107 protein-coding genes, 1 pseudogene and 1 riboswitch (2 of these 109 only partly in view) are annotated in these 113,011 nt (G+C 64.4%); of the genes and pseudogenes, 63 read left to right on the top strand and 45 right to left on the bottom strand.

Annotated elements, in window-relative coordinates:
- The 9 genes from MTR72_RS20985 to MTR72_RS20945 all read right to left on the bottom strand — a co-directional run.
- Positions 1-845, bottom strand: partial view of an NAD(P)H-dependent flavin oxidoreductase gene (locus MTR72_RS20985; RefSeq protein WP_280964910.1) — the 5' portion only. 151 nt of this gene lie to the left of the window's left edge; the window shows 845 of its 996 coding nt (coding positions 1-845); it begins with the start codon at positions 843-845; its stop codon lies off the left edge, out of view.
- Positions 846-1,298: 453 nt separating this feature from the next.
- A complete protein-coding gene (locus tag MTR72_RS20980; RefSeq protein ID WP_280964909.1) occupies positions 1,299-1,952 on the bottom strand; it encodes a hypothetical protein in 654 nt (217 codons plus the stop codon).
- A 57-nt stretch (positions 1,953-2,009) separates the two neighbouring features.
- Complete coding sequence (locus tag MTR72_RS20975) at positions 2,010-2,210, bottom strand: hypothetical protein (protein WP_445819610.1); 201 nt, start codon at positions 2,208-2,210, stop codon at positions 2,010-2,012.
- Positions 2,211-2,502: 292 nt separating this feature from the next.
- The gene (locus tag MTR72_RS20970) at positions 2,503-3,288 is read right to left on the bottom strand and encodes a fumarylacetoacetate hydrolase family protein (protein WP_280964907.1); all 786 of its coding nucleotides are present in this window, start codon (positions 3,286-3,288) and stop codon (positions 2,503-2,505) included.
- Positions 3,288-4,307: a 2-dehydropantoate 2-reductase gene (locus MTR72_RS20965; protein ID WP_280964906.1), complete on the bottom strand. Its 1,020-nt coding sequence runs from the start codon at positions 4,305-4,307 to the stop codon at positions 3,288-3,290. Before MTR72_RS20965 ends, MTR72_RS20970 begins: the two co-directional genes overlap by 1 nt.
- A gap of 111 nt (positions 4,308-4,418) precedes the next feature.
- Complete coding sequence (locus tag MTR72_RS20960; protein WP_341510885.1) at positions 4,419-4,844, bottom strand: CBS domain-containing protein; 426 nt, start codon at positions 4,842-4,844, stop codon at positions 4,419-4,421.
- 189 nt (positions 4,845-5,033) lie between these two features.
- Positions 5,034-6,356 carry an oxalate/formate MFS antiporter gene (gene oxlT, locus MTR72_RS20955; protein ID WP_280964904.1) on the bottom strand — a complete coding sequence of 441 codons (1,323 nt, stop codon included), beginning with the start codon at positions 6,354-6,356 and terminating at the stop codon, positions 5,034-5,036.
- 260 nt (positions 6,357-6,616) lie between these two features.
- On the bottom strand, positions 6,617-7,903 hold the full coding sequence (gene oxlT / locus MTR72_RS20950; RefSeq protein WP_280964903.1) for an oxalate/formate MFS antiporter: 1,287 nt from the start codon (positions 7,901-7,903) through the stop codon (positions 6,617-6,619).
- Between the two features lie 246 nt (positions 7,904-8,149).
- Positions 8,150-8,287, bottom strand: coding sequence for a hypothetical protein (locus MTR72_RS20945; protein ID WP_280964902.1), 138 nt, complete (start codon positions 8,285-8,287; stop codon positions 8,150-8,152).
- 366 nt (positions 8,288-8,653) lie between these two features.
- On the opposite strand from MTR72_RS20945, the gene MTR72_RS20940 reads away from it, so the two are divergent.
- Entirely contained in the window at positions 8,654-9,985 is a 1,332-nt protein-coding gene (locus tag MTR72_RS20940; protein WP_280971025.1) for an Hsp70 family protein, read from the top strand.
- A gap of 249 nt (positions 9,986-10,234) precedes the next feature.
- On the opposite strand, the gene MTR72_RS20935 is transcribed toward MTR72_RS20940, so the two are convergent.
- The 5 genes from MTR72_RS20935 to MTR72_RS20915 form a co-directional block, all read right to left on the bottom strand.
- Positions 10,235-10,678: an SRPBCC family protein gene (locus MTR72_RS20935; protein ID WP_280964901.1), complete on the bottom strand. Its 444-nt coding sequence runs from the start codon at positions 10,676-10,678 to the stop codon at positions 10,235-10,237.
- A gap of 155 nt (positions 10,679-10,833) precedes the next feature.
- Positions 10,834-11,598, bottom strand: a complete 765-nt coding sequence (locus MTR72_RS20930; RefSeq protein ID WP_341510884.1) for a hypothetical protein — start codon at positions 11,596-11,598, stop codon at positions 10,834-10,836.
- Between the two features lie 340 nt (positions 11,599-11,938).
- Positions 11,939-13,216: a formyl-CoA transferase gene (gene frc, locus MTR72_RS20925; RefSeq protein ID WP_280964899.1), complete on the bottom strand. Its 1,278-nt coding sequence runs from the start codon at positions 13,214-13,216 to the stop codon at positions 11,939-11,941.
- Between the two features lie 153 nt (positions 13,217-13,369).
- The gene (gene oxc / locus MTR72_RS20920; RefSeq protein ID WP_280964898.1) at positions 13,370-15,103 is read right to left on the bottom strand and encodes an oxalyl-CoA decarboxylase; all 1,734 of its coding nucleotides are present in this window, start codon (positions 15,101-15,103) and stop codon (positions 13,370-13,372) included.
- 87 nt (positions 15,104-15,190) lie between these two features.
- The gene (locus MTR72_RS20915) at positions 15,191-15,922 is read right to left on the bottom strand and encodes a GntR family transcriptional regulator (RefSeq protein WP_280964897.1); all 732 of its coding nucleotides are present in this window, start codon (positions 15,920-15,922) and stop codon (positions 15,191-15,193) included.
- Positions 15,923-16,235: 313 nt separating this feature from the next.
- Between MTR72_RS20915 and MTR72_RS20910 the strand changes: the two genes are divergently transcribed.
- The 5 genes from MTR72_RS20910 (at position 16,236) to MTR72_RS20890 (ending at position 23,131) form a co-directional block, all read left to right on the top strand.
- Positions 16,236-18,365, top strand: a complete 2,130-nt coding sequence (locus MTR72_RS20910) for an acetate--CoA ligase family protein (protein WP_280964896.1) — start codon at positions 16,236-16,238, stop codon at positions 18,363-18,365.
- A gap of 250 nt (positions 18,366-18,615) precedes the next feature.
- Positions 18,616-19,464 (top strand): IclR family transcriptional regulator, encoded by an 849-nt coding sequence (locus MTR72_RS20905; protein ID WP_280964894.1) that lies wholly within the window; start codon positions 18,616-18,618, stop codon positions 19,462-19,464.
- Positions 19,465-19,641: 177 nt separating this feature from the next.
- Positions 19,642-21,432: a glyoxylate carboligase gene (gene gcl / locus MTR72_RS20900; protein WP_280964893.1), complete on the top strand. Its 1,791-nt coding sequence runs from the start codon at positions 19,642-19,644 to the stop codon at positions 21,430-21,432.
- Positions 21,433-21,445: 13 nt separating this feature from the next.
- Positions 21,446-22,231: a hydroxypyruvate isomerase gene (gene hyi / locus MTR72_RS20895; protein ID WP_280964892.1), complete on the top strand. Its 786-nt coding sequence runs from the start codon at positions 21,446-21,448 to the stop codon at positions 22,229-22,231.
- A 12-nt stretch (positions 22,232-22,243) separates the two neighbouring features.
- The gene (locus MTR72_RS20890; protein WP_280971024.1) at positions 22,244-23,131 is read left to right on the top strand and encodes a 2-hydroxy-3-oxopropionate reductase; all 888 of its coding nucleotides are present in this window, start codon (positions 22,244-22,246) and stop codon (positions 23,129-23,131) included.
- A gap of 63 nt (positions 23,132-23,194) precedes the next feature.
- Here MTR72_RS20890 and MTR72_RS20885 read toward each other — a convergent pair whose 3' ends face one another.
- The 3 genes from MTR72_RS20885 to MTR72_RS20875 all read right to left on the bottom strand — a co-directional run bounded on the left by MTR72_RS20885 (position 23,195) and on the right by MTR72_RS20875 (position 24,827).
- Positions 23,195-23,569: a VanZ family protein gene (locus tag MTR72_RS20885; RefSeq protein ID WP_280964891.1), complete on the bottom strand. Its 375-nt coding sequence runs from the start codon at positions 23,567-23,569 to the stop codon at positions 23,195-23,197.
- Between the two features lie 77 nt (positions 23,570-23,646).
- A complete protein-coding gene (locus MTR72_RS20880) occupies positions 23,647-24,243 on the bottom strand; it encodes a thiamine pyrophosphate-dependent enzyme (protein ID WP_280964890.1) in 597 nt (198 codons plus the stop codon).
- A gap of 8 nt (positions 24,244-24,251) precedes the next feature.
- Positions 24,252-24,827: a thiamine pyrophosphate-binding protein gene (locus MTR72_RS20875; protein ID WP_280964889.1), complete on the bottom strand. Its 576-nt coding sequence runs from the start codon at positions 24,825-24,827 to the stop codon at positions 24,252-24,254.
- Between the two features lie 251 nt (positions 24,828-25,078).
- Between MTR72_RS20875 and MTR72_RS20870 the strand changes: the two genes are divergently transcribed.
- Entirely contained in the window at positions 25,079-26,128 is a 1,050-nt protein-coding gene (locus MTR72_RS20870) for a hydroxyacid dehydrogenase (RefSeq protein WP_280964888.1), read from the top strand.
- Between the two features lie 161 nt (positions 26,129-26,289).
- The gene (locus tag MTR72_RS20865) at positions 26,290-26,502 is read left to right on the top strand and encodes a hypothetical protein (RefSeq protein WP_280964887.1); all 213 of its coding nucleotides are present in this window, start codon (positions 26,290-26,292) and stop codon (positions 26,500-26,502) included.
- A gap of 15 nt (positions 26,503-26,517) precedes the next feature.
- Here the strand turns inward: MTR72_RS20865 and MTR72_RS20860 are convergent, their stop codons facing one another.
- The 6 genes from MTR72_RS20860 to MTR72_RS20835 all read right to left on the bottom strand — a co-directional run bounded on the left by MTR72_RS20860 (position 26,518) and on the right by MTR72_RS20835 (position 33,912).
- On the bottom strand, positions 26,518-27,096 hold the full coding sequence (locus tag MTR72_RS20860) for a GNAT family N-acetyltransferase (RefSeq protein WP_341510883.1): 579 nt from the start codon (positions 27,094-27,096) through the stop codon (positions 26,518-26,520).
- Positions 27,097-27,102: 6 nt separating this feature from the next.
- Positions 27,103-29,460, bottom strand: coding sequence for an Orn/Lys/Arg family decarboxylase (locus tag MTR72_RS20855; protein ID WP_280964885.1), 2,358 nt, complete (start codon positions 29,458-29,460; stop codon positions 27,103-27,105).
- 110 nt (positions 29,461-29,570) lie between these two features.
- Complete coding sequence (locus MTR72_RS20850; protein ID WP_280964884.1) at positions 29,571-31,778, bottom strand: xanthine dehydrogenase family protein molybdopterin-binding subunit; 2,208 nt, start codon at positions 31,776-31,778, stop codon at positions 29,571-29,573.
- Positions 31,779-31,785: 7 nt separating this feature from the next.
- Positions 31,786-32,802, bottom strand: coding sequence for an FAD binding domain-containing protein (locus MTR72_RS20845; protein ID WP_280964883.1), 1,017 nt, complete (start codon positions 32,800-32,802; stop codon positions 31,786-31,788).
- Positions 32,799-33,290, bottom strand: coding sequence for a (2Fe-2S)-binding protein (locus tag MTR72_RS20840; protein WP_280964882.1), 492 nt, complete (start codon positions 33,288-33,290; stop codon positions 32,799-32,801). Before MTR72_RS20840 ends, MTR72_RS20845 begins: the two co-directional genes overlap by 4 nt.
- A 142-nt stretch (positions 33,291-33,432) precedes the next feature.
- Entirely contained in the window at positions 33,433-33,912 is a 480-nt protein-coding gene (locus tag MTR72_RS20835; RefSeq protein ID WP_280964881.1) for an Lrp/AsnC family transcriptional regulator, read from the bottom strand.
- A gap of 142 nt (positions 33,913-34,054) precedes the next feature.
- On the opposite strand from MTR72_RS20835, the gene ald reads away from it, so the two are divergent.
- The 3 genes from ald (at position 34,055) to rnk (ending at position 36,438) form a co-directional block, all read left to right on the top strand.
- Positions 34,055-35,170 carry an alanine dehydrogenase gene (gene ald, locus MTR72_RS20830; RefSeq protein WP_280964880.1) on the top strand — a complete coding sequence of 372 codons (1,116 nt, stop codon included), beginning with the start codon at positions 34,055-34,057 and terminating at the stop codon, positions 35,168-35,170.
- Positions 35,171-35,504: 334 nt separating this feature from the next.
- Positions 35,505-35,975, top strand: a complete 471-nt coding sequence (locus MTR72_RS20825; RefSeq protein WP_280964879.1) for a GreA/GreB family elongation factor — start codon at positions 35,505-35,507, stop codon at positions 35,973-35,975.
- A 19-nt stretch (positions 35,976-35,994) separates the two neighbouring features.
- The gene (gene rnk, locus MTR72_RS20820) at positions 35,995-36,438 is read left to right on the top strand and encodes a nucleoside diphosphate kinase regulator (protein WP_280971377.1); all 444 of its coding nucleotides are present in this window, start codon (positions 35,995-35,997) and stop codon (positions 36,436-36,438) included.
- Positions 36,439-36,498: 60 nt separating this feature from the next.
- Here the strand turns inward: rnk and MTR72_RS20815 are convergent, their stop codons facing one another.
- The 4 genes from MTR72_RS20815 to MTR72_RS20800 form a co-directional block, all read right to left on the bottom strand.
- On the bottom strand, positions 36,499-37,134 hold the full coding sequence (locus tag MTR72_RS20815) for a 2-hydroxychromene-2-carboxylate isomerase (protein WP_280964878.1): 636 nt from the start codon (positions 37,132-37,134) through the stop codon (positions 36,499-36,501).
- 169 nt (positions 37,135-37,303) lie between these two features.
- Positions 37,304-39,214 (bottom strand): flavin-containing monooxygenase, encoded by a 1,911-nt coding sequence (locus tag MTR72_RS20810; RefSeq protein ID WP_280964877.1) that lies wholly within the window; start codon positions 39,212-39,214, stop codon positions 37,304-37,306.
- Positions 39,211-39,858, bottom strand: coding sequence for a TetR/AcrR family transcriptional regulator (locus MTR72_RS20805; RefSeq protein ID WP_280964876.1), 648 nt, complete (start codon positions 39,856-39,858; stop codon positions 39,211-39,213). The genes MTR72_RS20810 and MTR72_RS20805 overlap by 4 nt, the downstream gene beginning before the upstream one ends.
- Positions 39,855-41,348: an AMP-binding protein gene (locus MTR72_RS20800; RefSeq protein WP_341510894.1), complete on the bottom strand. Its 1,494-nt coding sequence runs from the start codon at positions 41,346-41,348 to the stop codon at positions 39,855-39,857. The genes MTR72_RS20805 and MTR72_RS20800 overlap by 4 nt, the downstream gene beginning before the upstream one ends.
- Before the next feature lie 172 nt (positions 41,349-41,520).
- Between MTR72_RS20800 and MTR72_RS20795 the strand changes: the two genes are divergently transcribed.
- The 7 genes from MTR72_RS20795 to MTR72_RS20765 all read left to right on the top strand — a co-directional run bounded on the left by MTR72_RS20795 (position 41,521) and on the right by MTR72_RS20765 (position 47,809).
- Positions 41,521-42,780, top strand: coding sequence for an ABC transporter substrate-binding protein (locus MTR72_RS20795; RefSeq protein WP_280964874.1), 1,260 nt, complete (start codon positions 41,521-41,523; stop codon positions 42,778-42,780).
- Positions 42,781-42,868: 88 nt separating this feature from the next.
- Positions 42,869-43,771: a branched-chain amino acid ABC transporter permease gene (locus MTR72_RS20790; RefSeq protein WP_280964873.1), complete on the top strand. Its 903-nt coding sequence runs from the start codon at positions 42,869-42,871 to the stop codon at positions 43,769-43,771.
- On the top strand, positions 43,768-44,790 hold the full coding sequence (locus tag MTR72_RS20785; RefSeq protein ID WP_280964872.1) for a branched-chain amino acid ABC transporter permease: 1,023 nt from the start codon (positions 43,768-43,770) through the stop codon (positions 44,788-44,790). Before MTR72_RS20790 ends, MTR72_RS20785 begins: the two co-directional genes overlap by 4 nt.
- Positions 44,791-44,792: 2 nt before the next feature.
- Positions 44,793-45,548 (top strand): ABC transporter ATP-binding protein, encoded by a 756-nt coding sequence (locus tag MTR72_RS20780; protein WP_280964871.1) that lies wholly within the window; start codon positions 44,793-44,795, stop codon positions 45,546-45,548.
- Positions 45,545-46,258, top strand: coding sequence for an ABC transporter ATP-binding protein (locus tag MTR72_RS20775; protein WP_280964870.1), 714 nt, complete (start codon positions 45,545-45,547; stop codon positions 46,256-46,258). Before MTR72_RS20780 ends, MTR72_RS20775 begins: the two co-directional genes overlap by 4 nt.
- 205 nt (positions 46,259-46,463) lie before the next feature.
- A complete protein-coding gene (locus tag MTR72_RS20770) occupies positions 46,464-46,643 on the top strand; it encodes a hypothetical protein (RefSeq protein WP_280964869.1) in 180 nt (59 codons plus the stop codon).
- A gap of 107 nt (positions 46,644-46,750) precedes the next feature.
- Positions 46,751-47,809: a YeiH family protein gene (locus tag MTR72_RS20765; protein WP_280964868.1), complete on the top strand. Its 1,059-nt coding sequence runs from the start codon at positions 46,751-46,753 to the stop codon at positions 47,807-47,809.
- A gap of 107 nt (positions 47,810-47,916) precedes the next feature.
- On the opposite strand, the gene MTR72_RS20760 is transcribed toward MTR72_RS20765, so the two are convergent.
- The 5 genes from MTR72_RS20760 to MTR72_RS20740 all read right to left on the bottom strand — a co-directional run bounded on the left by MTR72_RS20760 (position 47,917) and on the right by MTR72_RS20740 (position 52,624).
- Positions 47,917-48,789, bottom strand: a complete 873-nt coding sequence (locus MTR72_RS20760) for an ABC transporter ATP-binding protein (protein WP_280964867.1) — start codon at positions 48,787-48,789, stop codon at positions 47,917-47,919.
- The gene (locus MTR72_RS20755; protein WP_280964866.1) at positions 48,786-49,697 is read right to left on the bottom strand and encodes an ABC transporter permease; all 912 of its coding nucleotides are present in this window, start codon (positions 49,695-49,697) and stop codon (positions 48,786-48,788) included. The genes MTR72_RS20760 and MTR72_RS20755 overlap by 4 nt, the downstream gene beginning before the upstream one ends.
- Positions 49,694-51,115, bottom strand: coding sequence for an ABC transporter substrate-binding protein (locus tag MTR72_RS20750; RefSeq protein ID WP_280964865.1), 1,422 nt, complete (start codon positions 51,113-51,115; stop codon positions 49,694-49,696). The genes MTR72_RS20755 and MTR72_RS20750 overlap by 4 nt, the downstream gene beginning before the upstream one ends.
- Positions 51,116-51,280: 165 nt before the next feature.
- Positions 51,281-52,054 (bottom strand): Crp/Fnr family transcriptional regulator, encoded by a 774-nt coding sequence (locus tag MTR72_RS20745; RefSeq protein WP_280964864.1) that lies wholly within the window; start codon positions 52,052-52,054, stop codon positions 51,281-51,283.
- A gap of 264 nt (positions 52,055-52,318) precedes the next feature.
- Positions 52,319-52,624 carry a DUF971 domain-containing protein gene (locus MTR72_RS20740; RefSeq protein ID WP_280964863.1) on the bottom strand — a complete coding sequence of 102 codons (306 nt, stop codon included), beginning with the start codon at positions 52,622-52,624 and terminating at the stop codon, positions 52,319-52,321.
- Between the two features lie 210 nt (positions 52,625-52,834).
- On the opposite strand from MTR72_RS20740, the gene MTR72_RS20735 reads away from it, so the two are divergent.
- From MTR72_RS20735 to mmsB, 16 genes are all read left to right on the top strand, one after another.
- Positions 52,835-53,608 (top strand): ferredoxin--NADP reductase, encoded by a 774-nt coding sequence (locus tag MTR72_RS20735; protein WP_280964862.1) that lies wholly within the window; start codon positions 52,835-52,837, stop codon positions 53,606-53,608.
- 104 nt (positions 53,609-53,712) lie between these two features.
- Positions 53,713-55,455: a fumarate reductase/succinate dehydrogenase flavoprotein subunit gene (locus MTR72_RS20730; protein ID WP_280964861.1), complete on the top strand. Its 1,743-nt coding sequence runs from the start codon at positions 53,713-53,715 to the stop codon at positions 55,453-55,455.
- A 33-nt stretch (positions 55,456-55,488) separates the two neighbouring features.
- Entirely contained in the window at positions 55,489-55,722 is a 234-nt protein-coding gene (locus tag MTR72_RS20725) for a 4Fe-4S dicluster domain-containing protein (protein WP_280964860.1), read from the top strand.
- Between the two features lie 2 nt (positions 55,723-55,724).
- Positions 55,725-56,702, top strand: a complete 978-nt coding sequence (locus MTR72_RS20720; protein WP_280964859.1) for a HEAT repeat domain-containing protein — start codon at positions 55,725-55,727, stop codon at positions 56,700-56,702.
- A gap of 108 nt (positions 56,703-56,810) precedes the next feature.
- Positions 56,811-57,983: a fumarylacetoacetate hydrolase family protein gene (locus tag MTR72_RS20715; protein WP_280964858.1), complete on the top strand. Its 1,173-nt coding sequence runs from the start codon at positions 56,811-56,813 to the stop codon at positions 57,981-57,983.
- Positions 57,984-58,440: 457 nt separating this feature from the next.
- Positions 58,441-59,406, top strand: coding sequence for a galactofuranose ABC transporter, galactofuranose-binding protein YtfQ (ytfQ, locus tag MTR72_RS20710; RefSeq protein ID WP_280964857.1), 966 nt, complete (start codon positions 58,441-58,443; stop codon positions 59,404-59,406).
- A 129-nt stretch (positions 59,407-59,535) separates the two neighbouring features.
- Positions 59,536-61,080, top strand: a complete 1,545-nt coding sequence (locus tag MTR72_RS20705) for a sugar ABC transporter ATP-binding protein (RefSeq protein WP_280964856.1) — start codon at positions 59,536-59,538, stop codon at positions 61,078-61,080.
- Positions 61,077-62,069, top strand: coding sequence for an ABC transporter permease (locus tag MTR72_RS20700; RefSeq protein WP_280964855.1), 993 nt, complete (start codon positions 61,077-61,079; stop codon positions 62,067-62,069). Before MTR72_RS20705 ends, MTR72_RS20700 begins: the two co-directional genes overlap by 4 nt.
- The gene (yjfF, locus tag MTR72_RS20695) at positions 62,066-63,046 is read left to right on the top strand and encodes a galactofuranose ABC transporter, permease protein YjfF (RefSeq protein WP_280964854.1); all 981 of its coding nucleotides are present in this window, start codon (positions 62,066-62,068) and stop codon (positions 63,044-63,046) included. Before MTR72_RS20700 ends, yjfF begins: the two co-directional genes overlap by 4 nt.
- Entirely contained in the window at positions 63,043-63,819 is a 777-nt protein-coding gene (locus MTR72_RS20690) for a FadR/GntR family transcriptional regulator (protein ID WP_280964853.1), read from the top strand. Before yjfF ends, MTR72_RS20690 begins: the two co-directional genes overlap by 4 nt.
- On the top strand, positions 63,816-64,742 hold the full coding sequence (locus tag MTR72_RS20685) for a Gfo/Idh/MocA family protein (RefSeq protein ID WP_280964852.1): 927 nt from the start codon (positions 63,816-63,818) through the stop codon (positions 64,740-64,742). Before MTR72_RS20690 ends, MTR72_RS20685 begins: the two co-directional genes overlap by 4 nt.
- A 2-nt stretch (positions 64,743-64,744) precedes the next feature.
- The gene (locus MTR72_RS20680) at positions 64,745-65,821 is read left to right on the top strand and encodes an aldose epimerase family protein (protein WP_280964851.1); all 1,077 of its coding nucleotides are present in this window, start codon (positions 64,745-64,747) and stop codon (positions 65,819-65,821) included.
- Positions 65,821-66,699 (top strand): SMP-30/gluconolactonase/LRE family protein, encoded by an 879-nt coding sequence (locus tag MTR72_RS20675; protein WP_280964850.1) that lies wholly within the window; start codon positions 65,821-65,823, stop codon positions 66,697-66,699. The genes MTR72_RS20680 and MTR72_RS20675 overlap by 1 nt, the downstream gene beginning before the upstream one ends.
- Before the next feature lie 70 nt (positions 66,700-66,769).
- The gene (gene chvE, locus MTR72_RS20670; RefSeq protein ID WP_280964849.1) at positions 66,770-67,843 is read left to right on the top strand and encodes a multiple monosaccharide ABC transporter substrate-binding protein; all 1,074 of its coding nucleotides are present in this window, start codon (positions 66,770-66,772) and stop codon (positions 67,841-67,843) included.
- Between the two features lie 64 nt (positions 67,844-67,907).
- On the top strand, positions 67,908-69,485 hold the full coding sequence (gene mmsA / locus MTR72_RS20665) for a multiple monosaccharide ABC transporter ATP-binding protein (protein WP_280964848.1): 1,578 nt from the start codon (positions 67,908-67,910) through the stop codon (positions 69,483-69,485).
- Complete coding sequence (gene mmsB / locus MTR72_RS20660) at positions 69,482-70,672, top strand: multiple monosaccharide ABC transporter permease (protein ID WP_280964847.1); 1,191 nt, start codon at positions 69,482-69,484, stop codon at positions 70,670-70,672. The genes mmsA and mmsB overlap by 4 nt, the downstream gene beginning before the upstream one ends.
- 63 nt (positions 70,673-70,735) lie before the next feature.
- Here mmsB and MTR72_RS20655 read toward each other — a convergent pair whose 3' ends face one another.
- Both MTR72_RS20655 and MTR72_RS20650 read right to left on the bottom strand, forming a co-directional pair.
- Positions 70,736-71,161: a cupin domain-containing protein gene (locus MTR72_RS20655; RefSeq protein ID WP_280964846.1), complete on the bottom strand. Its 426-nt coding sequence runs from the start codon at positions 71,159-71,161 to the stop codon at positions 70,736-70,738.
- Positions 71,162-71,269: 108 nt separating this feature from the next.
- Positions 71,270-71,425, bottom strand: a complete 156-nt coding sequence (locus MTR72_RS20650; RefSeq protein WP_280964845.1) for a hypothetical protein — start codon at positions 71,423-71,425, stop codon at positions 71,270-71,272.
- Between the two features lie 177 nt (positions 71,426-71,602).
- Here MTR72_RS20650 and MTR72_RS20645 point away from each other — a divergent pair, with 177 nt between their 5' ends.
- The 23 genes and pseudogenes from MTR72_RS20645 (at position 71,603) to MTR72_RS20530 (ending at position 96,907) form a co-directional block, all read left to right on the top strand.
- Positions 71,603-72,178 (top strand): cytochrome c oxidase subunit 3 family protein, encoded by a 576-nt coding sequence (locus tag MTR72_RS20645; protein WP_280964844.1) that lies wholly within the window; start codon positions 71,603-71,605, stop codon positions 72,176-72,178.
- A complete protein-coding gene (locus tag MTR72_RS20640) occupies positions 72,178-72,441 on the top strand; it encodes a cytochrome C oxidase subunit IV family protein (RefSeq protein WP_280964843.1) in 264 nt (87 codons plus the stop codon). The genes MTR72_RS20645 and MTR72_RS20640 overlap by 1 nt, the downstream gene beginning before the upstream one ends.
- Positions 72,442-72,556: 115 nt before the next feature.
- Positions 72,557-73,009, top strand: a complete 453-nt coding sequence (locus MTR72_RS20635; protein ID WP_280964842.1) for a c-type cytochrome — start codon at positions 72,557-72,559, stop codon at positions 73,007-73,009.
- A 37-nt stretch (positions 73,010-73,046) separates the two neighbouring features.
- Entirely contained in the window at positions 73,047-74,393 is a 1,347-nt protein-coding gene (locus MTR72_RS20630) for a cbb3-type cytochrome c oxidase subunit I (protein WP_341510882.1), read from the top strand.
- Positions 74,394-74,455: 62 nt separating this feature from the next.
- Entirely contained in the window at positions 74,456-75,268 is an 813-nt protein-coding gene (locus MTR72_RS20625) for a CbbQ/NirQ/NorQ/GpvN family protein (protein ID WP_280964840.1), read from the top strand.
- A 10-nt stretch (positions 75,269-75,278) separates the two neighbouring features.
- Complete coding sequence (locus tag MTR72_RS20620; RefSeq protein WP_280964839.1) at positions 75,279-77,189, top strand: nitric oxide reductase activation protein NorD; 1,911 nt, start codon at positions 75,279-75,281, stop codon at positions 77,187-77,189.
- Positions 77,190-77,264: 75 nt separating this feature from the next.
- Complete coding sequence (locus tag MTR72_RS20615) at positions 77,265-77,930, top strand: HAD family hydrolase (protein ID WP_280964838.1); 666 nt, start codon at positions 77,265-77,267, stop codon at positions 77,928-77,930.
- Positions 77,931-77,937: 7 nt separating this feature from the next.
- A complete protein-coding gene (locus MTR72_RS20610) occupies positions 77,938-78,888 on the top strand; it encodes a sugar-binding transcriptional regulator (RefSeq protein ID WP_280964837.1) in 951 nt (316 codons plus the stop codon).
- A 309-nt stretch (positions 78,889-79,197) separates the two neighbouring features.
- On the top strand, positions 79,198-80,511 hold the full coding sequence (locus tag MTR72_RS20605; protein WP_280964836.1) for an ABC transporter substrate-binding protein: 1,314 nt from the start codon (positions 79,198-79,200) through the stop codon (positions 80,509-80,511).
- 96 nt (positions 80,512-80,607) lie between these two features.
- A complete protein-coding gene (locus MTR72_RS20600; RefSeq protein WP_280964835.1) occupies positions 80,608-81,480 on the top strand; it encodes a carbohydrate ABC transporter permease in 873 nt (290 codons plus the stop codon).
- Between the two features lie 3 nt (positions 81,481-81,483).
- Positions 81,484-82,314 carry a carbohydrate ABC transporter permease gene (locus tag MTR72_RS20595; protein WP_280964834.1) on the top strand — a complete coding sequence of 277 codons (831 nt, stop codon included), beginning with the start codon at positions 81,484-81,486 and terminating at the stop codon, positions 82,312-82,314.
- 15 nt (positions 82,315-82,329) lie between these two features.
- Complete coding sequence (locus tag MTR72_RS20590; protein WP_280964833.1) at positions 82,330-83,337, top strand: ABC transporter ATP-binding protein; 1,008 nt, start codon at positions 82,330-82,332, stop codon at positions 83,335-83,337.
- Between the two features lie 34 nt (positions 83,338-83,371).
- Positions 83,372-84,145: an SDR family NAD(P)-dependent oxidoreductase gene (locus MTR72_RS20585; RefSeq protein WP_280964832.1), complete on the top strand. Its 774-nt coding sequence runs from the start codon at positions 83,372-83,374 to the stop codon at positions 84,143-84,145.
- A gap of 38 nt (positions 84,146-84,183) precedes the next feature.
- Complete coding sequence (locus MTR72_RS20580; protein WP_341510881.1) at positions 84,184-85,833, top strand: FGGY-family carbohydrate kinase; 1,650 nt, start codon at positions 84,184-84,186, stop codon at positions 85,831-85,833.
- Between the two features lie 5 nt (positions 85,834-85,838).
- Entirely contained in the window at positions 85,839-86,774 is a 936-nt protein-coding gene (locus MTR72_RS20575) for a carbohydrate kinase family protein (RefSeq protein ID WP_280964830.1), read from the top strand.
- A 125-nt stretch (positions 86,775-86,899) separates the two neighbouring features.
- Complete coding sequence (locus MTR72_RS20570; RefSeq protein ID WP_280964829.1) at positions 86,900-88,321, top strand: amidase; 1,422 nt, start codon at positions 86,900-86,902, stop codon at positions 88,319-88,321.
- An 86-nt stretch (positions 88,322-88,407) separates the two neighbouring features.
- The gene (locus MTR72_RS20565; protein WP_280964828.1) at positions 88,408-89,358 is read left to right on the top strand and encodes an ABC transporter permease; all 951 of its coding nucleotides are present in this window, start codon (positions 88,408-88,410) and stop codon (positions 89,356-89,358) included.
- Entirely contained in the window at positions 89,355-90,248 is an 894-nt protein-coding gene (locus MTR72_RS20560; RefSeq protein WP_341510880.1) for an ABC transporter permease, read from the top strand. The genes MTR72_RS20565 and MTR72_RS20560 overlap by 4 nt, the downstream gene beginning before the upstream one ends.
- A 2-nt stretch (positions 90,249-90,250) precedes the next feature.
- Entirely contained in the window at positions 90,251-91,264 is a 1,014-nt protein-coding gene (locus MTR72_RS20555; protein WP_445819609.1) for an ABC transporter ATP-binding protein, read from the top strand.
- Positions 91,261-92,271, top strand: coding sequence for an ABC transporter ATP-binding protein (locus MTR72_RS20550; protein WP_280964825.1), 1,011 nt, complete (start codon positions 91,261-91,263; stop codon positions 92,269-92,271). The genes MTR72_RS20555 and MTR72_RS20550 overlap by 4 nt, the downstream gene beginning before the upstream one ends.
- 50 nt (positions 92,272-92,321) lie before the next feature.
- Positions 92,322-93,818 (top strand): ABC transporter substrate-binding protein, encoded by a 1,497-nt coding sequence (locus MTR72_RS20545; protein WP_280964824.1) that lies wholly within the window; start codon positions 92,322-92,324, stop codon positions 93,816-93,818.
- A 250-nt stretch (positions 93,819-94,068) separates the two neighbouring features.
- Positions 94,069-95,708 (top strand): annotated as a pseudogene (locus MTR72_RS40490) (amidase family protein).
- 224 nt (positions 95,709-95,932) lie between these two features.
- Positions 95,933-96,907: a magnesium transporter CorA family protein gene (locus tag MTR72_RS20530; RefSeq protein ID WP_280964821.1), complete on the top strand. Its 975-nt coding sequence runs from the start codon at positions 95,933-95,935 to the stop codon at positions 96,905-96,907.
- Between the two features lie 51 nt (positions 96,908-96,958).
- Here MTR72_RS20530 and MTR72_RS20525 read toward each other — a convergent pair whose 3' ends face one another.
- Together MTR72_RS20525 and MTR72_RS20520 are read right to left on the bottom strand one after the other, a co-directional pair.
- Positions 96,959-97,585: an alpha/beta hydrolase gene (locus MTR72_RS20525; protein WP_341510878.1), complete on the bottom strand. Its 627-nt coding sequence runs from the start codon at positions 97,583-97,585 to the stop codon at positions 96,959-96,961.
- On the bottom strand, positions 97,582-98,520 hold the full coding sequence (locus MTR72_RS20520) for a ring-cleaving dioxygenase (RefSeq protein ID WP_280964820.1): 939 nt from the start codon (positions 98,518-98,520) through the stop codon (positions 97,582-97,584). Before MTR72_RS20520 ends, MTR72_RS20525 begins: the two co-directional genes overlap by 4 nt.
- A 118-nt stretch (positions 98,521-98,638) precedes the next feature.
- On the opposite strand from MTR72_RS20520, the gene MTR72_RS20515 reads away from it, so the two are divergent.
- Positions 98,639-99,583, top strand: a complete 945-nt coding sequence (locus MTR72_RS20515) for a LysR family transcriptional regulator (RefSeq protein WP_280964819.1) — start codon at positions 98,639-98,641, stop codon at positions 99,581-99,583.
- Between the two features lie 153 nt (positions 99,584-99,736).
- Here the strand turns inward: MTR72_RS20515 and MTR72_RS20510 are convergent, their stop codons facing one another.
- Positions 99,737-101,287 (bottom strand): winged helix-turn-helix domain-containing tetratricopeptide repeat protein, encoded by a 1,551-nt coding sequence (locus MTR72_RS20510; protein ID WP_280964818.1) that lies wholly within the window; start codon positions 101,285-101,287, stop codon positions 99,737-99,739.
- A gap of 174 nt (positions 101,288-101,461) precedes the next feature.
- On the opposite strand from MTR72_RS20510, the gene MTR72_RS20505 reads away from it, so the two are divergent.
- Positions 101,462-101,758, top strand: coding sequence for a DUF1127 domain-containing protein (locus MTR72_RS20505; RefSeq protein ID WP_280964817.1), 297 nt, complete (start codon positions 101,462-101,464; stop codon positions 101,756-101,758).
- Positions 101,759-101,889: 131 nt separating this feature from the next.
- Here MTR72_RS20505 and MTR72_RS20500 read toward each other — a convergent pair whose 3' ends face one another.
- The 6 genes from MTR72_RS20500 to cobU form a co-directional block, all read right to left on the bottom strand.
- Positions 101,890-102,816 carry an alpha/beta fold hydrolase gene (locus tag MTR72_RS20500; RefSeq protein WP_341510877.1) on the bottom strand — a complete coding sequence of 309 codons (927 nt, stop codon included), beginning with the start codon at positions 102,814-102,816 and terminating at the stop codon, positions 101,890-101,892.
- Between the two features lie 257 nt (positions 102,817-103,073).
- Positions 103,074-104,678 (bottom strand): sensor histidine kinase, encoded by a 1,605-nt coding sequence (locus MTR72_RS20495; RefSeq protein WP_341510876.1) that lies wholly within the window; start codon positions 104,676-104,678, stop codon positions 103,074-103,076.
- Positions 104,679-104,878: 200 nt separating this feature from the next.
- Positions 104,879-105,622, bottom strand: a complete 744-nt coding sequence (locus tag MTR72_RS20490) for a class I SAM-dependent methyltransferase (protein ID WP_445819615.1) — start codon at positions 105,620-105,622, stop codon at positions 104,879-104,881.
- 144 nt (positions 105,623-105,766) lie between these two features.
- Positions 105,767-106,399, bottom strand: coding sequence for a 5,6-dimethylbenzimidazole synthase (gene bluB, locus MTR72_RS20485; RefSeq protein ID WP_280964813.1), 633 nt, complete (start codon positions 106,397-106,399; stop codon positions 105,767-105,769).
- Between the two features lie 4 nt (positions 106,400-106,403).
- The gene (cobS, locus tag MTR72_RS20480) at positions 106,404-107,189 is read right to left on the bottom strand and encodes an adenosylcobinamide-GDP ribazoletransferase (protein WP_280964812.1); all 786 of its coding nucleotides are present in this window, start codon (positions 107,187-107,189) and stop codon (positions 106,404-106,406) included.
- On the bottom strand, positions 107,186-107,689 hold the full coding sequence (cobU, locus tag MTR72_RS20475) for a bifunctional adenosylcobinamide kinase/adenosylcobinamide-phosphate guanylyltransferase (protein ID WP_280964811.1): 504 nt from the start codon (positions 107,687-107,689) through the stop codon (positions 107,186-107,188). Before cobU ends, cobS begins: the two co-directional genes overlap by 4 nt.
- A 127-nt stretch (positions 107,690-107,816) precedes the next feature.
- Here cobU and cbiB point away from each other — a divergent pair, with 127 nt between their 5' ends.
- Positions 107,817-108,758, top strand: a complete 942-nt coding sequence (cbiB, locus tag MTR72_RS20470; protein WP_280964810.1) for an adenosylcobinamide-phosphate synthase CbiB — start codon at positions 107,817-107,819, stop codon at positions 108,756-108,758.
- Between the two features lie 11 nt (positions 108,759-108,769).
- Positions 108,770-109,735, top strand: a complete 966-nt coding sequence (cobD, locus tag MTR72_RS20465; protein WP_280964809.1) for a threonine-phosphate decarboxylase CobD — start codon at positions 108,770-108,772, stop codon at positions 109,733-109,735.
- Between the two features lie 4 nt (positions 109,736-109,739).
- On the opposite strand, the gene MTR72_RS20460 is transcribed toward cobD, so the two are convergent.
- Both MTR72_RS20460 and cobO read right to left on the bottom strand, forming a co-directional pair.
- Entirely contained in the window at positions 109,740-111,188 is a 1,449-nt protein-coding gene (locus MTR72_RS20460; RefSeq protein ID WP_280964808.1) for a cobyric acid synthase, read from the bottom strand.
- A 12-nt stretch (positions 111,189-111,200) separates the two neighbouring features.
- Entirely contained in the window at positions 111,201-111,836 is a 636-nt protein-coding gene (gene cobO, locus MTR72_RS20455; RefSeq protein ID WP_280964807.1) for a cob(I)yrinic acid a,c-diamide adenosyltransferase, read from the bottom strand.
- Between the two features lie 40 nt (positions 111,837-111,876).
- A riboswitch (cobalamin riboswitch) is annotated at positions 111,877-112,094 on the top strand.
- Between the two features lie 93 nt (positions 112,095-112,187).
- Between cobO and MTR72_RS20450 the strand changes: the two genes are divergently transcribed.
- Both MTR72_RS20450 and cobW read left to right on the top strand, forming a co-directional pair.
- Complete coding sequence (locus MTR72_RS20450) at positions 112,188-112,562, top strand: DUF1636 domain-containing protein (protein ID WP_280964806.1); 375 nt, start codon at positions 112,188-112,190, stop codon at positions 112,560-112,562.
- Positions 112,559-113,011, top strand: the beginning of a protein-coding gene (cobW, locus tag MTR72_RS20445; RefSeq protein WP_280964805.1) for a cobalamin biosynthesis protein CobW. The gene runs 582 nt beyond the window's last position; the window shows 453 of its 1,035 coding nt (coding positions 1-453); the start codon lies at positions 112,559-112,561; its stop codon lies off the right edge, out of view. The genes MTR72_RS20450 and cobW overlap by 4 nt, the downstream gene beginning before the upstream one ends.

The raw sequence follows: 113,011 nt of genomic DNA, 5'->3' as shown, positions 1-113,011 counted from the left end.
CCCTCGTCGGAATTGCCGGTGGCATAGACCATCTTGCCACGGGCGCCTGCGACGAGCTCGCGGATGTCCTCGAACTTGGCGCCTTCCTTCTCCATCGCGACGACCTTGGTGGAGACCGCATTCCTGGCGACGCGCGAGGTATTGCGCATGGTGCGGAAGATCAGCTCGGTCTCGCGCTCATCATTGGCGACGATCTTCTCCTTGATGAGCTGGTGGATAGGGCTTTCCTTCGTCGCCATGAAGCGGGTACCCATGTTGATGCCGTCGGCTCCCAGCGCCAGCGCCGCGACGAGGCCGCGCGCATCGGCAAACCCGCCGGAGGCGATCATCGGGATCTTGATCTTGTTGGCGGCGGCCGGAATCAGGATCAGGCCGGGCGTGTCGTCCTCGCCGGGGTGACCGGCGCATTCGAACCCGTCGATCGAGATCGCATCGACACCCATGCGCTCGGCCGAGAGCGCGTGGCGGACGCTGGTGCATTTGTGCACCACCTTGACGCCGTGCTTCTTGAACTCGTCGACATGCTCCTGTGGCTTGTTGCCGGCGGTCTCGACCACCTTGATGCCGCTCTCGATGATGGCGGCACGGTATTCGGCGTAGGGCGGTGGCTTGATCGCGGGCAGGATGGTGAGATTGACGCCGAACGGCTTGTCGGTGAGGTCGCGGCAGCGCGCGATCTCCTTGGTCAGATCCTCTGGCGTCGGTTGCGTCAGCGCGGTGATGAAGCCGAGCGCGCCGGCGTTGGCGACGGCCGCAACCAGCTCCGCGCGTCCGACCCATTGCATGCCGCCCTGGACGATCGGGTGCTCGACGCCGACGAGCTTGGTGAACCGTGTCTGCAACATGATCTGTTCCCCCCGCCCGCGCATGTCGCAGGCTCTTCTATCGGTTGATGTCCGCGGCAGGATGCCGCCCGGGTCGGCAAAAGTCTATTGCCGCGCCGTGCGGTGCGGGCAGGGCGATCATGCGAGGGGTGAGGGTGATTCCGTGGGGCGGGCATTGGTGTCGGTCGGGCAGGTGTTTGCGCGACGATGGGCAAAACGTTTTCCCACACTCCGTCGTCATACCCCGCGAAGGCGGGGTATCCAGTACGCCGCGGCTTCTCCCTATCCTTGCGCTGCCTCTGGAATACTGGATTGCCCGCCTGCGCGGGCAATGACAGCGAGAGGTGATTGGGAGGCGGAAAGACTTTTGCGATGCGTAGCCCGGATGGAGCGAAGCGTAATCCGGGGTGCGCGTGCAGCGGGCGATGCCGGTCCCGGATTTCGCTGCGCTCGATCCGGGCTGCGCGTCGAAAGCTACTGCTCCGCCGACAGGCGCACGATCTGGCGGCCGCCGTTCATTTCCTTGAGGCGGTTGACGAAGTTTTCCGGGCGCTGCCAGCGGTAGGGGACCTTCAATCCCATGAACTCCGCGATGTCGCCGATGAAGCCGGTACAGTTGGTGGTCTCGGCATTCCAGACCGGCGACGTGGCCTGCAAGTGCTTGATATAGGCAAACACGCGCTTGGCGTCGGCTTCGTTCAGGTAGACGCGATAGCTCGCGGTCAAATACTCCGGATCGAGATCGCCATAGCTCGCGCCGGTCTCGGAGGGCACCCAGGTGAGGTGGCCGAGCACGTAGGCGAACGTGTCGCCGGCCGGCGTGAGGCCCGCGACCTCGACGGCGCGCTCGCTGGTCTTGCCGTACCAGACGAAGGCGTGGCCCCAGCTCGCGGCCGTACGGGCACGGAAATCGACGTAGTAGGGGCCTTTCTCCGCTCGCGCGACAGAGCGTCTCGTCGATTGCGGTGCCGGCTGCGATCCGGGGTCGTTCGAGACAAGCGCATTCGCATCGGCGATGCGCTTGTTCGCTTCGTGGGCCGAAACCGATGGCATCGTGCACGAGATCATGGCCGCGAGGGCCAACCCCGCGATCAGGCAGGATCCCGGTCGATAAGACTTGTTCGTCACGCTCTGCCCCTCGACTGTCGGCCGTTCACTCAGATTGAGCGCTGCAATGCCGGCGCGTCAGTAGCGCGCCGCGACCGGGCCGGGCGCCTTGCCGATCGGGGCTTTGCCAACCGGGCTCTTGCCAATCGGCATCTTGCCGATCGGAGCCGGCCCCTGCTGCGGATAGACGGGCACGGGCTGCCGACGCGGCAAATCCGCGGCGTTCGCGACCGTCACCAGGGCAAGCGTTGCGCCCACGACAAATACAATCTTCTTCACAGTGACTCCCCTGAAGGTTAGTCCAAGCACGGGCATGACCTGCCGTGCCCCCCAGACACGCCACACAGATGGGCGTCGGAATGCGTCCACAGTGCGGCGCCCGCGGGACATGTTGGCGGCATATGTCCGGCGAGCGGGAGGTGTGGCTTCTGCGCAGCATGCAGGATGGTTCAGTCCTTGCTGCGCCGTCCTTTTTGACGGCCCGTCGTAAGCACGTCATGCCCGGGACAAGCCCGGCCATGACGAGGAGGAGAGGGCGCGATAATGACGGTAGAATTCTCCGCCGTCGCGGCTACAGCCGAAACTCGTTGGTCAGCTCGCCGATACCCTCGATCGCGACCGTCACCGTATTCACCGGCTCCTTCATCACGCCGACGCCAACGGACGTGCCGACGGCGATGAGGTCGCCGGGCAGCAGCGTCATGTCGTGCGAGATCTTGCTGACCAGCTCCTGCGCGCTGAAGATCATGTCCGATATCGGATAGTTCTGCCGCTCCGCGCCGTTGAGGATGGTGCGCACCACGAGCTTTGCTGGATCGAGGCCGGTCGCGATCACCGGGCCGAACGGGCCGTAATCGTCGATGCCCTTGGCGCGCGCCCATTGGGCGAAGGTGGGATCGCGGGTCAGGATGTCGTTGGCGGTGATGTCGTTGACGCAGGTGTAGCCGAAGATGAAGGCGCCGGCCTCGGCCGGGGAGACGCGCGCGCAGGTCTTGCCGACGACGATGCCGAGCTCGCCCTCATAGGTCGTCTTGCCGTCGTAATAGGAGGGACGGCGGATCACCGCGCCGGGCGCGGCGACACTGGTGGTGGCCTTCAAGAGATAGAGCGGCTCCGGCGGCTCGGGCTGGTTGAGCTTGGCCGCGAGCGCATGAAAATTATTCCACAGCGCGACGATCTTGCTGGGCGCGCAAGGAGCGAACAGCTCGACCTCGGTCAGCGCCAGCGTCTTGCCGTTCGGCGCATTGCGGCCGAACATCTCGCCGTCATGCACGCTGATGCCTGATGGCGTCAGCGTGCCGAAGCCGGTCGCGCCGCCATGGCGGAAGCGCAGCCATTTGGTCACCGCGCCAGCCATCACGCCACCGCCAGCGCGCGAGGATCGGTCGGCGCGGAGACGCCGTCATAGAGGCCTGCGATGCGGGCGCGCTGGGTGACCATTGCCAGCACCGAGTCGAGCGCGGGCGTGGCGATGCCGGTCAGGCGGCCCATCTCCTGGACCACGGTCACGAGCGGGTCGATCTCCATCGGGCGGCCGCGCTCGAGGTCCTGCAGCATCGAGGTCTTGTGCGCGCCGACCTTGCGGGCGCCCTCGATGCGGCGCTCGACGTCGACGCGGAATTTGACGCCAAAGGTCTCGGCGATGGTCTGCGCCTCCAGCATGATCGCGCGCGACAGCGCGCGGGTGGCGGGATCGGTGCAGATCACGTCGAGGGTTGCGTGGGTGAGCGCGCTGATCGGGTTGAAGCAGACGTTGCCCCAGAGCTTTAGCCAGATCTCGTCGCGGATGTTGTCGAGAACGGGCGCTTTCATGCCGGCTTCGACGAAGAGATCGGCGAGGCGCTGCACGTCCGACGTGATCTCGCCGGAGGGCTCGCCGAGCGGAAAATTGTTGCCGTAGACGTGGCGGATCACACCGGGCGCCTCGATCTCGGTCGCGGGATAGACGATGCAGCCGATGGCGCGTTCGGGTCCGAGCTCGCGCCACTGCCGGCCGCCGGCGTCGATGCTCTCCAGCGTCGAGTTCTCGTATTGCCCGCCGTGCTTGTAGAAGTACCAATAGGGGATGCCGTTGACCGCGGTGATGATGCGGGTGTGCGGTCCGAGCAGCGGCTGCATCTTCTCGATCACGCCGGTGATCGAATGTGCCTTCAGCGTGATGATGACGTAGTCCTGCACGCCGAGCTCGGCGGCGTTGTCGGTGCAGCGGGGATGCACGACATGTTCCTCGCCGCCGGCGAGCAGCGTGAGACCGCGTTCGCGCATCGCGGCGAGATGGGCACCGCGCGCGACCAGGCTGACGTCGGCGCCTGCGCGCGCGAGCTGAACACCGAGATATCCGCCGATCGCGCCGGCGCCGTAGATGCAGATCTTCATGAAATCCTCGCGAGGGGAGCAGGAACGGGTTTTCTGGGCACGACAAGGCCCGGTCCGGCTCGGACAGATCCGAGCCGGGGCCGGAAGTCACAGGGGAATGGTGCGGCGGCTCTAGGCCGCTTGCGACGTAGAGTTGGCGGCTTCGTCGACGGCGGCCGCAATGTCGCGCATGCTGATGACCGAGACGAGGCTGTAATCGTCGATCACCGGCAGGTGGCGGATGTGGTGCCGGTTCATCAGGTGACGGACGTGCTCGATCGTGTCGCTCGATGTGCAGGAGACGAGCTGCTGCACCGAGACGAGCTGCGAGACCTTGATGTTGACACCGTTCGCGCCGTGCTCGGCGATGGCGCGCACCACGTCACGCTCGGTGAACATGCCGACCGCGGTGTTGCCTTCCGAGCGGACGACGTCCTTGACCACCAGCGCGCTGATGTTGTTGGCGCGCATCAGCTTGGCGGCGATACCCACCGTCTCGTTCATCCGCACCGTCACAACGCGCGACGTCTTCTTGCGCAGAATGTCTCCGACCAGCATTGCAACCTCCCTGGGTGAATGTATGGGTGAAATTCTGGTATACATTATGCCAAGCGTCAAGCGCTGGATTTGGTTGATCCGAAAAATCTTGCGGCAGCAATATTGACGTTTTCGCGCGCGAGCGCGGGGCAAAAGAAAAGGGGCGCCGTGCAGCGCCCCTTTCCGACCGATGCAAAAGGCGTGTGGTCGCTACGCCGTCTCGGTCTTTGCGGTGCTCGTCGCGGTATCGGCGCTCTCGGCTTCCTTGCCGAGGATGAAGGAGCGGCGCAGCGGCTTGATCACGAACAGTGCCATCAGCGCGGCCGTGGCGTTCAGCGCCACCGCGACCACGAACACGGCCTTCCAGCCGTAGGTCGCCGAGATCACGCTCGCCAGCGGCACCAGCAGCGACGCGGTGCCCTTCGCGGTGTAGAGCATGCCGTTGTTGGTGGTGGCGAACTTCGAGCCAAAGGTGTCGCCGCAGGTTGCCGGGAATAGCGAGTAGATCTCGCCGAACACGCCGAAGTAAACCGCGGTCGCCAGCACGAACACCACCGGAATGTGACCGTAGGCCGACAGCGTCAGCAGCATCAAGGCAGCCGTGCCGAACGCGATGAACATGGTGTGCTCGCGGCCGATCGTGTCGGAGACAAAGCCGAAGAACGGGCGGCCGAAGCCGTCGAAGATGCGGTCGAGCGAGATCGCGAAGGTCAGCGCCGCCATCTGGAAGCCGGCGAGCGTCACCGGCGTATTGGCGATCTTGAAGTCGTGCGCGATCGGGGCGATCTGCGCCGCGGTCATCAGGCCACCGGAGGCGACCATGACGAAGACGAGATACATCACCCAGAAAATAGGGCTGCGCAGCACCTGCGGCGGGGTGAAGTCGATCTTGGTCTGCGGCAGGTTGAGCTGCTTCTTCTTCGGCGGGATCGCGATGCGCGGCGGCTGGATGAAGAAGGCGAGCACGAAGACGATCAGGCCCTGGCCGATGCCGAAGGTGAAGAACGCGTTCTGATAGCCGCTCGATGCGATCATGGTCGCGATCGGCACCACGGTGATCGCAGCGCCTGCGCCAAAGCCCGCGGCGGTCGCGCCGGCTGCAAGGCCGCGGCGGTCCGGAAACCACTTCAGCGCGTTGCCGACACAGGTGCCGTACACCGCGCCGGCGCCCACGCCGCCGATGATCGCGGCCGCGTAGAGCAGGGTGAGGCTGTTGGCGTAGGAATTGAGAATCCATGAGAGCGCGATCATCACGCCGCCAAACATGATGACGATGCGCGGGCCGTACTTGTCGACGAACCACGCCTCGACCGGTACGAGCCAGGTCTCGGTGACGACGAAGATGGTGAAGGCGAGCTGGATCGCAGCGCGTCCCCAATGGTGGGCCGCGTCGATCGGATCGACGAACAGCGTCCAGCCATATTGCAGGTTGGCGATCATCGCCATGCAGACGATGCCCATGACGAGCTGGAGCCAACGGAAGCCGGTACGAAGGGGCGCGGCGGTGACAGCGCCCTCGGTGCTGGAAATCATCAACAACCTCCCAATGCGCCTGTCTGGTGGCGAACCAGGTTGCCAAGATGACCTGATGTCGCAAATGTTGTGGCTTATCGTCGCAAGCGCGGCGCGCACCTTGGTATACCATATCCCAGAATGCAAGTCCTAACTTGCTCCAGGGGGCAGGAAAATGCGCGGTTCCCTTCGGTTTTGCGGAATTGGATGATCTTCGGCCAAAACGAAAACGCCCGGCCACAAGGGCCGGGCGCGTCGAGCGAAGCTTCTTTGAAGGCGTATCAGACGGTCGATCGCGCGACCACCGTCTTGCGCCAGGGTTTCAGCACCAGGATCGCGAGCAGCGAAGCCAGGATGTTGGCGCCAGCCGCGATGATGAACACGTTGTCCCAATGGCCCGAGGTCTGCTGCATCAGGTTCGCGATCGGCACCAGTAGCGCGGCGGTGCCTTTTGCGGTGTAGAGCAGGCCGGCATTGGTCGTGGCGAACTTCGCGCCGAACGTGTCGGTGCAGGTCGAGGGGAACAGCGAGTAGATCTCACCCCAGGCGAAGAACACGAAGCCCGAAAGGATCACGAACCATACTGGATCGTGCCCGAGCAAATACAGCGCGTAGATGCCGATACCCTCCATGCCGAAGGCGAGAAACATCGTATTCTCGCGACCGATCATGTCGGAGATCCAGCCGAAGAACGGACGCGTCAGGCCGTTGAGCACGCGGTCGATCGTCGCCGCGAACGTCACCGCCGTCATGGTCATGCCGATCAGCGTGACCGGAACGGCGTCGACCTTCCAGTCGACCGCGATCGGCTTCAGGTTCGCCGTCACCATCAAGCCGCCGGCGCCGACGATCACGAACATGAAGTACATCAGCCAGAAGATCGGCTGACGCAGCACTTCGGTCGGCTGGTAGTTGCGCCGGGTCTGCTGCAGCGTAGCGTTCTGCACGGCGGCCGGCGTTTGTCCTGCCTTTGGCGCAATCAGGAAGAAGGCGAGGATGCAGACGATGATGCCCTGGCCGAGACCGAAAAACAGGAAGGTGGACTGGAAGCCGCTATCCTTGATCATGGCCTGGATCGGCGCAACGGTGAGTGCGGAGCCCGCACCGAAGCCCGCGGCCGTGATGCCGGCGGCAAGACCGCGCTTGTCGGGAAACCATTTCAGCGCGTTGCCGACGCAGGTGCCATAGACGCCGCCGGCGCCGATGCCCGCGATGATCATGCCGAGATAGTAGCCGTTGAGCGAGGTGGCCTTGGCGTTGATCACCCAGCCGAGCGCGCAGAGCACGCCGCCGACCAGCACGACGATGCGCGGGCCGTATTTGTCGACGAACCATCCTTCGACCGGCACGAGCCAGGTCTCGAACAGAACGAACAGCGTGAAGGCCCACTGGATCGAGGCACGATCCCAACCGAAAGTTTTCTGGATGTCGGGGACGAAGAACGTCCAGCCGTATTGATAGTTGGCGATCATCACCATCGCCGCGACGCCGATTGCCAACTGAGCCCAGCGATAGGTGTCGCTTACGCGTCCGGCCGTGGGGGCCGTTGCCTGCACCATGTCCGTCATAAAACCTCCCGAGGCGCCTCTAATTTCTTGCGAGCGCTGGGACGGCATTCTTGTATTCATTATGCCAAGGGTTCAAGCGCCGGTCCGGTCACCGTGCGCAAATGCCGCAGGCCTTCCCGGCTGCGGTTGTGACTCGGGACAGCACAAATAGAGATGGCCCCGTCGTGCGGGGCCATTCATCAAAAGTAGCATATCGACGGTTTTGAAACCCGCGCCGCCTTATCGCAATGCGGGAAAGGCGAATGCTTACAGGCCGAAGCGGGGCTGGTCGCCGTTGCGGTTGGAGATCTCGGCGCTGGCCATCAGGAGGCGATCGAAGGTGGCGATCAGGCGGGCGAGCAGCGAAGAGGTAGGCTGGAGCGCAACGGAAGCGGTCTTGGACATCGGAGTTCCCTTTCTCGAGACGGTCGGTATTGCTGTCTCATTTCGAAGGGCAATCTATGTATACCAGATGCCAGAGTCCATGCACGGCATTGCATAGCAGCATGCGATCTACCGCATTGCAGCATAATGGTCCGTTAAAGGGGCCATTCCGGGTTTAAAATTACGAGAAAGCCGCCGAAACGAGGTGAATGCCTTCCCCGGTCGCAGCAAGACGTGGAGGTGGGGCGCACTGTTCCGCCTGAGGCGGACCCGGCGCCACCGCGGCGGCGAATTCCGACGGGGCCACACTGGACCGGGGTCTTGGCAGGGCAATCCAAAGCCGCTAGTGGTCTGCCCCCTTTTTCCAAGCATCTGTCAGAGTGGTTCATGTCGAGCGCCTCGTCCGCCGTCTCGATCGGCATTGATTTTGGGACCAGCAATACGGTCGTCGCGCTCGCGTCGGACGACCGCCGGGTCGAAGCCATTCGCTTCGATCATGGCGGACAACGGCACAGCGTCTACGTGTCGGCCCTGTGCTTCTGGGAGGACCGGCCGGGAAGTGGAGCCCTGGCCGAAGGCGGCCCGTGGGCGATCGAGCAGTTTCTCGAAGGACGCCACGTCTACCGCTTCCTCCAGTCGTTCAAGACCTTCGCTGCAAGTAGCAGCTTCAATTCCACCCAGGTGTTCCGGCAGCGCTACCGCTTCGAGGACATTCTCGCGGCGTTTCTGCGAACGCTGGCGCGCCATGGTGGAGACAGGTTCGGCTTCGATGCGGCAAACATCGTGGTCGGCCGCCCCGTGCGTTTCGCCGGTGGCAATCCCGACGAGGCGCTGGCGATGCAGCGCTATCGGGCCGCATTCGAACGCCTGGGCGCCGGCCACGCGCGCTATGTCTATGAGCCCGTGGGCGCCGCGTTCTCGTTCGCCCGCCGGCTGGAGCGCGATGCCACCGTCTTGGTTGCCGATTTCGGCGGCGGCACCAGCGATTTCTCGGTGATGCGTTTCTCGCGCGCAGGCGGCAGCTTGCGCGCCGAGCCGCTCGGCCATGCCGGCATCGGCATCGCGGGCGACACGTTCGACTATCGCATCGTCGACCACGTCGTCTCGCCGCGGCTGGGAAAAGGCTCGAGCTTCCGCTCCTTCGACAAGGTGCTGCCGCTCCCCAACAGCTACTACACGAACCTCGCGCGCTGGCATCAACTCGCGATGATGAAGAGCAGCGGCGAGTTGCGCGAACTGCGGGAGCTTGCACGCACCGCGCTGAAGCCGGCTCCGCTCCACGACTTCATCACCATCGTCGACCTCGACCTCGGCTTTTCGCTGTACCGCGCAGTGTCCGATGCCAAGGTCGCGCTGTCGGCCCGGGATCAGGTGGACTTCCGCTTCAAGGGCGGCGGGGTCGAGATTGGCGCAGCCATCACGCGGAAAAACTTCGAAGCCTGGATCGCCGACGATATCGCCCGGCTAGGGGCCACCATCGACAAGGTGCTGGGCGAGGCCGGCATCACCGCGCGCGAGGTGGAAAAGGTGTTTTTGACCGGCGGGACCTCCTTCGTGCCCGCCGTCCGGCGGCTGTTCGCCGACCGGTTCGGCAACGAACGGCTGATGTCGGGAGACCAGTTCGAGTCGATCGCCTACGGCCTCGCCCTGATCGGACACAGTCCCGACCCGGACCGCTGGACCGCGGCCGGTGGACTCAAGGCGAGGGCGGGCGCGTAGCCCACGGTCAGGCGGGCTGCCGACGGATGCCAAGCAGAGCAGGGCTTCCGCATTTGATAGAGAACATCGTCGTCCCGGGGCGCGCATAGCGCGAGCCCGGGACCCATAACCCCAGGATCGTGTTTGGCGAAGATCGGTGGCCCATATCCCGCGCCACAACGATTGCCCGGGGTTATGGGTCCCCGCCTGGGCGGGGACGACACCGAGCTCTTTGAAGCGGCTGCATGGCCCGCTGATCCGGCGCTCTTGTTACTGCTTGATCTCGGGCTCGACGAGCCTTGCGAGATTCCGCAGCGACTCCTGCCAGCCGAGATAGCAAGCCTCGGGCGGGATGACGTCCGGGATGCCCGCCTGCGTAACGTCCAGCTCGGTGCCGACAGAGACTTTCTTCAGCGTCACGGTCACCTGAATTTCGCCGGGCAGATTGGGGTCCTCGAATTTGTCGGTATAGCGCAGCCGTTCACCCGGAACGAGCTCGACATATTCGCCGCCAAACGCGTGGCTGTTGCCCGTCGTGAAGTTCCGGAACGACATTCTGAAGGTGCCGCCGACCCTGGGCTCGAGGTGATGGACCGTGCAGGCAAAGCCATTGGGCGGAAGCCATTTCGCCAGCGCGTCCGCCTCGAGGAAGGCGCGATAGACTTTCTCCGGGCTGGTCGCCAAGACGCGGTGCAGGCGTACGGTGCTGGGCATGCTCGTTCATCCTTTCATTGATGGGCGCGGCGTTGACGATGATCGCCCATTCATGCCCCGAGGACGAACGAGACGTTGCCGGTCCGACACGACATCGCGGATTTTCTTGTTGGCTTTTGTGTGGAGCGCCGTTGCCGATGCTGTGGCCGGAGCGGCTAAATCGCCGTCACATCCTGCGGCGTCATCGTGAACGCAAGCCTGTAGCGGCCGATCGTCGGGTTGTCCCGCGCGCCCGCAGCGCCAAGCACTGCCGGCGAAAGCTGGTTGGTCAACACGCTCTCGACCACCGCGGAATCGTAGCCGGACAGCAGGGCGATCCAGTCGGCCGCGCCGTCGGCGCCCCGGATCTGCTGCTCGGTTGTGGGCGCGCTCGTGCTGGGGGTGTCGGTCAAGAGCAGGTGGGCGCCGGTCAATCCCGGTTGCGGTGCGAGTGCGCGGAGCGTCTCCGCGAGTGCGGCCTGAAGGTCCGCCTCGCGTCCGGTATCCGGCGACAGCCTGATGGTGGCGAGCAAGGTTGCGATGCCGCCACCAAAACTCGCCGCGACCCGGCACTGGCTGCGGACCATGCCGAGATGATGCGGCATCATCTTGGTCGACCAGGGCGTCGGCGCGTTGAGCCGGTCGAGATATCCGCGCGATGTGAGGGTTTCGTACTGCGCCAGCTCGTAGAGCACGAAGAAGCCCTCGGCGTCCTCCGTGCTGGTCCACCGCGATCCGCGCCGGAAGCCGGGAATGCTCATCCGCTCCGGAAAATGCTCATGCGAATGCCAGTCGCCGAACTCCGAGCGTTGCTCGGCGCCAACGCTCCACCACATCGCGACGGCTGCCTCGCCCAACAATGACATGCTGACCTCAATGCTCTTCTGCAACTCGACGGCAGCAGTGCCAGCGAAAACCAGAGGATCGCCGAAGATGAGCATCAAGGCCTTGCCGCCGCAAGATGCGACTCGGCCCTCGTGATCTTAGCGCCCCGGGGGACGTCTTCCGAATTGCGCCATGATAGCTTGGTGCCACTGTTTTGCCCGACGTGTCAAAGGGCTTCGTAAAATCGAAAACGGTGGCGCCGGCACTTGACAGCTACTTTGCATGGGGTTGTTTTTCAAATTTTGGTGGGAGCCCGCGAGCGGGAGAGGGCGCGCGTCTGCTTCGCCGCTTGTTGTGCCTATGTCGGGCACGCCATCCGACCCGCTTGCCGGATGATTCCCCATGCAAAAAGGGCCGCCTGAACAGGCGGCCCTTTCGTCTCGGAAGTGCTTCCGCTTACTCGGCGGCCTGCTTCTGCGGCGGATCGAGCGCGCCGGACTTGTGGATCTCGGCGACCTGGTGATCCGAGAAGCCCAGCACCTGGCGCAGGATCTCGTCGGTGTGCTCGCCGAGCAGCGGGGAGCGCTGCACGTCGCTTGGGCTATCCGACAGCTTGATCGGGTTGCCGACCGAGAGATACTTGCCGCGGGTGGGGTGATCGACCTCGACCACGGTGCCGGTCTTGCGCAGCGACTGGTCCTCCGCGATCTCCTTCATCGACAGGATCGGGCCGCAGGGGATGTCGTCCTTGTTGAGGATTTCCATCGCCTCGAACTTGGTCTTGGTCATCGTCCACTGTTCGATGCGGGCGAAGATTTCGTTGAGCCGCGGCAGGCGCGCGGCCGGCTTGGCGTAGTTCGGATCGGTCTTCCAAGTCGGCTCGCCGATCACGTCGCAGATCTTCTCCCAGACCGGGGCCTGGGTGATGAAGTAGATGTAGGCGTTGGGATCGGTCTCCCAGCCCTTGCACTTGAGAATACGGCCGGGCTGACCGCCACCCGAGTCGTTGCCGGCGCGCGGCACGGCGTCGCCGAACGGAATGCCTTCGCCGAACTGGCTGTATTCCTTAAGCGGGCCGTGGGCGAGACGCTGCTGGTCGCGCAGCTTGACGCGGGCGAGGTTGAGCACGCCGTCCTGCATCGCAGCCGTGACGCGCTGGCCCTTGCCCGAATGGGTGCGGTGGTAGAGCGCGGTGACGATGCCGAGCGCAAGATGCAGGCCGGTGCCGCTATCGCCGATCTGCGCGCCGGTGACGAGCGGCAGGCCGTCGCGGAAGCCGGTGGTCGAGGCGGCGCCGCCGGTGCACTGCGCGACGTTCTCATAGACCTTGCAGTCCTCGTACGGCCCGGGGCCGAAACCCTTGATCGAAGCGACGATCATCTTCGGGTTGATCGCTTGAATCCTCTCCCAGGGGAAGCCCATGCGATCGAGCACGCCGGGGCCGAAGTTCTCGACCAGCACGTCGCATTTCTTGATCAGCTCGGTCAGGACTTCCTTGCCCTTGGGGTTCTTGGTGTCGAGCGTGATCGAGCGCTTGTTGTGGTTGAGCATGGTGAAATACAGGCTGTCCACGTTCGGGATGTCCTGTAGCTGGCCGCGGGTGATGTCGCCGACGCCCGGCCGCTCCACCTTGATCACGTCCGCGCCGAACCATGCCAGCAACTGCGTGCAGGTTGGTCCGGACTGGACGTGGGTGAAGTCGAGAATGCGTACGCCCGTGAGCGCCTTTGTCATCGTGTCTGCTCCTTTTCCAATCTGTTGCCGTCATGCCCGCGAAGGCGGGCATCCAGTATTCGCTGCAAGTTCAGTCGGGCTCAGTGTTCGCCATCAAGGATGGTCGGCGATTACTGGATTCCCCGCCTGCGCGGGGAATGACCCGATGAGTGTTCACTTCTTCTTCTGCAGGACGCTCTGCGGATTGAGGTTGCCGATGCGGCCGCTTTCCGAGCCTGCGGCCGGATCGATCACTGCGTTGATCAGCGTTGGCTTGCCCGACTTCATCGCCTCGTTCACGGCACGCTTCAATTCGTCCGGCGAGGTGGCGTTCACGCCGACGCCGCCGAAGGCTTCCATCATCTTGTCGTAGCGCGCGCCCTTGACGAACACGGTGGTCGCGGGATCGGAGTTGGCGCTGTTGACGTCGGTGCCGCGATAGATGCCGTCATTGTTGAAGATGACGACGCAGATCGGCAGGTTGTAGCGGCAGATGGTCTCGACCTCCATGCCGGAGAAGCCGAAGGCGCTGTCGCCTTCCACGGCCAGCACGGGGTTGCCGGTCTCGAGCGCAGCGGCGATCGCCTGGCCCATGCCGATGCCCATCACGCCCCAGGTACCGACATCGAGACGCTTGCGCGGCTTGTACATGTCGATGACGCCGCGGGCGAGGTCGAGCGTGTTGGCGCCCTCGTTGACCAGGATCGCCTCGGGATACTCCTTGATCACGTTCTTCAGCACGCCGAGCGCACCGTGATAATCCATCGGCGACTTGTTGTTCATGAGCTTCGGCGCCATCTTGGCGACGTTCTCTTCGCGCTTGGTCGAAACAGCCTTGGTCCATTCGGCCGGCGGTGCGGTCCAGCTCGAACCCATCGCCTGGTTGAACGCTGCGACGACGGAGCCGATGTCGCCGACGGCGGGCGCGACGATCTCGACGTTGGAGTCCATCTCCTTCGGCTCGATGTCGACCTGGATGAACTTCTTCGGCGCTTCGCCCCAGCTCTTGCCCTTGCCATGCGAGAGCAGCCAGTTGAGCCGCGCGCCGATCAGCAGCACCACGTCGGATTCCTTGAGCACCGTCGAGCGGGCCGCACCGGCGCACTGCGGATGCGTGTCGGGCAGCAGACCCTTGGCCATGCTCATCGGCAGGAAGGGCACGCCGCTCTTCTCGACGAAGGTCTTGATCTCCTCGTCGGCCTGCGCGTAGGCCGCGCCCTTGCCGAGGATGATGAGCGGGCGCTTGGCGCCCTTGAGCACGTCGAGTGCGCGCTTGACCGAAGCAGGCGAGGGGATCTGCGCGGGAGCTGCGTCGATCACCTTGACCAGCGATTTCTGGCCGGCATCGGCGTTCATCACCTGGCCGAACAGCTTTGCCGGAAGGTCGAGATAGACACCGCCGGGACGGCCCGAGACCGCGGCGCGGATGGCGCGGGCAAGACCGATGCCGATGTCCTGGGCGTGCAGCACGCGATAGGCCGCCTTGCACAGGGGCTTTGCGATCGCGAGCTGGTCCATCTCCTCATAGTCGCCCTGCTGCAGGTCGACGATCTCGCGCTCGGAGGAGCCCGAGATCAGGATCATCGGGTAGCAGTTGGTGGTGGCGTGGGCGAGCGCGGTGAGACCGTTGAGGAAGCCGGGCGCGGAGACGGTGAGGCAGACGCCGGGCTTCTTGGTGAGGAAGCCGGCGATGCTCGCCGCGTAACCGGCGTTCTGCTCGTGGCGGAACGAGATCACGCGGATGCCGGCGGCCTGCGCCATGCGGCCCAAATCCGTGATCGGGATGCCCGGCACATTATAGATGGTGTTGATGCCGTTCAGCTTGAGCGCGTCGATGACGAGATGGAAGCCATCCGTCAGTTCCTGCTCGGTGCCCGGTGCTTCGGACTTGGTCGCGGTATTCAGCATGGGCCTTGTCTCCCTGGTCTCAAGGTGCCGTTTTTGGCTTTGGGGGCGAATGGTTCGCCCTTCTGGTGAACGTTGCTAGCTCAAGAGCTACGTGAATAGTTCCTGGCCGTGGGCTTCGACGTAAGCCGCAAGGCCAAGGGTGTGATCGCGGGCGCGCTTCTCGGCGAGCTCGGTGTCGCGCGCTTCCAGCGCTTCGATGATGCCGAGATGCTCGGGCAGCGAGGTCGCGGTGCGGTCCTTCCGCCCGATGGTCAGTTGCCGATAGCCGCGCACGTGCAGCAAGAGATCGTTGGTGAGATCGACCAGCACCGGCGATTCCGACAGCGAGATCAACGCCTGATGGAAGGCGATGTTCGCCTTGGAATATTCCTCGACGTGATCCTCGGGCAGGCGGTCCTTGCCGAAATCCTTGAAGAAGTCGCGCAGCGCCGAGATGTCCTTCTTGCGCGCGGTGGTGGTGATCAGGCGGGCCGCCATGCTCTCCAGCGCGGCCCAGGCGCGGATCATGTCGACGATCTCGCTCTTGGTCCTGCGCACCACCATGATGCCGCGGCGCGGAACCGTCTTCACGAAACCGTCCTGCTCGAGCATGGCAATCGCTTCGCGGATCGGCGTGCGGCTGACACCCAGGCGTTCGGACAGCGCGCGCTCGTCCAGCATCACCGGCTCGGGCGTCGAGTAGATGTCCATCTTGAGGATCGCTTCCTTCAAGGCGTCATACGCCTTGTTCTTGAAGCTGCTCTCCGGGGCAATACGAACGATTGCGATGTCTGCCTCGGCCATGTTCGGCAACGCCTTGGTTGGTTTCCGCAGGGACATGACGATTCTCCTCCTCTAGGGGAGTCGTCTTTTACAGGATTATTTACCGGAAAGTTTTTGGCATACCACATGCCAGAATGTCAAGCTGCCTATTTTTTGCGGCGTTCTAAGCCATGCGGCGGCTTGACAAGTTGGCTTCTGGCATACCAAATGCCATCGCCAGCCATTTTTGATCCAAGCCGGCGGAGTAGTCTTGGCCTTACGCCACTCCGTTCCGCGGCATGGAGCAGAGCGCGGCGAATGGCAAGCATCACTGGCGGCCGCAATACGCGCGCGCTTTGCAAAGCAAGAACTGAGGTCAAGGGAGAATCATATGTCCAATTCCAAAGATGCCGTCCGCAAGGTGCTTGACCAGGTCAAGGCGGACAAGCGCACCAGCCTGACGGCGCCGGAGGGTAAGCTGGTCTGCGACGCCTACGGCATTCCGGTGCCGAAGGAGGGGGTCGCGAAGTCGGCCGGGGAGGCCGGTAAGATCGCCTCCTCGATGGGCTTCCCGGTCGTGATGAAGATCGTCTCGCCCGACATTCTCCACAAGACCGAAGCCGGCGGCGTCATTGTCGGCGTGAAGACGGCGCAGGACGCCGAGAAGGCCTACGAGACCATTCTCTCCAACGCCAAGAAGTACAAGGCCGACGCCAAGATCGAGGGCATCCAGGTGCAGCAGATGCTGGCCGGCGGCACCGAAGTGATCATCGGCTCGATCACCGACGGCTCGTTCGGCAAGCTGGTCGCCTTCGGCCTCGGCGGCGTGCTGGTCGAGGTACTGAAGGATATCACCTTCCGCCTTGCGCCCGCGACCAAGGAAGACGCGCTGTCGATGCTCGACGGCATCCAGGCGCATGAGATCCTCAAGGGCGTGCGCGGCGGCGAGCCGGTGAACCGCACGGCGCTGGCCGACGTCATCGTCAAGGTCTCGCAGCTCGTTTCGGACTTCCCGGAAATCGTCGAGCTCGACCTCAACCCGGTGTTCGCGACCCCGAAGGATGCGACCGCCGCCGACGTCCGCATCGTCGTCGATTTCGCCTACAAGCCCAAACCGAAGCCGCGCCCGACCGAAGAGATCGTCGCCGCCATGAACCGCATCATGCAGCCGAAGGCCGTCGCCGTGATCGGCGCCTCGGCCGAAGACGGCAAGATCGGCAACTCCGTGATGAAGAACCTCATCAACGGTGGCTACAAGGGCGAGATCATTCCGATCCATCCTAAGGCCCCCGAAATCCTCGGCTACAAGGCCTACAAGAGCGTCAAGGACGTGCCGGGCGTCATCGACGTTGCGGTGTTCGCAATCCCCGCGAAGTTCGTCGCCGGCGCGCTGACCGAGTGCGGTGAGAAGAAGATTCCGGGCGCGGTTCTGATTCCCTCGGGCTTTGCTGAAGCCGGTGCGCCGGAATTGCAGGCCGAGATCGTCGAGGTCGGCAAGAAGTACGACATTCGCCTGATGGGGCCGAACATCTACGGCTTCTACTATACGCCGGCGAATCTCTGCGCGACCTTCTGCACGGCCTACGACGTGAAGGGCCACGCGGCGCTGTCCTCGCAGTCGGGCGGCATCGGCATGGCCATCATCGGCTTCTCGCGCTCGGCGAAGATGGGCGTCTCCGCGATCGTCGGCCTCGGCAACAAGTCGGATATCGACGAGGACGATCTGCTCGCCTTCTTCGAGCAGGATCCGAACACCAATCTGATCGCGCAGCACTGCGAGGACCTCAAGGATGGCCGCGCCTTCGCGGAAGCGGCAAAACGCGTCTCCAAGAAGAAGCCGGTTGTCGTGCTCAAGGCGGGCCGCACCTCGGCCGGCGCGAAGGCCGCGTCCTCGCACACCGGCGCGCTTGCCGGCAACGACCGGATCTACGAGGACGTGTTCAAGCAGTCGGGCGTGATCCGCGCCCGCAGCCTGCGGCAACTGCTCGAATTCGCCCGCGGCGTGCCGGTACTGCCGACGCCCAAGGGCGAGAACGTGCTGATCATCACTGGCGCTGGCGGCTCGGGCGTGCTGCTGTCGGACTCCTGCGTCGACAACGGCCTGTCGCTGATGTCGATGCCGCCGGATCTGGATGCTGCCTTCCGCAAGTTCATCCCGCCGTTCGGCGCTGCCGGAAATCCTGTGGATATCACCGGCGGCGAGCCGCCGATCACCTACGTCAACACGGTGAAGCTCGGCCTGTCCGATGATCGCATCCACGCGCTGATCCTCGGATACTGGCACACCATCGTCACCCCGCCGATGGTGTTCGCCCGCAACATGGTCGAGGTGAAGAAGGAAATGGAGGCCAAGGGCTTCGTGAAGCCCATGGTCGCCTCGCTCGCCGGCGACGTCGAGGTCGAGGAAGCCGCCGAATATCTCTACCAGAACGGCATCCCGGCCTATGCCTATTCGACCGAACTGCCGGTCGAGGTCTTGGGCGCCAAGTACAAGTGGGCGCGCGGGGCAGGGCTGCTCTGAGACGAGGAAGTGCCGCTTCGGAAGTCTTCCGAAGCGGCATTTTCATCTGAGGACGTTTGCTTGCCTCGCGCCGCTTGCGGGGAGAGGTCGAATCGAGCGGAGCTCGAATTCGGGTGAGGGGGACTCTCCGCGAGTCCATCTCTTACCGTGATCGCGGAAGCAGCCCCTCACCCCGACCCTCTCCCCGTAAGAACGGGGCGAGGGAGAGGAGGCAGCTCGCGCTTTGTCTGATTGACGAATGCAGGTCGCGATGAGCAAGAACGTGATCCGGCGCAAATCGCTCGAACCTCGATCGCCGGCGGAGGCCGACTCTGAGGCGCGCGACGGCGGCGTGCAGTCGGTCGACCGCGCGCTGTCGATCCTGGAGACGCTGGCCGAGGACGACGAGGGCTATCGCCTCAGCGATCTCGCCGTCCGTACCGGGTTGTCGACCTCGACCGTGCACCGCCTGCTGGCGACGCTGGAAAGCCGCCGCTTCGTGCAGTTCGACCGCACCCAGTCGAAATGGCATGTCGGCGTGCGCAGCTTCACGGTGGGCGCGAGCTTCGCGCGGCGGCGCAATTTTTCGGCCCAGGCGGTCCCATATTTGCGCAAGCTGCGCGATCTCACCCGCGAAACCGCAAACCTCGCCGTGGTCGACGACGAGTTCATCATCGTGCTGACCCGCATGGAGAGCCGCGAGATCATGCGATCGCTTACCAAGGTCGGTGGCCGCGTCGCGATGGTCACCTCCGGCGTGGGCAAGGCGGTGCTCGCGACCTATTCCGACGAGGATGTCGGCGCCATCATCCGCCATCACGGCATGCCGAGGCTGACCGAGAAGTCGATCGTGCGGCCGAGCGATCTGTTCCGCGAGCTCGCGCGAATCCGCGAGCAAGGCTACGCCATCGACGACGAGGAAGCGCAGATGGGCCTGCGCTGCGTCGCCGCCGTGGTCTATGATGATCGCGCCGAACCGCTGGCCGCGATCTCCGTCTCCGGCATGACGAGCCGCATCACGGACGAGCGTTTGCCGGAGATCGGTTGCGTCGTGCGCGAGACGGCCGCGGAGCTCACGGCGGCGCTGGGTGGTGTGATGCCGGGGACGAAGCGGGTCTGAATAGATCTCGCGATCTCGATGCTCGTCTGTTTCCATGCGGGCGCGTCGCCAACCGCCTGATTTTTGATGACTTTCTCGCGACCCTTCCACTCCGTGGGAAATAAAACCGATCTCGTTGAGATCAGCGCCTGCGCATTCGATGATCCCGCTCGCTGACGCAACCGAGCGAGGTCCGATATGGCGAAGATGCGAGCCGTCGATGCAGCCGTGCGAATTCTGGAGAAGGAAGGCATCTCGACCGCCTTCGGCGTTCCGGGAGCTGCGATCAATCCGCTTTACTCGGCGCTGAAGAAGCGCGGCTCGATCCGCCACATCCTGGCACGCCACGTCGAAGGCGCCTCGCACATGGCGGAAGGCTATACGCGCGCCAAGGCCGGCAATATCGGCGTCTGCATCGGCACGTCGGGGCCGGCCGGCACCGACATGATCACCGGGCTCTATTCGGCGATCGCCGATTCCATTCCGATCCTCTGCATCACCGGCCAGGCGCCGCGCGCGCGGCTCTACAAGGAGGATTTCCAGGCCGTCGACATCGAACAGATCGCAAAGCCCGTGACCAAATGGGCGGTCACCGTGCGCGAGCCGGCGCTGGTTCCGCGCGTGTTCAGCCAGGCCTTGCATGTGATGCGCTCGGGCCGGCCGGGTCCGGTGCTGATTGACTTGCCGCTCGACGTCCAGCTCGCAGAGATCGAATTCGACGACGAGACCTACGAGCCGCTGCCGGTCTACAAACCCGCCGCGACGCGCAAGCAGGTCGAGAAGGCGCTGGAGATGCTCAATGCCGCCGAGCGGCCGCTGATCGTGGCGGGCGGCGGTGTCATCAACGCCGATGCCTCGGATCTCCTGGTCGAATTTGCAGAGACCCTCAACGTGCCAGTGGTGCCGACGCTGATGGGGTGGGGCGCAATTCCCGACGATCACGTGCTCATGGCCGGCATGGTCGGCCTGCAGACCAGCCACCGCTATGGCAACGCCACCATGCTCGAGTCCGATTTCGTGCTCGGCATCGGCAACCGCTGGGCCAACCGCCACACCGGCTCGATCGAGACCTACACCAAGGGCCGCACCTTCGTGCACGTCGACATCGAGCCGACCCAGATCGGGCGCGTGTTCAATCCCGATCTCGGCATCGTCTCGGACGCGAAGGCCGCGCTCGAACTGTTCGTCACCGTCGCCAGGGAGTGGCGCCGGTCAGGCAGGTTGCGCGAGCGCCAGGCGTGGCCCGCGGCCTGCCGCGACCGCAAGCGTTCGATGCTGCGCAAGAGCCATTTCGACAACGTGCCGATCAAGCCGCAGCGCGTCTATGAGGAGATGAACAAGGCTTTCGGCCGCGACACCTGCTATGTCACCGTGATCGGCCTGTCGCAGATCGCCGGCGCGCAGTTCCTGGGCGTCTACAAGCCGCGCAACTGGATCAATGCAGGGCAGGCGGGTCCGCTCGGCTGGACGCTGCCGGCTGCGCTCGGCGTGCGCGCGGCGTGTCCTGACCGCGACGTCGTCGCGCTGTCGGGCGACTACGACTTCCAGTTCCTGATCGAGGAACTGGCGGTCGGTGCGCAGTTCAATCTGCCCTACATCCACGTCGTCGTGAATAATTCCTATCTCGGCCTGATCCGCCAGGCCCAGCGCGGTTTCGACATGGACTATCACGTCCAGCTCTCCTTCGAGAACATCAACGCGCCCGAGATCGGCGTCTACGGAGTCGATCACGTCGCGGTGGCCGAAGGCCTCGGCTGCAAGGCGATCCGCGTCACCGATCCGAAGGACGCGCAGGCTGCGTTCGCGACCGCGCGCGAGCTGATGGCGAAGCATCGCGTGCCCGTCGTGGTCGAGTTCATCCTCGAACGCGTCACCAACATCGCGATGGGGATGGAGATCGACAACATCGTCGAGTTCGAGGAGGTGCTGGATCTGCCGCTCGACGAGGTCAAGAGCACGCGGCCCGGCGCACTCGAGCCGGCGGAATAGGGAGGACAGCATCGTGCCGAGATTCGCCGCCAACCTCACCATGCTCTTCAACGAGATGCCGTTTGTCGACCGCTTTGCGGCGGCGAAGGCGGCAGGCTTCAGCGGGGTCGAATATCTCTTTCCCTATGATTTTGACAAAGCGCTGCTGCGCGAGCAGCTCGAGAGCCATGGGCTCACGCAGGTGCTGCACAACCTGCCGGCCGGAAACTGGGCAGCGGGCGAGCGCGGCATTGCGATCCTGCCCGATCGCGTCAGCGAATTCCGCGACGGCGTGTTCCGCGCCATCGATTATGCCAAGGCGCTCGATTGCGACCAGCTCAACTGCCTCGTCGGCATCGCGCCCGTTGATGCCGATCCGCGCGAACTCAACGAGACGCTGGTCGGCAATTTGCGCTTTGCGGCCTCGACGCTGGCGCGGGAGAACATCAAGCTCCTGGTCGAGCCGATCAATACGCTCGACATTCCCGGCTTCTTCCTGAGCGGCACCGAGCAGGCGGTGCAGCTCATCTCCGAGGTGCGGTCGAACAATCTCTTCATCCAGTACGACATCTATCACATGCAGATCATGGAGGGCGATCTCGCCCGCACCATGCAGGAATATCTCGACCGCATCGCCCACATCCAGCTCGCCGACAATCCCGGCCGCCACGAGCCCGGCACGGGCGAGATCAATTATCCCTTCCTGTTCCGCCACCTCGACGCAATCGGTTATCGCGGCTGGATCGGATGCGAATACAAGCCGCGTACCACGACGCTGGAAGGCCTGTCGTGGCATGCGGCGCAGACCTTCGAGACCTGAGGAATGACAGACATGATCGATATCGGCTTCATCGGACTTGGCACCATGGGACGGCCGATGGCCAACCATCTCCTCACTGCGGGTCATCGTCTCTTCCTGCACGACGTCGGGCCGATCTCGCCAGAGCTGATCGCGGCCGGCGGCGTCGCCTGCAAATCGGCGAAGGAAGTCGCGGAGGAAGCCGACGCCGTCATCATCATGGTGCCAGACACGCCGCATGTCGAAGCCGTGCTGTTCGGCAAGGACGGCGTCGCGAGCGGCATCTCCAAGGGCAAGATCGTCGTCGACATGAGCTCGATCTCGCCGCTGGCCACAAAAGAGTTCGCGAAGAAGATCGAGGCGCTCGGTGCGGATTATCTCGATGCGCCGGTCTCCGGCGGCGAGGTCGGCGCCAAGGCGGCGAGCCTCACCATCATGGTCGGCGGGCCCGAGCGTGCCTTCAACACCATGAAGCCGGTCTTCGACAGGATGGGCAAGAACGTCACTCGCGTCGGTGCCAACGGCGACGGCCAGACCACGAAGGTGGCCAACCAGATCATCGTGGCGCTGACGATCGAGGCGGTGAGCGAAGCGCTGCTGTTCGCATCCAAAGCCGGTGCTGATCCTGCTCTGGTGCGGCAGGCGCTGATGGGCGGCTTTGCCTCGTCGCGGATTCTCGAAGTGCATGGCGAGCGCATGGTGAAGCGCAACTTCGATCCGGGCTTCCGCATCGAGCTGCACCAGAAGGATCTCAACCTCGCGCTCGAAGGCGCTCGCTCACTCGGGCTGTCGCTGCCGAGCACGGCGGTGGCGCAGCAGTTGTTCTCGGCCTGTACCGCGCACGGCGGCAAGGCCTGGGATCATTCGGCGATGGTGCGAGCTCTGGAACTCATGGCAGGCCACGAAATCGCCGCGGCGTGACGTCTTACGTGGTCATGGTCGCCAGTCTCGTGAGCAGGCGAAGATAATGAGCCCTGCGGAGCATCACTCCGCGGGGCTTTCGCTTGCCACGGTCCTTGCGCCAAAGCGGGCGATGGTCCAGTCGGCTGCCGCCGCGAGCGCAAAGCCGAGGCAGGCCGTCAGCGCATCGACCAAAAAATCCTCCAGCCGCGCATGCCGTCCCGGTGCCCAGAACTGCATCAGCTCGAGCAGGCCGATCAGGACCACGGAAAAAGCCGCGATTGCGAGGCGCCGCCGGCTGTAGGCGAGGCCGAAGGCCAGCCCGATCAGGATGAAGGCGAGGGCATGTTCGCCATCCTGGCCGAGATCGGAATGCGGCCGCAGGCCGGGCGGTCCAAGGGTGGCGAAGGTGACGGCGGCTGCGAGCAGCCAGGCAAAGGAACGCAATAGAAAGGACATCCGCACCGCTTAGCACGGATTTGCTGCGGACCGTTACGGCGCCGGGATCAGATCGCCGTGTAGTTAATGACGAAACGTTAAAGTGGCTCGCGTACGCCGAGGCCGTGCATGAAGCGTTCCCTGATCTGCACGGGATCGCGGCGGGTGGTGCCGACGCCCGGCTTGTCGTCGATGCGGACCGCGATCAGGCTCGGCTCCGAGGCGGACATTGCCTCCTCGACCAGCCGCTCGAAATCCTCCTCGTCCGCGGCCCAGGTGCTGTTGGCGAGCCCTGAACCGGCGGCGATCGTGACGATGTCGGCGATACCAGCGGCCGGCGTCGGCTGCGCGCCGGTGATCTGGTAGATGCCGTTGTCCATCACGATCATGGTGAGGTTCTTCGGCCTCAAGGCCGCGATGGTCGAGAGCGCGCCGAGCTGCATCAAGAGCGAGCCGTCGCCTTCTAGGGCAAAGACATGGCGGTCGGGCTGCGCCAGCGCCACCCCGAGCGCGATCGGAAAGGCCAGGCCCATGCTGCCCAGCATGTAGAAATTCTGCGGGCGGTGGCCGGCGGCCCAGAGGTCGAAATTGGTGTTGCCGATGCCGCCGACCACGGCTTCCTCGTTCTTGAGCTTCGCGACCAGGCGCGAGGTGATATCGAACCGGTTCATCACTTTGGTGTTGCGCGTGTCCATGGCCGGCCTCACTTGTCGAACACCTTGCCGCCCGTCAGCAGCGGATTGAGGATCAGCGCGACCGGCGCCTGGGTGGTCACGGCCTGCTTGATCGAGCGGTCGACGATGAATTCGAGCTCGTCGAGCCGGGTGATGGTGTGGTGCTCGAGCGCCAGCGAGTCCAGCACGGGGCGCATGGTGCGGCAGACCAGCGACTGGCCGTAGTTGAACTCGCCGAGCGTGCCGCGCTCGGAGACGAACATGATGAGCGGGATCTGGTAGGGCACGGCGAGCGAAGCGAGAACGTTGGCGAGCGTGGCGAAGCCCGAGGTCTGCATCAGCACCGCGCCGCGCCGTCCGCCCATCCAGGCGCCCGAGACGATGCCGACGGCCTCCTCCTCGCGCGCGGTGGCAAAGGTGGTGAAGAAGGGATCGGCGTGCAGGTTCCTGATCAGCGGCGTCAGCACGCGGTCCGGCACGTAAGGCACGAGGCTGACCTCGTTCCGCTTCAGCGTCTGCAGGACGATGCCGTGCCAGGTCTTCCCGGCGGACGCCTTGTCGCTCGACGCTTGCGCCGGTGGGGTGTGCTGCTCCGCAATCGCCATTGCGTTCTCCCTTGGGCCGCGCTGCACGGTTCTTGGTCTCTGGCTGTCGCGGCGGCCTGTGCCGAACTTGACGCGGCGAGCGGGATTGTCAACATGTCCCGGCCGGCACCGTGATCTGCGCCAGACGGCCTGCCGCGGCCGGCACCGCCATGTCATAAGCCACGACAACGAAAAAAGCGGGAGGACAGCATGGAAGAGGTGCGTGCGGCGCCGGCCTTGCGGATCTCCCGGAGAGAGCCGGAAGGGTCCTGATGTCCGTCAACAACAAGCGCGTCTTCTACGTCAAATATCTGGCCCATCCAATCTATATCGACATCCTGAAGGCGCGCCCTGACGTCCGGCTCGACCGCATCGAGAACGAAAGCCCCGAGGATGTCTATGCGCCGATCCTCAGCGCGGCCCATGTCTACCAGATCGGCGCGGCCCGCGACGAGCTCGCGCCGCACTTCCACGTCGATGCCGCCTTGCTGAAGCGGACGCCGAACCTGCTGCTCGTCTCCAGCAACGGCGCGGGCTTCGACCCTGTCGACGTCGAAGCCTGCACGGCTGCGGGCGTGCTCGTCGTCAACCAGTCCGGCGGCAACGCGCATTCCGTCGCCGAGCATGCGCTGGCGATGATGCTCACGCTGTCCAAGCGCATCATCCAGTCCGACCGTCGCCTCCGCCGCGAGCGCGACGTGAACCGCAATGACCTCGTCGGCAACGAGGTCGAGGGCAAGACCGTCGGCATCGTTGGCCTCGGCAATGTCGGCCGCCGCATCGCCGCGCTGTGCAAAAGTCTGCTCGGCATGAAGGTGCTGGCCTATGATCCATATCTGTCGGCCGAGGTGATGGCCGAGCGGGGCGGGGAGAAGGTCGAGCTCGACGAATTGCTGCGGCGGGCCGACTTCGTCTCGATCTCCTGTCCGCTCAACAAGGGCAGCCGTGGCATGATCAGCGTGCGCGAATTCGCGCTGATGCAGCCTCACGCTTATTTCATCACAACCGCCCGCGGCTTCATCCACGACGAGGACGCGCTGCTCCAGGCGCTGCGCGACCAACGCATCGCGGGAGCGGGCCTCGACGTCTGGTCCAAGGAGCCGCCGCCGCCGGAGCATCCGCTGCTCCAGTTCGACAACGTGCTGGCGAGCCCGCATACCGCCGGTGTCACCAAGGAGGCGCGTCAGAACATGGGGCGGATCGCGGCCGAGCAGGTGCTGGATACGCTCGACGGCAAGCGGCCGCCGCGCATCATCAATCCCGAGGTCTGGCCGCGTTACGCGGAGCGATTCAAGCAGGCGTTTGGGGTTGCGCCGGGGTAGGGCAGGCAAACTGACTCGGTCATTCCGGGCTCGATGCTTCGCGTTGCCCTCGGAATGACGGAGCAAGCGTGGAACCGCGATTGGACTTGATCCGCGTCAAAATCTCCTTTCCCTGTCCGGGCTAAATGGGGTTAGAGTGCTTCGGGGGCGCAGGAGGTCCTATGTCGACTTATGTCGTCAGGTTCATGAAGGACGTGCTCGGTGGGTACGGCCGGCAGATCGAGGTTTGCCAGGGCGCGCTCGAGATCGATGCCTCTGACGAGAACGAAGCCACGGAGCGGGCGAAGGCGAAGTTCTGCAAGGACCAGGCCTTGCCTCATTGGTCCCTGCATGCCGACCGCATCCAGGTGAAAGCGGCTGACTTTCCATCGTAAGGGCTGCGAGCCCGTCTAGCGTCCAGGAGACGTTGCTGGCGGCGGCGCAGTTGCACCGGCGCCGAGCGAGCGCTGCACCATGACTGTGTCGGACCAGCGGCCGTTGCGATAGGCGACGCCGCACAGCAGCCCGACGCGGCCAAAGCCGAACTTTTCATGCAGTGCCAGCGAGGGCGCGTTGTCGGCATCGATGTAACCGATCATCTGACGGAAGCCGGCTGCCGCGCAGGCGTCGATCAGCTCCCGGAGCAACAGCCGTCCGACGCCGCGCCCGAGATGCGCGTGGTGGACGTAGATCGAGTGCTTTGCCGTGTAGCGATAGGCCGGACGCTTGCGGAACAGCACTGCATAGGCATAGCCGACGACCTCGCCGCGAAAGGTCGCGACCAGATGCGGCAGGCGGGCCTGCTTCAGGTTCTTGCGCCGGTCGCGCAGATCGTCGGGCTCAGGCGCGCCGGTTCCCTCGACATCGCGCGGCACACCGCGGCGGACGTGATGGCGGTAGATCGCCAGCATCGCCTCGACATCGCTGTCGCGCGAGGGCCGGACCAGGACCGGCTCATCCTCCGCGCGCATCACGCCCGTTTCGTTCATCGGCGGCTACTCGGCGACGACGTAAGTGTAGAGCCCGATGCGGCCGGCGGCATCGACCTCCTTGTAGACGCCCTGGATCTCGACCTCAAAACCCGGAAACGTGTTGAAGCAGGTCTCGAACATCTTGAGGTAGTCGATCATGGGCTTGGCTCGTTCCGTCAGCCGCTCGCCGGGCACGATGGTGGCGATGCCGGGTGGATAGACCACGAAGGGCGTGGTCGCGATGCGACCCGCGATCGCCTCGATCGGCAGATAATCGACGTCGTTGCGGAACAGGAGGCGCGCTGCATCGCGGGGCGACATGGCGATCTCCGGCAAATGCTCGGGTAGGAACTGCCGGGCCTGAAGTGCGCTGACATCGGCGGCGCGGAAGAAGCGGTGCATCTCGGCGCAGAGGTCGCGCAGCCGCACGCCGGCATAGCGCGGCTGCCGCCGCTGATAGAACTCCGGAATGGCGTCCGCCAGAAGCGCATTGTCGTCGTGCAGCTTCTTGAAGGCGACGAGGCCGGAGATCAGCGTGCCGGCCTTGCTCGCCTCGACGCCCGGGGTGAGCAGGAAGAGCAGGGAGTTGAGGTCATTCTTCTCGGGAACGATGCGGTTCTCGCGCAGGAATTGCGCGACGACCGGCGCCGGGATGCCGTGATCGGCATAGGCGCCGGTGGCGCGATCGAAGCCGGGCGTGAGCAGCGTCAGCTTGTTCGGATCGGTCATGGCAAAGCCCTCGGTCATGCCGGGAAAACCGTGCCAGGTATCGTCAGGGGCGAGTTGCCACAAAGCGGGATTGGTAGCGAGCTCGTCGGTCGAAAGCGTCTCCCAGGCGACGTTGTGCACGGCGCCGGGGCGGCTGACATCGGGAATGGCGATGCGATCGGGGACGAAGGGTTCGAAGAACCAGCGGCGCTCGGGATTCTGCTCCTTCTCCTCGAACTCGCGGCCCATGGCGCGGATCTTCTTGCGCAACTCGATGCCGAGTCGGATCGTGTCATCCCACAACACCTCGCCGGAGCGTCCCTTCATCATCTGCGCGCCGACATCGAGGGAGGCGAACAGCGGATAGAACGGCGAGGTCGAGGCGTGCTGCATAAAACTCTCGTTGAAGCGGCGGTGCTCGACGCGTCGCTTCTGGCCGCGGATGTGACGGTCTCTGATGTGGATCTGGGAGGCCTGCGAAAAGCTGGCAAGTTGCTTGTGGGTCGACTGCGTTGCGATGATGCCCGGCGCATCCGGAGAAAGGTTCGACAGCCCCATCGCGAAGCGGCCGGCATAGAGCGGGTGGAACTTCATGAAGCCGGCCCAGGCCTCGTCGAACAGGATGTACTCACAGAGATGGCCGATGCGGTTCAAGATCATCTCGGCGCTGTGGATCGAGCCGTCATAGGTACACTGCTCGACCACGGCGACGCGGAACGGCCGCTCCCTGCGCCAGGCGTCGCGGTCCTGGACCAGCGGATGGTTGCGGATCGCCTCGCGCAGGGCCTTCTCGTCGAGCGCGTCCCAGCGCATCGGGCCGATCAGGCCCCAGGCGTTGCGAATGGTTGGGACATAGACGGGGATGCCGCCGTTGATCATCAGCGCGCCGTGATGGGCGGCCTTGTGGTTGTTGCGGTCGAACAGCACGAGATCGCCGTCGGTGACGAGCGCGCCGAGCGCGACCTTGTTGGAGGTCGAAGTGCCGTTGAGCACGAAATAGGTCTTTTCCGCGCCGAAGATCGCGGCCGCCTCTTTCTGTGCCTTCAGCGCCGGGCCTTCATGGGTGAGGAGGTCGCCGAGGTCGAGCACGGAATTGTCCAGATCGTCGCGGAACACGGACTCGCCGAGATGCTCGACGAAGACGCGGCCGATCGGGCTGCGGCTGTAGAACATGCCGCCATTGTGGCCCGGGCAGGTCCAGAGCTGGTTGCCTTCCTCGGCATAGTCGACCAGCGCGCCGAAGAAGGGCGTCTTCAGCGTCTCGGCATACTGCTTGAGTCGGCTGATCAGGTTCTTGGCGATGAAGGGCGGGGTCTCCTCGGACAGGAAGACGTAGCCGTCGATGAAGTCGAGCACTTCGACCGGCAGGTCCTCGAACCGCTTGCGCCGGATCAGGAGGATGATCGGAAAATCGAGGCCGCGACGGCGCATCAGGTTGATCAGCGCCGAGGTCTTGCCCTCTAGGCCCTTCTTGCCCCAGTCCACCACCATGCAGCCGATCGCGGCATCGGTCTGCACCGCGATCTCGGCGTCCTCCAGCTTGCGGGCGCGGACCACCTCGAAGCCGGAGCGCTGGATCTCCTCGATGATCTGGTTGAAGCGGATGCCTTCGAGGTCATCGGCGTCGAACACCGGTGCGGCGAACAGGAAGTTGAAGCGCTTGAAATAGTCCATGTCAGGTCCCGAATGTGCCAGAGCAAACAGGTCTCGGCACATTCGATGACAGTTGGATGACAGGGGCTGGCCTCACACCCGTCAGCCGCCGGGAACACTGACCCGGCGCGTCAGGCGAGGAGCTTGTCCAGCGTGATCGGGAAGCGGCGGATGCGCTTGCCGGTGGCGTGATAGACGGCATTCGCGATCGCCGCGGGGACTCCGACGATGCCGATCTCGCCCAGGCCCTTGACGCCCAGGGCGTTGATGTGGTCGTCGCGCTCTTCGACGAAGATCACGTCGATGTCGTGAACGTCGGCATTCACGGGGATGTGGTACTCGGCGATATTCGGGTTCATGATCCGGCCGAAGCGGTGATCCATCACCGTCTCCTCGTGCAGGGCCATCCCGATCCCCCAGACCACGCCGCCCATGATCTGGCTGCGGCCGGTCTTGGTGTTCAGGATCCGCCCGGCCGCGACCGCGCTGACCATCCGGGTCACGCGGATGACGCCGAGCTGCTCGTCCACCTTCACCTCGGCGAAGACAGCCGAATGCGTGTTGCGCGCGTGCGACTTGTCCCCCGCGAACTGGTTGAGCTTTTGCTTCTCCATCCGCTCGAGCTTGCCGTAGCGCATCGCATCTGTGATCGAGACCGCGCGGCTCTTCTCGCCGTTGCTGGCGATCGTGCCGTCGATCAGGATGACATCGGCGGCATCGACGCCGGCGAGCGGCGAGGCAGGCATCGCGCTGGCAAGACGCGCGAGATCCTGGCGAATGTCCTCGGCCGCTCCCAGCACCGCATGCGCGCTCGATGCAGCCATCCAGGAGCCGCCCTCGACGGGAGCCTGCGGCAAGGTCGAATCGGCGAGCTTGACGCCGATGTTCTCGATCGGCAGTCCGAGCGCATCTGCCGCCACCTGCGCCACGATCGTGTAAGTGCCGGTGCCGATGTCGGACGCCGCGCAGGAGACCTCGGCATGGCCATTGGCGGTCAGCACGATGCGGGCTGCGACCGGCACCTGCAGCGCCTCCCAGACGCCTGTCGCCATGCCCCAGCCGACCAGCTCCTCGCCATCACGCATCGAGCGGGCGGCGGGATTGCGCCTGCTCCACCCGAAGGCCTCGGCGCCACGGGCGTAGCATTCGCGTAGCTGCTTGCTGGTGTAGGGGAGATCTTCGCTCTGGTCGCGATCCGAGTAGCACTTCAGTCGCAGTTCGATCGGGTCGAGCTTGAGCGCGACCGCCAACTCGTCCATAGCGCATTCAAGCGCGCAGACGCCCGAAGCCGCGCCGGGCGCGCGCATGTCGCAGGGCGTGGAGACATCGAGGCGGACGAGCTTGTGGGAATAGCGGCTGTTCGGGCTCTTGTAGAGCTGTTCCGCCCAACTGCTGTCGTTGCGCGCAAAATCCTCGTAGCGTGAGGTGACGGCCGTGGCCTCGTGCGTGACCGCTTCGAGCGTGCCGTCGGGCTTGGCGCCGAGCCCGACGCGCTCGATCGTCGCTGGCCGGTGGCCGAGCCCATACATCTGCTGACGAGTCAGCACGACGCGCACTGAGCGCTTCAGCGCGAGCGCGGCAAGTGTTGCAAGCACGACCTGATATTGCGGCCGCAGGCCGGAGCCGAAGGCGCCGCCGACATAGGGCGAGATCACACGGATGTCGTTCGGCTTCTTGTCGAACACGCTGCACAGAAATTTGTGGACGTTCTGCACGCCTTGCGTCTTGTCGTAGACCGTGAGCCTGCCGTTGCCGTCCCAGACGGCCGTAGTCGCAAAGAGCTCCATCGGATTGTGATGTTCGGTCGGAATGAAGTAGTCCGCTTCGTGCCGCACGGCCGCGCCGGCAAGCGCGCTAGCGGCGTCGCCGCGCGGCTTGTTCGGCTGCTTCACCTTGGTCGCCTTGTTGCGCTCGGCTTCGAGATCGGTGGCAAACGCCTGCTCCTCCTGATAGTCGACGCGCACCAGCGTTGCGGCGAATTTCGCGGTCTCCCAGTCCTCCGCCACGACCAGTGCGATCGGCTGGCCGTTGAATTTGATGCTGTCATCATAGAGCGGACGGAACGGCGATCCTTCCTCCGGCGCCACCTCATCCTTCCAGGCCTCGTCCTTGTCGGCGAGCGGCGGACGATGCGCATGGGTGAGCACGTCGATCACGCCCTTCACATTCAGCGCCTCGCTGGTGTCGAGGCGGGCTATGCGCCCGCGGGGAATGGTGGCTGCGACGGCTACGCCGTGGAGGAGTCCGTCGGCGGCGAATTCGCCAGCATATTTGGCGGCGCCGGTGACCTTGGCCCGACCATCGACGCGGGATGTTGGTGTTCCGACATAGGCGTTCATCGGTCCCTCACGCGATCTTCTTGTGAGCCTGCGACTGCGGCGTGGCGTTCGCGGCCTGCATCAGCGTTCGAACGATGGCGCGGCGCGCGAGCTCGATCTTGAAACCGTTATGCGCATACGACTTTGCGCTCTGCAGCAGGACGTCCGCAGCACGAGAGAAATGATCCACTGTTGCTGCCTGGCCGCGCAACGCCGTTTCGGCCTCAAGGCTGCGCCAGGGCTTGTGGGCTACGCCGCCGAGCGCCAGGCGCGCCTCCCTGATCGCGTTGCCGTCGAGTTCGAGCGCCGCCGCCACAGAGACCAGGGCGAAGGCATAGGACAGTCGGTCGCGGACTTTCAGATAGCTGTAGTGATGGGCAAAGCCGCGCGGCGGCAGTTCGATCGCCGTGATGATCTCGCCGGCACCGAGATTGGTGTCGACATGGGGCGTGTCGCCGGGGACCCGATGGAAATCGGTCAACGCCATAGTGCGTTCGCCGGACGGGCCTGCGACGTGCACGAGCGCATCGAGCGCGGCCAGCGCCACGCTCATGTCGGACGGGTTGGTCGCGATGCAGGAAGGGCTCGCACCGAGGATCGCATGGTTACGGTTGAGGCCGTCGATCGCCGAGCAGCCGCTGCCGGGACTGCGCTTGTTGCAAGGCGTTGCCGTGTCATAGAAGTAGGCGCAACGCGTTCGCTGCATCAGATTGCCGCCGACGGACGCCATGTTGCGCAGTTGTGCCGAGGCGCCGGCAAGGATGGCGCTGGCGAGCAGCGGATAGCGCTGCTCGATCAGCGGATCGTAGGCAAGGTCCGAGTTCGGCACCAAGGCACCGATGCGCAGGCCTCCGTCGGCCGTCTGCTCGACCTTGCGGAGCGGCAGGCGGGAAATATCGATCAGCCGGGAGGGCTGCTCGACATTCTCCTTCATCAGGTCGATCAGGTTGGTGCCGCCGGCGATGAGCTTGGCGCCGGGATGGGCGGCGAGCAGGAGGATCGCATCGGCGACGTCGGTGGCGCGGGAATATTGGAAGTTGATCATGGCCGGCCCATTGCCTGCTGGATGGCAGCGACGATGTTCGGATAGGCGCCGCAGCGGCAGAGATTTCCGCTCATCAGCTCGCGGATCTCGTCAGCATCCCTGACGTGGCCTTCGGCCAAGAGACCGGCCGCCGAACAAATCTGTCCCGAGGTGCAATAGCCGCACTGGAAGGCGTCGTGGTCGATGAAGGCCTGTTGCAGGGGATGCAGCGCGCCATCCCTGGCAAGTCCTTCGATGGTCGTGATCTCCGCGCCGTCCTTCATGACGGCGAGGGTCAGGCAGGAATTGACGCGCCGGCCATCGATCAGCACGGTGCAGGCGCCGCACTGACCGTGATCGCAGCCTTTCTTGGTGCCGGTCAGCGCGAGATGGTCGCGCAGGGCATCCAGGAGCGTGGTCCAGGGCGCGAGATCAAGCGAGCGCCTGACGCCATTGACGACGAGATTGATTGGAATGCGGTCGGGAATTTGATTTGCGGCATCGGCCATGTCGTTTCCCCTGCGACGAAAGGCCGAGCCGAGAAGTCAACCGGGCTGACGCGAGGGCGCGTCGTCTCCGCTGGCCAATAGCGCCTAACGGACGACCGATCGCTTGGTTCCTTGCGGGAGTTTCCGTGCCGCAAGGGAGTGGTCAGCGCTTCGCCTCGCCGAACACCACCGTCGGCACCGCGCGATTGACGATCTCGCGCAGCGCGAAGCTCGATTGCACCCTCGCCACGCGCGGCAGCCGAGACAACTCGGTGCGGTGGATGCGTTCGAAATCCTGGATGTCGCGGGCAAGCACGATCAGGATGTAGTCGTCGGTACCCGACATCAGGAAGCAGCGCACGACGGAGGGGCATTTCACGACCTCCGCCTCGAACGCCTTCAGTGCGTCATCGCTCTGGCTCTCCAGCGCGATGCGGACCAAAACCGTGGTGGTGAGGCCGAATTGCCCCAGATCGAGCGCTGCCTGGTAAGCCTGGATATAGCCGTCGTCCTCCAGCGCCTTCTGCCGCCGCGCCAGCGCCGTGCTCGACAGGCCGACCTTGTTGGCAAGCTCGGTGTGGCTGGCCCGCGCGTTGGTGGTGAGTTCCGCGAGGATGGCGAGGTCTTTCCGGTCGAGGGCCAAGGTTTCGTTTCCAGCGTGAAAGGGTGCAGCCGCGCCGGAAACCGGCGCCAGGATGGCAAAACTAGCGGATATTTGCACGAAACCAAACCGCACCTGCCGCTACGATGAACAAGGAATCAGCATATTGGCCAAGGAGCTTGCGATGCGCGTCGGTGTCCCCCGGGAGATCAAGGTGCAGGAATATCGCGTCGGGCTCACACCGGGCGCCGTCCGCGAATATGTCGCGGCCGGGCATCAGGTCATGGTCGAGACCGGCGCGGGCAGCGGCATCGGCGCTTCCGACGAGGTCTATCGGCGGGCAGGAGCCGCGATTGCGGAGAGCGCTCGCGACATCTTTGCCAGGTCCGATATGATCGTGAAGGTGAAGGAGCCTCAGAAGAGCGAATGGGTGCAGCTTCGCGAAAACCAGATCCTCTTCACTTATCTCCATCTCGCGCCGGATCCCGAACAGGCCAAGGGCTTGCTCGCTTCCGGCTGCACCGCGATCGCCTATGAAACCGTCACGGACGCGGACGGCCACCTCCCGCTGCTCGCGCCGATGAGCGAAGTCGCCGGCCGCCTCGCCATCGAGGCCGCCGGCGCCGCGCTCAAACGTTCGGCCGGCGGGCGCGGCTTGCTGCTTGGCGGCGTGCCCGGCGTGCAGCCCGCGCGGCTCGTCGTGCTCGGCGGCGGCGTCGTCGGAACGCAGGCCGCGCGCATGGCGGCAGGGCTCGGTGCCGAAGTCACGGTGATCGACCGCTCCATTTCTCGGCTGCGCGAACTGGATGATCTCTTCCTCGGACGGGTGCGCACCCGCTTTTCGACCATCGAGACGGTTGAAGACGAGGTGTTCGCCGCCGACGTGGTGATCGGCGCCGTGCTGGTGCCCGGGGCCAGCGCGCCAAAACTCGTCACGCGCGCGATGCTGAAATCGATGAAGCCGGGCGCCGTGCTGGTGGACGTCGCGATCGACCAGGGCGGCTGCTTCGAGACATCGCATCCGACCACGCACACTGATCCGACCTACGAGATCGACGGCATCGTGCACTATTGCGTCGCCAACATGCCGGGCTCGGTGCCGGTGACGTCGAGCCAGGCGCTGAACAACGCGACGCTGCCGTTCGGCTTGATGCTCGCGAGCAAGGGTTTTGCCGCGGTGCTGGAAAATCCGCATCTGCGGAGCGGGCTGAACGTGCATCGCGGCCGCATCACCAACAAAGCGGTGGCCGACAGTCTCGGGCTGGAGTTCGCTCCACCGGAGAGCGGACTGGCGGCATAGTCATGCCGCGAGACGAATTTTCCGCCGCGAATTCCGGAGCGCGCTGCGCGCGCGCCGAATGCAACCCGGAAGCCGCACGAGAGCGCGACGCGCGATAATGCATGCGCGCTTTCGCCGCAATGTCGTCGGCGCGATAAGGCACTATGTTCATCGCGCCATGACCTATGTCGTCGACATTGATCCGCGCGTAGCGCGCTTCTGTCTGCACGCCGGCCGCCTCCACGCAGGCGTTTAGCCGGACGGCTGGTTGCGCCGTCCGGGCGTTCCTTTCGTACACAATTCGAGTTCGCGGCTTCCATCCGGGAGCGCGATGCCTTGCGCGAAGGAGTGTGCCGTGTTGCCTCTTCCCAAGATTGCACTGCCAGTATCCGACTATCCCCGCCTGGAGCAGCTTGCGCGCGCAGCCGTGCAGCGAGGGGACATGGATGCGATCTTCCTTATGGGCGAGATCAGCCGCGCCGAGATCGTTCCGGACGACGCACGCGACATCGACTCGATCGTGACGATCGGGTCCTGGATCACCTACTGGACGAATTGGGGCGTGCCACGAAGGATGGTCCGGTTGGTCTGGCCAGAAGATCGCAGCGTAGATTCCGCCCGAATATCCGTCCTGTCGTCGCTGGGCGCAGCATTGATCGGTCTGCGCGTCGACGATCAGATGCCATATTTCGTCGCCGGCTGCCTGAATCTCGTCAGGGTCCAAAGCGTGAGGAGGTCCGGGCCCAACGTGGTCCCGCTGTTTCGCGCCTCTGAATTCACAAGGAACGATCCGATCGACGATGATCCGGGACCGACCGCCGCCTAACTGCGAATTGAGGACCGCAATGAAACCGAAGAAGTCCGCGACCGGATCTGAACTCCCGTCTATCCTGGTAACAACAGACGAGATGCGCCGATTGAACGCGCTGGCGAACTCCAGCATGGAGATTTTCCCGCGCGTGGCGCAGTTTCTCGCGCGTGAGATGGAGCGCGCTAATGTCGTGCCCGATGACAGCGACCTGTCTGGCGTGGTGCGGATGGGTTCGAGGGTCAGCTATCGCGACGAGAGCACCGGCGATGTCCGAGGGGTGCTCCTGGTCTATCCGCACGAAGCCGACATTTCGCAGGGACGGATTTCAGTGCTGACGCCGGTCGGCGCGGCTCTGATAGGACTATCCGTCGGCCAGGCGATCGAGTTTCAGACGCCGGGTCATCACGCGCGGATGCTGACCGTCCTGGACGTAGTCTTCGAACGTCTTCCGTGCGCGAGCACGGACGTGCAAGGCTGATCGCTGGGCACGGTCAATTGATTGATCGTATCCATATAGGCCAAAGCGATGCTGGAGCGGCTACGCGGGCTTTCGATACCGGCTCCCCAGTGCGGTCTCGATCGTCTCCGGCCTGTGGATGCGCTCGATCAGCATGTCGATGCGATCGCCGCCCCAGAACAGCTCGCCATTGAACATCATGGTGGGTACGCCGAACACGCCGAGCGCTTCGGCCTCGTCGATGATGCGATCATGCTCGGCGCGGGCAGGGCCGTTGACGTAGTCTTCGAACGCGCCGGCCGAACCGCCGCACGCGGTGATGACAGCGGCGATTTCGGAGACATCGTCGATCTCGAGCTCGTGTCTCCAGAAGCGGTGGAACACCGTGTCGTGATAGGGACGAAAGAAGCCATTGGCTTGCGCGAACAGCATGCCGACGCTTGAGTAGAAGGCGTCGTAGATCCGTCGCGGGCCTTTCATGGTGAGGCCTTGCGCATTGGCAAAGCGGCGCGCGTCCATATAGGCGTAACGTACCTTGCGCCAGAAATGCGGCGTTCGCTCCTCGACCGTTCCCATGAATTCGGCGACACGTAGCGTGTAGGGCAGCCATTCCAGCTCGACGCCGTGTTTTTCCTCGAGCTCGAACAGGCGCTTGTTGGCGACGAATGCGTACGGGCTTTTGTAGTCGGTGTAGATGCGGACGTGCGGCTTGGGCATGGTGGGCTCCTTTCGAGCACGCCGCGCTGTTAGCAATGTGCAAAGGTGAGCGCAGCAAGCTCCGTCATTGCGAGCCAACGGGTCCGCGCGAAGCGCGGCCCCGTTGGCTCGCAATGACGATGGTGAGAGTGAACGCTACCACTTCGGCAAATCTCCGTGGACAGGTGGATCACCCCTTCGTCAGCTTGTACTGCCCGAGATCCGGGTCGTGCGTCATGCGCCAGTAGTCGACGAAGCGCCACGGCATGGCCGAGAACACGCGGCCGCTCTTGTTGCGGTAGTAGGTGGTCATGCCCGGATGGGTCCAGATCATCGCCTCGTGCTCGGCGTCGACCTTGCGGACGTAGTCGTCGAGCACATCCTGGCGAACGTCGATAGCGGCGACGTCGTGCTCGATCATGTCGACGAGGCACGCGGAGATGTAGCGGCTCTGGCATTCAGACTGGAAGATGACGCTGCCGCCATGAGCGGGACCGGAGTTGGGGCCGAGCATGCAGAAGAAGTTCGGAAAGCCCGGCACGGTGAGGCCAAGAAACGCGGTCGGGTTGTCGTTGCCCCAGGCGTCGCTCAAGTCTTTGCTGTCGCGGCCCCTGATGTTGAGACGGGCCGCCATCTCCGTGACCTTGAAGCCGGTCGCGATCACGATGATGTCGGCGGGGCGATGCTCGCCGTCTGCGGTGACGATGCCGCCCTGGTCGAAATGGTCGATCGCGTCGGTGACGAGCTCGACATTCGCCCGCGTCAAGGTCTTGAACCAATTGTTGTCGAGCAGGATTCGCTTGCCGTAAGGAGGATAAGTTGGCACGCATTTCGCGATCAGGTCTGGACGGTCCCTCAGCTCGGTCAGGATGAACTCGGTCAGCTCCTGGCGGTGGCGGTCATTGCCCTTGTTGACCGCGCGCTCCGGATACGGCCAGGCCGGGTCCTTGCGCAGGAAGGGCAACAGCCCATCGCCGTAGCGCCAGAACATGTTGAAGCGATACCACTGCACATAGAACGGCAGATGGGCGAGCAGCCAGCGCGCGCCTTCGGTGATTGGATCGGAATAGCCCTTCACCGGGCGCGCCCATTGCGCGGTGCGCTGATAGACCGTGACCGAGGCGACCCGGCCGGCGATTGACGGCACGAGCTGCATCGATGTCGCTCCGGTGCCGATCACGGCGACATGTTTGCCGTCAAGCTCGATGTCACTCGACCACAGCGCCGAGTGCAGGATCGTTCCCTTAAAATCCTCCTCACCCTTGAAACGGGCGCGGGAGGGATCGTTGAGCTGGCCGATCGCGCTGACCAGCGCGGTGGATTCGAAAGTCTCCTCGCCATTTTTGGTCTTGAGCGTGGAGATCCAGCGACGCTTGCCTTCGTCCCAGTGCGATGAGGTGAGCTCCGTGTTGACACGCAGATGATTGCGGATGCCGTATTCGTCGGCGACTTTCAGAAGATATCCGAGCAATTCTTCGCGCGGGCAGAAATAGCGCGTCCACGCGTTGCGCGAGCCGAAGGAATAGGAATAGGAATGGTTCGGCGTATCGACGCCGCAGCCGGGATAGCGGTTGATCCACCAGGTGCCGCCGAGTTCGTCGTTCTTCTCGACGATGGTATAGGGGATGCCGAGATGACCGAGGGCCACGCCAAGCGCGATGGCGCAGACGCCGGCGCCGACGATCAGCACATGCTGCTGCGCGAGCTTCTGATCGGAAGGACGGTGGGTCCAGCGCGCATCGCGCGGCACAAAGCCCATCTCCTCGCGCATCAAGGGCGCATATTCCGGCGCGACGTTCTCGCCGAGGCAGGCGCGCATCATCCTCAGCAGCAGCTCCTCGCCGGGGTCGGTGATGACCGGCTTCGGCGTGCCGTTGGCGAAAAGTTTGACGACGGCGGCGCGGATTTCGTCCTGTACGTTCTCCGGCACGCCGGCATCGGGATCGGGAATGAGGCGGATGTCGCGCTTGGGCAAATAGGGCGGCTCGAGCCAGCGCTCATCGCCCGTCATGTGCACGAGCACCATCAGCAGGCAGCGGATATCGCCCTCGGCGATGGTCGAGGCGAGGTCGAGCGGCTTGTGCGGAGACTCGATGTTCATGGCTTGTCCTGATCCCCGGGGGCATTGAAGAGGCCGCGCGTCATCAGTTTGCGATAGGCGGAGATGACGTGATCGGGCACGGCAGTGACGCCATCGGCCGAATAGGAGTAGCGCCGGCTGAGATAGCCGCGCGAGCCCATCAGCATGTGGACGATGGCCTCGAACTCTTCGTCGCTATAGTCCTCGATCGCGCCGGCGAGCCTCGCGCGCCGCAGGATGCGCACATACGCAGTCGAGATATTATCGAGATGCTTCTGGTAGCCGCTGGGCGCGAAGAATTCGGCCTCGTTGAGGATGCGCAAAAATTCCGGAACCTCGCGGATGAAGTCGAAGAAGGCCGCGAAGCGTTCGATCTCCTGCCGCGCCGCATGCGCGGTGCCCGTGCGGGCGCGGATGAACTCGACCATGTCGAGGCCGATCTTGGGCAGGAGCTGGTCGAGCAGCTCCTGGCGGTTCTCGAAATGATTGTAGAACGTGCCTTGCGCGACACCGGCCTGTTCGGTGATACGGGCGACCGAGGCTTCGGCATAGCCATATTTGCCGACGACCTTGGTCGCGGCCTCGAAGATCTTCTGCTTGGTCCAGGCGTTGCGCTCGACGCGGTTGAGCTTCGTCACCTTTGCGGTCGCGTCTGCTTGCATCATTCGGAGGTCTCCAGCTCGGCGCGCAGCACGCGCTTGAGGATCTTGCCTGATGGGTTGCGCGGCAGGCTGTCGCGGATGACGAGCTCTTTCGGCACCTTGAAGCTTGCAAGCCGCGCGCGGCAGTGCTCGATGAGGGCAGGGAGTTCGAGGCTCGCGCCTTCGGCCAGCACGACGATTGCGACCGGCTTCTCGCCCCAGCGCGCATCGCGCAGGCCGATCACCGCGACCTCGCGCACCTCTGATAGTTCGTAGATGACGCGCTCGACCTCGGAGGAAGCGATGTTCTCGCCGCCGGAGATGATCATGTCTTTCTTGCGGTCAGTCAGGTACAGAAAGCCATCGTCGTCGAGATAGCCGACATCGCCGCTGCGGAACCAGTCGCCGAAGAAGGCCGAAGCCGTCTTCTCCGGATCCTTCCAGTAGCCGCGCGTGATCTTCGGCCCGCGCAGGCAGATCTCGCCATTGACGTTCGGTGGCAGCGTCTTGCCGGCCTCGTCGCGGATTTCGATCTCGACATGGGCAATGGTGCGGCCCGTCGAGCCGATCTTCTCGATCTCGCGGCCGGCGTCCATGAAGGTGTCGCCACCCACCGTCTCGGTGAGGCCATAGGCATCGATGTAGCGCGCATTGCGAAAGAATTCGGAGAAGGCGCGGATTCGAACCTCCGGCGTCTTCTCACCGCCGCCGATCGCCCATTTCAGGCTGGAGACGTCGTAGCGGTCGCGGGTGGGGCAGGTGAGGATCGCAGTGGTCATGACCGGCGCCAACCAGGCCGCATTGAGCCTATCTTCGGCAATAGCCGCGAGCGCCGCCTCCGGCTCGAAATTGCGCTGGATGGCGATGAAGCCGCCGTGCCAGAGCACGGCGATGCCGGGCAGATCGAGCGCTCCGACGTGATAGAGCGGGCCGACGACGAGAAGCCGGGTGTCGGCGCTGAGGCCCAGTGCGATGGTCTGGTCGGCCGACTTCCAGTAGAAATTGTCGTAAGAGAGCATCACCCCCTTGGGACGGTCGGTGGTGCCCGAGGTGTACATCAGCCGCATCAGGTCGGATGGCGCGCGGACATGCATCGGCGCCGGTGACGCGCCGTGTGCAAGGTGCGTGACGCTCCGCTGTGCGGCCTCATCGAGCACGACGATCGTCGCGCCTGTGGCGTTCGCAGCCAATTCCTCATCGACGATCAGAAGCTGCGCCCCGGCATTGCCTGCGATGTAGCCGACCTCGTCGCGGGAGAGGCGGAAGTTGATCGGCAGGAACACGGCGCCGATATGGCTGGTGGCAAAGACCAGCTCGAGGAAGGCCGCGCTGTTCTTCATCAGGACGGCCACGACATCGCTGGCGCCAATGCCCTGTGCGGCCAGCCAGCCGGCCACTTGCCGGATGCGCGCGTCGAAGGTCGCGTAGGAAATCTCCTCGCCGCTGTATTTCAGCGCAGGCCGGTCCGGCGTCCGCCGGGCATGAAAGGCGATGAAGCTCGACAGATTGATCATTTGCGCGCGTTTTGGGCCGGTCGCTGGCCTCGCTTCCTCCGTGATGAATTCTGACTCGTAATTCATCTTTGGCTTGACGTCACCCCCTGCGCTCTGAAATTGTTGGGAACACGGAGACGAGACGATCTCCGGCAAGGGACAGGAAACGCCGACCCGACAGAGGGAGGGAAGAATGACGAGAACCCGCAGGCCGGGCATCAGCCGCCGTTCAACGCTGGCGCTGATGGGCGCCGGTGCGATGACTGTTGCCGCGCCCTGGGTGGCGCGCGCCCAGGCCAAGACCATCAAGATCGGCATGCCGACGATCCTATCGGGCCGCGTGGCGCAGCTCGGCACGTCGTCGCGCAATGCCGTGATGCTCGAGGTCGAGAAGGTCAACGCCGGCGGCGGCCTTGCCGGCCGCCAGATCGAGATGGTGATCCGCGACTCCAAGGGACAGCCGCAGGAAGCCGCGCGCGTCGCGCGCGAACTCGTCAACACCGATGGCTGCGAGCTGCTGATCGATGCGGAAGCTTCCTCCGGCGCCTTTGCGGTGCATGAGGTCGCGCGCGATCTCGGCGTGTTCTGCATCCACACCAATTCCGAGACATCGGCGCTCACCGCCGATCCCAAGCAGCGCATTCCGAACGCCTTCCGCACCGCGCGGCAGGGCGTGCACGACTCCATCGTCGGCGGCAGCTATGCCGCCGCGATCGCCAAGGCCAAGGGTCTGAAGAAGTGGGCGACATGCTCGCCAGACTATGCGTATGGCCGCGACACGACGGCCGAGTTCACGCTGTACCTGAAGCGCTTTGCGCCGGACGTCGAGATCATCAGCGAATCCTGGCCAAAACTGTTCCAGCCCGACTACACCGAGGTGGTGACGAAGATTCTGCAGGCGAAGCCGCAGGCGCTGTACTCCTGCCTGTGGGGCGGCGATCTCACCTCCTATATCGACCAGGCCAACATCTACGCGATGTTCGGCCAGATGGAGGTGTTCGCGGTCAACATGGCCGACTACACCGCGCTCACCGTCGTGAAGAACCTGCCGAAGGGCATTCACTCGGGCAACCGCTACATCAAGACGTTTCCGGCGACGCCGGAGAATGCGGCGTGGGGCGATGCCTACAAGGCGAAGTACAGCGAATATCCGACCAACTGGTCGTGGGAGAACGCGACCGCGGTCATGCTGATGGCGGAAGCCGCGAAAAAGGCGAACTCCGCTGACGGCAAGAAGCTTGCCGAAGCACTGGCGGGCCTTACGATCAAGTGCCCGTTCGGCGCCGACGGGACCGTGACGATGCGCGCCGAGGATCACACGCTGGTCGGCTACGCCATCGGCTGGGGCACCACGATTCCGCAGGAGCCCTATGTGCCGGAGGTGAAAGCCGGCGACTGGAAGACTATCTTCGAGCTCGAAGCCGAGTGGAAGAAGAGCAAGGGCTACACCTGATCGTGCGCGCGGCGGAGACGGGTGACCGTCTCCGCCGGCTTCGTCTGGTTTTCCGCGCCGGGCTCGGCGCCGTAATGAAAGTGCTCCCGTGGATCTCGACGCGCTTGCCGGCTGCCTCTCCAGTTCCGCCTGCCTGGTGACGCAGACCACCAGCGGCCTTATCATCGGCATGCTGCTGTTTCTGGTGGCGGTCGGGCTGACGCTGATCTTCGGGGTGCTCAAGGTCGTCAATTTCAGCCACGGCGCCTTCTACATGTTCGGCGCTTATTTCGCGATGACGGCCTATCAGCTCACCGGAAGCTTTGCGCTCGCGATGCTCGCGGGTGCAGCCGGTACCGCGATCCTCGGGCTGATCTTCGAGCGTGTCTTCATGAGCCGCGTCTATGGCGCCGACGTGCTGATGCAGCTTCTCGTCTGCTACGCCTTCGTGCTGATCTTCGACGACGTCGTACGCATCATCTGGGGACCGGAATTCAAGTCGATGGGCATGCCGGCGGCATTCCAGGTGGTGCCGCTGTTCATCGCCGGCGGCGTGGTGCCGCCTTACTATCTGTTGTTGATCGGCGTCGCGCTCGTCGCGGCCGTCGTGCTCGGCATGGGCCTGTCGCGCAGCCGCATCGGCAAGGTGATCCGGGCCGCCGCGCATAATCCCGGCATGGTGTCCGCGCTCGGCATCAACACCGGACTGATCTATGGCGGCGTGTTCGCGCTCGGCGGCATGCTTGCGGGCCTTGCCGGCGCGCTTGCAGCGCCGGTGCGCTCGCTGACCCCGGGTATGGGATTTTCGGTGCTGATCGAATCCTTCATCGTCACCGTGATCGGCGGCATGGGCTCGATCCTCGGCGCGCTGATCGGCGCGTTGCTGCTGGGCCTGATCCGCTCCTTCGGCTCGCTCGGCTTTCCCTTGTTCACCGAAGGCCTGATGTACCTGTTCATGGTGATCGTGCTGGTTTCAAAGCCCACCGGCCTGTTCGGCAAGGAGGCGGCATGACCGAGCTCGAGGCCGGACGCGCGGAGACGCTGGTGCCGGCGCGCGGCGTCACCACAGCTTGGCAACGCTATCGCGACATCCTGATTGCATTGATCGCGTTCGCCGTGCTGGCGAGCTTGCCGCTGTTCACCGGCAGCAAGGCGCTGCTCGATTTCGTCATCCGCTGCTCGGCCTATGGGTTGTTTGCGACCTCGCTCAATCTGCTGGTTGGCTATACCGGTCTGATCTCATTTGGCCACGGCATGTTCTTCGGCCTGGGCGCCTACAGTTTTGGCCTCATCATGCAGAAGCTTGGCGTGCCGATCCCGGTCGCTTTCGTCGCGATGCTGGCGATCACGGCGGTGGTCGCCGCCATCATCGGCGCGATCTGTGTGCGGCTGAAGGAAATCTATTTCGCTTTCGTGACGCTGGCCTTCCAGATGCTGATCCATTCGACCATCCTGTCATGGGCCTCCTTCACCGGCGGCGATCAGGGGCTGCGCGGCGGCATTCCGCGCCCCGTCTTCCTCGGCGTCGATCTCTCCAATCAGATCCATCTCTACGTCGCGAGCTGCGCGCTCCTGATCCTTGGCCTGCTCGCGATGCGCCAGATCGCGCAGTCACCGTTCGGCTATACGCTGCGCATGATCCGCGACAACGCCGCGCGCGCGAGCTTCCTCGGCATCGACGTCTGGCGCGCAAAGCTCACCGTCTTCGTGTTGGCGGCGTTGTTCGCGTCGACGGGCGGCATGGTGATGGCGCTGTTCGTCTCCGGCGCCTATCCGGAATTCGCCTATTGGACCATCTCGGGCGAGGGCATCTTCATCAACATGCTCGGCGGCGTCTCGACCTTCCTCGGCCCGATGGTCGGCACCGTGCTGCTGTTGCTGCTCAACGACACCGTGACGCGATTCACCGAGTATCATGGCATCGTGCTCGGCGTCGTCATCTTGTTCTTCGCGCTGGGGCTGCGCAAAGGCCTGTTGGATTTCGTCGCCGAATGGTTCGCGCATCGGCGCGAGGCAGGCGAGGGGCGCTAGCAATGCTCGAGATCCGCAACCTCGCAAAATCCTTTGGCGGCGTGAAGGCGACCAATGACGTCACGCTTGACTTCCCCGATGGCTCGCTGACCGCCGTGATAGGCCCGAACGGCGCCGGCAAGAGCACTTTCTTCAACCTGATCACCGGCGCGCTGAAGCCGGATGCGGGGCAAGTGCTGCTCGATGGCGTCGACCTTGCCGGACGCTCGCCGCCGGAGATTGTTCGTCACGGCATCGGCCGCGCGTTCCAGGTCGCCAGCATCTTTCGCTCGCTCACGGTGCAGGAGACCATGCTCGCCGCCGTCAGTGCCGATCAGCGCACCTCCGCGGTGCTGCACAAGCGCTTTCCATTGCCCGAGACGCGCGATCGCGCCGAGCACGTGATGGAGCTGCTAGGTCTCGCCGGCAAGCGCAACCGCACCGCGGCGGCGCTGTCGCACGGCGACCAGAAGCTGCTCGACATTGCGCTGGCGCTGGTGCTCGAACCGAAGGTGCTGCTGCTGGACGAGCCGACCGCCGGCATGGGCCCGGAGGAGCGCTGGCGCATGATCGACAAGGTGCGCGAGCTCTGGGAGACGCAGAAGATCACAGTCGTGTTCATCGAGCACGACATGGACATCGTGTTCAAGATCGCGCCGAAGATCGTCGTGCTCTGCTATGGCCGCATCCTCGCTACCGGCACGCCCGACGAGATTCGCAGCAACAGCGCCGTGATCGACGCCTATCTCGGCACCGAACATGCGGGAGCCGCCGCATGAGCGAAGCCGTCATCGAAGTCGCCGATCTCGACGTCTACTATGGCACGAGCCAGATCCTGTTCGGCGTCGGCCTGTCGGTGCGGCAGGGCGAGACCATGGCACTGCTCGGCCGCAACGGCGCGGGCAAGTCGACGACCATGAAGGCGATCATGGGGCTGGCGCCGCCGCGGCGCGGCAAGGTCAGCCTACGCGGCGCGGTGATCTCCGGCCTCAAGCCGCACGTGATCGCGCGCGCCGGTCTCGGCTTCGTGCCCGAGGATCGCCAGATCTTCCCGGAGCACACGGTCGAGGACAATCTCGTCATCGGCAAGAAGCGCGGGCCTGACGGCCAGGACGAATGGCCGATCAAGCGCATCTACGAGGTCTTCCCGCTGCTGGAGCCCTTGCGCAATCGCATCGCCGGGCGGCTTTCGGGCGGCGAGCAGCAAATGCTAGCGATCGCACGCACGCTGATGGGCAATCCGGCGCTGCTGCTGCTGGACGAGCCGAGCGAGGGACTTGCGCCGATCATCGTGCAGCGCATCGGCGAATTGTTGCGGCAGCTTCGCAGCATCGGGTCGACGGTGCTGATTGCCGAGCAGAACATGCATTTCTGCCTGGGGCTGGCGAGCCATGCCACGGTGATCGACAAGGGTCAGATCGTCTATGCTGCCGGGATCGAGGATCTCAAGGCGAACGAGGCGATCCGGCGCCGCTACCTGGCGCTCTAGCCCGGCTATCCCGGACCCAAGCCGCTTGAAGAAGAAAACTATCGCGGCGCCCAGTCGCGGCGAAAGGAGTTTCCCTCGCGAGGGACAAAAAAGCCAATCGCTTCCATTGCCGTTTGGGCCGGAAACGACGACATTTCCGTCACTAATTGATGGATTGTGCCCAGCCATGGAACGCGGTGGATTTGAACCCTTCGGCGAGCGCTTGGTGTCCGCGACGGATGCCCAGCCACAGTCGCGCGCGTCCAAATACCTGTTGCGGGCCGGCACAGGCCTGTTCTGGTCGCTGGTCGCGGCGATCGTGTTCGCGCGCGCGGCCTTCTTCGAGCCCGGCGTCTATGACGGCTTCAGCCGCGTGGCCTCGCTCGCCAAGAGCCTGATCTTCTGAGGCTGTCACGGCCTGAGGACAGAACTTCCCTGGGCCCTGATATGTCGAAAACTTATTCCCCTATCGAGTGGCCCTGCGTATAAATCCTTCCCCTCTGGGAGAGATTTGTGTCGCAGAATCAAGCATCCAGCCCGGCCGACGCCAAGCCAACGACCGCCGCAAGCCGCATCCTCGCGCTGATTCCCGGCATCCTTCTCTGCATCGCCCTGGCCGGCCTCTCGGCTCTGCTCGAACGGGCGGAACTGGGACTCTTCGAGCATCCCTATGTCGAGGCGCTGGTGATGGCGATCCTGCTCGGCATGGCCGTGCGCAGCTTCTGGAAGCCCGCGCCGCGCTGGCAGGCTGGCATCGCCTTCAGTGCCAAGCAGCTCCTGGAAGTCGCGGTGATGCTGCTCGGGGCCTCCATCAGCTTTGCCGCGATTGCGGCCTCCGGCATCGCGCTGCTGGCATCGATCGCGGCGGTCGTCGTGGTCGCGCTCTGCGTCTCCTTCGGCCTCAGCCGTCTGCTCGGCCTGTCGACGCGGCTGTCGATCCTGATCGCCTGCGGCAACTCGATCTGCGGCAATTCGGCGATCGCGGCCGTGGCGCCGATCATCGGCGCCAACAATGACGAGATCGCATCCTCGATCTCTTTCACCGCGATCCTCGGCGTGATGATGGTGCTGGGCCTGCCGCTGCTGATTCCGCTGCTGCAGTTGTCCGCCACGCAATACGGCATACTCGCAGGCCTGACCGTTTATGCCGTGCCGCAGGTGCTGGCGGCAACGGTGCCGGCCGGTCTCGTCAGCACGCAGATCGGCACGCTGGTCAAGCTGATGCGCGTCCTGATGCTGGGGCCGGTCGTCGTCGGCTTGTCGCTCGTTGCCTCGCGCTGGCAGAGTGGCGCCAAGAAGACCAATGTCGGCTTCTTCCGCCTCGTCCCCTGGTTCATCCTCGGCTTCCTTGCGCTCGCCACCTTGCGCTCGCTGGAGATCGTGCCTGTGACGGTGGTGGGACCGGTGACGAAGATCACGAGCTTTCTCACCGTGGTGTCCATGGCCGCCCTCGGCCTCGGCGTCGACGTGCGCGTGCTCGCCAATGTCGGTGGCCGGGTGACGGCGGCCGTGACGCTGTCGCTGATGCTGCTGCTGGGCATCAGCATCACCCTGGTGCACTGGTTCAAGTAAGCGACGGTTGCTCGCGCACTCCCTCGCCCCGCTTGCGGGGTGAGGGTGGGGTGAGGGGGCTCCTCGAGGGCAGTGACCGAGCTCTCCCCGCGAGCGGGAGAGGTGAATCAGATCACATCCGCCAGCGAATGGCCGTGCAGCTCGATGTTGAGGCCCTGCATGCCCAGATCGTTGATCTCGCCGCCCATCGCCTTCAGGCTCTCCTCGCGGATCAGTGACATCAGCCCGCGGCGCAGCGCGAGGAATTCCGACGACATCATCATCGATTGCTGGCGCGGCCGCTCGAGCGGAATGGGAATTTCCGCCTTGATCGAGCCGGGGCGCGCGGTCATGCAGTAGACCCGGTCGGACAGGAAGATCGCTTCGTCGATATCGTGGGTGACGAACAGCACCGAGATCTTCAGCCGCTGCCACATGTTGGTGAGGATCTGCTGCATGATGACGCGCGTCTGCGCGTCGAGCGCGCCGAAGGGTTCGTCCAGCAGCAGCACCTTCGGCCCGGTAGCGAGTGCGCGGACGATTCCGACACGCTGCTTCATGCCGCCGGAGAGCTTTTCCGGATAGTGCTTCTCGAAGGCCTCGAGCCCGGCAAGCCCGAGCAGGGTGCGCGCGGCGCGTTCGCGCTGCGAACGCGCCATGCCGCGCATCTTCAGGCCGAACTCGACGTTCTCCCGCACCGTCTTCCAGGGAAACAGCGAATATTGCTGGAACACCATGCCGCGTTCGGCGCTGGGGCCGCTGACGCGCTCGCCGTCGACCGTAATGGTGCCGGTGGTGGGCTTGAGAAAGCCGGCCACCGCATTCAGAAAGGTGGACTTGCCGCAGCCCGACGGCCCGACGATCGAGACGAACTCGCCCGGCTTCACGTGGATGTGGGTGTCGGTGACGGCCTGGACCGAGCCATCGATGGTCTCATAGCTCAGCGAGAAGCCCTTGACCTCGATGTGCCCCTTCGGTGTGCTGGTCGCGATCTCGCTCATGTCGATCTCCATGGCATCACGAGGTGACCCGCGCTGCGGATCAACAGGCTCGATCCGAGGCCGAGCACGCCGATCGCGATCATGCCGAGCGCGATGTCGGCATATTGGACCAGCGAATAAGCTTCCCAGGTGAAGTAGCCGATGCCGTACTGCCCCGAGATCATCTCGGCCGCGATAAGCGACACCCAGGCTACCACCCCCATACCGATGGTGAGGCCGGTGAAGATATGCGGCAAGGATGCCGGAAAATAGACCTCACGGAAGATGGAGCGCTCGCGCGCGCCGAGACATTGCGCGGCCCGCACCAACACGGGATCGACCAGCGACATGCCATGCAGCGTGTTGACCAGGATCGGGAAGAATGAACCCAGGAAAGTGATGAAGACGATGCTCTGCTCGTTGGTCGGCCACAGCATGATCGCCATCGGCACCCAGGCGATCGCCGGGATCGGCCGCAACACCTCCGTCACCGGAAAGATCACCTCATGCACCAGCTTGAAGCGGCCCATGATCAGCCCGAGCGGCACGCCAACGATGGCTGCTAACGAGAAGCCGATGAAGATGCGCCGGCAGCTCAAGAGGATGTGCATCAGAAATTTTGGATCGTGGATCGCCTTGGTGAAGCTCGCATAGACCGCGAGCGGCGAGGGCACGTTGGTGAAGCGCACGAAGAATACGACGCGGTAGGTCGTGAGCAGGTGCCAGACCAGGAGGAACGCGACCAGCGAGACGATGCCGAGCGCGGTCGCGCGCAGGCGGTCCCGGTTGAGTCGGTACCAGCGCGCGGCCAGCGCGCCGAAGGAAGGTGGTGCTACGGGCGGAGCGGCGGGCAAGGCGTCCGCCTCTGCGATCGCTGGAGCTGCGGGCATGCTGTCCTCGGGATGTCTGAGGAAGGCGGGACTGCTCACGTCTTGCCTCCGCCAACCGCCGCCTTCACCGCGTCATCGAAGCCGAGCACCCTGCCGCCGATCTTGGCCGCGTAGGCCTCGGCGTCCTTCTTCAGCAGGAAAGGCGCGACGTCGCCACTGCCGACCGCGAAGAAGGCCTGGTCGGCGAACAGCTTGATGCCGCGCGTGGTGTCGAAGACGTAGGCGACGTTGATCTTCCTTCCCTTCGCCTTGTAATCGGCATAGGCGCCGAGCGTGCAGGCCGCGGATGCGAACGGCACGATGCCGACGTCGTCGACCCAGACCTCGCCGGCCTTGCGCGGATCGGCGATCGGCTTCTTGCAAAAGCTGTCCTCGCCGGAGATCTCGTAGTTCTTGGTGCTGCCAAGCTGCGCGTCGTAGTCCAGCTTCATCTCGACATAAGCCTTGCGGAGGTAGGAGTCGTCGACCCATGTCTTCGGATCGAACTCCTTCATGCGGCCGAGGTTTTGAAGCACCTTGACATCGGTCGTCGCTGCATCGATCAGCGCCGGCTTGATCGTGGGATCGGTGATCATGTTGCCGCCGGGGCCGAGGAAGATGTAGACGACTTCCTTGTTGATGCCGGTCCATTCCTGTATCTTCTCGGCGGCGAGCTTCGGGTCGTCGCGCAGCCACTGGTTGGCGGCGATCAGCGCCTTCATGTAGGCGACGACGACCTCTGGATATTTCTCGGCGAAGTCGGTGCGGACCACGATGCCGTGGAAGGTCGGCAGGTTGGTCTCGACACCGTCGAAGATTTTTCGCGCGAAGCCGCGGAAGGGCAGCAGCTCGGCGAAGGGGACGAAGTCGGCATGGGCGTCGATCTTCTTCTCCTGGAGATTGGTCGATCCGACCTCCGGGCTCTGGCTGACGAGCTGGAAGAAATCGGACGGATAGCCGCGGTCCTGCATCGCCTTCAGCACCATGCCGTGCGCGGCGGAGCCGAAGGGCACGCTGACGAGCTTGCCCTTGAGATCGGCGAGATCGTAGTAGGGCGAGTCCTTGTGGACGACGATGCCGTTGCCCGAGCCGGAGAGGCTATAGGCGGCGACCCCGATCAGTCGACTCTTGCTCTCGGGATTACTGTCGAACGTGAATCCGTTCACGATCAGCGGATAGTCGCCCATCATGCCGATCTGAAGCTTGTTCGCCATCATCGCATTAGTGACGGGCGGACCGGACGTGAAGTTCTGCCACTCCAGCTCGAACTTAATGTTGGCGTATTTGCCATCTCTCGGCAGGTATTTTTCGAGGAGATGGAGCTGCCGGATGACGACGCCAGCGGTCACCGTGTTGGTCGTGGTGTCCTGCGTTCCGATGCCGAGCGTGACGGTTTCCGCCGAGGCCGGCTGCACCAGGAACAGCGCCAGCGACGTCATCGACATCGCGATCGAGAGCGTGGGAAGATGGCGGACCATTCTCATCCTCATTCGGTTGGATGTGCTGTGGTTGCCATGATTGGGTGAGGGCGCGGGCGGGGCAAATCCGGATTTACCGTCGCAGTCGATTAGTTGCCGGGAAAAGCCGGTTGCATAGTCCTTGGGCAGTTTCGCACTTGAAAGCCGCTTGCATGTGCATCGACCTTAGTCGCTGGCCTGACCGCGCATCTCCTCCAGGACCTCGGACCGACAGACCACGATCTGCGAGCGCTTGGTCACCACGATTCCCTTCTCCTGCATGCGCTTCAGGCTGATCGTGACCCATTGCCGGGTGGCGCCGACCATGTGGGCGATGTCGGCATGGGTGAAAGCGGCGGCGATCACGGTGCCGTCGGCATCCTCGACGCCGTAGAGTTCGACGAGATGCAGAAGCAGATGCGCAAGGCGCTGCGTGATCGAGCGCGTTCCCAGCATCTGCGCCAATGCTGAATAGCATTTGCCCTTGAAGGTCAGGCCTTCGATGAGGCCGATCGCGAGGTTCGGGATCTCTGCGGCAAGGGATCGCAGTTCCTTTCCGGGCAGGTGGACGACGCTGCAATTGCTGGACGCAACGCCAGACCATTGATGCACGGTGCCGTCGAACACTTCAGGCCCGCCGACGAAATTGCCGACATGCCAGTAGGCCAGCGTGATCTCGCGGCCGAGCGGCGAGGTGTAGAACACGCGGATGCGGCCGCTCTCGATCAGCCAGATGCCGTCATGCTTGCCGCCCTGGCTGAACAGCGTCTGGCCGCGGTTCAGCACCTTGCGGCGGCCCTGCTTCAGCACCAGCTCCCGCTCGCGTAAGGTGAGCTTGTCCATCAGCGGCGGCGGCCCGCCGATCCACTGCTGGTTCTCGGTGAGCAGCAGGGAGGAGCTGCCGGTGGGCCGCACCGCAGCGGGAACCGTCCCGCGACCCACATTGGCCGCCTGCAACATTACCCGCCTCTGGATTTGTTCAAACCGTTCTAAAGAGGAGCAATGTCCGTGCCAGATTGGGGGCGGGGAGAGATGGTCGGCGGTGCGTTTGTAATGGGCTGGCGCCATTCACTCAGCCGTCATCGCCCGCGAAGGCGGACGATCCAGTATTCCAGAGACAGCGATGGGATACGGATAGGCCGCGGCGCACTGGATGCCCCGGTCAAGCCGGGGCATGACAGCGGAGAAGGTGGTTAGCGCTTCGCACCTCGACTCTGCGTGCGCTCAGAGCCCCGCCAAGCCGAGCAGATACGGCTTCGGGTAAATCCCCCGATTGTGCCCGTCCGAGAACGCGATGTTCAGCCCGTAGCCGAGATCGCCGATCTCGGTGATGGCGATGCCCGGGAAGCGCTCGGGGAAGCGGCCTTCGAAGCGGGCGCGCGTGCAGTGGGCGCATTTACAGGAGAGGCGGAGCTGCTCGGCGGGCAAGCTCAGCTCGGCATCGTCCGTCGTACGCACGACGAGCGAGGCGAGGTCTGCGCTCGCTTGATAGTCGGTCACTGTCGGCGCCACCAACGCGGTCATGGTCATGCAACCTCCAGCTCCTTTCTACGTCGTCGTGCGGCACAGCGATAGCAACTAATTGCCAGAAAGGGGGCGATCATCCGCGCCGCGCTGCCTTCTCTTCAGTCCTCGCCGCGAAATGTGAAACTAATCGACCGGGGATTTCAGTTCGGCATTGCCGGACTCCCCCTCTCTCCGAAATTTTGCGGCGCATCGCGAATGAAGGAGAGACGAAGAATGAGTGCTTTTCAGAAGGAAACGGTTCTGTCGGTCAGGCACTGGACCGAATCCCTGTTCAGCTTCACCGCGACGCGCGATCCCGGTTTCCGTTTCCAGAACGGCCAGTTTGCGATGATCGGGCTCGAGGTCGACGGCCGGCCGTTGATGCGGGCCTACAGCATGGCGAGCGCCAATCACGAGGAGGCGCTCGAGTTCTTCTCGATCAAGGTTCAGGACGGCCCGTTGACCTCGCGTCTTCAGAAAATCAGGGAGGGAGACATCATCCTGGTCGGCCGCAAGGCCACGGGCACGCTGATCACCGGCAATCTCATTCCCGGCAGGCGCCTGTTGCTGCTCTCCACTGGCACAGGGCTCGCGCCGTTCGCCAGCCTGATCAAGGACCCTGATGTCTACGAAAACTACGAGACCATCGTGCTCGCTCATGGCTGCCGGCAGGTCTCGGAGCTCGCTTACGGCGAGCACCTTGTCGAGAACCTGCGCAATCACGAATTCTTTGGGCCCCTGATTCGCGATAAGCTCGTCTACTACCCGACCGTCACCCGCGAGCCGTTCCGCAATCGCGGCCGCATCACCGATCTGATCGCCTCCAACCAGCTCTTCGACGACATTGGACAGTCCGGCCTTAGCCGCGACACCGACCGCATCATGCTGTGCGGCAGCCCCGCAATGCTCGAAGAACTCCACGCGATGTTTTCCGCGCGTGGCTTCGTGGAGGGCAACCACAGCCAGCCTGGCCACTTCGTGATCGAAAAGGCCTTCGTGGAGCGTTGAGGGCCAAATCTCTCGCCGGTGACAACTAATTGCTATCGCCGGCAAGCCACCTGAACAAATCTGATGCAAAGGCGCCGGACGTTCCGGCGAACCAGGAGTAAGCGATGGCACTAGATCAGATCGTCGACGGACTTTCGGAGGTTTCCTGCGATGTGCTGGTCATCGGCGGCGGCACGGCCGGCCCGATGGCGGCGCTGAAGGCGAAGCTGAAGAACCCGAAGGCCAATGTCGTCCTGCTCGAAAAGGCCAACGTCAAGCGGTCCGGCGCGATCTCGATGGGTATGGATGGGCTGAACAACGCCGTCATCCCCGGCTACGCGACGCCGGAGCAGTACACCAAGGAAATCACCATCGCGAACGATGGCATCGTCGACCAGAAGGCGGTCTATAAATACGCGCAGAACTGCTACAACATCATCGAAGAGCTCGACAGTTTTGGCATCCGCTTCCTGAAGAACGAGAACGGCGACTACGCCGTGAAGAAGGTGCATCATATCGGTACCTACGTTCTGCCGATGCCGAACGGCGAGACCGTGAAGAAGGCGCTGTATCGGCAGCTTCGCCGCGCCCGCATCCTGATCTCCAACCGCTACATGGCGACCCGGCTGCTCAAGTCGACCGACGGCCGGATTGCGGGTGTGATCAGCGTCAACACGCGCACCGCCGAGATGCTCGTCATCAAGGCCAAGGCAGTGATCCTGTGCATGGGCGCCGCCGGCCGGCTTGGACTTCCGACCTCCGGCTACATGTTCGGCACCTACGAGAACGCAGCCAATTCCGGCGACGGCTACGCCATGGCCTATCACGCGGGGGCGGCGCTCGCGAACCTCGAATGCTTCCAGATCAATCCGCTGATCAAGGATTATAACGGTCCCGCCTGCGCCTATGTCGCTGGCCCCTTCGGTGCCTATACCGCCAACAACGAGGGCTCGCGTTTCATCGAATGCGACTACTGGTCCGGCCAGATGATGCTGGAGTTCTACAACGAGCTCCTGTCCGGCAAGGGGCCGGTGTTCCTCCAGCTCAAGCATCTCCATCCCGACACGATCTCCGAGATCGAGTCGACGCTGCACAAGGTCGAGCGACCGACACGTGGCCTGTTCCAGCACGGTCGCGGCATCGACTACCGCAGCGAGTCGATCGAGATGCATATCTCCGAGATCGGCTTCTGCTCCGGCCACAGCGCTTCCGGCGTGTTCGTTGACGACAATGCGCGCACCACCGTGCCCGGCCTCTACGCCGCTGGCGACATGGCGAGCGTGCCGCACAACTACATGCTCGGCGCCTTCACCAACGGCTCGGTCGCCGGCATCGACGCGATGGAGTTCGCCGACAGCCACGACTTTGCGGAGTTCGACGCGGAAGAGGTTGCGAAGGAACGCGATCGCGTGATGGCTCCAACCAAGCGCGAGGACGGCATTCCGCCGAACCAGGTCGAGTACAAGACGCGGCGCCTCGTCAACGACTATCTCCAGCCGCCGAAGGTCACCCGGAAGTACGAGCTCGGCATGCGCCGGCTCGCCGAGGTGAGGGACGACATGCAGGAGCGCATGATCGCGCGCAACGCGCATGAATTGCTCCGCGCCCTCGAGGTGCAGTCGATCATGGACTGCGCCGACATGGCCGCGCATGCCTCGCTCTACCGTGAGGAGAGCCGCTGGGGCCTCTACCACTGGTGCACGGATTTTCCGGAGAAGGACAACGAGAACTGGTTCTGCCATACCCTGCTGAGCAAGCGGGACGGCAAGATGACCAGCGAGAAGCGCGCCGTGGAGCCCTATGTCGTGCCGATCGCCGACGACGAGAAGGACCTCTATGACAAACAGCGCATCCGCGCCAGTGCGTGATCCGCCGCAACACCAGCCAATTGGAGATTGACGATGCCTCTCGCTTCCTACCAGACATCGGTGCCGGTGGTCGTCGACGATGCCAGATGCATCGCGGACAAGGGCTGCACCGTATGCGTCGATGTCTGCCCGCTCGACGTGCTCCGCATCAGCGACATGACCGGCAAGGCCTACATGGCCTATGACGAGTGCTGGTACTGCATGCCCTGCGAAGCGGACTGCCCGACCGGCGCGGTCACCGTCAACATTCCTTATCTCTTGAGGTAGTCATGTCGAGCCCGTTCGAAGCCTATGACGACCTCGAAGACGCCGACGAGCGGTTGCAGGCCGCCGATCCCGCCGAGCGCCGCGTCGCCATTATCGCGCTCGGCCATTCCGGCGATCCCGCCGCGGTCGGCCATCTCGCCAACATGGTGTCGGATCCCGATGCCGGCGTGCGTCAGCAGGTTGCGATGGCGCTCGGCGAATTCGACGGGCCTGAGGCGGCAAGCGCGCTCGTCAAGCTACTGGTCGACCCCGAGCGGATCGTGGCTGCGGCCGCGGCCGACAGCATGGCCGAGTTCAAGGATCCCGGCTGCGCCGACGCCATCCTGCCCCTGGTGAAGCATGCTCACGCGTTCGTCCGTATGGGCGCGCTGCGCGCGTTGAAGGAGCTGCGCCGCAAGGACACGCTGAAACCGGCGCTGGAAGCGCTCCAGGATACGGACGCCGCCGTGCGCGTGCAGGCGATCGGGGTGATCGGCTTTTTGAAGCTCGAAGAATCCATTCCAGCGCTGACCGCTTTGATCAACGATCCCGACGCGCATGTGCGCCGCGCTGCGGTGAGTGCGCTCGCCTTCTCGCAGATGAAGCCCGCGGCCGAGACCATCACTCGCGCATTGAAGGACGCGGACTGGATGGTCCGCGAGATGGCAGCGGAGACGCTGGGCCTCAACGTCAATGGAACACTCGCCGCCGATCAGCTCGTTGCCTCGCTCGCCGATGGATTTTGGCAGGTACGGCTGAAGGCGATCCGCAGCCTCGGCAAGATGAAGGTCGAGCGAGCGGTGCGCCCGATCGGTAACTGTATCAATCACGACCAGGCGAACCTGCGCAAGGAGGCGGCTGCCGCGCTCGGCGAGATCGCCCATCCGGATGGTGAGGCATTCCTGGCAGTCATCGCCGACGATCCGGATCCCGATGTGCGCAAGAATGCGCGTTGGGCGCTGCAGCAGATCGCGGCACGGAAGGCGCGGGCAGGGTCGTAGCCACCGCTCTGGACTTCCAGAGCCAGACGTTTATTGGTCTTCGCCAACTGGATTGGTCCGCGACGCCGGGTGAGCGCGGCCAATCGAAGAAACAGCGAGGACGCGGCCATGACGACACTGACGACCAGGGACCTTCTGCCCGAGGATGGAACAAGGGGCACGCTGGCAGGGCGCGTCTGGCTGCCGCAGGCGAACGGTCCGGCCGTGGTCGCCGTGCGCAGCGACGGCGTCTTCGACGTCACCGCCAGATTTCCGACCATTAGCGCGCTCTGCGAGGAGAGCGATCCCGCCAAGGCGCTCAGCGCGACCAAGGGCGAGCGTATCGGCGATCTCGAGGCGATCGTGGCCAACACGCCGCCGGATCAACGCGACCCGCAGAAGCCGTGGCTGCTCGCGCCCGTCGATCTCCAGACACTGAAGGCCGCCGGCGTCACCTTCGCCATCTCGATGCTGGAGCGCGTGATCGAGGAGCGGGCGAAGGGCAATCCGGCCTCCGCCGAAGCGATCCGCAAGGAAGTGACGCGGCTGATCGGCGACGACCTGTCAAAGCTCAAGCCGGGCTCTGACCAGGCAATGCGGCTGAAGCAGGTGCTGATCGAGCAGAACGCCTGGAGCCAGTATCTCGAGGTCGGCATCGGTCCGGATGCGGAGGTTTTCACCAAGGCGCCGACATTGTCGTCGGTCGGCACCGGCATGGATGCAGGCCTGCATCCCAAGTCGACCTGGAATAACCCGGAGCCGGAGCTGGTGCTGTTCGTCTCGAGCCGTGGCAAGATCGTCGGCGGATCGCTCGGCAACGACGTCAATCTGCGCGACTTCGAGGGACGCTCCGCGCTGCTGCTGTCGAAGGCCAAGGACAACAATGCTTCCTGTTCGATCGGGCCGTTGCTGCGTCTGTTCGACGACAGCTTCTCGCTCGACGACGCCCGCAAGCTCGACATCAGCTTGAACGTGAAGGGTCCGGATGGTTTTGTCCTCAACGGCCATTCCTCGATCAGCAAGATCAGCCGCGATCCGACCGACCTTGTCGCGCAGACGATCGGCAAGGTGCATCAGTATCCGGATGGCTTCGTGCTATTCCTCGGCACGATGTTCGCGCCGGTCGAGGATCGCGATGCGCCGGGGCAGGGCTTCACCCACAAGCGCGACGACATCGTCACGATCGCAGCACCTCAGCTCGGCAAGCTGGTCAACCGCATGCGCGCAAGCGACGAATGCGAGCCCTGGACCTTCGGCATCGGCGCGCTGATGAAAAATCTGGCGCAGCGCAAGCTGATCTAGCGCCAGCTTTACTTCACCTCGCCCCGCTTGCGAGGAGAGGTCGAAATTCACGCATGGCGCGGATTTCGGGTGAGGGGGCTCTCCGCGAGTCCGTCCATCACCGTCTCCGCGCCAACCCTCTCAGAGCGAGCAAAGTTCGTCGCGCGCCCGCAAGCGCGGCGGGAGAGCGCACTTTCGCTGTTGCGCTCACTCAACCGGCCTTCAAGTTCGCCGGCGAGCCGCATTCTTTCCTTCATCTCCCCGTTGCATCCACGGAATAAAATCGCGCTCAGGGTGTCATATGACCGCCCACAGGGTTCGCCCGCGCTTTCCACTAAATAGTCAAATAATATGACTATACGGAACCAAACTTCCGTGAAATAGTGCCTCCCGCCGCCCGCTAGGAGCGGTCTTCGGGTGCTATGCTACCAACAGGCGCCCGGGATAACACAAGACGACTCTTGGGGAGACACGCCTGATGACCTTCAAAGCCCTCTTTGCGGCAACCGCCACGGGCGCGTTGCTGCTCGCGCTTCCGGCCAGCGCCGCCCAACTCACCATCGGCTTCTCGCAGATCGGATCCGAATCCGGCTGGCGCGCGGCCGAGACCTCGGTCTCCAAGCAGGAAGCCGCCAAGCGCCAGGTCAATCTCAAGATCGCCGACGCCCAGCAGAAGCAGGAGAACCAGATCAAGGCGATCCGCTCCTTCATCGCGCAGAACGTCGATGCGATCTTCCTCGCGCCCGTCGTCTCGACCGGCTGGGACGCGGTGCTGAAGGAGGCTAAGGAAGCCAAGATCCCGGTCGTGCTGCTCGACCGCGACATCGATCCCTCCGGCAAGGACCTCTATCTCACCGCGGTGACCTCGGACAGCGTGCACGAAGGCGAGGTCGCCGGCGACTGGCTCGCCAAGGCTGTTGGCGAGAAGGCTTGTAACGTCGTCGAATTGCAGGGCACGGTCGGCGCGAGCGTCGCCACCAATCGCAAGAAGGGTTTTGACACCGCGATCGCCAAGCATCCGAATCTGAAGGTGGTGCGCAGCCAGACCGGCGACTTCACCCGCGCCAAGGGTAAGGAGGTGATGGAGAGCTTCATCAAGGCCGAAGGCGGCGGCAAGTCGATCTGCGCAGTCTATGCGCACAACGACGACATGATGGTCGGCGCGATCCAGGCGATGAAGGAGGCCGGCCTCAAGCCCGGCAAGGACATCCTCACCGTCTCGATCGACGCGGTTCCCGACATCTTCAAGGCGATGGTCGCCGGCGAAGCCAATGCCACGGTGGAGCTGACGCCCAACATGGCGGGCCCCGCGCTCGATGTCGTCGCGGCCTTCAAGGCCAAGGGCACCGTTCCGCCGAAATGGATCCAGACCGACTCGAAGCTCTATACCGCTGCCGACGATCCGCAGAAGATCTACGACAGCAAGAAGGGCCTCGGTTACTGAGCGGGAGCCGCGCCGCCGGACCGCCATTTGAGCGGGGGGACGGCGGTGCAACCCTCTTCGAAACCGCTGCGCGAACGAATAGGCTGGGCGTCCGCATCGCCTGCGGACGCCGGCGGGAGTGACGTTGCGATGGAAAACAGCCTCGATCCTGCTCCGCCGCTCCTTCAGGTGCGCGGGATCAGCAAGAGCTTTGGCGCGGTGCGCGCGTTGCAGGAGGTCGACTTCACGCTCCGCGCCGGCGAGATCCACGCTCTGCTCGGCGAAAACGGCGCCGGCAAATCCACGCTGATCAAGGTGATCACCGGTGTGTTTCCGCGCGATGCTGGCATCGTCCGGCTCGGCGGCACGGAGGTTGCGCCGCGCTCGGCCAAGGCGGCGCTTCAGGCCGGCATCGCCACCGTCTACCAGGAGGTCAACCTGCTGCCGAACCTTTCGGTGGCACAGAACCTGTTTCTCGACCGCCAGCCGATGCGCTTCGGCATCGTACGCGAAGCCGAGATGCGCCGCCGCGCGAAAGTGCTGCTCGCGGGCTTCGGCCTCGACATCGACGTCGCCGCGCCGCTCGGCAGCTATTCCGTCGCCGTGCAGCACGTCACGGCAATCGCGCGCGCCGTCGATCTCTCGGCGCGCGTGCTGATCCTCGACGAGCCGACCGCGAGCCTCGACCGTCACGAGGTCGAGATCCTCTTTGGCATTATGCGCCAGCTTGCCGGCCGCGGCATCGGCATCGTCTTCGTCAGCCATTTTCTCGATCAGGTCTATGAGATTTCCGACCGAATCACTGTGCTGCGCAACGGGCGACTGGTCGGCGAGCGCGAGACCGCCTCGCTGCCGCGGCTCGAGCTGATCAGGCTGATGCTCGGCCGCGAGCTCGCGGAGACGACCAGTGAACGGGCCTCGGCAGGCGAGCATAAAGTGCGCGAGGTCTGCGCGAGTTTCGAGAATTATGGCAAGGCCGGCTATGTCGCGCCGTTCAATCTCGAGCTGCGCCACGGCGAGGTCGTCGGGCTCGCCGGCCTGCTCGGCTCGGGCCGAACCGAGACGGCGCGGCTGGTGTTCGGCGCCGAGCGCGCCGATCGCGGGCAGGCGAGGGTGGAGGGCGCCCCGGTGCGACTCCAGACGCCGCGCGACGGCGTGCGCCACGGCTTCGGCTATTGCCCGGAGGAGCGCAAGACCGATGGCATCGTCGCCGATCTCACCGTGCGCGAGAACATCGTGCTGGCGCTCCAGGCCAAGCGCGGCCTCTACCTGCCGCTGTCACGCCGCGAGCAGGACGAGATCGCGCGCCGTTACGTCAAGATGCTCGACATTCGCCCGCCCGACCCCGAGCGCCCCGTCGGTCTGCTGTCCGGCGGCAATCAGCAGAAGGTACTGCTGGCGCGCTGGCTCGCGACCTCGCCGCGGCTCTTGGTGCTGGACGAGCCGACCCGCGGCATCGATGTCGGTGCGCATGCCGAGATCATCCGCCTGATCCGCGAGCTCTGCGACGACGGGCTCGCGCTGCTCGTCATCTCCTCCGAGCTCGACGAGATCGTGACCTATTCCGACCGCGTCGTGGTGCTGCGCGATCGCGCCCATGTCGACGAGCTCACCGGTGAGGCGATCGACGTCACCAACATTCTCGCGGCCATTGCTGCTGACGGTGCCGCCGTTGCGCATGAGGGCCGGGCATGACAGCGCTCTTGCCGCGCCGCGGCCTTGCCCAGATTCTTGCCCTGATCGTCATCCTGGCGGTCGATCGCGCGGTGTCGCCGCAGTTCTTCGACCTGCGTCTCCAGGACGGCCGGCTGTTCGGCAGCCTCATCGACGTGCTCAACCGCGGCACGCCGGTGGCGCTGCTCTCGCTCGGCATGGTGCTGGTGATCGCGACGCGCGGCATCGATCTGTCGGTCGGCGCGGTCATGGCGATCTCGGGCGCGATCGCGGCGAGCCTCGCCGATAGTCACGGCCTTCCGGTCGTACTTGCGGCCGCGCTCGGCGCGGGCCTTCTCTGTGGCCTCTGGAACGGCTTTCTCGTCAGCGTGCTCGGCATGCAGCCGATCGTCGCGACGCTGATCCTGATGGTGGCCGGCCGCGGCATCGCGCAGCTCATCACTGAGGGACGCATCGTGACCTTCACCTCGCCCGATCTGGTCTGGCTCGGCAACGGTGCGGTGCTCGGCCTGCCGGTGCCGGTCGCAATCGCGCTCGGGATGCTGATCCTCACCGGCGCGGTGGTGCGCGGCTCGGCCCTCGGGCTCCTGATCGAGGCGACCGGCGGCAATGCGCGGGCGAGCGAGCTCGCAGGCGTCGGTACGCGCGCGATGATCCTGGCGGTCTATGTCTGGTGCGGCATCTGCGCCGCGCTCGCCGGCGTGATCGCGGCGGCTGACATCATGGGGGCGGATGCCAATAATGCCGGCCTGTGGCTCGAGCTCGACGCCATTCTCGCGGTGGTGATCGGCGGCACCTCGCTGTTCGGTGGCCGCTTCAGCCTCATCCTCGCGGTGCTCGGCGCGCTGATCATCCAGACCATGAACACGGGCATCCTCTTGTCCGGCTATCCGCCGGAGTTCAACCTGCTGGTCAAGGCGGTGGTGGTGCTGGCAGTGCTGCTGCTGCAATCGCCGAAATTTTCAGGTGTCGCCGGCATCGTCGCGCGGCTGCGGAGGACGAAAGCATGAAAGGCCTGCCGCCCGTCCTCGTCACGGCCATGGTGCTCGTTGCTGGCTTTGCGCTCTGTGCGGTGCAGTTTCCCAACATTGCCTCGACCCGCGTGGTCGGTAATCTTCTCACTGACAATGCCTTCCTCGGAATCGTGGCGACCGGCATGACCTTCGTCATCATCTCCGGCGGGATCGATCTTTCGGTCGGCTCGGTGATCGGCTTCACCACCGTCTTCGTTGCGCTTGCGATCGAGCGCTGGGGTATGCCGCCGTTCGTCGCCTTCGTTGCGGTTCTTGTGCTCTCTGCTGCGTTCGGCGCGGCGATGGGCGCCGTTATCCATGTCTTTGATCTGCCGCCCTTCATCGTGACGCTCGCAGGAATGTTCCTGGCTCGCGGCGCGAGCTTCCTGCTCTCGACGGAATCGGTGCCGATCACCGCGCCGGTCTATTCGACGGTCTCCGACTTTGCGCTGCGATTGCCCGGGGGCGGGCGGCTGACGGCGATCGCGATCATCATGCTCGCGATCGTGATCGGCGGCGTGCTCCTGCTGCATCTCACGCGGTTCGGCGCTAATGTCTACGCACTCGGCGGCAGCCGGTCGACTGCCAGCCTGATGGGTGTCGCGGTGGGCAAGATGACGGTCAAGATCTACATGCTGTCGAGCCTGCTCGCAGGGATTGCCGGCATCGTGTTCTCGTTCTACACCAGCGCCGGTTACTCGCTCTCCGCCGTCGGCGTCGAGCTCGACACCATCGCGGCGGTGGTGATCGGCGGCACGCTGCTCACGGGCGGGCAGGGCTCGGTGATCGGCACCTTCCTCGGCGTTCTGATCCAGGGCCTGATCCAGACCTACATCAACTTCGACGGGACGCTGTCGAGCTGGTGGACCAAGATCGCGACCGGCGTGCTGCTGTTCGCGTTCATCGCCTTGCAGCAGGCGCTGGTCGCGATCGCGCGCCGGCCGGTCACCAGGAGTGCAGGAGCAGCCTCATGACCTCGCGCATCGTGGTGATTCCGACACGGCGGGCGCATTCCAATCATGCGGAAGTGGCCCGCTCGATCGGCGTCGACATCATCGCCGGCCGCTACGGGGAGGGGACGCGGCTGCCGGGCGATGCCGAGATGATCGCCATGTTCGGCGTGTCGCGGCCGGTGTTGCGCGAGAGCGTGAAGACGCTCGTCGCCAAGGGCCTGCTCACGACCAAGGCGCGGGTCGGCACCGTCGTGCGCGAGCGCGGTGCCTGGAACATGTTCGACGCCGATGTGCTCGCCTGGCATCTGGACGCCGGCATCGACAAGCGGTTCCTCAACGACCTTGCCGAGATTCGCCTCGCGGTCGAGCCGCGGGCGGCGATGCTCGCGGCCGGTCGGCGGTCGGAGGAGGACCTTGCTCAGCTCCGGCGCAGCATGGAGCGCATGCGGAACGAAGCTTCCGATTCCGTCGGCTTTGCCGACGCCGACCTCGCGCTGCACGTCGCGGTGGCGCGCGCATCGGGCAATCTGTTCATGCGCTCGATCGGCCATGTCATCGAGGCCGCTCTTCGCGCCTCGTTCCTGCTGAGCGCCCCGGTCGAGCCCGAAGACCGCGATACCGTGCTGCTCTGGCACCAGAAGATCGTCGATGCGATCGCCGCGGGCGATGCCGATGCCGCGTCTGAGGCGATGATCTTTGTCATTCACAACGGCATGCGCCGCCATGAGGACACGGTGATCGAGACCGCACCGGCCGACGCGCTGCCATCCGTGAAATCCGGAGAGGAATCGTGACCGAACTTCGCATTGCCATTGTCGGCTTCGGCAAGATCGCGCGCGACCAGCATGTCGGCGCGATCTCGGCCACACCGGGCGCGACGCTGGCGGCCATCGCGAGCCGCAACGCCTCGCTGCCGGGACTGCCGCATTTTGCGACCATCGAGGAGCTGCTGGAGCTGGGACCGCCGATCGACGCGGTGTCGCTTTGCACTCCGCCGCAGGTGCGGCGCGCTCAGGCCGCCGCGGCGCTCGCCGCTGGCAAACACGTGATGCTGGAGAAGCCGCCCGGCACCGGCGTCGCAGAGCTCGATCCGCTGATCGCGATGGCGGCAGCGGCAAAGCGAACGCTGTTTGCAACTTGGCACTCGCGCTATGCCCCGGCGGTCGAGCCGGCGCGGCAATGGCTCGCCGCGCGTCGCATCGCCTCCGTGCACATTAGCTGGAAGGAGGATGTCCGCGTCTGGCATCCCGGGCAGGGGTGGATCTGGGAGCCCGGCGGGCTCGGCGTGTTCGATCCCGGCATCAACGCGCTGTCGATCTTGACCCGTATCCTTCCAAAGCCTGTGTTCGTCACGGCGGCCGAGCTCGCTTTTCCCGCTAATTGCCAAGCGCCGATCGCCGCGAACCTGACGCTGACCGACATCGGCGGTCTGCCGATCACCGCCGAGTTCGACTTCCGCCAGACCGGACCGCAGAGCTGGGATATCCTCGTGGAAACAGACCAGGGCCGGATGACGTTGTCCGGCGGTGGCAGGCGCATGGCGGTCGACGGCAAGGTCATTGCCGAGGCAGCCGATGAGGAATATCGCGAACTCTACCGGCGTTTCGTCGACCTCACCGCGACCGGCGCAAGCGATGTCGATCTTGCGCCGCTTCGTCTCGTCGCCGATGCCTTCCTGCTCGGCAAGCGCAATATCGTCGAACCGTTTGTGGACTGAACATGGCTGGCTCAAAAATCATAAGAGACGCTTTCGGGACGCTGCCGGACGGTCGCACGGTGGAGCGTATCGTGCTGCGCGGGGAGGGTGGCTTCGAGGCGCGCATCATCACCCACGGCGCGGTGTTGCAGGCGCTGATCGCGGCGGATGCCAAGGGCGGCTATGACGACGTCGTGCTCGGTCACGACGCGTTCGCCGGCTATCTCGCCGCGCGGAAGTTTTTCGGCGCGACCGTCGGCCGCTACGCCAACCGCATCGCCAAGGGACAGTTTTCGCTCGACGGCGAGACGGTGCAGCTCGCCGTCAACAACGGCCCGAATGCGCTGCATGGCGGGCTGGATGGATTTGATCGCAAGCTCTGGGAAATTGCCGAGATCGACGAGGGCGCCGAGCCCGCGGTCACGCTCACCTATGTCAGCGCGGACGGCGAGGAGAATTATCCCGGCCGGCTCGATGTGCGCCTGACCTATCGCGTCACCGGCCCGACCGAGCTGTCACTGAGCATGGAGGCGCGGACGGACCGGCCGACCATCGTCAACCTGACCAATCACAGCTTCTTCAATCTGGAAGGGGCGACGTCCGCTATGCCGATCCTCGACCACCGGCTCACGGTCGCGGCGGAGCATTTTCTTGCGATCGATCCGAACGCGATTCCGCTGCCCGAGCCGCCGCGCGCGGTCGCCGGCACGCCGTTCGACTTCCGCACGGCAAAGCAGGTGGGCGAACGCATCCGCGAGAACGATCAGCAATTGCGCAACGGCAAGGGCTACGATCACACCTACTGCCTGGCGCGTGATGGAAAGCTTCACCTTGCTGCGCGGCTGGAGGCTCCTCGCTCGGGACGTGTCATGGAGCTGTTCACTGATCAGCCCGGACTTCAGGTCTATTCCGGCAACTATCTCGACGGCACGATCGCAGGGAAAGGCGGCAAGCTGTACCGGCAGTCGGACGCCATGTGTCTGGAGCCGCAGATCTGGCCGGACGCGCCGAACCGGCCGGATTTCCCGAGCCCGCGCCTCGCGCCGGGCGAGGTCTATCGGCATCACACGGTCTATCGGTTTGCGGTGAGGTCGTCATAATGGAACAAGTGCCGACGTCCGTTCTCTCCCCGGAGCCTTGTCACCTCGGCGAGGGACCTACCTATGACGTAACCACCGATACCGCCTGGTGGTTCGACATTCGCGAGGGGCGGCTGTTTGAGGCGCACTTGAGCAACGGCAACATCCGTGTCCACGCGCTCGGCCGGATGGCGAGTGCGCTCGGGCGCATCGATGCCGAACACCAATTGATCGTCGCGGAGGACGGGCTCTACGTCCGGCAGATCGCCGACGGCGCGATGACGCTGTTTTGTCCGCTCGAAGCCGACAACCCCGCCACGCGTTCCAACGACGCCCGTGTTCACCAGTCCGGCACATTCTGGATCGGCACCATGGGCCGCAAGGCCGAGCGAGGGGCCGGTGCGATCTACGCGCTCCATGGCGGCAAGATCTCGACGCTGTTCCCCGGCATCAGCATTCCCAACTCGATCTGCTTCTCGCCGGATGGTGCCACCGGCTACTTTGCCGACACCGCGCGCGCGGTGCTCTATGCCGTTCCGCTCAATCCATCCACCGGTTTGCCGCGCGCCGAGCCCCAGGTGCTGTTGCGTCACACCGGCATCGGCGGCCTCGACGGCTCGGTGTGCGACGCCGAAGGCCTGATCTGGAATGCCTGCTGGGGTGCTGGCCGCATCGACATCTACAGCCCGCAGGGCGAGCGCATTCGCTCATTGAAGGTGCCGGCACGGCAGGCGAGTTGCCCCGCTTTCGTTGGTCCCGATCTGTCGCGCTTGCTGGTCACTTCCGCCTGGCAGGATATGGACGCGGCGGCGCGCGCCGCCGATCCGAACGCAGGCTGCACCTTTCTGCTCGAGGCATCCGCACGCGGTCGTGCGGAGCCCGACGTCAAGCTTGCATAGGAGACAACGAAGCAATCACACCGACTTCTGACGTCAACGACTACGCAACGACACCCAAAGGGAGTGAAACATGCTGAAATTGAAGACGACGTTCCTTGCGCTCGCCCTGGCGGGAGCCGCCGCCATGGCTGCGGACGGCCCTGTATTCGCCCAAGACAAGCCGACCGTCGGCATCGCCATGCCGACGAAATCCTCCGCGCGCTGGATCGACGACGGCAACAACATGGTCAAGGTGCTGAAGGAGCGCGGGTACAACACCGACCTGCAATATGCGGAGGATGACATTCCGAACCAGCTCTCGCAGGTCGAGAACATGGTGACCAAGGGCGCCAAGGCGCTGGTCATTGCAGCGATTGACGGCACCACGCTTTCCGACGTGCTGAAGCAGGCCAAGGCCAAGGGCATCACCGTCATCGCCTATGATCGCCTGATCCGCGGCACGCCCAACGTCGACTACTACGCGACGTTCGACAACTTCCAGGTCGGCGTGCTCCAGGCGCAGTCGATCGAGCAGGGTCTTGGTCTGAAGGAAGGCAAAGGCCCCTTCAACATCGAGTTGTTCGGCGGCTCGCCGGACGACAACAACGCCTACTTCTTCTACAATGGCGCAATGTCAGTGCTGAAACCCTACATTGACAGCGGCAAGCTCGTCGTCGTCTCCGGCCAGATGGGCATGGACAAGGTCGCAACGCTGCGCTGGGATGGCGCCACCGCGCAGGCCCGCATGGACAACCTGCTCAGCGCCTACTACGGCAACAAGAAGGTCAACGCCGTGCTGTCGCCCTATGATGGCCTCTCGATCGGCATCATCTCGTCGCTGAAGGGCGTCGGCTATGGCAGCGCCGACCAGCCGATGCCTGTTATCAGCGGCCAGGATGCGGAAGTGCCCTCGATCAAGGCGATGCTGCGCGGCGATCAGTATTCGACCATCTTCAAGGATACCCGCGATCTCGCCAAGGTCACCGCCGACATGGTCGACGCGGCCCTCGCCGGCAAGCAGGTCACCGTCAACGACACCAAGACCTACGAGAACGGCGTCAAGACGGTGCCGTCCTATCTGCTCAAGCCGGTCGTGGTCTACAAGAACAATTGGGAGAAGGTTTTGGTTGACAGCGGCTACTACAAGAAGTCGCAATTCCAGTGAGCGACGGGTCCGGCAGGCGGGCGGCGCCTGCCGGACCATACTTCCTTAGGATGGGACAACGACGATGACCCCGATGCTGGAGATGCGCAACGTCAGCAAGAGCTTCGCCGGTGTGCAGGCGCTGCGCGACGTCAATTTCTCGGTCGAGGCAGGGCAGATCCACGCGCTCGTCGGCGAGAACGGCGCCGGCAAGTCCACGCTGATGAAAGTGCTGAGCGGAGTCTATGCGCATGGCAGCTACGAAGGCACCATCGTCTTCGACGGCGAGGAGCGCCGCTTCCGCGACATCAACGATTCGGAGGCGCTCGGCATCATCATCATCCACCAGGAGCTGGCGCTGATCCCGCTGATGTCGATCGCGGAGAACATCTTCCTGTCGCACCCGCCATCGAAGCTCGGCGTCATCGACCGTGACGAGGTGTACCGTCGCACGCGGGAGCTTCTGGCCCAGGTCGGCCTAAGGGAGTCGCCGGACACGCTGATCACCGATCTCGGTGTCGGCAAGCAGCAGCTCGTCGAGATTGCGAAAGCACTGTCCAAGCGGGTGCGGATGCTGATCCTGGACGAGCCGACCGCGAGCCTCAACGAGGCCGACAGCGCGGCGCTGCTCGATCGCCTGATGAAATTCCGGGAGCAGGGCATCGGCTCGATCCTGATCTCGCACAAGCTGAACGAGGTCGCCCGCGTCGCCGACCACATCACGGTGCTGCGCGATGGCCGCACCGTCGACAGCATCGACTGCCGTGCCGGACCGGTCGAGGAAGACCGCATCATCCGCAGCATGGTCAACCGCGATCTCGCCCATCGCTTTCCGGAGCGCAGCGCGACGATCGGCGAGCCCGTGCTCGAGGTCTCGAATTGGTCGGTCTACCATCCGATCCATCCCGAACGGCAGGTTATCAAGAACGTCGGTTTCAGCGTCAAGCGCGGCGAGGTCGTGGGCATCGCGGGACTGATGGGCGCGGGCCGCACCGAGTTCGCCATGAGCCTGTTCGGGCGTTCCTGGGGCACCAATGTCAGCGGCGGTCTCCGGCTCGAAGGCAGGGAGATGGTGCTGCCGAGCGTGGCGGCCGCGATCGACGCGGGCCTTGCCTATGTCACCGAGGACCGCAAGCAGCTCGGGCTGATCCTCGCCGACGACGTGCGCAAGAACATCACGCTCGCAAGCCTCGATCAGGTCGCGCCCGGCCGGATGATCGACGACATCGCCGAGCTGAAGGTCGCGAGCGACTACCGCAACCGGATGCGCATACGCTGCTCCGACGTCTATCAGGAGACCGGCCAGCTCTCTGGCGGCAACCAGCAGAAGGTCGTGCTGTCGAAATGGCTGATGACCGATCCTAAGGTGCTGGTCCTGGATGAGCCGACACGCGGCATCGACGTCGGTGCCAAATACGAGATTTACTGTATCATCAACGAGCTCGCGGAGGCCGGCCGCGGTGTCGTGGTGATCTCCTCGGAAATGCCCGAGCTGCTCGGTATCTGCGATCGCATCTGCGTCATGAACGACGGTGCTTTCGTCGGCGAGTTTCCCGCAACCGAGGCGACGCAGGAGAAGATCATGCGCGCCATCATGCGCAACGACAGAGACTTTGGGAGCGGCGTGCCTGAGGCCGCGGAGATGGGAGGATCGCAGCCATGACCGACAAGACGGTTTCGCTGCCCGAGGAGCGCCGGCACGGTAGCTTCATCAAGAACAACTTACGCAACTACGGCATGCTGATATCGCTCGTTGCGATCATGTTGTTCTTCCAGGTGGTCACCGGCGGCACGCTGCTCCAGCCGCTCAACCTCACCAATCTCGTGCTGCAGAACAGCTACATCGTCATCATGGCGCTGGGCATGCTGCTGGTGATCGTGACCGGCCATATCGATCTCTCGGTCGGCTCGGTCGCGGGCTTCATCGGCGCCGTGGCTGCGGTGCTGATGGTGACGTACAAGGTCGACTACACCATCGCCTTCATCGCCTGCCTCTTGGTCGGTGCCGCCATCGGCGCGGCTCAGGGCTATTGGGTGGCCTATTTCGGCATCCCGTCCTTCATCGTCACGCTGGCCGGCATGCTCGTATTCAAAGGGCTTGCGCTCGCGGTCTTGCAGGGTCAATCGCTCGGGCCGTTCCCGCCGACCTTCCAGAAACTGTCCTCGGGCTTCATTCCGGAGCTTCTGCCCGAGGCCGGCACGCTGCATCCGACCTCGATGCTGATCGGCGCCGTGCTGGCGCTGGCGCTGGTCTATGCCAGCGCCAAGAGCCGCTCGCGCGAGCAGTCGCACGGAATCGAGGTCGAGCCTTACGCGTTCTTCCTCGGCAAGAGCGTCGTGCTTGCCTGCGCTGTGCTCTATTTCACCTATCTGATCGCGACCTATCGGGGCCTGCCGAACGTGCTGGTGATCATGAGTGCGCTGATCGCGCTCTACGGCTTCGTCACCCGCCGCACCGTGATCGGACGTCAGATCTACGCCGTCGGCGGCAATGCCAAGGCAGCAAAGCTCTCGGGTATCAAGACCGAGCGGCTCACCTTCTTCACCTTCGTCAACATGGGCGTGCTTGCTGCGCTGGCCGGCCTCGTCTTCGCGGCACGCCTCAACACCGCGACCCCGAAGGCAGGCCTCGGCTTCGAGCTCGACGTCATCGCCGCCTGCTTCATCGGCGGCGCCTCGGCCTATGGCGGAGTGGGGCGCGTCGGCGGTGCCGTGGTCGGCGCCATGATCATGGGCGTGATGAACAACGGTATGTCGATCCTCGGCATCGGCATCGATTACCAGCAGGTCATCAAGGGCCTGGTGCTGCTCGGTGCTGTCTGCATCGACGTGTACAACCAGCGCCGGTAGGCTGGCGACGAGATCGGCGGGCAAAGGCGCGAAAGCGCCGTGCCCGTCGTCTTCAGCAGTCGCTCAGGACTGCAGCACCGGAACCAATCCGTAGCGCAGCATCGTTTCCTTCAACTTGGCCGGGTCAGGCGTGCCGCTCGAGAGCAGGGCGGCCATTTCCTTGAAGTACTGCGGGCCCAGCACGCCTGGGCTGAGGATGCACAGGCAGGTCGCTGGCCGGGGCGAGCGGTTGGTGAAGCTGTGTACCGCGCCGCGCCGGATGAACGCGGTCTCGCCCGGGGCCACGTCGACATCCTCTCCGTCGATCCGCCAGGTCGAGATGCCGCTCAGTCCATAGATCGTCTCGTCCCAGCGATCGTGATAGTGAGGGATCGGCATGCGCGCGTTCGGCTGGAGCGTCATCTCGAACAGATCGAGGCTGCCGGCGGTATCTTCCTTGCTCTGCAGAAACGTGAGCTGCAGCGCGCCAAGATTGATGATCTCAGGCATGGCGATCTCATCGGATCGTGTGCGATAGCCAACACTATCGCGTTATGGCGATAAGCCAAGGGGCTCTGTCGTAGGATTGGGCACGCGGATGCTCTGCGTACCCTGCGACTACTGGGTCGTGAAGAGCACCACCGCGATGGCGACGGAGAGGCCGACCGCGGATGCGCTCGCCACGGCCGACAGCACGCCCATCCTTCTGAGCGCCACCGCGAACAGGATGATGATGGGGGCGACAGTCACCAGCCCGATTTGTGCATCGCTCATGATGGCCGTTCGCCGCTCCATGGAACTCCCTGACTGAGACCGTTCGTACGGCGGGGCGGCGGGCTCGACGTTGCGCGGGGGCAAACAACTTTCTCTCGGTCGCCTTGTTTGTCGCGCGACAAATTTGAGCCGCGAGGTGTGGGCTAAGGCTGGCCGGTGTCCTGATCCGGAGAGCAGATGTCGGCAACCGAGTGCGAACAAGAGGGGAGCGGGTGGGGCATTTTGGAAGATCTTCCCGGCGATCCCATGATCTGGGTGCTGATCTTCAGCGAACTGGCCGCGTTCGGTCTGTTCATTGGCGCCTTCGTGACCGCCCGGGTGCTTCACCCGGCAATGTTCGCAGCCGGGCAGGCGGCTCTTGATTCGCGTCTTGCCGGGCTCAACACGGTCGTCCTGGTGACAAGCGGCTGGGCGGCCGCCCACGGCACGAAATCCGCGCGCGCCGGGGAAAGGCCGAGATCGCGCCGCTGGCTCGTCGGTGCCATGGTGCTCGGCGGCCTGTTCGTGGCGATCAAGCTCGTCGAATATGGCGGTGAGATCGGCCGCGACATTAGCCTGGAAACCAGCACGTTCTTCACGCTGTACTTTCTCCTGACCGGCTTTCACCTCCTGCACGTCTGCCTCGGCATCGTCATCCTTGCCGTGGTCTGCCGCCGCGCGGAGCCGACCGGCGTCGAGACGGGAACCGCGTTTTGGCACATGGTCGACCTGGTCTGGATCGTCATGTTCCCGGTTCTCTATTTGGTGCGATGATGGCGCCCGATCGTCTCGACACGACCTGGATGGTGCTGATCGGGCTCGCGCTTGCAACCATCCTGGTGCCATCGTTCCTGCCGCGGCCGCTGCTCGCCAACGCTCTGCTGCTTGTCCTCGCCGCCGTGAAGGGCCGCCGGATCGTGCTCGACTATCTCGATCTTCGCGCAGCGCCCGCGCTGTGGCGCAGCCTTGTGGGTGGGTGGATCGTCGTCCTCACTCTGTTTGCCTGGCTTGCGTCTGCCGCCGTCGTCTTGATCTGACGGCTGGGCGGCCATCGTCGCGCTCATTGCGCCCAGACAAAGACCGGACGGTGCCGACCGGCAATAAAAGCCATCATCGCTTCTCTCGATACGACTCAACCGGAAAGGATTGGCAATGGCTGAACGCCTGACCAAGTCGGCGGCACGAAACGTCTTTTACGGCGGATCGGCCTTCTTCTTCGCCATCTTCATAGGGCTGACGGCGCACAGCCACTACTACATGGTCACGAGCTCGACCGATGCGACGACGCTGACCGCGTCGGTCGCCCGCGGCAAGCACGTCTGGGAGAGAAACTCCTGCATCAACTGCCACACTCTGCTCGGCGAGGGCGCCTATTTCGCGCCCGAAGTCGGCAATGTCTGGGACCGCTGGGGCGGCAAGGAGGATCCTGACGGTGCGCGCGAGACGCTGAAGGCCTGGATGCAGGCGCAGCCGTCCGGCGCGCCGGGCCGGCGGCAGATGCCGCAGTTCAATCTCACAGATCAGGAACTCAACGATCTCGCCGACTTCCTGCAGTGGACGAGCACGATCAAGCGCCAGGATTGGCCGCCGAACAAGGCCGGCTGAGCATCCGCGTCCCGACCTCAAGACAGAGAGCACTTCGATGAAATATCAGACCCAAAAAGTCGCGATGCTGTATTTCTACGGCGCGCTGACGCTGTTCCTCGCCCAGGTCGCGTTCGGCGTCCTCGCCGGGACCATCTACGTCCTGCCCAATACCCTATCATCCATCCTGCCGTTCAACATCGTCAGGATGATCCACACCAATGCGCTGATCGTGTGGTCCCTGATCGGCTTCATGGGTGCCACCTACTTCTTGCTGCCGGAGGAGACCGAGACCGAGCTGTTCAGCCCGCTGCTCGCGAAGATTCAGTTCTGGATGTTCTTCGGTGCGGCCGGTGTCGCCGTGGTCGGCTATCTCTTTCACTACCACGAGGGCCGTGAATTCCTCGAGCAGCCCTTCATCATCAAGGTCGGCATCGTCGTCGTCTGCCTGATGTTTTTGTTCAACGTGACGATGACGGCGCTCAAAGGACGCAAGACCACGGTCACCAACATCCTGCTGTTCGGGCTTTGGGGCGTCGCGATCTTCTTCCTGTTCGCCTTCTACAATCCGGCCAATCTCGCTGTCGACAAGATGTACTGGTGGTACATCGTCCACCTCTGGGTCGAGGGCGTCTGGGAGCTGATCATGGCGTCCGTGCTCGCCTTCCTGATGATCAAGCTCAATGGCATCGATCGCGAGGTGGTCGAGAAGTGGCTCTATGTCATCATCGGGCTCGCGCTGTTCTCGGGCATTCTCGGCACCGGCCATCACTTCTACTGGATCGGCGCCCCCGGCTACTGGCAGTGGATCGGCTCGCTGTTCTCCACGCTCGAGGTCGCGCCCTTCTTCACCATGGTGATCTTCACCGTGCAGATGACCTGGAAAGCCGGGCGCAAGCATCCCAACCGCGCTGCTCTGCTGTGGTCGGTCGGCTGTTCGGTGATGGCGTTCTTAGGGGCCGGCGTCTGGGGCTTCCTGCACACGCTGTCCTCGGTGAACTACTACACCCACGGCACGCAGGTGACGGCCGCCCACGGCCATCTCGCCTTCTTCGGCGCCTATGTGATGCTGAATCTCGCGGTGATGGCCTATGCAGTTCCGCAGCTCAAGCGGCGTGCGCCGTACAACCAGTGGCTCAGCATGACGAGCTTCTGGATCATGTGCACGGCCATGATGACCATGACGTTCGCCTTGACCTTCGCCGGCGTGATCCAGGTCCATCTCCAGCGCGTGCTAGGTCAGAGCTACATGGACGTGCAGGATCAGCTCGCGATGTTCTACTGGGTTCGCCTCGGCTCCGGCGTATTCGTCGGCATCTCCGCGCTGATGTTCGTCTGGGCGGTGCTCGTGCCCGGCCGCGAGAAGCAGGCGGCCATCCCCGCCGCGCTACAACCTGCCGAATAGGCGCGAGGGGCGGCTGCGCAAGAAAAAGCGCGGCCGCCCGTCAGGAATTCCGGAGAGAGATCATGAAACCTGCACTTCACGCCGTGACGACGCCCGCGTCCGAGCTTCCGGCCTATGTCGCGAGCGGCCACGAATGCGCGCTGTTCGAACATGCCTGGCGTCATCGCCTGCCGGTTCTGCTCAAGGGGCCGACCGGCTGCGGCAAGACGCGCTTCGTCGCCCATATGGCGGGGCGCCTTCGCTTGCCGCTCCATACCGTCGCCTGCCACGACGATCTCACCGCGGCCGATCTCACCGGCCGCTATCTCTTGAGGGGCGGCGACACCGTTTGGACTGATGGTCCGCTGACGCGTTCGGTGAGAGAAGGCGGCATCTGCTATCTCGACGAGGTAGTGGAGGCGCGCAAGGACGTGACCGTCGTCCTGCATCCGCTCACAGACGATCGCCGCATCCTGCCGCTCGAGCGCACCGGCGAGGAGCTCGCGGCGCCTGCGAGCTTCATGCTGGTGGTCTCCTACAATCCCGGTTACCAGACGCTCCTGAAGGCGCTGAAACCATCGACGCGGCAGCGCTTCATCGCCATCGAGTTCGGCTTCCTGCCGCCGGAGCAGGAGGTCGCGGTGGTGGCGGCCGAAAGCGGTCTCACGCCGGAGCGCGTGCGGCCGCTGGTTCAGCTCGCCGGCCGGCTGCGGGCGCTGAAAGGACACGACCTGGAGGAGGGTGTCTCGACGCGGCTCGTCGTCTATTGCGCGACCCTGATCGCAGCCGGCGTCCCGACCGCCGAGGCCGTGCTGGCGGGCATGATCGAGCCCTTGACCGATGATGCCGATGTCAAGGCGGCCCTGCTCGACGTCACGCGCGCCGTGATCTCCTGAGGGCGGTGCAATGCTCGATTTCCTCGAGCTGGAAGAGACGGTCGGTCGCGCCTGGCATCGCCTGGTCGGCGGCACCGCGAGCTATCCGGTTCATGCCGAGCATGCGCTCTCGCTTAGCGAGGTGCGCCCGCGGATTGCGGTGATGTTCCGCGCGCTCGGCGGCGAGGCCGGCGTCCAGATCGCCAGCGCCGGCGCCCGCCGTGCGGGACACAGGCTCGGATGGCGGCAACGCATCGGCCTCGGCGATGAGCGCCTCGATCAGCCCGGACGTGACGCCGCGACCGTGTTCCTTCCCGACCGGATCGCGATCTTTGCCGATCGTGCGCTGAACGCGGCGTTGTATCGGTGGCTCGCCGCGTGGTTCGCATTCGCTCCCGCCGAAGCGATCGAAGAGGTCGATCCGCTGCGGCGCGATCTCCTGATGTTGCGGCGTGCGAGCGAAATCGCGGTCCTCGTGCTGGCGGAATGTCCCGGCCTGACCGAAGATTACGCGCAGCTGACCGCGGCAACAGCCATGGCCCGGCCGCGCCGGCCATTGCCGCGCATCGAGCAGGAGATGGAGCAGATCGTGCTCGCCCTGCTTGGCGCCGAAGCGCGGCCGGCGGGCAAGCTATGGCCGGCCATGATGGGCACGGGGCCGCTCCCGGACCAGGCGCCGCCAGGATATCACGCCATTCTGCCTTGCCCGCTCTGGGGCGATTGCTGGACGCGCGACCTCGCGCCGGCGGGAACGCATGACGACGAGGCCACCGGGACTGCGGCGTCCACGCCACCGGACGATCGCAAGCGCTTCGCCATCCGCGAGCGCGAGGACGGTGCCCGCCGTGATCCCTTCGTGCTGAACCGCTTCGAAAAAATCCTCGCGATGGCCGAGATGGTCCATGTCGATCGTCCCGCCGACGACAGCGAAGACGAGGACGCGCAGAAGGCGGCCGACGATCTCGACGAGATCACACTCGGGCGGCGGAGCGGCAAGCCCGCAACCCGGCTTAAATTCGATCTCGACCTGCCGCCGGAGGCCATTGATGCTTTGCGGCTCGACGCCAGCCTCACCTATCCGGAATGGGATTATCGCAGCGGAGCGTACCTGCCGGATCATTGCCGCGTGCTCGCCGCCGATGCGGCCGAGAGCGGCGAGTGCTGGGTGCCGGATGAGAGCATGCGCCATCAGATCCGCCAGGTGCGACGCAGGTTCGAGGTCTTGCGACCGCGTCACGAATTGATGCGGGCGCAGGCGGACGGATACGACCTCGATCTCGACGCGCTGGTGCGTGCACGCTGCGATCTGCGTGCCGGCAGCGGCGGGCTCGATCGCGTCCATGTGGCCATGCGGCCGCAGGGCCACGATCTCGCCGTCACCCTGCTGGTCGACGTCTCGCTATCGACCGATGCGTGGATCGATGGTCACCGCGTGCTGGACGTCGAGAAGGAGGCGCTTCTGGTGCTCGCCCATGGGCTTTCGGCTTGTGGCGATCACCACAGCATCCTGACCTTTACATCACGCAGGCGGTCCTGGGTGCGGTTAGAGACCATCAAGGCCTTCGGCGAACCCATGAGCGGGACAGTGGAGCGCCGGATCGGCGCGCTCAGGCCGGGCTATTACACGAGGATCGGTGCGGCTGTGCGCCACGTGACGGCCGAGCTTGCCCGCCAGCCACAGCGCAAGAAGCTGCTGCTCGTTCTGACCGATGGCAAACCGAACGATGTCGATCACTACGAGGGACGTTTTGCGATCGAAGACACCCGCAAATCCGTGCGGGAGGCGCGGCGGCTCGGCATCGCCGTGTTCGGCGTCACGGTCGATGCGACCGCGCAGTGTTACTTTCCGACGCTGTTCGGGCGCGGCGGTTACGCGATCGTCGGCAATATCCGGCGCTTGCCCGCCGCGCTGCCGGCGATCTACCGCCAGTTGGCGCATTAAGGCGCTGGAAAGCCCGCGACGACGTGTTCCAGGTGAGCTATTGCCCATCGATTGGGTATATGATCGAATGGCCGGATGGAAAATGGCCGCCCGAAGCCTGATCTGATCATCTTCGACTGCGACGGCGTGCTCGTCGACAGCGAGCTGCTGAGCTGCCGCTGTCTGTCCGAGGTGTTGGCGGAATTCGGGATCGCGCTCAGCGCAGAACGAGCACTCGAACTGTTCCTCGGACGCAGCACGAAGGCGATCGAACAGCACTATCGCGAAGTCGGGCAGGTCGTGCCGGAGGGATTTCTGCCGCGGCTGAAGTCGCACGTCCTGAAGACATTTGCCGCCTCGCTCGCACCGGTTCCCGGGGTGAGCGCCGTGGTGTCCGAACTGGGCGCGCCGTTCTGCGTGGCTTCGTCCAGCGACCTCGACCGTGTCTCGCTCTCGCTTGATGTCACCGGCCTCAGACCGCATTTCGGCGACCGGCTCTACACGGCACAGATGGTGAAGCACGGCAAGCCGGCGCCGGATCTCTTCCTCCATGCGGCGGCGAGGATGGACGCCGATCCGGCGCGCACGCTGGTGATCGAGGACAGCGTCAGCGGCGTGCAGGCGGCGAAGGCCGCCGGCATGACCGTCTGGGGATTTGTCGGCGGCAGCCATTATCGCGGCCGCGACGGCCGCGCTATATTGGGCAGCGCCGGGGCTGATCGGGTCTTCTCGCGCATGATCGATTTCTGGAAGGACGCTTGACGCTGCCATGGCCGCCGAGAATGAAAAATCCAGGCTCGACGATGCCGCGCGCGCCGGCTGGCTCTATTTCATTGCCGGCCATACGCAGGACGAGATCGCAAAAATGCTCCAGGTCTCGCGTGCGTCGGCGCAGCGTCTGGTCTCGCTATGCCTTGCCGAGCGGCTGATTACGTTCCGGCTCGAACATCCCATTGCCGCTTGCATGGAATTGGCGGCGCGCCTGAAGGAGCGGTTTGATCTCGCCCATTGCGAGGTGGTGCCGGCGGATCCTGCGGCGCCGCAGGCAACCGCGGGAATTGCCGAACGCTGCGCCAATCTGCTCGACTCAACGCTGCGCTCCGAGACGCCCGTGATCGTCGCGCTGGGTACGGGGCGGGCGGTGCGCGCCGCCGTCGAGCGCGTCACGCCGATCGATCGGCCCAATCACCAGATCGTCTCCCTGGTCGGCAACATCTCCGCCGATGGGTCGGCGAGCTTCTACGATACCGTCGGCCGCCTCGCCGACCGCACCGGCGCACGGCACTATCCGATGCCGCTGCCGTTCCTGATGTCGTCGGAGGACGAGCGAAACAAGATGGTCCGCATCGAGCCGATCGCGAGGGTGAAGGCGGTGGCGGCCAAGGCCGATCTTCGCCTCGTCGGCATCGGTCAGATGGATCAGAAGGCGCAGGTCCACATCGACGGCTTCGTCACCCGCGACGAATTGTTCGAGATGATGCGTCTCGGCGCGATCGGCGAGATCACCGGCTGGGCCTATGATTCCAAGGGCCGTCTGCTCAAGGCCGGGACCAACAAGCGCCTTACCAGCATTCCCCCCGACGTGCCGGCCAAAACCACGACGATCGGCGCCGCAGTCGGTGCGGCAAAAGTTCCAGCAATCGCGGCTGCGCTCAACGGCCGCCTGATCAACGGGCTGATCACCGACGAAGTCACCGCCCGGGCGATCCTCGAGCGGTAGGCGGCTCGCTTTCTCAACATCTTCCAAGTTTGGTAGGCGGTCTTGCCATCCGTAATGCTGTCATCATCCGCGAAAGCGGATGATCCAGTACGCCGCGGCCCCGCTTGGGGCAAACCAACTGACCGCACGGAGTACTGGATGCCCCGCCTTCGCGGGGCATGACGGGCGATGGTGCGGCGTCTCCCTCCCGCACCGCAGCACTCAGAAGTCGCTGGATGACCCGTGCGCCTGCTTGACAACGCTTCGCCTTGGGTTGAACATACGCTCAACGCGTGGGCATATGCTCAAAACGCGAGTAGGGAGGTCATCATGAAAAACGTCCTGGGCGCCGTTTGTGGCGCGTCTTGCCTGTTGCTGGCCGTCCCGGCGATGGCCGAAACCACCCTGACGATCGCCACCGTCAACAACGGCGACATGATCCGCATGCAGGGACTGACCAGTGAGTTCACCGCGAAAAATCCCGACGTCACCGTCAAATGGGTGACTCTGGAAGAGAACGTGCTGCGCCAGCGCGTCACCACCGACATCGCCACCAAGGGTGGCCAGTTCGACGTGCTGACCATCGGCACCTATGAGGTGCCGATCTGGGCCAAGAAGGGCTGGCTGGTGCCGCTCGCCAATCTCGGCGCCGATTACGACGTCGCCGATCTTCTGCCGAAGATCCGGGACGCGGTCTCCGTCGACGGCAAGCTCTACGCCGCGCCGTTCTACGGCGAGAGTTCCATGGTGATGTACCGTACCGACCTGTTCCAGAAGGCTGGCCTCACCATGCCGGAGAAGCCGACCTGGGATTTCGTGATCGACGCGGCCAAGAAGCTCACCGACAAGAGCGCCGGCGTCTACGGCATCTGCCTGCGCGGCAAGGCCGGCTGGGGCGAGAACATGGCTTTCCTCTCCGCCATGGCCAATTCCTATGGCGCGCGCTGGTTCGACGAGAAGTGGGAGCCGCAGTTCAACACGCCGGAATGGAAGAAGACGCTGGCGACCTATGTCGACCTGATGAAGCAGGCCGGGCCTCCCGGCGCGAGTTCGAACGGCTTCAACGAGAACCTGGCGCTGTTCAATGCCGGCAAGTGCGCGATGTGGATCGATGCCACGGTCGCGGCCTCCTTCGTCACCAATCCGAAGGACTCCAAGGTCGCCGACAAGGTCGGCTTCGCACTCGCGCCGAACAGCGGGCTCGGCAAGAATGCCAACTGGCTGTGGGCCTGGAATCTCGCGATTCCTGCCGGCTCGAAGAAGACGGAAGCGGCCGAGAAATTCATCGCCTGGGCCACCAGCAAGGACTACACCAAGCTCGTGGCCTCGAAGGAAGGCTGGGCCAACGTGCCGCCGGGCACGCGGACCTCGCTCTACCAGAACCCTGACTACCTGAAGGTCGCGCCGTTCGCCAAGCTGACGCTGGCCTCCATCGACGCCGCCGATCCGAACAAGCCGACCGTGAAGCCCGTGCCCTATGTCGGCGTGCAGTACGCCGCCATCCCCGAATTCCAGGGCATCGGCACGCAGGTGGGTCAGCAATTCTCCGCGGCCCTTGCCGGATCGACCACTGTCGATGCGGCGCTCTCCGCCGCGCAATCCTCGACCGAGCGCGAGATGAAGCGCGCCGGCTACATCAAGTGAGGCGAAACCCGAGCTCTCCCTCCTGAGCTCAAACTGGCGGCCATCCGCCACAACCGACGGATGGTCGCCTTCTTCCCGGCAAAGGAGAAGCCAGAGATGGCAACCCGGCAGACGCAGTTTCTTGCGCGTTCGCTCCTGACGCCTGCGGTCGGGCTCTTGTTCATCTGGATGATCGTCCCGCTCGCGCTGACGATCTATTTCTCGACGCTGCATTACAGCCTGCTCGATCCCGGCTCGGAAGCGTTCGTCGGGCTGGAAAATTTCCGCTACTTCCTCACTGATCCCGCCTTCCTCGCTTCGCTCCAGAACACGCTGGTGCTGGTCGGCTCGGTACTTGCGCTGACCATCCTGCTCGGTATTCCCCTGGCGCTGCTGCTCGATCAGCCCGTGATTGGCCGCAACATCGTGCGGCTGATGGTGATCGCGCCGTTCTTCGTGATGCCGACGGTGAGCGCACTGGTCTGGAAGAACCTGTTGATGCATCCGGTATCCGGGCTGTTCGCCTGGCTCGCGTCGCTGTTCGGACTGACGCCGATCGACTGGTTCAACGACGTGCCGCTGTTCTCGGTGATCCTGATCGTCGCCTGGCAATGGCTGCCGTTCGCGACGCTGATCTTGCTCACTGCGCTGCAATCGCTCGACGAGGAGCAGAAGGAGGCCGCCGAGATGGACGGCGCCAGCGCGGTCTCGACCTTCATCTACATCACGCTGCCGCACCTCGCGCGTCCGATCACGGTGGTGATCCTGATCGAGACCATCTTCCTGCTCACGGTGTTCGCCGAGATCTTCGTCACCACCGGCGGCGGGCCGGGCCTTCAGACCACCAACATCGCTTTCCTGATCTATTCGCAGGCGCTGATCCAGTTCGACGTCGGCAGTGCGTCCGCGGGCGGCCTCGTCGCGGTGGTGATCGCCAACATCGTCGCCTTCTTCCTCGTCCGCATCGTCGGCCGGAACCTGGAGGCCTGAGCCATGGCACGGATGGCGACGAGTCGGCGGGTGGCGGTATCCACGGTGGCAGCTTGGCTGTGCGGCTTCCTGATCTTCTTTCCGATCCTGTGGATGGTGCTGGCGAGCTTCAAGACCGAGCTCGAGGCCTTTGCTGTTCCGCCGTCCTTCCTGTTCTTTCACTGGACCACGGAAAACTATGCGACCGTACAGGAGCGCAGCGACTATCTGCACCATGCGCTGAACTCGATCATCATCGCCGGCGGTTCGACGCTGATCGCGCTGCTGATCGCAATTCCGGCGGCCTGGTCGATGGCGTTCTCGCCGACCAAGCGCACCAAGGACATCCTGCTCTGGATGCTCTCGACCAAGATGATGCCGCCGGTCGGCGTGCTGGTGCCGATCTACCTGATCTACAAGAGCTTCGGCCTGCTCGATTCCCGCATCGGCCTCGTCTTCATCCTCTGCCTCGGCAATCTGCCGATCGTGATCTGGATGCTCTTCACCTATTTCAAGGAAATCCCGCGCGACATCCTGGAAGCCGCGCGCATGGACGGCGCCACCGTCGGCCGCGAGCTCGTCTATGTGCTGACGCCGATGGCGATCCCGGGCCTTGCCTCGACATTGCTGCTCAATCTGATCCTCGCCTGGAACGAGGCGTTTTGGACGCTCAATTTGTCGACCTCGAGCGCTGCGCCGCTTACCGTGTTCATCGCCTCGTATTCGAGCCCGGAAGGGCTGTTCTGGGCAAAACTGTCGGCGGCGTCGACGCTGGCGATCGCACCCATTCTCGTCCTCGGTTGGTTCAGCCAGAAGCAGCTCGTGCGCGGGCTCACCTTTGGCGCTGTGAAGTAGAAGGGCTGCCGGATCATGGGTCAGATCACTCTTCAAGATGTACAAAAGGCGTTCGGGCCGGTCCATATCATCAAGGGCGCCAATCTTGATATCGCGGATGGCTCCTTCGTGGTGTTCGTCGGGCCGTCGGGCTGCGGCAAGACCACGCTGTTGCGGTTGATCGCAGGGCTCGAGGACGTAACCGATGGACGAATTCTGATAGACGGTAAGAACGTCGTCGCCGTTCCGCCCGCAAAGCGCGGGCTGTCCATGGTGTTCCAGTCGTACGCGCTCTATCCGCATATGAGCGTGCGCGGCAATATCGGCTTCGGGTTGAAGATGGCGGGCCTCGCCAAGGACGAGATCAACCGCAAGGTCGAGGCGGCCGCCGCGACGCTGAACCTTACGCCCTATCTCGACCGCAAGCCGCGCGAGCTGTCCGGCGGCCAGCGTCAGCGCGTCGCGATCGGCCGCGCCATCGTGCGCGAGCCCAAGGCGTTCCTGTTCGACGAGCCGCTGTCGAACCTGGATGCGGCGCTGCGTGTGCAGATGCGGATCGAGGTCACGCGGCTCCAGAAGCAGCTCGGCACCACCGCGATCTACGTCACCCATGACCAGGTCGAGGCCATGACCATGGCCGACAAGATCGTGGTGCTCAACGGCGGCAAGATCGAGCAATATGGTTCGCCCCTCGAGCTCTATGAGAAGCCTGCGAACCTGTTCGTCGCCGGCTTCATCGGCTCGCCGAAGATGAATTTCGTGACCGGCGAATCCGCTCAACAACGCGGGGCCGCCACCATCGGCGTGCGGCCGGAGCATCTGAAGATCGAGCGTGATGGCGCCGGCGGCTGGCCCGGCACCATCTCGGTCGCCGAGCACCTCGGCAGCGACACCTTCCTCTATGTCGACGCCGGTCCGCTCGGCATGCTGACCGCGCGCTACATCGGCGAGCTGAGCCTGAGCACAGGGGATCGCGTGTCACTCGTGCCGGATCCTGCACGCATTCACCGCTTCGACGACGGCGGCAACGCGATCCGGTCCTGATCAACTGGGGCAGACAAGAAACGGGAAAACCAACATGTACCTGGAAAAATTCAAGCTGAACGGCAAGACGGCGTTCATCACCGGCGGCGGGCAGGGTATCGGGCTCGCCTGCGCCGAGGCGCTCGCGGAAGCCGGCGCCAGGGTCATCATTGGCGATCGGGACAGCAAGGTCGCCGACAGCGCCCGAGCCGGCCTGAAGTCAAAGGGTTACGACACCGAAACCGTGATCATGGACGTGACCGACACCAAACGCGTGGCGGAGGTTGCGGGCGATCTCGTGGCGCGCCACGGCAAGGTCGACATCCTCGTCAACAATGCCGGCATTGCACGCAGCGAGACCCCGGCCGAGACTGTGACGGATGAGCACTGGCTGAACGTCATCGACGTCAATCTCAATGGCACCTTCTGGTGCTGCCGAGAGTTCGGCAAGCACATGCTGAAGGCGAACAGCGGCGCCATCGTCAATGTCGGCTCGATGTCCGGCTTCATCGTCAATAAGCCGCAGGAGCAGTGCTTCTACAATGCCTCCAAGGCCGCGGTGCATCATCTGACCAAGTCGCTGGCTGCCGAATGGGGTGCGCGCGGCATTCGCGTCAATGCGGTCGCGCCGACATATATCGAGACGCCGCTCAATGCCTTCGTAAAGAGCAATCCGAAGATGTATGACGCCTGGATCGGCGGAACCCCGATGGCGCGGATGGGGCAGGTGGAGGAGATCGCCTCCGTCGTGCTGTTCCTCTCTTCCGAGGCCGCGAGCCTGATGACCGGCAGCATCGTGCTGGTGGATGGCGGCTACACTTGCTGGTAGGCTTGCGTCAAAACTGACGAGAGCGACCGGGAGCGACAATGCCGCAAGCGTATATCGGCGTCGACGTGGGAACCACGAGCACGCGGGCAGGGGTTTTTGATGCGGCCGGTAACCTCCTTGCGACCGCCCGGCACCCGATCCGGATATGGCACGAGGCCGGCGACATCGTCGAGCAGTCCTCGTCCGATATATGGGATGCGTGCGCGAAATCCGTGCGGGCGGCGATTGCGGAGGCCGGCATTGCGCCCGACAGCGTCGGCGGCATCGGCTTCGACGCCACCTGTTCGCTGGTGGTCCTCGATTCCGAAGGCCAGTCGCTCACCGTCAGCGCCTCCGGTGAGCCGCAACGCAACGTCATCGTCTGGATGGACCATCGCGCCACGACCGAGGCGCGGCTGATCAACGAAACCGAGGACGCGGTGCTGCGCTATGTCGGCGGCTCGATCTCGCCCGAGATGGAGATGCCGAAGCTGTTGTGGCTGAAGCGGCACCTGCGCGCGAGTTTCGATGCAGCCGGCCACTTCTTCGATCTGGCGGACTATTTGACCTGGCGAGCGACCGGCTCGCTGCAACGCTCGACCTGCACGGTCACCTGCAAGTGGAACTATCTCGCGCATGATGGCGGATGGAGCGCGCCGTTCTTCCAGCGCATCGGCCTCACGGACTTCGTCGCGGAGAAATACGCCCGCATCGGCACCGAGATTGTCGCGCCTGGCACAAGGCTCGGCGCCGGCCTCACCTGCGTGGCTGCCGCCGACCTCGGCCTGTCACCGGGCACGCCGGTCGGCGCATCGCTGATCGACGCGCATGCCGGCGGCATCGGCGCGATCGGCGGCCGCGACGGGTCGGGCGGAACGACGGATGTCTGCGATCGCCTGGCCTACATCATGGGAACGTCGGCCTGCATCATGGCAACGACGAAGGACCCATGTTTCGTGCCGGGCGTATGGGGCCCTTATTATTCCGGCATGGTGCCGGACTTCTGGCTCAACGAGGGCGGGCAGTCGGCCGCGGGCGCTGCGATCGACCATCTTCTCAAGTCGCATCCGGGCTATGCCGAGGCAAGCGCGGCGGCCCGCAAGGGCGGCCTCGATGTCATCGACTTTCTCGAGCGCCGCATCATCGCGCGCGCCGGCGATGCCAGCCGCGCCGCGCTGTTCGCCCGCGACGTCCATGTCCTCCCCGAGTTCATCGGTAACCGCTCGCCTTACGCCGACCCCGATACGCGCGCGGTGATCGCGGGCCTCGATCTGGATACCGATATCGGGTCGATGGAACGACTGTTCGTCGCCGGCCTGTGCGGGCTTGCCTATGGGCTCGCTGAAGTGATCGAGGCCTTTGCCGCACATGGCGTTCACTCCAGCATCATGATCATGGGTGGCGGCGCGAGCCGGAGCCCCTTGGTGCGGCAGATCATGGCCGATACGACGGGCCTGACGGTGGCGCTGCCGCAGACAAAGGAGCCGGTGCTGCTGGGCGCCGCGATGCTCGGGGCGGTGGCCGGCGGCGCCTACGCCTCGATCGGCGAGACCATGGCAAAGATGTCGGCGTTGGGGCGCCTGAGCGAGCCGACCACGCCTGATATGGCCGCGTTTCACAGCCGCAAGCGGGACGTCTACAAGCTGCTGCGCGAGGTCGACCGCAGCAGCCGCGTGGCGATGCGCGGCGTTGCCCTGTCCGGAGGTTGAATCGGATGCTGATTGCCTGCGGCGATGCGCTGATCGATTTCGTGCCCACGCGCAATGCCGAGGGCCGCGAGGCGGCGATGCCGGCCGTTGGCGGCTCCTGTCTCAATGTCGCGATCGGCATGGCGCGGCTGGGTGCGCCGACCGGCTTCGTGGGCGGCATTTCGACCGATCTGTTCGGACAGATGATCGCCGATCACGCGACGGCCTCGAATGTCGAGCTCGGCCTTGCGACTCGCGGCGATCACCAGACAACGCTCGCCTTTGTCCGCATCGTCGCGGGCGAGTCGCATTATGCCTTCTATGACGCCGAAACCGCAACGCGGAACTGGACCTACCGGCGCGGCACCATTCCGTTCGAGACGGTCGAGGCCGTCCATGTCGGCTCGACCACGCTGGTCAACGACAAGGGCGCGGCCGAGACCAAGGCCCTGATCGCGGATGCACGGGCGACGTCGACGATCTCGTTCGATCCGAACTGCCGGCCCAACCTGGTCAAGGACAAGCCAGCCTACCTCGCGCGCATGGTGGAGTTCGCGGATAGCGCCGACCTGATCAAGATGTCCGACGTCGACTTCGCTTATCTCTTCGGCGACGAGCCTTGTCCGCAGCGGGCGAACGCGCTGCTGGGGCAGGGCGCGAGCCTCGTCGTCATCACCCGCGGCAACAGCGGCGCCGTGGCGTGGCATGGGCGGGCAGGGCAGATCGCAGTCGCCGCGCCAAAAGTTGAAGTGGCCGACACCATCGGCGCCGGCGACAGCTTTCAGGCAGCGCTGTTGTTTGCCTTGCACAGGCAGGGACGGCTCGCCCGGCAAAAGCTAAGGGATATCGGCGCCGACGAGCTCCGCCGCGCGCTCGCCTTTGCCGCCAATTGCGCCGGTCTCACCTGTACCCGTCCGGGCGCCGATCCGCCGTGGAGCCGCGAGATCTCCCCGACTTGGTAAGCGGCGAGTTTGGCCATCGCAATGTCCGGGATGTTCCGGCGGACTGCGGCCATGCGCCAGCCGAAATGGACAGGATTGGCGTGCGCTGGCAAGGTCCGCGCGTTCTGATGCGAGCTGGTCCTTCAATGAGTAATGATCTCTGTTTCCTGTCCGCCACCGAGCTGCGCGCCCGTATCGGCGGCAAGGAGCTTTCGCCGGTCGAGATCACCCGCGCGGTGCTCGCGCGCGCCGAGGCGCTTCAGCCAGAGCTGAACTGCTTCATCACGCTGTGCGGCGATGAGGCGATGGCACAGGCGCGCGAGGCGGAGCGCAAGGTGATGGCAGGCGAGCCGCTCGGCCTGCTGCATGGCCTTCCCGTTACCGTCAAGGACATCGTCAACACCAGGGGCGTGAAGACCACCTTCGGCGCCGTTCCCTACAAGGACAATGTTCCGAAGGAGGATGCTGTCGCCGTCGCACGACTGCGCGCTCAGGGCGCGATCCTGATCGGCAAGACTACGACGCCGGAATTCGGCAGCAAGTGCCTGACGGACTCGCCGCTGTTCGGCCGCACCCGCAATGCGTGGGATGCGGGCCGTTCCTCCGGCGGCTCCAGCGGCGGCGCCGCGGTGGCCGTCGCCAGCGGCATCGCGCCGCTCGCGATCGCGACCGATGGCGGCGGCTCGACGCGGATCCCCGCCGCCTGCAACGGCGTGGTCGGAATCAAGCAGAGCAACGGCGTCATTCCGCACAGCCAGGTGCAGGATGCCTTCGGCAACCAGACCTATGTCACGCCGACCACGCGCACCGTCGCCGACACTGCGCTGATGATGCAGGCGATGGCCGGCGAGGATGCCTCCGATCCCTGGTCGATCGGCGTTCCCGTCTCCGATTTCATCGGCACGGCAGCGCCGCGCGGCGATCTGCGCGGGCAAAGGATCCTGTTCTGCCTGTCGCCGCCTGGACGTCCCGTGTCCGCCGACGTCGCGGCCAGCTTCAAGGCGAGCCTCGACCGGCTGGCAGGCTTAGGTGCCGAGCTCGAGGAGTTTTCCGGCGAGGGGTTCGACATCGAGCCGATCTGGCGCGCCATCAACCACACGGTCTGGCGCACGCGGTTTTCGAAGCTCGTCGCCGAGCATGGCGACGTCCTGAGCGATACTTTCGTGAAGCAGGTCGCTCTTGCGACCAATGTCAGCGGCGTCGACTATCAGGAGGCGATGTTCGCGCGCACCGCGCTGTTCCGCCGGGTGCAATCCCTGCTTGCGCGTGGGCATCTGCTGGCGATGCCGACCGTCACCCGCACCGCGCTGCCGATCGACCAGGACCTGTTCGGCACCATCGAGATCGACGGTCAGCAGTTCGACAGCGTCCGACCGCATTGGTTCCCGTGGACCATGCTGTTCAACATGACCGGGCACCCCGCGGTGAGCCTGCCCTGCGGCTTCGGCCACGACGGCCTCCCGATCGGACTGCAGCTCGTCGGCCGCTTCCGGGCCGATGCCGAATTGTTGCGTGTGAGCGCGCTGTTCGAGGCCTCGCACGACCTTCTGTCCCGTTGGCCGGAGTGAGGCGTTGATGGCGTGCAGCAGGGGGCTTGCGTCGGGCGCCCGGACATGTTGATCGTGCCGCCCGTGAGCCCTGAATCCGAGCGCGCATGAGCGTATTTGTCCTCCGACGTCTCTTGACCCTGCTGGCGACGCTGGTCGGCGCATCCCTGATCATTTTCCTGGTGCTGGATGCCTTGCCCGGCAACGCCGCGCAGATGCTGATGGGCGCCGATGCGTCGCCGGACGCGGTGCGCGCGCTCACCGTCAAGCTCGGGCTCGACCAGCCGCTGACCATTCGCTACCTGCAATGGATCGAGGGGCTGCTCTCGGGCGATCTCGGCAACAGCTATGTCTACGGCACGCCGGTAGCTAGCCTGATCGCGGAGCGGCTGGTGCTGACCATTCCGCTCGCAATCATGTCCATGCTGATCACGGTGGCGCTCGCGCTTTCCGCCGGTATCTACACCGCCGCCAACCACAACAAGCTCGGCGACGTCGGCGTGATGTCGCTGACGCAAGTGGGCCTGGCGCTGCCGAACTTCTGGTTCGCCATCCTCCTCATCCTGTTGTTCTCGGTGCGGCTGCAATGGCTGTCGGCCGGCGGCTTTGCCGGCTGGGACGACGGCATCTGGCCCGGCGTCAAATCGCTGCTGCTGCCGGCGATCTCGCTCGCGGTGGTGCAGGCCGCGATCCTCGCGCGCGTGACGCGCTCGGCGGTGTTGGAAGTGTTGCGCGAGGATTTTGTCCGCACGGCGCGTGCGAAGGGGCTCGGCAAGCGCGAGGTGTTGTGGAGCCACGTGCTGCGCAACGCCATGATCCCGGTGATGACGGTGATGGGCCTGCAGTTCGCCAATCTGCTCGCCGGCACCATCGTGATCGAGAACGTGTTCTATCTGCCGGGGCTCGGCCGCCTGATCTTCCAGTCGATCGCCAATCGCGACCTGATCGTGGTGCGCAACTGTGTGATGCTGCTCGCGGCGATGGTCGTGATCGTCAACTTCGTGGTCGATGTGCTCTATGCCTTCATCGATCCCCGCATCAAGGTCCACGACCTGTGAGCGCGCCGCTGAGTTCGTCGCTTGACGCGCCGGTCGCCGCGCGTCCTCTCCCGGCCCGCACGTTCTGGCGCCGCGCGCTGCGGCATCGCAGCTTCATGGTCGGCGGCGTGCTCAGCCTGCTCGTTCTCGCCTCTGCACTATTGTCGCTGGTGTGGACGCCGTGGTCGCCCTACGAGATCGACATCGCCGCAAAGCTCAAGCCGCCGTCCGCGGCGCACTGGCTAGGCACCGATTCCTTCGGCCGCGACATCGTTTCGCTGCTGCTGGCCGGTGCCCGCTCGACCATCCTGGTCGGCATCATCGCGGTCAGCATCGGTCTCACCTTCGGCGTCTGCCTCGGCCTGATCGCCGCGGCGCGCCGGGGCTGGACCGAAGAGATCATCATGCGCTTTTCGGACTTCACCTTCGCCTTTCCGGCCGTGTTGTCCGCCATCATGCTCGCTGCGGTCGTGGGGCCCGGCATGGTGACGTCGATCGTCGCCATCGGCATCTTCCAGATCCCGACGCTGACCCGTCTGACGCGCGGTTCGGCCAACGCGATCTGGGCCCGCGAGTTCGTCCTGGCGGCGCGCGCCGCGGGGAAGGGCAGTTTCCGCATCACCATCGAGCACGTGCTGCCGAACATCCTGTCGATCCTGATCGTGCAGGCGACGATCCAGTTCGCGCTCGCGATTCTCGCCGAAGCCGCCTTGTCCTATCTCGGCCTCGGCACGCAACCGCCGCAGCCGTCCTGGGGGCGCATGCTGAACGACGCGCAAACCCTGCTGTTCCAGTCGCCGATGCTCGCGGTCTATCCCGGGGCGGCGATCGCGATCGCGGTGCTCGGTCTCAATCTGCTCGGCGACGGATTGCGCGATCTGCTCGATCCCAGGCTGGCGCGGGAGCGATGATGATGAGCACTCCCGCAATCGCGCCGCTGATCGAGGTCGACAATCTCGGCGTCCGCCTCAACACCAGCCGCGGCCCGGCGCAGGCCGTGCGCGGCGTCAGCTTTTCCTTGAAGCGCGGCGAGACGCTGGGACTGGTCGGCGAATCCGGTTGCGGCAAGTCGGTTACGGCGCTGTCCCTGATGGGACTGTTGCCGGACAGCGCCGTCGTCGGCGGCAGCATCCGGCTCGAGGGCCGCGAGCTGGTCGGGCTCTCGGACCGCGACTACTGCCGCCTGCGCGGCAACCGCATCAGCATGATCTTCCAGGAGCCGATGACCGCGCTCAACCCGATGCACACGATCGGGCACCAGGTGGCCGAGCCGCTCCGCCGTCACAAGAACTATTCGGCGGCGCAGGCACGAAGGGAAGCGATCGCCTTGCTCGACCGCGTCGGCCTTCCCGATGCGGCGAAGCGCATAGACGCCTATCCGCACCAGTTCTCCGGCGGCCAGCGCCAGCGCATCACAATCGCCATGGCGCTTGCCTGCGAGCCGGACCTGTTGATCGCGGACGAGCCGACCACCGCGCTGGACGTCACCATCCAGGGGCAGATCCTCGATCTCATTGCCGATCTCGTCGAAGAGCGCGGCATGTCGATGATCCTGATCTCGCACGACCTCGGCGTCATCGCCGAGAACGTGCAGCGCATGATGGTGATGTATGGCGGCACCGTGGTCGAGAGCGGCCCCACCGACGAGGTGTTCAGGCGCATGGGGCATCCCTATACGCAGGGCCTGTTTCGCGCTCGCCCACGCCTTGGTGCGCGCAAAGGGACGCGGCTGAAAACCATCTCGGGCACCGTGCCGGAGCTCGCCGACCTGCCGGCGGGCTGCACCTTCTCCGATCGCTGCCCGCTCGTCGAGGACAGGTGCCGCGCGGCGCTGCCGCCGATGGTCGAGGTCGGACCCGGCCATGACGTGCGCTGCCTGCGCACGGATGTCTCGATGGCCGATCGCGTCGGAGCAGTGTCCGCATGACCGCCGCCTCGCATACGCTCCTTGACGTCAAAGACCTGGTGCAGCGTTACACCCTGCCGCGCGAAAGCCTGTTCCGGCCGCCGTCGCAAGTGCTCGCGCTGAACGGCGTCAGCGTGCAGGTCGCGGCGGGCAGGAGCCTCGGCGTCGTCGGCGAATCCGGCTCGGGCAAGTCGACCTTCGCGCGACTGGTGATGGCGCTGGAGCGACCGACGTCGGGGCAGGTCGCGCTGCTCGGCCGCGACCTCAACCGCATCCCGGCCGATGAATTGCGCCGGGCCCGGCGCGATTTCCAGATGGTGTTTCAGGATCCTTATGGATCGCTCGACCCGCGCCAGACCATCGCGCGCATCGTCGCGGAGCCCTTGACCGTGCTGGAGGAGACCGATCGCAGCACGCTGCGCGCGCGGGTTTCGGCTGTGCTGAGGCAGGTCGGCCTGCGCGATGCCGACATGGACAAATATCCGCACGAATTCTCCGGCGGCCAGCGCCAGCGCATCGCGATTGCGCGCGCCCTGATCACCCAGCCGAAGCTGATCGTCGCCGACGAGCCGGTCTCCGCGCTCGACGTCTCCGTGCAGGCGCAGGTGCTCAACCTGATGCAGGATCTGCAGGAGCAGTTCGGCCTGAGCTACATCCTGATCAGCCATGACCTCGCGGTCGTCGATTATCTCTGCGACGAGGTCGCCGTGATGTATCTCGGCCGGATCGTGGAGCAGGGGCGTCCCGAAGACCTGTTCAAGCGCTGCGCCCATCCCTATACGCGGGCCCTGCTGGACGCCGTACCGCGCGCCCGCGCCGGCGGTGGCCGGCGGCGGCGTGGCGCCCAGGCGATCGCTTCGCAATCGGCGGCCGCGACCGGATGCCCCTATGTCTCGCGCTGTCCGCTCGCCGATCAGCATTGCCGTGACGTTCCGCCTCCGCTACGCAGGATCGGCGAGGCGCATCTCGCCGCCTGCCATAAGGCCGAGGCCGTGGCGGCGTTGCCGCAAGCTGCCATGGAAGGTTAGTGTTTCGGGGCAGGATCGGCGTAGATTGAAAGAAGGCCGGGGAGTAACGCATGTTCAAGAAATTAACCATCGTCGCATTCACCGCCGCATTCGCCGCGGCGCCGCTGCCGGTCATGGCGCAGAGCAAGAAAGACAGCGTCGTCATGGCGATGGCTCTGGAGCCGCCGGGACTCGATCCCACCACCGCAGCCGCTGCGGCGATTGCCGAAGTCACGCTCTACAATATCTACGAGACGCTGACCAAGATCAACGAGGACGGTTCGACGTCGCCCTTGCTGGCCGAGAGCTGGACCGCATTGCCCGACCTGAAGACCTATACGTTCAAGCTGCGCAAGGGCGTCAAATTCCACAACGGCGAGCCGTTTGGCTCCGCCGCGGTGAAGTTCTCGTTCGAACGCAACGCGGTGGCGACGAGCACGAACAAGGACAAGAGCCTGTTCCAGAGCTTCGAGAAGATCGAAGCGCCCGATGCCGACACGGTCGTGATCACCCTGAAATATGCCGAGCCGAACCTGCCCTTCCTGCTGGGGCAGGCAAGCGCGTCGATCGTCGAGCCGAAGAGCGCACCGACCGATGCGACGCAACCGATCGGCACCGGTCCCTACCAGCTCGGCGCCTGGGCCAAGGGCTCTTCGATCACGCTGAACAAATGGGCGGACTATCGCAACACTTCGGCGATCAAGCTGTCGAAGGTGACGATCCGCTTCATCTCCGATCCGGCCGCGCAGACCGCGGCGCTGCTCTCGGGCGACGTCGACGCGTTCCCGCGCGTGTCGGCCCAGCGCACCATCGCGCAGTTCAAGGCCGATCCGCGCTTCAACGTCCAGGTCGGCGGCTCCAGGGCCAAGACCATCGTCGGCATCAACGAGCGGAAGAAGCCGCTCGATGATGTGCGCGTGCGCCGGGCCATTCTCGCTGCGATCGATCGCAAGGCGATGATCGACGGCGCGGTCGACGGCTTCGGCACGCCGATCGGCAGCTTCTACGTGCCCGGTGCGCTCGGCTATGTCGACACCACCGGCATCAATCCCTACGATCCCGAGAAGGCGAAGAAGCTGCTGGCGGAGGCCGGCGTCACCACGCCGCTCGAGGTGTCGCTGAAGCTGCCGCCGCCGTCCTATGCGCGGCAGGGCGGCGAGATCCTCGCGGCCCAGCTCGCCAAGGTCGGCATCATCGCCAAGATCGAGAACGTCGAATGGGCGCAGTGGCTGTCGCAGGTGTTTGCCGGCAATGGTCCGCACAATTTCGACCTCACCATCGTGAGCCATGTCGAGCCGTTCGACCTCGTCAAGATCACCGAGCCGGACTACTACCTCGGCTACAACAACGAGGCGTTCAACGCGCTCTACAAGCAGATCGTGTCGACGCCGGATGAGGCTGCCCGCGCCAAGCTGCTCGGCGATGCCCAGCGTATGCTGGCCACCGATGCGGTCGCCGGTTTCCTGTACCAGCCGCAGCTCATCACCATCACCAACAAGAAGCTGAAGGGCGTCTGGAAGGACGTCCCGCAGTACGAGAACGATTTTTCGACCTGGTACTGGGAGTAACGCCCGGCCAATCAGGGCGAGCCTGTTGCCTCAACGTTTACCTCTCCCTTCGTTCGTGGGGTGAGGTAAGTCGTTTGGCGGGTCCAAACAAAAATCTGAAAAACAACCCCATGCAAAGTAGCTGGTGACGGCCGGAAGGACGGCTTGCACATCCTGTGAAGCCGTTGACACGTCGGACAAAACACCGGCAGGATACCATCATCGGAGCTCGGCCTCATGGTTCGAGACGCGCCGCCAGGCGGGGCACGCCATGAAGAAGCCAATCCGCCGCGATGCGCGCCGCGTCGCGGCTGCCGTCAGCGCCGAGGCACCGACCTCGCTGAAGCTCGAGAATTCGCCCATGAGCGATATCGCCCATGCTTTGGCCAGTGGGCGGGTTACTGCCACGGCGCTGACCAAAGCTTATCTCGCGCGCATTGAGGCCTACGACCGCGATGGAGTGATGCTCAACTCCGTACGCGAGCTCAATCCCGACGCGCTGTCGATCGCGGGCAAGCTCGACGACACGAAGCCGTCGGTCAAACGGCCGCTGGCTGGCATCCCGATCCTGGTGAAGGACAACATTGCGACCGGCGACGAACAGCCGACGACGGCGGGTTCGCTGGCGCTGGAAGGCGCGCGCGCCAAGGACGACGCCACCGTCGTCAAGCTGCTGCGGGATGCAGGCGCGGTGATCCTGGGCAAGGCGAACCTGACGGAATTCGCCAACATGCTCGCAATTGACATGCCCTCGGGCTACTCATCGCTGGGCGGTCAGGTGAAGAACCCCTACGCGCCGACGCTTATCGACGACCAAGGCAACCCGGTGGTGAACCCGGGGGGCTCAAGCTCGGGTTCGGCGGTCGCTGTAGCGGCCGGTCTATGCACGGCCTCGATCGGCACCGAGACCTCGGGCTCGCTGCTGCACCCGCCAGCCGGAACGGCATCGTCACCGTAAAGCCGACCGTCGGACTGATCAGCCGTGCCGGCATCCTGCCGCTCTCGCACAGCCAGGACACCGCAGGGCCGATGACGCGTACGGTGCGCGACGCGGCGATGCTCCTGAACGTGCTGGCGGCCGAGGACCCGCTCGACCCCGTGACACAACGGCAGCGGCGGCCGGCCGATTACACCGCCGACCTCGCGCACGATGCGATGAAGGGCGCCCGCATCGGCGTGCCGAGCGACCCAGCCGACCCGCTGAACGACTGCTTCTACGGCAAGCTGCCACCCAGCGGGGCCAAGGTGATGGCCGACGTGATCAAGGTGCTGGCGGATCTGGGCGCCGTCATCGTGCGCGCCAGTATGCCGGCGGCCGGCTGGATGAGCGGACCAGGAACGACCATGGCCGTGCTCAACCGCAATCCGCTGAGCGGCAACAAGGGCAATCCGGTCGCGCAGCGGATTGTTTTCCTCTACGAACTGAAGCGTGACCTCAACCTCTACCTGAAGGACTGGGCGACCAACACGAAGATCAAGACCATCGCCGACATCGTGGCGTTCAACGAGGCGAATGCCGGCAAGACGCTGCGTTTCGGCCAGGACCTGTTCCTCGCCGCTAACCTCACCAGGGGCGATTTGAGTGAGCGCGAGTACAAGTCGGCACGCGTCATGGATTTGCTCACCGCCAGGACGCGTGGCATGGACGCCTACATGAACCTGCATAAACTTGATGCCGTCCTGTTCCCCGGCGTGATGGGCGCCGCGATCGCCGCCAAAGCGGGCTATCCCAGCGTCGTCGTGCCTGGCGGCTTCGTCTCGGGGGTCGATGGCAAGGACACGCCCGACTATCCGCTCGGCGTCACCTTCGCGGGTCGTGCCTGGAGCGAGCACAAACTTCTGCGCCTGGCCTACGCCTACGAGCAGGCCTCCAACATGCGCAAGCCGCCGCCCGGTTTGCCCTCCCTTTAGACTTCAATACTCTCGGCGCCGAGAGATGCTCGGCGAAGTTCATCTCGCGCTTGTTTATGAGCACGCGCCCCGGTTCAGCGTGAACGATGCGCCCGCGACAGCGCTGCGATCTCCAATCTGTGGCGCTGAGGCTACCGCCGCGTTGAACATTTGGAACCCCCGTGCGTTAGCCGGCCGGCCGGGTGCACGATCCGGCGTGCCGACACGATGACGGAGTTTGGTCATTGCTCAAACTGTACAGGTGGCCGACCGATGACTGGCGGAACATCGGCGCTGAGATGCCGTCCGGGATCATCTGGGCCGATCTGCTGAATGGCACGGCCGCAGAAAAGCAATTCGTCGAGCGGCGGCTCAAGATACGCATCCCTTCCGAAGAGACGCTGAGCGAGATCGAAGCTTCAAGCCGCCTGATCTTCGACCACGGCACGCTCTATCTCAGCTCGCCGGCCGTCAGACTTAACGAGGACCACGAGGCCGAGATCACGCCGGTGGGCTTCATCATCGGGCCGCGGGTGCTGGTGACCGTGCACTTCTGGCCGCTCCCTGTCTTCGACGATGTCGGCAAGCGCATCGGTTCGGACGACAGCCTCGAGAACGGCATGTGCGTGTTCACCAGCCTGCTCGAATCCATGGTCGAGCGCGGCGCCGATGTCCTGGAGCACCTCGGCGCGCAAACCGATACGCTGTCGAGGCGCGTCTTCAAGGGTGGGCTCGTTCGAACCAAGCGTCCCGTTCGCTCCAGCCGCAGGATGCGTGAAGCGCTGGAGGACGTCGGCGACCTGGCCGACCGCCTCGCCAAGGCGCGAGACGTCTTGCTTGGCGTCGGCCGAATTGCAACCTTCGCGGACGAGGTCGGAAGCGAGTGGATCACGGCCTCGTCGAAGAAGCGCCTTGAAGCCGTATCAAAGGACGTCGCATCGCTCAGTGATTACGAGACGCGCTTGTCAGACAAGATCCAGCTCCTGCTCGACGCCGTCCTCGGCTTCGTCAACATCCAGCAGAACGATCTCTTCAAGATCCTCACGATCGTATCCGTGGTCGGTGTGCCGCCGACGATCCTGGTCGGCATCTGGGGCATGAACTTCAAGAACATGCCCGAGCTGAGCTGGACGTTCGGCTATCCGTTGGCGTGGCTCGCCGTCATCGCCAGCGGCGTCTTGCCTCTGATCTGGTTCATGCAGCGCGGCTGGTTCGATTGAGGCAAAGGAGTGAGCGGCGCACAGCTCTTACACTGCGCGCCGCTTATCAAATCACGCCGCTTCGGCGGCGACGTTGCCGATCCAGTCGCGGGCGAGCGCGACGTCGGCCTGTGTGAGTTGATGGCCCGCGGGCAGGACCTTGTGGGTCACGCTCGCGCCAGCCTCCGATAGCAGCGCGGCGAGCCGCGCCGAGTTGGTGGCAGGCACGATCGGATCGCCCTGTCCCGACAGGAGCAGGACCGGCTTGCCCTTGAGCTCGGCCTTGGGCGGATCCGACAGCGGCACCATGGCACGCAGCAGAACCGCGCCGGCCAGCACCTCAGGCTTCAACAGCAACAGTGCCGCCGCGATGTTGGCGCCGTTGGAAAAGCCGACCGCGACCGGCGCCGCGATGCCGTACCGCTCTCGGGCGTCATCGACGAAGGCGCCAAGCTCGAGCGCGCGCCGCCGCACGTCCTCCTCGTCAAACACGCCTTCGGCGAGACGTCGGAAGAAGCGCGGCATGCCGTGCTCGAGCACGCGACCGCGCGGCGAGAGCAGGGCGGAGCCGGGCGAGATCATCCGGCCGAGCCCAAGCAGGTCGTTCTCGTCGCCGCCGGTGCCATGAAGAAGCAGGAGCGGCGCCGAGCCCGCGCTGCTCGCGGGCTCGAAGCGATAAACGAATGAACTCTCGGTCATGACGCGGTCTCTTCCAGCTTCGGCAGGACGCCTTCGATCTGCTTGCGATGCGGCTCGAGGAAGCCCGGCAGCTTCAGGTCGCGTCCCAGCGAGGCCACGGGTTCGTCGACGGCGAAGCCGGGAATGTCGGTCGCGATCTCGAACAGCACGCCGCCGGGTTCGCGGAAGTAGATGGAGCGGAAGTAGTTGCGGTCGCGCTGCTCGGTCGGGTGCAGGCCATGGTTGGAGACGAGTTTCTGCGCCATCCTGCCTTGCTCGGCATCATCGGCCGCGCGGAAAGCAATGTGGTGCACCGAGCCGCCACCCTGATGTCCGCGCAGAAAGCCCTTGGCCTCGTAGATGTCGACGACGCTGCCTTGCGCATCGCCCGGCGCCTTGAAGCGGATCACGGAGCCCTCGCGCGCCGTCTCCTCGAAGCCGAACACGTCGGTGAGAACGGCAGCCGTCTTCGCCGCGCTGTCGAGCAGCAGTGTCACGCCATGGAAGCCGCGGATCGCATGCTCAGCCGGCACGTTGCCATTGCTCCAGCCGGGCTCATTCTCGGCACCGGGCACGCCGACCAGCGCCAGCGCCATGCCGTCCGGATCGGTGAACGGCAGCACCGACTCGCCGAACCGCTTCTCCAGCGCCTCGTAAGCGATGCCCTTTTCGGTGAAGCGCTGCGTCCAGTAGCCGAGTGAGCGCTGCGGCACGCGGAAGGCGGTCTGATGCGTCTCGCCGACGCCGCGGCGCCCCGTGGGCACGCCCTGCCAGGGGAAGAAGGTCAGGATAGTGCCGGGGTGGCCGGTCTCATCGCCATAATAGAAGTGATAGGTCGACGGATCATCGAAATTGACCGTCTTCTTGACGAAGCGCAGCCCGAGATCGCGGGTGTAAAAGCCGAAATTCCTGATGGGGTCGCCGGCAATCGCAGTGACATGGTGCAGTCCAGACATCTCATCCTCCAAAGCTCGTGAGCGGCCTTGCTCTGCCAGGAAATATCGTGCCGCTTTGAATTGGAGACAATCCGTGCAATTATGACCGCTATGTCTATGATTTGGAAACAATCACAGGGTGGATAAACTCGCCAGCCTGCGCGCCTTCGTGAAAGTGGTCGAAAGCGGCAGCTTTGCCGAGGCCGGCCGGCAATTGCGCCTCTCGCGCTCCGCCATCAGCAAATACATCGCCGATCTCGAGGAGAGTCTCGGCGTGCAATTGCTGAACCGCACGACGCGGCATGCGAGCCCGACCGAGAACGGCCAGCAATATTTCGAGCGCGCGGTCGTGATCCTGTCCGAGATCGAAGCCGCCGATCAGGCGGTGACGCAGTTGCAGTCGGCGCCGCGTGGCCTGTTGCGCGTCAACGCGCCGATGTCCTTCGGCACCATGCGGCTCGGGCCGGTGCTGGCCGAGTTCATGGAAAAATATCCGGAGCTTCAGCTCCAGCTCGTGCTCAGCGACGATCTGCTCGATCCCGTCCAGGACGGTTTTGACGTGACGCTGCGGATCGCGGAGCTGGAATCCTCCAGCCTGATCGCGCGCAAGATCGTGCCCGTTGCGCGGCTGATCTGCGCCTCGCCGGATTATCTGGCGCGCCACGGCACGCCGAAACATCCGCAGGAGCTGCGCAATCACGCCTCGTTGACCTACCGCTTCCTGCTCACCGGTAATCAATGGAAGCTGACGGGCGCGGACGGCGACCACTGGATCCAGCCGGCCTGGTCGCTCTGCGTCAACAATGCGGAAGTGCTGCGCGATGTCGCGATCCGGGGCAGGGGTGTGGCGCTGCTGCCGGAATTCATCGCCGCCGACGCACTGAAGAAGGGCGAACTGCACGCGGTGCTTAAGGACTATTCGGCGCCGCCGCTGGCGCTCTACGCGGTCTATCCGCCGACGCGGCACCTCTCGCTCAAGGTGAGGCTCTTCATCGATTTTCTGGTCGAGCGTTTCGGGCGCAACGACGAGGAGGCGCCGGTGGAGGTGTCTATCACATCCGGTGCCAGGCGGCGGACCAAGTGAGCGCGCGCTCATGAACTGTCGCGTCCGCATTTCTCCAAGAAGGCGACGTTGAAGCCGACATGGCTGCATGTCGGCCTCGGGCCACTTCCGGACTCATGCATCGCAGCAAATTGCGTCTCGTATTCGATCACTCGTCCGGCACAAGTCGCGGGCTCATTCGGGCAATCCCGCCTTCCGGAGACCCTCAATCAACAGCTTCGCGTTTGATTGACCGCCCCGAGCGATGAACGCAGAGATTGTAAAGGCGGGATCGACCTCACGCAGACGAGCCGCTGCCTCACGGGCCTCCGCGTCACGTCCGAGATGAGCGAGAGCGGACGCGAGACAGCGGTAAGCTCCGACATAGGAGGGGTGCTGACGTTGGGCTTTTTTCCCTGCGACGATTGCCTCGTCAAACCGACCAAGCTCAATAAAGGCCATGCCCATCCCAAAAAAAGCTATGTGTAGCTGCGGGTCTACCGGGCTCAGGCGAATAGCACGTTCAAAGCTCCGCACCGCTTCTTCCGGCAGCCCCGCGATCCTATAGACCCAGCCTCTGCGGGTCCACGCAAGATATGAATTTGGGTTGAGCGCGACCGCCCGGTCAGCCATTTCGATCGTACTTTCACTGTCGCCGACCATGAACGCCGAGATTTGGGCAGCCGCTGCTAACGTGTCCGGATCACCATCGTCGACGCTCAAGGCCAAGCGGGAAAGCCGAATTGCTTCCTTACGCTCGAATTGAGCATCGGCAGCATAGCCAAAAAGGACGTTTTGCATGTGGCAGATACCTGCCAGAGCAGCGACAAGGCCGAACCGAGGGTCTAGCTCCAAAGCGCGATGAGCCAGCCGCAGCGTCTCGGCCAGCCCTTCGCGAGTCGATATGTAAGACTGCTGCATGGCTCGGAGAAAAAGATCGTATGCGGTGAGGTTCTCAGGCCGCCGCCGCGTTGCCATTGAAATTTCTGTTTGAAGCAATTTTGGTTGAATGGCTGAGACAACGGCGATCGTAACATCGTCCTGAAGAGCGAAGATGTCTGTCAGGTCACGCTCGAACCTGTCCGCCCAGATGTGCGCCCCGGTAGTCGCATCGATCAATTGCCCAGTGATGCGAACTTTTCCCGCCGCCTTGCGCACAGACCCTACAAGGACATACCGGACGCCAAGCCTGTGTCCGACCTCCTTCACATCGACGGCTTTGCCCTTGAAGGTAAAGCTCGAGTTCCGAGCGATGACGAATAACCATTTAAACCGCGAGAGCGCGGTGATGATCTCCTCAACCATTCCGTCCGCGAAGTATTCCTGCTCGGGATCGCCGCTCATGTTCTCGAACGGCAGCACGGCGATGGACGGCTTATCGGGAAGCGCAAGAGCGCTCGCGGGCGCATCGCTGTGATTTAGGCCGGCAACTTCTCGCACCTCCCGCACCTGTCCGACGAAACGGAATCCCTTGCGCGGCAACGTCTTGATCAGGCGCTGTTCCTCCCCGGAATCGCCAATTGCGCTTCGGGCGACATTCAGCCGAGTCGTCAGTGCTGCATCCGAAACGCTGCGCCCATTCCAAATGGCATTGATGAGGTCGTCTTTGCTGACGACCAGCTCCCTGTTGCGGATCAGGTAATCGAGAAGGTCGAAGACCTGTGGTGCGATGGGGACGACATCTGCTCCACGACGCAGTTCGCGCCGGTCGGTATCGAATGCGTACTCCTCGAAGAGATAGCGCAAGGTACGAATCCCTTGGGTGAGGCCCCCCGATCACCGGGTACCGCTTTGAACCCCGCTAGAATTCGGAAGGATAAACTGTCGGTGAGGAAAATGTAAGCTGCCGGTCAAGCGTGCCCGCAGATCTCGCGGCACCCTCGTGCGGGTGGAAAAACACCGTCCGAGGGAGACACCGCAATGAGCACGACCCACGGCACAAAGTGGCTGGAACGGACATCCGTATCGACCCGGCAGGTCTCTAGCTTTATCTGGAAATATTGGGATGCCTTTCAGGAGCGCCGCGAACGCCAAAGATTGCGCGCCTCCCTGTCCGATTTAAGTGACAGGGAGCTGATGGATATCGGCACCACGCGCAGCGAGATCGACTACGTCGCCTCGCACCGAGGTCTTGACCCGCGAGGCATCCGATCCGGCGAATGGCTGCGATACCTGCCAACGGTGGACGGCCAAATTGGGCCCACCGACTTCCGGTAGGGGTCAATCGCGTCGTTTTCGCCGCGTGTCGGCCATGGCGGCTCTACCCCTCACAGCCGACGTCCAGGCAAGTGCCAGTGACGGTCGAGAAGGGCCAGAACCGGACTCATCTGGTGCAGTAGTGCCGATCCTTAGTGCTGAGAAACGAACGCCAGGGTAACTTTGTTGAAGGCTTCTGGGTTGTTTCGCTGCATGGCGTGACCGGCGTTTGGTATCACTATCGTTTGGGGAAGATCGTCTTTGCACTTGCGCATTTCGCTGTAGAACAACTCAAATTTTTTCGGGCTTTTGTCGCCCGTCATCAACAGAACCGGAAAGTCGAATTTCTTGAGATCATCACATGATGTAAGGGGACGGCCTTTATCGCCCAATCCTGTATAAATGTTCGCCAGAATCATCTCCTTCACAGGTTCGGACAATTTTAGCCACGTGCCAGGTGCCGCGTTCGCCATGTCAACGAACACCTCGGCTGCCTTAACCGGGTCCCCAGTCTTTAGGTTTGTTTGTAAGGTGCCGACGAGCTTTTTGGTGGATCCTGCTGCCTCCTTGGCCTCGGTCGTCTCTGGCATCGGCATCTCGATACTGGCATCCGGCAAAACAAGGGTTCGAATAACTTCGGGATGCGATTTGGCAACCTCGATTACAACAGCGCCGCCCCGCGAGTGTCCAACAAGGTGTACCTTTCCAAGGTTCAGTTTCTCAATCAAAGCAGCAACGTCATCAGCGTGCTGCTCAATCGAAAAATCGGTGCCGACCCCATCCCATCGCTCCGGGTAGAAGTGCCTCAAGCTGACCGCGATCACCCGATGAGTTTCGCTAAAAACGTTAAACTGTGCGTTCCAAGTTCGGTAATCGTTGATCGAGCCGTGCACGAGAACGATGGGCGTTCCGCTGCCTGCATCTCTGTACGCCATAGGGTATCCATTAACGGCCTCCCATTTGATTTCTGGTGGAATCGACCAGCTAGGCTTGATCTCTTGTGCCAGAAGCTGCGCATTCGAAGAGGGGCCGAAAAATGAAAGCCCTAGAACATAGAGCCCTAAAAGATAACGTCGCATGCGGAATCCCTCCGAATTTGCGGTTGCCCGCCACCCACGGCCGGAGGTCGGGTCAGCCGCGAAAGTATGGTCATCCCATCTTAGCAGGAAAATCCGCTGCCTGATCCATGCGGAATCTGCCTCACAGGCCGCCGCTGGCGGGATTCGCCTTTGGGTCAAAATGCGAAGAACTCAGGTTGAGCAAATCTGGTCCGGTCTGCAGCAATGAGCGGACCTCCATCAGACGCGGCGTAATTTCGCTGATGGGCCATAAGCAATCATTTCGGCCGCTGGCCGGATGCGGTGCCGTCGCCGCGCGGCAGGGTAATGATAAACTCAGTAAATGCGCCAGGCTCTGTCTCGACGTCGATCCTGCCGCCGTGTTGTTTGACAATGATGTCATGGGTCATTGAGAGGCCGAGCCCCGTTCCTTCTCCCGCCGGTTTGGTGGTGAAGAAGGGATCGAAAATCTTTTCTCTGACTTCGGGCGAAATGCCGACACCATTGTCGCGAATCCGGATTTCGACTGTCTTGCCAAGGTTCTTGGTGGCAGCGCTAAGGACAGGCTCAAAGGTATCGTCGGCTGCTTCGGCCTTTCGCCTAGTCGCGGCATAGAAACCGTTCGAGATCAGATTAAGCAACGCGCGCGTGATCTCCTGCGGAAACAGCTCGGCCGCACCCGCATTCGCATCGAAGTCGCGCTGCAGCGTGATGCTGAAGCCGGGCTTTTCGGCGCGCGCGCCGTGGTAGGCAAGATTGAGGCTTTCATCCACCAGCGAATTGATGTCGGCGGGCCGCTGCTCACCCGGCCCCTCGCGGGAATGCAGCAGCATGTTCTTGACGATGGAGTCGGCGCGCTTGCCGTGCTGCACGACCTTTTCAAGATTCTCCTTGAGCAACTTCGTCAGTTCGTTGACTTCCTCGCGGAGCTTGTCGTTCAGAGCGGCGGCTTTCAGCGTATCGTTCAACTCGTCGGTGAGCTCGGCCGAGAGCGCGGAGAAATTGTTGACGAAGTTGAGCGGATTCTTGATCTCGTGCGCGATGCCGGCGGTGAGCTGGCCGAGCGACGCCAGCTTCTCGGTCTGCACCAGGCGATCCTGCGCGGCGCGCAGGTCGTCGAGGGAACGAGTCAAATCGTCAGTGCGCTCGCGCAGCTCGCGGAGCAGCCGCGTGTTCTCGATGGCGATCACCGCTTGTGCCGCAAAATTTTCTAGCAACTCGACCTGCTTGTCGCTGAACTCTTGCACCTCCTTGCGGTAGACGGCAAAGGCGCCGACAAGCTCGCTCTCCTTGAGCATCGGCACAATCAGAACGGTGCGGGCTGCGGCGACCTTGTAGATCAGATCGTCGGGATACTCGGTGGCAATATCGGCAATGTGAACCAGCGCCTTGGTCTCGACGAGGCGTCCCAGCGAAGGCGTCCCATCAAACGGCGCGATGAAGTGTGGCGGCGTTTCCTGGTCGGGCGCATACGATTGCGGCACGTTTTGCGCGGCCATTCGCGCCACCCGCCGGAACCTGTCGCCTTCGTATAGGAGCAGCGTCCCAAAACTGGCGCTGCAGATGCGCACGGCATTTTCCAGCATGGCCTCGAACACCGGCCCAAGCTCACCAGGCGAACTGGATATGACTTGCAGCACTTCCGAAGTCGCGGCCTGCTGCTCCAGCGCTTGATCCAGCTCTACAGTCCGACGTTCAAGCTGCGCCTGTAGATCGGCAACCGAAACTGCCTCGCGACGAGTGACAGATGGGGCTATCCCGCACTTCGTCTTGGCCGATCTGCGACCTTTTGGCGCACTTCTCCTGCGGGCTCTCGCCTTGGTTGCCTTGTTGCCCGTCTTTACCACGCGCGTCATTTCCGCCCCTGGGTCGAGAGCGGGCATCTTATCTGTCTTGGCCATCGGGACGGAAGGGGCGGATTCGCCCCAGGCAGCCGCAGACTAGCCGCTTAACGTCCGAGTTGGGTCAAACTGAGAAGAACTCACACCGAGCACAATGGGTCTGCCTCACCCCTAGCAACTGACGTACAGCTAGGCAGAGCCTAGGCAGCTCAGAGCCAAGAAGCAGGGTGGCGGGCGTGATATCAGTGAGTGCCGGAGTGATCCCCACAAGCAACGATATCTCGGGGAGATTTTCGACCCGCTATCTCCGGCGGAGAGAATACCGCCAAGTATCCTCCGTCCCCTGCGAGCTTATATGTGGCGACCTCGCGATAGCCGACGGCGTTCAATTCGCAACGCAAGAGCTCGATTGGCGTGCCATGCTTCGACGTCGGAAGTTCAAGGTCGACAATTCCGACCCGCGCACCCTGCTTCAAGGCGGGCGCGAGATTGTAGAGGAAGGCATAGGGTTGGGCGATCTCGTGGTACATGTGCACAAGGATTGCGGCATCCAGCGAGGAAGCGGGCAGGCGCGGGTCGTGTGGTTCGCCGAGTGCGAATTGCACGTTCGTCAACTTCAGAAGTTCTGCTCGCTTGGCGAGCTCCATGAGGTAGTCCCGCGTGACGTCCTGGGCAACGACAGAGCCGGCGGGTCCGACGAGGTGCGAGAGTCTGACCGTGTGGTAGCCATTGCCTGCACCAATGTCGCCGACTGTCATGCCAGGTTTCAGTTCAAGAAGACGTGCGATTTGGCCGGCCTCATTGAGGGCGTCGCGGTGCTCTTCGGCGGAGCGGCGTGGGCTGACAATCCGTGCAACAGGGCGCTGCGGTGAGGGAAACTCGTTCGCAGCGACTCCGGGGGGAGCCAGATAACCTATATCAGCGGCGTATGCGCGAGTTGCGGCAAACGCCGCAAGTAGCGTCGCTGCATGAGCCAGTGCCGTCACGAGCCTACCAAGCTTTCTGAACCGGTCTAACCGCAGTCGTCCAGGTTTTGTGAGCGCCAGATGTGGGCTCACCGTCACGTCAACGAGGTTCAATGTAGCAGGCAACTCCATACGTGCGCCTCGCGCTTACGCCACCAACGAACTCTACCGCCGCAACGTGAACTCCTCCGCTCCCCGTCGATGTTCCCACTCCGCCTGCTCGAGCTCGGGCCGGTCGCATGCGGCCTCGGGATAGCCGATGCAGAGATAGGCGATGAATTTCCAGGTCTGCGACACCTCGAGAATGGTGTGGATGCGATCCGGATTGAGGATCGACACCCAGCCGAGGCCGATGCCCTCGGCGCGCGCGGCGAGCCACATCGCGGTGATCGCCGCGACCACGGAATATTCGGTCGTCTCCGGCATCGTCGCGCGGCCGAGACCATGGCCGATGTCGCTTCCCTTGTCCGCGAACACGGCGAGATGACCTGGCGCTTGTTCGAGGCCGGAGAGTTTTAGCGCCGCATAGCGGCCAGCGCGCTCGCCGGCGTAGGACTTCAATGCATCTTCGTTGCACGCCTTGAAATCGTCGATCACGGCGTGACGTCTGGCACTGTCCGCAACGATGACGAAACGCCAGGGCTGGCTGAGGCCGACCGAGGGCGAAAGGCAGGCCGTCTCGATCAGCCGCTCCATGGTGCCATCCGGCAGCGGATCGGTCCGGAAGCGGCGCACGTCGCGGCGCCACACGAACAGCTCGTGCAGTTGCCGGCGGAAGAGGTCGTCGAACTCGACCATGGGGTCATCGCCCCATCTGCAGGCTTGCTGCCGCCAGCAGCAGGATCGCAATCTCGCCGATCTGCTCGAACGCGCCGAGGATATCGCCGGTCTGCCCGCCGATCTGACGCGTGGCGAGCCGCGCTAGGATCAGCCCCGCGAGCGACAGCAGGATCAGGCCGATCAGCGCCTTGCCCGGCCCGAGTGCGATGACGAGAGCGAGGATACCGAAACCAAACGCCAGGGCCACGCTTGGGCCCGGTGGCTGGCCCGCACTCGCCGAAAGTCCGTCCGGCCGTGCCGATGGCACCAGCGACATGAAGGCCGGCAGGCCCGCGCGCGATGCGACATGCGCCGACGACAGCGCGAGCGCTACCAGCCAGGGATCGGTGATGGCCCCGAGCGCGCTCCAGCGCAGGCCGAACGACAGGATCAGCGCACAAACGCCATAGGTCCCGATCCGGCTGTCGCGCATGATCTCGAGCTTGCGCTCGCGTGTCCGCCCGCCGCCGAGCCCGTCAACGGTATCGGCAAGCCCGTCTTCGTGCAGCGCACCTGTGATGAGGATGGTCGCAGCCAGCGCCAACAGGGCGGCCGCGGCTGACGGCAGCCCGACCCGGTTCGCGATCGCGTAGGCCGCCGCCCCTGCAAGCCCGACCAGCAGGCCGGCGACGGGCAGCGCCCAGCTCGCGCGCGCCATCGCGCCATTGCCGGCCGGCTTGGACGGTGCCAACGGCAGGACCGTGACGAACGACGCCGCGATCCTGAGATCGGTGACGATGTCGTGCAGAAGCTCGGTGCGCAGCATCATTTCAGCTTCATCGGTAGTCCGGCGACGACGAACTCGACCTCGTCGGCAATGGCCGCGATGGCCTGGTTCATGATCCCGGCGGCGTCGCGAAAGGCGCGGGCCAACGCGTTGTCGGGCACGATGCCGAGGCCGACCTCGTTGCTGACGAGGACGACCGGACTCTTGAGGCGGGGCAGGGCCTCGGCGAGCCGTGCGACCTCGCGCGTCCAGTCGCGCTCCGCATGGAGCAGGTTGGACAGCCATAATGTCAGACAGTCGACGAGCCTTGCGCCGCCGCCATCGGTCTCAGTCAGCGCCTGCACGAGGTCCAGCGGCTCCTCGCGCTCGATCCAGTCGGTTCCGCGCCGCGCGCGATGTCCTGCAATGCGCTCCGTCATTTCGGCATCGAGCGCCTCGGCCGTTGCGATGTACACGGGCTGCCCCGGAAAGTTGTGCGCGCGCGCCTCCGCGCGCCGGCTCTTGCCCGATCGCGCTCCGCCCGTGATCAAAATGACGGCCATCAAAGTCTCCTGTCGGCCAGCACTAATCACCAAACGCGGGCAAAGACAAAGCCGAAATCAGGCAGACGGGGGCTTGCGCTCGGCCGGGGTCTTGCGCATCAGGGGCAAAGCGAGACGGGAGAGCTGCGTGGGTTTTGCGGGCGCGATGGTGGTGGCGATGGCGGTGGATGCCCTGGTGGGCTGGCCATCGCCGCTGTTCGCGCGGATCGGCCATCCCGTGACCTGGCTCGGCCGGCTGATCACGGCCATCGATACCGCCTGGAATCGGCCGTCCGATGCGCCGGCGCTTCGCCGCGTCGCGGGCATTGCCGGCGCGCTCGTCGTGATCGCGCTGTCCGCCGCGCTCGGTTGGGTGCTTCAGTCCATGCTCTCCTCGGGCTGGATCGGGATCGTGCTGGTGGGCGTCCTCGCCTGGCCGCTGGTCGCGTTGCGTTCGCTGGGCGATCACGTGGCTGCGGTCGCGGATCCGTTGCAGGCCGGCGACATCGCCGGCGCGCGCGCGGCCGTGTCGCGCATCGTCGGGCGCGATCCCTTTACGCTTGACGAGGCCGGCGTCGCGCGTGCGGCTCTCGAGAGCCTGGCGGAGAATGCTTCCGACGGCATCGTCGCGCCCGTGTTCTGGGGCGCGCTGTTCGGCTTGCCCGGCGTCTTCGGCTACAAGGCTATTAACACGCTGGACTCGATGATCGGCCATCGCACCGAGCGGCACGAGGCGTTCGGCTGGGCCGCAGCGCGCATCGACGATGTCGCAAACTTCATTCCGGCGCGTCTCACCGGCTTTCTCTTCGTGCTGCTGGCGCCGCGGCCGCCAGAGGCGCTGTCGTGCATGACGCGGGACGCGAACCGCCACCGCTCGATCAATGCCGGTTGGCCGGAAGCCGCCATGGCCGGCGCGCTTGGCGTGCGGCTCAGCGGTCCCCGCATCTATCACGGCAGCATCACCAACGAGCCCTGGCTGAACGAAGGTGCACGCGATCCGCTCGCCGCCGACCTCAAGCATGGGCTGACGATCTATCGCCGCGCCATGCTGCTGCTCGCCGGCGTCCTTGCGATCCTCGCCTTCGCGTGAAAGAACAAGACATGCGCGAGCACGGTGGAAACCTCGATCAGGCCCGGCAACGTTTCGGCGGACGCGCGGAGGACTGGATCGATCTCTCGACGGGGATCAACCGGCGGCCTTACCCGGCCGTCGAGGTGAGTCTGCCGCAGTGGAGCGCTTTGCCGTCGCGATCCGAGATCGAGTCGCTGCATCAGGCCGCGCAACACGCCTATGGGACGCGCGCGCCGGTCGTTGCGCTAGGTGGCGCGCAGGCCGCGATTCAATTGCTGCCGCACATTGCATCGCGCGGCCACGCCCGCATTCTCGCGCCGACTTATAACGAGTATGCCGCGGTTCTTGTGGCCGCGGGCTGGGACGTTGAAGAGGTCGGCGAGCTGGATGCGCTCGCAGGCACCGACCTCGCCCTTGTCGTCAACCCCAACAATCCCGACGGCCGATGCCACCAACCCGAGACGCTGCTGGCGCTGCTGCCGCGCGTCGGCCGCCTCGTGATCGACGAAAGCTTTGCCGACGCGCTGCCGCACCTGTCGCTTGCGCGTGAGGCCGATCGGCCGGGACTGTTGATCCTGCGCTCATTCGGAAAGTTCTACGGGCTTGCCGGCCTGCGGCTCGGTTTCGCGCTCGGCAATGCGACCGATGTCGCAGCGCTCGCGGCGATGTCCGGCCCGTGGCCGGTGTCGGGCGCCGCGATTGCCATCGGGCAACGCGCCTTGCGCGATGATGACTGGGCCAAGGCAACCGCAGCGCGGCTCGTGCGCGACAGCATTCGGCTCGACGCCATGGTGCAGTCGCAAGGCTGGCGGCTCGTCGGCGGCACGCCGCTGTTTCGTCTCTACGAGACCGGCGACGCGCTGGTAGCGCAGGACAAGCTCGCGCGTGCCCACATCTGGTCGCGCGTCTTCGCGCAGAAGCCGACATGGTTGCGTCTGGGGCTTCCGGGCGGCGAGCCGGAATGGACGCGCCTCGCGGATGTGCTGGCGCGCTGAGCGCTCAGCGCGCCAGCGCGAGCAGGCCTTCGACATCAAGATGCGTCTCGATGTGCTCGGCGAGCGCGTCGAGCGCGCTTTCGACCCTGGCGTGGTAGGGCTCGTCGCCACCGGGAATGTCGAGTTTTGCAAGAAACGCCTTGCGGAAATCATCCGAGGTGAAGAGGCCGTGCAGATAGCTGCCGTGCACCCGCCCGTCGCGTGAGATGGCGCCTTCCGGTGCGCCGTCGAGCCTTGCGAACGGGCGTGCGCGATCCGGCCCTTCGGTGCGGCCGATGTGAATTTCGTAGGCCTCGATCGGCTGGTCGGTAGCCGTATGCACGGCTGCGACGCGCGTCAGCGTCTTCTGCGCGCTCATCTCCGTCGTCACGTTGAGAAGCCCGAGGCCTGGCGTTTCGCCTGCCGGCCCTTCGATACCGTCGGGATCGGCGACGCTTCGCCCCAGCATCTGGTAGCCGCCGCAGAGGCCGAGCACGTGACCACCCCTGCGGTGATGGGCGAGGAGATCAATGTCCCAGCCCTGCGCGCGCAGGAAGGCGAGATCGCCCCGGGTGGACTTGGAACCGGGGATGATGACAAGGCGGACGTCACCGGGGATCGCTTCGCCCGGTCGCACCATCACAAGATCGACGCCGGGCTCCAGCTTCAAGGGATCAAGGTCGTCGAAATTGGCGATCCGCGACAATGCGAGACAGGCGATCTTGTACTGGCCCGGCTTTCGCGCGTCGCGCAGCCCCAGCGCATCCTCGGCCGGAAGCTCGCCGGCGCGCGTGAACCACGGCAGCACGCCGAAGCCGTGCCAGGACGTTTTCGTTTCGATCAGCCGGTAGCCGTCGTCGAACAGCGTGGGATCGCCGCGGAACTTGTTGATGACAAAGCCCCGGATCATCGCGGCATCGTCCGGGTCGATCACCATCTTGATCCCGACGAGTTGCGCGATGACACCGCCGCGATCGATGTCGCCGACCAGCACCACCGGCACGTCGGCCTTGCGCGCAAAGCCCATATTGGCGATGTCGGCCTTGCGCAGATTGACTTCGGCCGGGCTGCCGGCACCCTCGACCAGCACGACGTCGGCGCGCGTCTTCAGCCGCTCAAAGCTCTCCAGCACGGCGCCCATCAAGGAAGGCTTCATTGCAGCGTAGTCGCGGGCGCGTGCGGTGGCGATGCGCTTACCGTGCACGATCACCTGTGCGCCGATATCGGTCTCAGGCTTGAGCAGCACCGGGTTCATGTCGGTGTGCGGCTCGACGCCCGCGGCGAGGGCCTGAAGCGCCTGGGCACGGCCGATCTCGCCGCCATCAACCGTGACGGCGGCATTGTTCGACATGTTCTGCGGTTTGAACGGGAGCACACGCAGGCCGCGCCGCGTGAACGCGCGCGCAAGGCCGGCGACGATGAGCGATTTGCCCACGTCCGAGCCGGCCCCCTGGATCATCAATGCGCGCGCCATTGCGATCTTGTCTCAGAACTCGACGCCGGCTTGCGCCTTGATGCCCGAGCGGAACGGATGCTTAACCAGCGTCATCTCCGTGACGAGATCGGCGATCTCGATCAGCTCGTCCTTCGCGTTGCGGCCGGTGAGGACGACATGCGTCATCGGCGGCTTCGAGGTCTTCAGGAAATCGACGACCTCGGCGATGTCGAGATAGTCGTAGCGCAGCGCGATGTTGATCTCGTCGAGCACGACCATGCGCAGCCGTTCATCGGATATCAGCTCCTTCGCCTTCTCCCAGCCGGCGCGTGCCGCGGCGATGTCGCGGGCGCGGTCCTGCGTCTCCCAGGTGAAGCCTTCGCCCATCGCATGGAACTGGCAGAGATCGCCGAAATGGCCGGTGAGCAGCCGCCGCTCGCCTGTATCCCAGGCGCCCTTGATGAACTGGACCACGGCGCAGGGGAAGCCATGAGCGACGCAGCGGACGATCATGCCGAAGGCCGACGAGGACTTGCCCTTGCCGGCGCCGGTATGGACGATGATGAGGCCCTTCTCGCCGCTCTTGGTCGCCATGATCTTGTCGCGGGCGACCTTGATTTTCGCCATTTTCGCAGCGTGCCGTGTGTCGGTGTCCTCGGTGGTTCGGGTATCGGGTTCAGGCGTCATCGGACGGGGTCCTTCGGCTTGACAAGTGGCGGCCATGGGCAAATGGTGGGCCCGCGTTGGTTCCTGTCCTACGACAGGCGAAGAGGGAATGCGATAGGGCGCGAATCGGCAAGATTTGAGCCCAAAATGCAGCCGCCCCCGCGACCGTGACCGGAGAGATGCCCGAAGCCACTGATCCCCCGGGATCGGGAAGGCGGGGATCGAAGGGACAAACCCTGCTCCGCAAGCCGGGAGACCTGCCAGCGCGGAGTTTGAGACCGGCGGACGGGGTGTTCCGCGACGGGGAAACGAGCCTTCGCCAGAACGGCTCGTGCGCCTCATCGCCTCCGGCCGTCTTTCGTGGAAGGGGCGATGACCGTCACGCTTCATGTCTGCATCACCTGCCGTGCCGGCCAGACGCTCGCCGAGGGCGAAGTCACGCCCGGAAAGCGCCTGCATGGCGCGATCCTCGACGCCGGTGTGCCCGAGGGCGTCACCGTGGTTCCCGTCGAATGTCTTTCGGCTTGCAGCCAGGGCTGCTCGGTGGCGCTGAGCGCGCCCGGCCGCTGGTCCTATGTTTATGGCCGATTGTCCGATGCCAACGCACGCGATGTGGTCGCGGGTGCCACGGCCTATGCGGCGGCGCCTGACGGCATCGTACCCTGGCGCAGCCGTCCCGAGATCTTCCGCAAGCAGTCGCTTGCCCGTATTCCCCCCATTGCCGTCGTGCCGGAGGCCGCCGAATGAACTCGCTCGCAAAAGTGCCGGTTACGGTCGTCACCGGTTTTCTGGGGTCCGGCAAGACCACGCTGATCCAGCACCTTCTCAGCAATGCCAACGGCAAGAAGCTCGCGGTGCTCGTCAACGAGTTCGGCAGCGAGGGTGTCGACGGCGAGATCCTGAAATCCTGCGCTGATGCGAACTGCCCGGAAGAGAATATCGTCGAGCTCGCCAATGGCTGCATCTGCTGCACCGTCGCCGACGATTTCATTCCGACCATGGAGCAGCTTCTGGCGCGGCCCGTGAAGCCCGATCACATCCTGATCGAGACATCGGGCCTGGCGCTGCCAAAGCCGCTGCTCAAGGCGTTCGACTGGCCGGAGATCCGTTCGCGCATCACGGTCGACGGCGTGATCGCACTCGCCGATGCCGAGGCCGTCGCAGCCGGCCGCTTCGCGCCGGATCCCGACGCGGTC

This window comes from Bradyrhizobium sp. ISRA442 (assembly GCF_038085055.1).
Lineage (GTDB): Bacteria > Pseudomonadota > Alphaproteobacteria > Rhizobiales > Xanthobacteraceae > Bradyrhizobium.
This window is presented reverse-complemented; position numbering and strand designations above follow the sequence as displayed.

Bases quoted from the DNA above. Each gene is read 5' to 3' on its own strand.
- MTR72_RS20970 (WP_280964907.1), bottom strand. From the start codon at position 3,288: ATGGCTGGCGCGGTGACCAAATGGCTGCGCTTCCGCCATGGCGGCGCG.
- MTR72_RS20965 (WP_280964906.1), bottom strand. From the start codon at position 4,307: ATGAAGATCTGCATCTACGGCGCCGGCGCGATCGGCGGATATCTCGGT.
- MTR72_RS20960 (WP_341510885.1), bottom strand. From the start codon at position 4,844: ATGCTGGTCGGAGACATTCTGCGCAAGAAGACGTCGCGCGTTGTGACG.
- oxlT (WP_280964904.1), bottom strand. From the start codon at position 6,356: ATGATTTCCAGCACCGAGGGCGCTGTCACCGCCGCGCCCCTTCGTACC.
- oxlT (WP_280964903.1), bottom strand. From the start codon at position 7,903: ATGACGGACATGGTGCAGGCAACGGCCCCCACGGCCGGACGCGTAAGC.
- MTR72_RS20945 (WP_280964902.1), bottom strand. From the start codon at position 8,287: ATGTCCAAGACCGCTTCCGTTGCGCTCCAGCCTACCTCTTCGCTGCTC.
- MTR72_RS20940 (WP_280971025.1), top strand. From the start codon at position 8,654: ATGTCGAGCGCCTCGTCCGCCGTCTCGATCGGCATTGATTTTGGGACC.
- MTR72_RS20935 (WP_280964901.1), bottom strand. From the start codon at position 10,678: ATGCCCAGCACCGTACGCCTGCACCGCGTCTTGGCGACCAGCCCGGAG.
- MTR72_RS20930 (WP_341510884.1), bottom strand. From the start codon at position 11,598: ATGCTCATCTTCGGCGATCCTCTGGTTTTCGCTGGCACTGCTGCCGTC.
- frc (WP_280964899.1), bottom strand. From the start codon at position 13,216: ATGACAAAGGCGCTCACGGGCGTACGCATTCTCGACTTCACCCACGTC.
- oxc (WP_280964898.1), bottom strand. From the start codon at position 15,103: ATGCTGAATACCGCGACCAAGTCCGAAGCACCGGGCACCGAGCAGGAA.
- MTR72_RS20915 (WP_280964897.1), bottom strand. From the start codon at position 15,922: ATGTCCCTGCGGAAACCAACCAAGGCGTTGCCGAACATGGCCGAGGCA.
- MTR72_RS20910 (WP_280964896.1), top strand. From the start codon at position 16,236: ATGTCCAATTCCAAAGATGCCGTCCGCAAGGTGCTTGACCAGGTCAAG.
- MTR72_RS20905 (WP_280964894.1), top strand. From the start codon at position 18,616: ATGAGCAAGAACGTGATCCGGCGCAAATCGCTCGAACCTCGATCGCCG.
- gcl (WP_280964893.1), top strand. From the start codon at position 19,642: ATGGCGAAGATGCGAGCCGTCGATGCAGCCGTGCGAATTCTGGAGAAG.
- MTR72_RS20890 (WP_280971024.1), top strand. From the start codon at position 22,244: ATGATCGATATCGGCTTCATCGGACTTGGCACCATGGGACGGCCGATG.
- MTR72_RS20885 (WP_280964891.1), bottom strand. From the start codon at position 23,569: ATGTCCTTTCTATTGCGTTCCTTTGCCTGGCTGCTCGCAGCCGCCGTC.
- MTR72_RS20880 (WP_280964890.1), bottom strand. From the start codon at position 24,243: ATGGACACGCGCAACACCAAAGTGATGAACCGGTTCGATATCACCTCG.
- MTR72_RS20875 (WP_280964889.1), bottom strand. From the start codon at position 24,827: ATGGCGATTGCGGAGCAGCACACCCCACCGGCGCAAGCGTCGAGCGAC.
- MTR72_RS20870 (WP_280964888.1), top strand. From the start codon at position 25,079: ATGTCCGTCAACAACAAGCGCGTCTTCTACGTCAAATATCTGGCCCAT.
- MTR72_RS20865 (WP_280964887.1), top strand. From the start codon at position 26,290: ATGTCGACTTATGTCGTCAGGTTCATGAAGGACGTGCTCGGTGGGTAC.
- MTR72_RS20860 (WP_341510883.1), bottom strand. From the start codon at position 27,096: ATGAACGAAACGGGCGTGATGCGCGCGGAGGATGAGCCGGTCCTGGTC.
- MTR72_RS20855 (WP_280964885.1), bottom strand. From the start codon at position 29,460: ATGGACTATTTCAAGCGCTTCAACTTCCTGTTCGCCGCACCGGTGTTC.
- MTR72_RS20850 (WP_280964884.1), bottom strand. From the start codon at position 31,778: ATGAACGCCTATGTCGGAACACCAACATCCCGCGTCGATGGTCGGGCC.
- MTR72_RS20845 (WP_280964883.1), bottom strand. From the start codon at position 32,802: ATGATCAACTTCCAATATTCCCGCGCCACCGACGTCGCCGATGCGATC.
- MTR72_RS20840 (WP_280964882.1), bottom strand. From the start codon at position 33,290: ATGGCCGATGCCGCAAATCAAATTCCCGACCGCATTCCAATCAATCTC.
- ald (WP_280964880.1), top strand. From the start codon at position 34,055: ATGCGCGTCGGTGTCCCCCGGGAGATCAAGGTGCAGGAATATCGCGTC.
- rnk (WP_280971377.1), top strand. From the start codon at position 35,995: ATGAAACCGAAGAAGTCCGCGACCGGATCTGAACTCCCGTCTATCCTG.
- MTR72_RS20815 (WP_280964878.1), bottom strand. From the start codon at position 37,134: ATGCCCAAGCCGCACGTCCGCATCTACACCGACTACAAAAGCCCGTAC.
- MTR72_RS20810 (WP_280964877.1), bottom strand. From the start codon at position 39,214: ATGAACATCGAGTCTCCGCACAAGCCGCTCGACCTCGCCTCGACCATC.
- MTR72_RS20805 (WP_280964876.1), bottom strand. From the start codon at position 39,858: ATGATGCAAGCAGACGCGACCGCAAAGGTGACGAAGCTCAACCGCGTC.
- MTR72_RS20800 (WP_341510894.1), bottom strand. From the start codon at position 41,348: ATGATCAATCTGTCGAGCTTCATCGCCTTTCATGCCCGGCGGACGCCG.
- MTR72_RS20795 (WP_280964874.1), top strand. From the start codon at position 41,521: ATGACGAGAACCCGCAGGCCGGGCATCAGCCGCCGTTCAACGCTGGCG.
- MTR72_RS20785 (WP_280964872.1), top strand. From the start codon at position 43,768: ATGACCGAGCTCGAGGCCGGACGCGCGGAGACGCTGGTGCCGGCGCGC.
- MTR72_RS20780 (WP_280964871.1), top strand. From the start codon at position 44,793: ATGCTCGAGATCCGCAACCTCGCAAAATCCTTTGGCGGCGTGAAGGCG.
- MTR72_RS20775 (WP_280964870.1), top strand. From the start codon at position 45,545: ATGAGCGAAGCCGTCATCGAAGTCGCCGATCTCGACGTCTACTATGGC.
- MTR72_RS20760 (WP_280964867.1), bottom strand. From the start codon at position 48,789: ATGAGCGAGATCGCGACCAGCACACCGAAGGGGCACATCGAGGTCAAG.
- MTR72_RS20750 (WP_280964865.1), bottom strand. From the start codon at position 51,115: ATGGTCCGCCATCTTCCCACGCTCTCGATCGCGATGTCGATGACGTCG.
- MTR72_RS20745 (WP_280964864.1), bottom strand. From the start codon at position 52,054: ATGTTGCAGGCGGCCAATGTGGGTCGCGGGACGGTTCCCGCTGCGGTG.
- MTR72_RS20740 (WP_280964863.1), bottom strand. From the start codon at position 52,624: ATGACCATGACCGCGTTGGTGGCGCCGACAGTGACCGACTATCAAGCG.
- MTR72_RS20735 (WP_280964862.1), top strand. From the start codon at position 52,835: ATGAGTGCTTTTCAGAAGGAAACGGTTCTGTCGGTCAGGCACTGGACC.
- MTR72_RS20730 (WP_280964861.1), top strand. From the start codon at position 53,713: ATGGCACTAGATCAGATCGTCGACGGACTTTCGGAGGTTTCCTGCGAT.
- MTR72_RS20725 (WP_280964860.1), top strand. From the start codon at position 55,489: ATGCCTCTCGCTTCCTACCAGACATCGGTGCCGGTGGTCGTCGACGAT.
- MTR72_RS20720 (WP_280964859.1), top strand. From the start codon at position 55,725: ATGTCGAGCCCGTTCGAAGCCTATGACGACCTCGAAGACGCCGACGAG.
- MTR72_RS20715 (WP_280964858.1), top strand. From the start codon at position 56,811: ATGACGACACTGACGACCAGGGACCTTCTGCCCGAGGATGGAACAAGG.
- ytfQ (WP_280964857.1), top strand. From the start codon at position 58,441: ATGACCTTCAAAGCCCTCTTTGCGGCAACCGCCACGGGCGCGTTGCTG.
- MTR72_RS20705 (WP_280964856.1), top strand. From the start codon at position 59,536: ATGGAAAACAGCCTCGATCCTGCTCCGCCGCTCCTTCAGGTGCGCGGG.
- MTR72_RS20700 (WP_280964855.1), top strand. From the start codon at position 61,077: ATGACAGCGCTCTTGCCGCGCCGCGGCCTTGCCCAGATTCTTGCCCTG.
- yjfF (WP_280964854.1), top strand. From the start codon at position 62,066: ATGAAAGGCCTGCCGCCCGTCCTCGTCACGGCCATGGTGCTCGTTGCT.
- MTR72_RS20690 (WP_280964853.1), top strand. From the start codon at position 63,043: ATGACCTCGCGCATCGTGGTGATTCCGACACGGCGGGCGCATTCCAAT.
- MTR72_RS20680 (WP_280964851.1), top strand. From the start codon at position 64,745: ATGGCTGGCTCAAAAATCATAAGAGACGCTTTCGGGACGCTGCCGGAC.
- MTR72_RS20675 (WP_280964850.1), top strand. From the start codon at position 65,821: ATGGAACAAGTGCCGACGTCCGTTCTCTCCCCGGAGCCTTGTCACCTC.
- chvE (WP_280964849.1), top strand. From the start codon at position 66,770: ATGCTGAAATTGAAGACGACGTTCCTTGCGCTCGCCCTGGCGGGAGCC.
- mmsA (WP_280964848.1), top strand. From the start codon at position 67,908: ATGACCCCGATGCTGGAGATGCGCAACGTCAGCAAGAGCTTCGCCGGT.
- mmsB (WP_280964847.1), top strand. From the start codon at position 69,482: ATGACCGACAAGACGGTTTCGCTGCCCGAGGAGCGCCGGCACGGTAGC.
- MTR72_RS20655 (WP_280964846.1), bottom strand. From the start codon at position 71,161: ATGCCTGAGATCATCAATCTTGGCGCGCTGCAGCTCACGTTTCTGCAG.
- MTR72_RS20650 (WP_280964845.1), bottom strand. From the start codon at position 71,425: ATGAGCGATGCACAAATCGGGCTGGTGACTGTCGCCCCCATCATCATC.
- MTR72_RS20645 (WP_280964844.1), top strand. From the start codon at position 71,603: ATGTCGGCAACCGAGTGCGAACAAGAGGGGAGCGGGTGGGGCATTTTG.
- MTR72_RS20640 (WP_280964843.1), top strand. From the start codon at position 72,178: ATGGCGCCCGATCGTCTCGACACGACCTGGATGGTGCTGATCGGGCTC.
- MTR72_RS20635 (WP_280964842.1), top strand. From the start codon at position 72,557: ATGGCTGAACGCCTGACCAAGTCGGCGGCACGAAACGTCTTTTACGGC.
- MTR72_RS20630 (WP_341510882.1), top strand. From the start codon at position 73,047: ATGAAATATCAGACCCAAAAAGTCGCGATGCTGTATTTCTACGGCGCG.
- MTR72_RS20625 (WP_280964840.1), top strand. From the start codon at position 74,456: ATGAAACCTGCACTTCACGCCGTGACGACGCCCGCGTCCGAGCTTCCG.
- MTR72_RS20620 (WP_280964839.1), top strand. From the start codon at position 75,279: ATGCTCGATTTCCTCGAGCTGGAAGAGACGGTCGGTCGCGCCTGGCAT.
- MTR72_RS20615 (WP_280964838.1), top strand. From the start codon at position 77,265: ATGGAAAATGGCCGCCCGAAGCCTGATCTGATCATCTTCGACTGCGAC.
- MTR72_RS20610 (WP_280964837.1), top strand. From the start codon at position 77,938: ATGGCCGCCGAGAATGAAAAATCCAGGCTCGACGATGCCGCGCGCGCC.
- MTR72_RS20605 (WP_280964836.1), top strand. From the start codon at position 79,198: ATGAAAAACGTCCTGGGCGCCGTTTGTGGCGCGTCTTGCCTGTTGCTG.
- MTR72_RS20600 (WP_280964835.1), top strand. From the start codon at position 80,608: ATGGCAACCCGGCAGACGCAGTTTCTTGCGCGTTCGCTCCTGACGCCT.
- MTR72_RS20595 (WP_280964834.1), top strand. From the start codon at position 81,484: ATGGCACGGATGGCGACGAGTCGGCGGGTGGCGGTATCCACGGTGGCA.
- MTR72_RS20590 (WP_280964833.1), top strand. From the start codon at position 82,330: ATGGGTCAGATCACTCTTCAAGATGTACAAAAGGCGTTCGGGCCGGTC.
- MTR72_RS20585 (WP_280964832.1), top strand. From the start codon at position 83,372: ATGTACCTGGAAAAATTCAAGCTGAACGGCAAGACGGCGTTCATCACC.
- MTR72_RS20580 (WP_341510881.1), top strand. From the start codon at position 84,184: ATGCCGCAAGCGTATATCGGCGTCGACGTGGGAACCACGAGCACGCGG.
- MTR72_RS20575 (WP_280964830.1), top strand. From the start codon at position 85,839: ATGCTGATTGCCTGCGGCGATGCGCTGATCGATTTCGTGCCCACGCGC.
- MTR72_RS20570 (WP_280964829.1), top strand. From the start codon at position 86,900: ATGAGTAATGATCTCTGTTTCCTGTCCGCCACCGAGCTGCGCGCCCGT.
- MTR72_RS20565 (WP_280964828.1), top strand. From the start codon at position 88,408: ATGAGCGTATTTGTCCTCCGACGTCTCTTGACCCTGCTGGCGACGCTG.
- MTR72_RS20555 (WP_445819609.1), top strand. From the start codon at position 90,251: ATGAGCACTCCCGCAATCGCGCCGCTGATCGAGGTCGACAATCTCGGC.
- MTR72_RS20550 (WP_280964825.1), top strand. From the start codon at position 91,261: ATGACCGCCGCCTCGCATACGCTCCTTGACGTCAAAGACCTGGTGCAG.
- MTR72_RS20545 (WP_280964824.1), top strand. From the start codon at position 92,322: ATGTTCAAGAAATTAACCATCGTCGCATTCACCGCCGCATTCGCCGCG.
- MTR72_RS20525 (WP_341510878.1), bottom strand. From the start codon at position 97,585: ATGACCGAGAGTTCATTCGTTTATCGCTTCGAGCCCGCGAGCAGCGCG.
- MTR72_RS20520 (WP_280964820.1), bottom strand. From the start codon at position 98,520: ATGTCTGGACTGCACCATGTCACTGCGATTGCCGGCGACCCCATCAGG.
- MTR72_RS20505 (WP_280964817.1), top strand. From the start codon at position 101,462: ATGAGCACGACCCACGGCACAAAGTGGCTGGAACGGACATCCGTATCG.
- MTR72_RS20500 (WP_341510877.1), bottom strand. From the start codon at position 102,816: ATGCGACGTTATCTTTTAGGGCTCTATGTTCTAGGGCTTTCATTTTTC.
- MTR72_RS20495 (WP_341510876.1), bottom strand. From the start codon at position 104,678: ATGCCCGCTCTCGACCCAGGGGCGGAAATGACGCGCGTGGTAAAGACG.
- bluB (WP_280964813.1), bottom strand. From the start codon at position 106,399: ATGGTCGAGTTCGACGACCTCTTCCGCCGGCAACTGCACGAGCTGTTC.
- cobS (WP_280964812.1), bottom strand. From the start codon at position 107,189: ATGATGCTGCGCACCGAGCTTCTGCACGACATCGTCACCGATCTCAGG.
- cobU (WP_280964811.1), bottom strand. From the start codon at position 107,689: ATGGCCGTCATTTTGATCACGGGCGGAGCGCGATCGGGCAAGAGCCGG.
- cobD (WP_280964809.1), top strand. From the start codon at position 108,770: ATGCGCGAGCACGGTGGAAACCTCGATCAGGCCCGGCAACGTTTCGGC.
- MTR72_RS20460 (WP_280964808.1), bottom strand. From the start codon at position 111,188: ATGGCGCGCGCATTGATGATCCAGGGGGCCGGCTCGGACGTGGGCAAA.
- cobO (WP_280964807.1), bottom strand. From the start codon at position 111,836: ATGACGCCTGAACCCGATACCCGAACCACCGAGGACACCGACACACGG.
- MTR72_RS20450 (WP_280964806.1), top strand. From the start codon at position 112,188: ATGACCGTCACGCTTCATGTCTGCATCACCTGCCGTGCCGGCCAGACG.